This window comes from Mycolicibacterium canariasense (assembly GCF_002101555.1).
Taxonomy (GTDB): Bacteria; Actinomycetota; Actinomycetes; order Mycobacteriales; family Mycobacteriaceae; genus Mycobacterium; species Mycobacterium canariasense.
Genome location: NZ_LQOL01000081.1, coordinates 56,424 through 165,412 on the forward strand (window position 1 = coordinate 56,424; position 108,989 = coordinate 165,412).

The 108,989-nt window shown below is 68.8% G+C and carries 131 protein-coding genes (2 of these 131 cut by a window edge); 48 read left to right on the forward strand and 83 right to left on the reverse strand.

From position 1 onward, the window contains the following. The 6 genes in view from AWB94_RS27930 to AWB94_RS27950 are tightly spaced (at most 35 nt apart) and all read left to right on the forward strand, a layout consistent with a single transcriptional unit that may run on beyond the window. Positions 1 to 344, forward strand: partial view of a PucR family transcriptional regulator gene (locus AWB94_RS27930; protein WP_062658472.1) — the 3' end only. It extends 994 nt beyond the left edge of the window; the window shows 344 of its 1,338 coding nt (coding positions 995-1,338); the start codon falls outside the window, past its left edge; the stop codon is at positions 342 to 344. 35 nt (positions 345 to 379) lie between these two features. Next, positions 380 to 1,327, forward strand: coding sequence for a daunorubicin/doxorubicin resistance ABC transporter ATP-binding protein DrrA (locus AWB94_RS27935; RefSeq protein WP_062658473.1), 948 nt, complete (start codon positions 380 to 382; stop codon positions 1,325 to 1,327). Then, the gene (locus AWB94_RS35285) at positions 1,324 to 2,061 is read left to right on the forward strand and encodes an ABC transporter permease (protein ID WP_062658474.1); all 738 of its coding nucleotides are present in this window, start codon (positions 1,324 to 1,326) and stop codon (positions 2,059 to 2,061) included. Before AWB94_RS27935 ends, AWB94_RS35285 begins: the two co-directional genes overlap by 4 nt. Then, positions 2,058 to 2,816 carry an ABC transporter permease gene (locus AWB94_RS35290; protein ID WP_062658475.1) on the forward strand — a complete coding sequence of 253 codons (759 nt, stop codon included), beginning with the start codon at positions 2,058 to 2,060 and terminating at the stop codon, positions 2,814 to 2,816. Before AWB94_RS35285 ends, AWB94_RS35290 begins: the two co-directional genes overlap by 4 nt. Positions 2,817 to 2,828: 12 nt before the next feature. Next, positions 2,829 to 3,293: a VOC family protein gene (locus tag AWB94_RS27945; RefSeq protein ID WP_062658476.1), complete on the forward strand. Its 465-nt coding sequence runs from the start codon at positions 2,829 to 2,831 to the stop codon at positions 3,291 to 3,293. A gap of 11 nt (positions 3,294 to 3,304) precedes the next feature. Beyond that, positions 3,305 to 3,625 (forward strand): EthD family reductase, encoded by a 321-nt coding sequence (locus AWB94_RS27950; RefSeq protein WP_062658477.1) that lies wholly within the window; start codon positions 3,305 to 3,307, stop codon positions 3,623 to 3,625. A 62-nt stretch (positions 3,626 to 3,687) separates the two neighbouring features. Here the strand turns inward: AWB94_RS27950 and AWB94_RS27955 are convergent, their stop codons facing one another. Genes AWB94_RS27955 through AWB94_RS27965 form a run of 3 tightly spaced genes read right to left on the reverse strand, consistent with a single transcriptional unit; the run spans position 3,688 to position 5,551 of the window. After that, the gene (locus AWB94_RS27955) at positions 3,688 to 3,990 is read right to left on the reverse strand and encodes a DUF3349 domain-containing protein (RefSeq protein ID WP_062658478.1); all 303 of its coding nucleotides are present in this window, start codon (positions 3,988 to 3,990) and stop codon (positions 3,688 to 3,690) included. A 7-nt stretch (positions 3,991 to 3,997) separates the two neighbouring features. Beyond that, positions 3,998 to 4,282: a hypothetical protein gene (locus tag AWB94_RS27960; RefSeq protein WP_062658479.1), complete on the reverse strand. Its 285-nt coding sequence runs from the start codon at positions 4,280 to 4,282 to the stop codon at positions 3,998 to 4,000. A 30-nt stretch (positions 4,283 to 4,312) separates the two neighbouring features. Next, positions 4,313 to 5,551, reverse strand: a complete 1,239-nt coding sequence (locus tag AWB94_RS27965) for an inorganic phosphate transporter (RefSeq protein WP_062658480.1) — start codon at positions 5,549 to 5,551, stop codon at positions 4,313 to 4,315. 233 nt (positions 5,552 to 5,784) lie between these two features. Here AWB94_RS27965 and AWB94_RS27970 point away from each other — a divergent pair, with 233 nt between their 5' ends. The 3 genes from AWB94_RS27970 to AWB94_RS27980 are packed head-to-tail and all read left to right on the forward strand — an operon-like array spanning position 5,785 to position 7,885. Next, entirely contained in the window at positions 5,785 to 6,102 is a 318-nt protein-coding gene (locus AWB94_RS27970; RefSeq protein WP_062658481.1) for a DUF3349 domain-containing protein, read from the forward strand. Beyond that, positions 6,099 to 7,262 carry an o-succinylbenzoate--CoA ligase gene (gene menE / locus AWB94_RS27975; RefSeq protein WP_084395386.1) on the forward strand — a complete coding sequence of 388 codons (1,164 nt, stop codon included), beginning with the start codon at positions 6,099 to 6,101 and terminating at the stop codon, positions 7,260 to 7,262. Before AWB94_RS27970 ends, menE begins: the two co-directional genes overlap by 4 nt. An 8-nt stretch (positions 7,263 to 7,270) precedes the next feature. Then, positions 7,271 to 7,885 carry a pyridoxamine 5'-phosphate oxidase family protein gene (locus AWB94_RS27980; RefSeq protein WP_062658744.1) on the forward strand — a complete coding sequence of 205 codons (615 nt, stop codon included), beginning with the start codon at positions 7,271 to 7,273 and terminating at the stop codon, positions 7,883 to 7,885. Here AWB94_RS27980 and AWB94_RS27985 read toward each other — a convergent pair whose 3' ends face one another. From AWB94_RS27985 to AWB94_RS27995, 3 genes are read right to left on the reverse strand one after another with little or no spacing between them, the layout of a single operon-like run. Further along, positions 7,886 to 8,692 carry a putative GNAT family N-acetyltransferase gene (locus AWB94_RS27985; RefSeq protein ID WP_062658482.1) on the reverse strand — a complete coding sequence of 269 codons (807 nt, stop codon included), beginning with the start codon at positions 8,690 to 8,692 and terminating at the stop codon, positions 7,886 to 7,888. Between the two features lie 4 nt (positions 8,693 to 8,696). After that, positions 8,697 to 9,020, reverse strand: coding sequence for a branched-chain amino acid transport AzlD family protein (locus AWB94_RS27990; protein ID WP_062658483.1), 324 nt, complete (start codon positions 9,018 to 9,020; stop codon positions 8,697 to 8,699). Then, entirely contained in the window at positions 9,013 to 9,699 is a 687-nt protein-coding gene (locus AWB94_RS27995) for an AzlC family ABC transporter permease (RefSeq protein WP_062658484.1), read from the reverse strand. Before AWB94_RS27995 ends, AWB94_RS27990 begins: the two co-directional genes overlap by 8 nt. Before the next feature lie 50 nt (positions 9,700 to 9,749). Here AWB94_RS27995 and AWB94_RS28000 point away from each other — a divergent pair, with 50 nt between their 5' ends. Continuing rightward, positions 9,750 to 10,427: a UdgX family uracil-DNA binding protein gene (locus AWB94_RS28000; RefSeq protein ID WP_062658485.1), complete on the forward strand. Its 678-nt coding sequence runs from the start codon at positions 9,750 to 9,752 to the stop codon at positions 10,425 to 10,427. Here AWB94_RS28000 and AWB94_RS28005 read toward each other — a convergent pair whose 3' ends face one another. Then, entirely contained in the window at positions 10,428 to 10,967 is a 540-nt protein-coding gene (locus AWB94_RS28005) for a Dps family protein (protein ID WP_062658486.1), read from the reverse strand. It abuts the gene before it with no gap. Positions 10,968 to 11,070: 103 nt separating this feature from the next. On the opposite strand from AWB94_RS28005, the gene AWB94_RS28010 reads away from it, so the two are divergent. Genes AWB94_RS28010 through AWB94_RS28025 form a run of 5 tightly spaced genes read left to right on the forward strand, consistent with a single transcriptional unit; the run spans position 11,071 to position 13,115 of the window. Beyond that, a complete protein-coding gene (locus AWB94_RS28010) occupies positions 11,071 to 11,553 on the forward strand; it encodes a DUF4383 domain-containing protein (RefSeq protein WP_062658487.1) in 483 nt (160 codons plus the stop codon). Further along, positions 11,550 to 12,251 (forward strand): phosphate signaling complex protein PhoU, encoded by a 702-nt coding sequence (gene phoU / locus AWB94_RS28015; RefSeq protein WP_234811910.1) that lies wholly within the window; start codon positions 11,550 to 11,552, stop codon positions 12,249 to 12,251. The genes AWB94_RS28010 and phoU overlap by 4 nt, the downstream gene beginning before the upstream one ends. A 29-nt stretch (positions 12,252 to 12,280) precedes the next feature. Further along, positions 12,281 to 12,499 (forward strand): hypothetical protein, encoded by a 219-nt coding sequence (locus AWB94_RS28020; protein WP_062658489.1) that lies wholly within the window; start codon positions 12,281 to 12,283, stop codon positions 12,497 to 12,499. 25 nt (positions 12,500 to 12,524) lie between these two features. Continuing rightward, on the forward strand, positions 12,525 to 12,659 hold the full coding sequence (locus AWB94_RS36155) for a hypothetical protein (protein WP_264021051.1): 135 nt from the start codon (positions 12,525 to 12,527) through the stop codon (positions 12,657 to 12,659). Positions 12,660 to 12,701: 42 nt separating this feature from the next. Further along, a complete protein-coding gene (locus AWB94_RS28025; protein WP_062658490.1) occupies positions 12,702 to 13,115 on the forward strand; it encodes a nitroreductase/quinone reductase family protein in 414 nt (137 codons plus the stop codon). On the opposite strand, the gene AWB94_RS28030 is transcribed toward AWB94_RS28025, so the two are convergent. From AWB94_RS28030 to AWB94_RS28045, 4 genes are all read right to left on the reverse strand, one after another. Next, a complete protein-coding gene (locus AWB94_RS28030) occupies positions 13,102 to 14,568 on the reverse strand; it encodes an alpha/beta hydrolase (protein ID WP_062658491.1) in 1,467 nt (488 codons plus the stop codon). The two genes, AWB94_RS28025 and AWB94_RS28030, sit on opposite strands and share 14 nt — an antisense overlap. A gap of 115 nt (positions 14,569 to 14,683) precedes the next feature. Further along, complete coding sequence (locus AWB94_RS28035; RefSeq protein ID WP_062658492.1) at positions 14,684 to 15,820, reverse strand: NAD(P)H-dependent flavin oxidoreductase; 1,137 nt, start codon at positions 15,818 to 15,820, stop codon at positions 14,684 to 14,686. A 36-nt stretch (positions 15,821 to 15,856) separates the two neighbouring features. After that, the gene (locus AWB94_RS28040; RefSeq protein WP_062658493.1) at positions 15,857 to 16,633 is read right to left on the reverse strand and encodes an S-methyl-5'-thioadenosine phosphorylase; all 777 of its coding nucleotides are present in this window, start codon (positions 16,631 to 16,633) and stop codon (positions 15,857 to 15,859) included. Between the two features lie 17 nt (positions 16,634 to 16,650). Beyond that, the gene (locus AWB94_RS28045; RefSeq protein ID WP_062658494.1) at positions 16,651 to 16,884 is read right to left on the reverse strand and encodes a hypothetical protein; all 234 of its coding nucleotides are present in this window, start codon (positions 16,882 to 16,884) and stop codon (positions 16,651 to 16,653) included. Positions 16,885 to 17,019: 135 nt separating this feature from the next. Between AWB94_RS28045 and AWB94_RS28050 the strand changes: the two genes are divergently transcribed. Then, positions 17,020 to 17,889 (forward strand): 1,4-dihydroxy-2-naphthoate polyprenyltransferase, encoded by an 870-nt coding sequence (locus AWB94_RS28050; RefSeq protein WP_062658746.1) that lies wholly within the window; start codon positions 17,020 to 17,022, stop codon positions 17,887 to 17,889. Here AWB94_RS28050 and AWB94_RS28055 read toward each other — a convergent pair. Next, a complete protein-coding gene (locus AWB94_RS28055) occupies positions 17,886 to 18,650 on the reverse strand; it encodes an SDR family oxidoreductase (RefSeq protein WP_062658747.1) in 765 nt (254 codons plus the stop codon). The genes AWB94_RS28050 and AWB94_RS28055 overlap by 4 nt on opposite strands. A 58-nt stretch (positions 18,651 to 18,708) precedes the next feature. Here AWB94_RS28055 and AWB94_RS28060 point away from each other — a divergent pair, with 58 nt between their 5' ends. After that, on the forward strand, positions 18,709 to 19,614 hold the full coding sequence (locus AWB94_RS28060; protein ID WP_062658495.1) for a LysR family transcriptional regulator: 906 nt from the start codon (positions 18,709 to 18,711) through the stop codon (positions 19,612 to 19,614). On the opposite strand, the gene AWB94_RS28065 is transcribed toward AWB94_RS28060, so the two are convergent. Further along, entirely contained in the window at positions 19,611 to 19,895 is a 285-nt protein-coding gene (locus tag AWB94_RS28065; RefSeq protein WP_201029593.1) for a DUF4229 domain-containing protein, read from the reverse strand. The genes AWB94_RS28060 and AWB94_RS28065 overlap by 4 nt on opposite strands. A gap of 77 nt (positions 19,896 to 19,972) precedes the next feature. On the opposite strand from AWB94_RS28065, the gene AWB94_RS35295 reads away from it, so the two are divergent. Continuing rightward, positions 19,973 to 20,137, forward strand: coding sequence for a hypothetical protein (locus AWB94_RS35295; protein ID WP_165605371.1), 165 nt, complete (start codon positions 19,973 to 19,975; stop codon positions 20,135 to 20,137). Positions 20,138 to 20,150: 13 nt separating this feature from the next. On the opposite strand, the gene AWB94_RS28070 is transcribed toward AWB94_RS35295, so the two are convergent. The 10 genes from AWB94_RS28070 to AWB94_RS28115 form a co-directional block, all read right to left on the reverse strand. After that, positions 20,151 to 21,266 (reverse strand): MinD/ParA family ATP-binding protein, encoded by a 1,116-nt coding sequence (locus AWB94_RS28070; RefSeq protein ID WP_084395361.1) that lies wholly within the window; start codon positions 21,264 to 21,266, stop codon positions 20,151 to 20,153. Positions 21,267 to 21,268: 2 nt separating this feature from the next. After that, positions 21,269 to 22,249, reverse strand: a complete 981-nt coding sequence (gene ccsB, locus AWB94_RS28075; RefSeq protein ID WP_062658497.1) for a c-type cytochrome biogenesis protein CcsB — start codon at positions 22,247 to 22,249, stop codon at positions 21,269 to 21,271. Between the two features lie 7 nt (positions 22,250 to 22,256). Beyond that, complete coding sequence (gene resB, locus AWB94_RS28080) at positions 22,257 to 23,819, reverse strand: cytochrome c biogenesis protein ResB (RefSeq protein WP_062658498.1); 1,563 nt, start codon at positions 23,817 to 23,819, stop codon at positions 22,257 to 22,259. After that, the gene (locus AWB94_RS28085) at positions 23,816 to 24,586 is read right to left on the reverse strand and encodes a cytochrome c biogenesis CcdA family protein (RefSeq protein ID WP_062658499.1); all 771 of its coding nucleotides are present in this window, start codon (positions 24,584 to 24,586) and stop codon (positions 23,816 to 23,818) included. The genes resB and AWB94_RS28085 overlap by 4 nt, the downstream gene beginning before the upstream one ends. Positions 24,587 to 24,604: 18 nt before the next feature. After that, complete coding sequence (locus tag AWB94_RS28090; RefSeq protein WP_084395362.1) at positions 24,605 to 25,186, reverse strand: TlpA disulfide reductase family protein; 582 nt, start codon at positions 25,184 to 25,186, stop codon at positions 24,605 to 24,607. After that, entirely contained in the window at positions 25,186 to 25,773 is a 588-nt protein-coding gene (locus AWB94_RS28095; RefSeq protein WP_062658749.1) for a histidine phosphatase family protein, read from the reverse strand. The genes AWB94_RS28090 and AWB94_RS28095 overlap by 1 nt, the downstream gene beginning before the upstream one ends. A 32-nt stretch (positions 25,774 to 25,805) precedes the next feature. Then, positions 25,806 to 27,104, reverse strand: coding sequence for a glutamate-1-semialdehyde 2,1-aminomutase (hemL, locus tag AWB94_RS28100; RefSeq protein ID WP_062658500.1), 1,299 nt, complete (start codon positions 27,102 to 27,104; stop codon positions 25,806 to 25,808). 78 nt (positions 27,105 to 27,182) lie between these two features. Continuing rightward, positions 27,183 to 28,037, reverse strand: a complete 855-nt coding sequence (locus AWB94_RS28105; RefSeq protein WP_062658501.1) for an NAD(P)-dependent oxidoreductase — start codon at positions 28,035 to 28,037, stop codon at positions 27,183 to 27,185. Between the two features lie 8 nt (positions 28,038 to 28,045). After that, complete coding sequence (locus AWB94_RS28110) at positions 28,046 to 28,912, reverse strand: VOC family protein (RefSeq protein WP_201029584.1); 867 nt, start codon at positions 28,910 to 28,912, stop codon at positions 28,046 to 28,048. 4 nt (positions 28,913 to 28,916) lie between these two features. After that, positions 28,917 to 29,810 (reverse strand): NmrA/HSCARG family protein, encoded by an 894-nt coding sequence (locus AWB94_RS28115; RefSeq protein ID WP_062658502.1) that lies wholly within the window; start codon positions 29,808 to 29,810, stop codon positions 28,917 to 28,919. Between the two features lie 72 nt (positions 29,811 to 29,882). On the opposite strand from AWB94_RS28115, the gene AWB94_RS28120 reads away from it, so the two are divergent. From AWB94_RS28120 to AWB94_RS28130, 3 genes are read left to right on the forward strand one after another with little or no spacing between them, the layout of a single operon-like run. Beyond that, positions 29,883 to 30,776, forward strand: coding sequence for a LysR family transcriptional regulator (locus AWB94_RS28120; protein ID WP_062658503.1), 894 nt, complete (start codon positions 29,883 to 29,885; stop codon positions 30,774 to 30,776). Positions 30,777 to 30,813: 37 nt separating this feature from the next. Next, the gene (locus AWB94_RS28125) at positions 30,814 to 31,398 is read left to right on the forward strand and encodes a TetR/AcrR family transcriptional regulator (protein WP_062658504.1); all 585 of its coding nucleotides are present in this window, start codon (positions 30,814 to 30,816) and stop codon (positions 31,396 to 31,398) included. A gap of 32 nt (positions 31,399 to 31,430) precedes the next feature. Next, positions 31,431 to 31,814 carry a nitroreductase family deazaflavin-dependent oxidoreductase gene (locus tag AWB94_RS28130; protein ID WP_062658505.1) on the forward strand — a complete coding sequence of 128 codons (384 nt, stop codon included), beginning with the start codon at positions 31,431 to 31,433 and terminating at the stop codon, positions 31,812 to 31,814. Here AWB94_RS28130 and AWB94_RS28135 read toward each other — a convergent pair. Genes AWB94_RS28135 through AWB94_RS28165 form a run of 7 tightly spaced genes read right to left on the reverse strand, consistent with a single transcriptional unit; the run spans position 31,811 to position 37,615 of the window. Then, on the reverse strand, positions 31,811 to 32,002 hold the full coding sequence (locus AWB94_RS28135; RefSeq protein WP_024450816.1) for a hypothetical protein: 192 nt from the start codon (positions 32,000 to 32,002) through the stop codon (positions 31,811 to 31,813). The two genes, AWB94_RS28130 and AWB94_RS28135, sit on opposite strands and share 4 nt — an antisense overlap. 18 nt (positions 32,003 to 32,020) lie before the next feature. Further along, positions 32,021 to 33,367, reverse strand: a complete 1,347-nt coding sequence (locus tag AWB94_RS28140; protein WP_062658752.1) for an aldehyde dehydrogenase family protein — start codon at positions 33,365 to 33,367, stop codon at positions 32,021 to 32,023. A 57-nt stretch (positions 33,368 to 33,424) separates the two neighbouring features. Then, the gene (locus AWB94_RS28145; protein ID WP_062658506.1) at positions 33,425 to 33,907 is read right to left on the reverse strand and encodes a pyridoxamine 5'-phosphate oxidase family protein; all 483 of its coding nucleotides are present in this window, start codon (positions 33,905 to 33,907) and stop codon (positions 33,425 to 33,427) included. Positions 33,908 to 33,917: 10 nt separating this feature from the next. Next, entirely contained in the window at positions 33,918 to 34,682 is a 765-nt protein-coding gene (gene eutC / locus AWB94_RS28150; RefSeq protein WP_062658507.1) for an ethanolamine ammonia-lyase subunit EutC, read from the reverse strand. Then, positions 34,679 to 36,103, reverse strand: coding sequence for an ethanolamine ammonia-lyase subunit EutB (locus tag AWB94_RS28155; protein WP_234811912.1), 1,425 nt, complete (start codon positions 36,101 to 36,103; stop codon positions 34,679 to 34,681). The genes eutC and AWB94_RS28155 overlap by 4 nt, the downstream gene beginning before the upstream one ends. Positions 36,104 to 36,159: 56 nt before the next feature. Then, positions 36,160 to 36,774, reverse strand: a complete 615-nt coding sequence (locus AWB94_RS28160) for a TetR/AcrR family transcriptional regulator (RefSeq protein WP_084395364.1) — start codon at positions 36,772 to 36,774, stop codon at positions 36,160 to 36,162. After that, the gene (locus AWB94_RS28165) at positions 36,749 to 37,615 is read right to left on the reverse strand and encodes an oxygenase MpaB family protein (RefSeq protein WP_062658509.1); all 867 of its coding nucleotides are present in this window, start codon (positions 37,613 to 37,615) and stop codon (positions 36,749 to 36,751) included. Before AWB94_RS28165 ends, AWB94_RS28160 begins: the two co-directional genes overlap by 26 nt. Before the next feature lie 41 nt (positions 37,616 to 37,656). Here AWB94_RS28165 and AWB94_RS28170 point away from each other — a divergent pair, with 41 nt between their 5' ends. Then, positions 37,657 to 38,076: a hypothetical protein gene (locus AWB94_RS28170; RefSeq protein WP_062658510.1), complete on the forward strand. Its 420-nt coding sequence runs from the start codon at positions 37,657 to 37,659 to the stop codon at positions 38,074 to 38,076. On the opposite strand, the gene AWB94_RS28175 is transcribed toward AWB94_RS28170, so the two are convergent. From AWB94_RS28175 to AWB94_RS28215, 9 genes are all read right to left on the reverse strand, one after another. Continuing rightward, the gene (locus AWB94_RS28175) at positions 37,983 to 38,300 is read right to left on the reverse strand and encodes a hypothetical protein (RefSeq protein ID WP_064961357.1); all 318 of its coding nucleotides are present in this window, start codon (positions 38,298 to 38,300) and stop codon (positions 37,983 to 37,985) included. The two genes, AWB94_RS28170 and AWB94_RS28175, sit on opposite strands and share 94 nt — an antisense overlap. Then, entirely contained in the window at positions 38,297 to 38,794 is a 498-nt protein-coding gene (locus AWB94_RS28180) for a transport-regulating membrane protein Mce1N (RefSeq protein ID WP_062658511.1), read from the reverse strand. Before AWB94_RS28180 ends, AWB94_RS28175 begins: the two co-directional genes overlap by 4 nt. Further along, the gene (locus tag AWB94_RS28185; RefSeq protein WP_062658512.1) at positions 38,791 to 39,225 is read right to left on the reverse strand and encodes a hypothetical protein; all 435 of its coding nucleotides are present in this window, start codon (positions 39,223 to 39,225) and stop codon (positions 38,791 to 38,793) included. The genes AWB94_RS28180 and AWB94_RS28185 overlap by 4 nt, the downstream gene beginning before the upstream one ends. 12 nt (positions 39,226 to 39,237) lie before the next feature. Then, positions 39,238 to 39,657, reverse strand: coding sequence for a hypothetical protein (locus AWB94_RS28190; protein ID WP_084395365.1), 420 nt, complete (start codon positions 39,655 to 39,657; stop codon positions 39,238 to 39,240). Further along, positions 39,654 to 40,634, reverse strand: coding sequence for a porphobilinogen synthase (gene hemB / locus AWB94_RS28195; RefSeq protein ID WP_062658513.1), 981 nt, complete (start codon positions 40,632 to 40,634; stop codon positions 39,654 to 39,656). The genes AWB94_RS28190 and hemB overlap by 4 nt, the downstream gene beginning before the upstream one ends. Continuing rightward, positions 40,635 to 42,302 carry a bifunctional uroporphyrinogen-III C-methyltransferase/uroporphyrinogen-III synthase gene (locus AWB94_RS28200; RefSeq protein ID WP_062658514.1) on the reverse strand — a complete coding sequence of 556 codons (1,668 nt, stop codon included), beginning with the start codon at positions 42,300 to 42,302 and terminating at the stop codon, positions 40,635 to 40,637. Beyond that, positions 42,299 to 43,234 (reverse strand): hydroxymethylbilane synthase, encoded by a 936-nt coding sequence (gene hemC, locus AWB94_RS28205; RefSeq protein WP_062658515.1) that lies wholly within the window; start codon positions 43,232 to 43,234, stop codon positions 42,299 to 42,301. Before hemC ends, AWB94_RS28200 begins: the two co-directional genes overlap by 4 nt. Continuing rightward, positions 43,231 to 44,574, reverse strand: coding sequence for a glutamyl-tRNA reductase (locus tag AWB94_RS28210; protein ID WP_062658516.1), 1,344 nt, complete (start codon positions 44,572 to 44,574; stop codon positions 43,231 to 43,233). The genes hemC and AWB94_RS28210 overlap by 4 nt, the downstream gene beginning before the upstream one ends. A 155-nt stretch (positions 44,575 to 44,729) precedes the next feature. After that, on the reverse strand, positions 44,730 to 44,987 hold the full coding sequence (locus tag AWB94_RS28215) for a glutaredoxin family protein (protein WP_062658517.1): 258 nt from the start codon (positions 44,985 to 44,987) through the stop codon (positions 44,730 to 44,732). A 39-nt stretch (positions 44,988 to 45,026) separates the two neighbouring features. Here AWB94_RS28215 and AWB94_RS28220 point away from each other — a divergent pair, with 39 nt between their 5' ends. Together AWB94_RS28220 and AWB94_RS28225 are read left to right on the forward strand one after the other, a co-directional pair. Further along, positions 45,027 to 45,893 (forward strand): HAD family hydrolase, encoded by an 867-nt coding sequence (locus tag AWB94_RS28220; protein WP_062658755.1) that lies wholly within the window; start codon positions 45,027 to 45,029, stop codon positions 45,891 to 45,893. Between the two features lie 14 nt (positions 45,894 to 45,907). Beyond that, positions 45,908 to 46,435 carry an FAS1-like dehydratase domain-containing protein gene (locus AWB94_RS28225; RefSeq protein WP_062658518.1) on the forward strand — a complete coding sequence of 176 codons (528 nt, stop codon included), beginning with the start codon at positions 45,908 to 45,910 and terminating at the stop codon, positions 46,433 to 46,435. Here AWB94_RS28225 and AWB94_RS28230 read toward each other — a convergent pair. From AWB94_RS28230 to AWB94_RS28265, 8 genes are all read right to left on the reverse strand, one after another. Continuing rightward, entirely contained in the window at positions 46,432 to 47,496 is a 1,065-nt protein-coding gene (locus AWB94_RS28230) for a lysophospholipid acyltransferase family protein (RefSeq protein ID WP_062658519.1), read from the reverse strand. The genes AWB94_RS28225 and AWB94_RS28230 overlap by 4 nt on opposite strands. A 48-nt stretch (positions 47,497 to 47,544) precedes the next feature. Next, positions 47,545 to 48,642, reverse strand: coding sequence for an NAD-dependent epimerase/dehydratase family protein (locus tag AWB94_RS28235; protein WP_062658520.1), 1,098 nt, complete (start codon positions 48,640 to 48,642; stop codon positions 47,545 to 47,547). 29 nt (positions 48,643 to 48,671) lie between these two features. Further along, positions 48,672 to 48,773, reverse strand: coding sequence for a 30S ribosomal protein bS22 (locus AWB94_RS28240; protein ID WP_003402602.1), 102 nt, complete (start codon positions 48,771 to 48,773; stop codon positions 48,672 to 48,674). Positions 48,774 to 48,859: 86 nt separating this feature from the next. After that, the gene (locus tag AWB94_RS28245) at positions 48,860 to 49,090 is read right to left on the reverse strand and encodes a cell division/environmental response transcriptional regulator (RefSeq protein ID WP_024453219.1); all 231 of its coding nucleotides are present in this window, start codon (positions 49,088 to 49,090) and stop codon (positions 48,860 to 48,862) included. A 139-nt stretch (positions 49,091 to 49,229) separates the two neighbouring features. Continuing rightward, positions 49,230 to 50,081, reverse strand: a complete 852-nt coding sequence (gene proC, locus AWB94_RS28250; protein WP_062658521.1) for a pyrroline-5-carboxylate reductase — start codon at positions 50,079 to 50,081, stop codon at positions 49,230 to 49,232. Between the two features lie 48 nt (positions 50,082 to 50,129). Then, a complete protein-coding gene (locus tag AWB94_RS28255) occupies positions 50,130 to 50,975 on the reverse strand; it encodes a sugar phosphate isomerase/epimerase family protein (protein WP_062658522.1) in 846 nt (281 codons plus the stop codon). A gap of 3 nt (positions 50,976 to 50,978) precedes the next feature. Beyond that, entirely contained in the window at positions 50,979 to 51,953 is a 975-nt protein-coding gene (locus AWB94_RS28260) for an Rv0497 family membrane protein (protein WP_062658523.1), read from the reverse strand. Then, on the reverse strand, positions 51,950 to 52,924 hold the full coding sequence (locus tag AWB94_RS28265; protein ID WP_062658756.1) for a Ppx/GppA family phosphatase: 975 nt from the start codon (positions 52,922 to 52,924) through the stop codon (positions 51,950 to 51,952). Before AWB94_RS28265 ends, AWB94_RS28260 begins: the two co-directional genes overlap by 4 nt. Before the next feature lie 34 nt (positions 52,925 to 52,958). On the opposite strand from AWB94_RS28265, the gene AWB94_RS28270 reads away from it, so the two are divergent. Continuing rightward, on the forward strand, positions 52,959 to 53,747 hold the full coding sequence (locus tag AWB94_RS28270; RefSeq protein WP_234811913.1) for a DUF3109 family protein: 789 nt from the start codon (positions 52,959 to 52,961) through the stop codon (positions 53,745 to 53,747). 5 nt (positions 53,748 to 53,752) lie between these two features. On the opposite strand, the gene regX is transcribed toward AWB94_RS28270, so the two are convergent. The 6 genes from regX to AWB94_RS28300 all read right to left on the reverse strand — a co-directional run bounded on the left by regX (position 53,753) and on the right by AWB94_RS28300 (position 59,724). Next, a complete protein-coding gene (gene regX / locus AWB94_RS28275) occupies positions 53,753 to 54,439 on the reverse strand; it encodes a two-component sensory transduction protein RegX (protein ID WP_062658524.1) in 687 nt (228 codons plus the stop codon). 70 nt (positions 54,440 to 54,509) lie between these two features. Beyond that, the gene (locus AWB94_RS28280) at positions 54,510 to 55,694 is read right to left on the reverse strand and encodes a sensor histidine kinase (protein WP_062658525.1); all 1,185 of its coding nucleotides are present in this window, start codon (positions 55,692 to 55,694) and stop codon (positions 54,510 to 54,512) included. Positions 55,695 to 55,817: 123 nt separating this feature from the next. After that, positions 55,818 to 56,561: a phosphoglyceromutase gene (locus tag AWB94_RS28285; protein WP_036401282.1), complete on the reverse strand. Its 744-nt coding sequence runs from the start codon at positions 56,559 to 56,561 to the stop codon at positions 55,818 to 55,820. Between the two features lie 13 nt (positions 56,562 to 56,574). Next, positions 56,575 to 57,087 (reverse strand): type III secretion system chaperone family protein, encoded by a 513-nt coding sequence (locus AWB94_RS28290; RefSeq protein ID WP_062658526.1) that lies wholly within the window; start codon positions 57,085 to 57,087, stop codon positions 56,575 to 56,577. Continuing rightward, complete coding sequence (gene mshA, locus AWB94_RS28295; protein ID WP_109762487.1) at positions 57,084 to 58,391, reverse strand: D-inositol-3-phosphate glycosyltransferase; 1,308 nt, start codon at positions 58,389 to 58,391, stop codon at positions 57,084 to 57,086. The genes AWB94_RS28290 and mshA overlap by 4 nt, the downstream gene beginning before the upstream one ends. Before the next feature lie 28 nt (positions 58,392 to 58,419). Further along, positions 58,420 to 59,724, reverse strand: a complete 1,305-nt coding sequence (locus AWB94_RS28300; protein WP_109762460.1) for an ROK family protein — start codon at positions 59,722 to 59,724, stop codon at positions 58,420 to 58,422. A gap of 193 nt (positions 59,725 to 59,917) precedes the next feature. Between AWB94_RS28300 and AWB94_RS28305 the strand changes: the two genes are divergently transcribed. Beyond that, positions 59,918 to 60,667 (forward strand): SDR family NAD(P)-dependent oxidoreductase, encoded by a 750-nt coding sequence (locus AWB94_RS28305; protein ID WP_062658528.1) that lies wholly within the window; start codon positions 59,918 to 59,920, stop codon positions 60,665 to 60,667. On the opposite strand, the gene AWB94_RS28310 is transcribed toward AWB94_RS28305, so the two are convergent. Both AWB94_RS28310 and AWB94_RS28315 read right to left on the reverse strand, forming a co-directional pair. Next, entirely contained in the window at positions 60,651 to 61,979 is a 1,329-nt protein-coding gene (locus tag AWB94_RS28310) for a L,D-transpeptidase (protein ID WP_062658759.1), read from the reverse strand. The genes AWB94_RS28305 and AWB94_RS28310 overlap by 17 nt on opposite strands. Positions 61,980 to 61,994: 15 nt before the next feature. Next, positions 61,995 to 63,050: a UDP-N-acetylmuramate dehydrogenase gene (locus AWB94_RS28315; protein ID WP_409365985.1), complete on the reverse strand. Its 1,056-nt coding sequence runs from the start codon at positions 63,048 to 63,050 to the stop codon at positions 61,995 to 61,997. Between the two features lie 25 nt (positions 63,051 to 63,075). Here AWB94_RS28315 and AWB94_RS28320 point away from each other — a divergent pair, with 25 nt between their 5' ends. The 4 genes from AWB94_RS28320 to AWB94_RS28335 are packed head-to-tail and all read left to right on the forward strand — an operon-like array spanning position 63,076 to position 66,119. Continuing rightward, positions 63,076 to 63,606, forward strand: coding sequence for a DUF2505 domain-containing protein (locus AWB94_RS28320; protein WP_062658530.1), 531 nt, complete (start codon positions 63,076 to 63,078; stop codon positions 63,604 to 63,606). Next, the gene (locus AWB94_RS28325; protein WP_234811914.1) at positions 63,585 to 64,406 is read left to right on the forward strand and encodes a class I SAM-dependent methyltransferase; all 822 of its coding nucleotides are present in this window, start codon (positions 63,585 to 63,587) and stop codon (positions 64,404 to 64,406) included. The genes AWB94_RS28320 and AWB94_RS28325 overlap by 22 nt, the downstream gene beginning before the upstream one ends. A 10-nt stretch (positions 64,407 to 64,416) precedes the next feature. Beyond that, the gene (locus AWB94_RS28330) at positions 64,417 to 65,253 is read left to right on the forward strand and encodes a carbon-nitrogen hydrolase family protein (protein ID WP_084395366.1); all 837 of its coding nucleotides are present in this window, start codon (positions 64,417 to 64,419) and stop codon (positions 65,251 to 65,253) included. Beyond that, positions 65,250 to 66,119, forward strand: coding sequence for an LmeA family phospholipid-binding protein (locus AWB94_RS28335; RefSeq protein ID WP_062658532.1), 870 nt, complete (start codon positions 65,250 to 65,252; stop codon positions 66,117 to 66,119). The genes AWB94_RS28330 and AWB94_RS28335 overlap by 4 nt, the downstream gene beginning before the upstream one ends. On the opposite strand, the gene AWB94_RS28340 is transcribed toward AWB94_RS28335, so the two are convergent. From AWB94_RS28340 to AWB94_RS28360, 5 genes are all read right to left on the reverse strand, one after another. Next, positions 66,116 to 66,511 (reverse strand): DUF2599 domain-containing protein, encoded by a 396-nt coding sequence (locus AWB94_RS28340; protein ID WP_062658533.1) that lies wholly within the window; start codon positions 66,509 to 66,511, stop codon positions 66,116 to 66,118. The two genes, AWB94_RS28335 and AWB94_RS28340, sit on opposite strands and share 4 nt — an antisense overlap. Positions 66,512 to 66,524: 13 nt before the next feature. Then, entirely contained in the window at positions 66,525 to 66,809 is a 285-nt protein-coding gene (locus AWB94_RS28345) for a DUF2516 family protein (RefSeq protein WP_024453238.1), read from the reverse strand. 38 nt (positions 66,810 to 66,847) lie between these two features. Then, complete coding sequence (locus AWB94_RS28350; RefSeq protein ID WP_062658534.1) at positions 66,848 to 67,474, reverse strand: heparin-binding hemagglutinin; 627 nt, start codon at positions 67,472 to 67,474, stop codon at positions 66,848 to 66,850. Between the two features lie 18 nt (positions 67,475 to 67,492). Beyond that, complete coding sequence (locus tag AWB94_RS28355; RefSeq protein ID WP_062658535.1) at positions 67,493 to 67,978, reverse strand: helix-turn-helix domain-containing protein; 486 nt, start codon at positions 67,976 to 67,978, stop codon at positions 67,493 to 67,495. An 87-nt stretch (positions 67,979 to 68,065) separates the two neighbouring features. Then, positions 68,066 to 69,397, reverse strand: a complete 1,332-nt coding sequence (locus AWB94_RS28360) for a DUF445 domain-containing protein (RefSeq protein ID WP_409365986.1) — start codon at positions 69,395 to 69,397, stop codon at positions 68,066 to 68,068. Positions 69,398 to 69,501: 104 nt separating this feature from the next. Between AWB94_RS28360 and AWB94_RS28365 the strand changes: the two genes are divergently transcribed. The 3 genes from AWB94_RS28365 to AWB94_RS28375 all read left to right on the forward strand — a co-directional run bounded on the left by AWB94_RS28365 (position 69,502) and on the right by AWB94_RS28375 (position 72,076). Continuing rightward, positions 69,502 to 70,194: a TetR/AcrR family transcriptional regulator gene (locus AWB94_RS28365; RefSeq protein ID WP_062658537.1), complete on the forward strand. Its 693-nt coding sequence runs from the start codon at positions 69,502 to 69,504 to the stop codon at positions 70,192 to 70,194. A gap of 16 nt (positions 70,195 to 70,210) precedes the next feature. Next, complete coding sequence (locus tag AWB94_RS28370; protein WP_062658538.1) at positions 70,211 to 71,080, forward strand: polyphosphate kinase 2 family protein; 870 nt, start codon at positions 70,211 to 70,213, stop codon at positions 71,078 to 71,080. Between the two features lie 111 nt (positions 71,081 to 71,191). Further along, positions 71,192 to 72,076: an endonuclease domain-containing protein gene (locus tag AWB94_RS28375; protein ID WP_062658539.1), complete on the forward strand. Its 885-nt coding sequence runs from the start codon at positions 71,192 to 71,194 to the stop codon at positions 72,074 to 72,076. Positions 72,077 to 72,106: 30 nt separating this feature from the next. Here AWB94_RS28375 and AWB94_RS28380 read toward each other — a convergent pair whose 3' ends face one another. The 4 genes from AWB94_RS28380 to AWB94_RS28395 all read right to left on the reverse strand — a co-directional run bounded on the left by AWB94_RS28380 (position 72,107) and on the right by AWB94_RS28395 (position 76,419). Next, positions 72,107 to 72,979, reverse strand: coding sequence for a cyclopropane mycolic acid synthase family methyltransferase (locus AWB94_RS28380; protein WP_062658540.1), 873 nt, complete (start codon positions 72,977 to 72,979; stop codon positions 72,107 to 72,109). 121 nt (positions 72,980 to 73,100) lie between these two features. Next, on the reverse strand, positions 73,101 to 73,955 hold the full coding sequence (locus AWB94_RS28385; RefSeq protein WP_062658541.1) for a 3-hydroxybutyryl-CoA dehydrogenase: 855 nt from the start codon (positions 73,953 to 73,955) through the stop codon (positions 73,101 to 73,103). A 108-nt stretch (positions 73,956 to 74,063) separates the two neighbouring features. Continuing rightward, the gene (gene aceA / locus AWB94_RS28390; protein ID WP_062658542.1) at positions 74,064 to 75,350 is read right to left on the reverse strand and encodes an isocitrate lyase; all 1,287 of its coding nucleotides are present in this window, start codon (positions 75,348 to 75,350) and stop codon (positions 74,064 to 74,066) included. 271 nt (positions 75,351 to 75,621) lie between these two features. Then, the gene (locus AWB94_RS28395) at positions 75,622 to 76,419 is read right to left on the reverse strand and encodes an acyl-[acyl-carrier-protein] thioesterase (protein ID WP_201029586.1); all 798 of its coding nucleotides are present in this window, start codon (positions 76,417 to 76,419) and stop codon (positions 75,622 to 75,624) included. Between the two features lie 65 nt (positions 76,420 to 76,484). Between AWB94_RS28395 and ramB the strand changes: the two genes are divergently transcribed. Further along, positions 76,485 to 77,927, forward strand: a complete 1,443-nt coding sequence (ramB, locus tag AWB94_RS28400; RefSeq protein ID WP_062658761.1) for an acetate metabolism transcriptional regulator RamB — start codon at positions 76,485 to 76,487, stop codon at positions 77,925 to 77,927. Then, entirely contained in the window at positions 77,924 to 78,466 is a 543-nt protein-coding gene (locus tag AWB94_RS28405) for a carboxymuconolactone decarboxylase family protein (protein WP_062658544.1), read from the forward strand. The genes ramB and AWB94_RS28405 overlap by 4 nt, the downstream gene beginning before the upstream one ends. A gap of 4 nt (positions 78,467 to 78,470) precedes the next feature. On the opposite strand, the gene AWB94_RS28410 is transcribed toward AWB94_RS28405, so the two are convergent. The 5 genes from AWB94_RS28410 to lpdA are packed head-to-tail and all read right to left on the reverse strand — an operon-like array spanning position 78,471 to position 82,360. Continuing rightward, a complete protein-coding gene (locus tag AWB94_RS28410; RefSeq protein WP_085122541.1) occupies positions 78,471 to 79,553 on the reverse strand; it encodes a GGDEF domain-containing protein in 1,083 nt (360 codons plus the stop codon). A gap of 48 nt (positions 79,554 to 79,601) precedes the next feature. Further along, complete coding sequence (locus AWB94_RS28415) at positions 79,602 to 80,267, reverse strand: hypothetical protein (RefSeq protein ID WP_062658546.1); 666 nt, start codon at positions 80,265 to 80,267, stop codon at positions 79,602 to 79,604. Next, complete coding sequence (locus tag AWB94_RS28420) at positions 80,200 to 80,676, reverse strand: TetR/AcrR family transcriptional regulator (RefSeq protein ID WP_084395368.1); 477 nt, start codon at positions 80,674 to 80,676, stop codon at positions 80,200 to 80,202. Before AWB94_RS28420 ends, AWB94_RS28415 begins: the two co-directional genes overlap by 68 nt. Before the next feature lie 4 nt (positions 80,677 to 80,680). Continuing rightward, positions 80,681 to 80,959, reverse strand: a complete 279-nt coding sequence (locus tag AWB94_RS28425; protein ID WP_201029587.1) for a hypothetical protein — start codon at positions 80,957 to 80,959, stop codon at positions 80,681 to 80,683. A gap of 6 nt (positions 80,960 to 80,965) precedes the next feature. Further along, positions 80,966 to 82,360 (reverse strand): dihydrolipoyl dehydrogenase, encoded by a 1,395-nt coding sequence (lpdA, locus tag AWB94_RS28430; RefSeq protein ID WP_062658547.1) that lies wholly within the window; start codon positions 82,358 to 82,360, stop codon positions 80,966 to 80,968. 199 nt (positions 82,361 to 82,559) lie between these two features. On the opposite strand from lpdA, the gene AWB94_RS28435 reads away from it, so the two are divergent. Further along, positions 82,560 to 83,423 (forward strand): cyclopropane mycolic acid synthase family methyltransferase, encoded by an 864-nt coding sequence (locus AWB94_RS28435; RefSeq protein WP_062658548.1) that lies wholly within the window; start codon positions 82,560 to 82,562, stop codon positions 83,421 to 83,423. On the opposite strand, the gene AWB94_RS28440 is transcribed toward AWB94_RS28435, so the two are convergent. Next, on the reverse strand, positions 83,407 to 83,898 hold the full coding sequence (locus AWB94_RS28440; RefSeq protein WP_062658549.1) for a DUF779 domain-containing protein: 492 nt from the start codon (positions 83,896 to 83,898) through the stop codon (positions 83,407 to 83,409). The genes AWB94_RS28435 and AWB94_RS28440 overlap by 17 nt on opposite strands. Positions 83,899 to 83,931: 33 nt before the next feature. Here AWB94_RS28440 and AWB94_RS28445 point away from each other — a divergent pair, with 33 nt between their 5' ends. From AWB94_RS28445 to AWB94_RS28460, 4 genes are all read left to right on the forward strand, one after another. Then, positions 83,932 to 85,917 (forward strand): prolyl oligopeptidase family serine peptidase, encoded by a 1,986-nt coding sequence (locus tag AWB94_RS28445; RefSeq protein ID WP_062658550.1) that lies wholly within the window; start codon positions 83,932 to 83,934, stop codon positions 85,915 to 85,917. Positions 85,918 to 85,922: 5 nt separating this feature from the next. Beyond that, on the forward strand, positions 85,923 to 86,183 hold the full coding sequence (locus tag AWB94_RS28450) for a hypothetical protein (RefSeq protein WP_062658551.1): 261 nt from the start codon (positions 85,923 to 85,925) through the stop codon (positions 86,181 to 86,183). A 57-nt stretch (positions 86,184 to 86,240) separates the two neighbouring features. After that, a complete protein-coding gene (locus AWB94_RS28455) occupies positions 86,241 to 86,909 on the forward strand; it encodes a hypothetical protein (RefSeq protein ID WP_207626224.1) in 669 nt (222 codons plus the stop codon). 327 nt (positions 86,910 to 87,236) lie between these two features. Further along, positions 87,237 to 87,674, forward strand: coding sequence for a hypothetical protein (locus AWB94_RS28460; protein WP_131805370.1), 438 nt, complete (start codon positions 87,237 to 87,239; stop codon positions 87,672 to 87,674). Here AWB94_RS28460 and AWB94_RS28465 read toward each other — a convergent pair. The 7 genes from AWB94_RS28465 to AWB94_RS28495 all read right to left on the reverse strand — a co-directional run bounded on the left by AWB94_RS28465 (position 87,654) and on the right by AWB94_RS28495 (position 94,495). Next, positions 87,654 to 88,505 (reverse strand): hypothetical protein, encoded by an 852-nt coding sequence (locus tag AWB94_RS28465; protein WP_062658554.1) that lies wholly within the window; start codon positions 88,503 to 88,505, stop codon positions 87,654 to 87,656. The two genes, AWB94_RS28460 and AWB94_RS28465, sit on opposite strands and share 21 nt — an antisense overlap. Before the next feature lie 28 nt (positions 88,506 to 88,533). Next, positions 88,534 to 89,394: a polyphosphate kinase 2 gene (gene ppk2 / locus AWB94_RS28470; RefSeq protein WP_062658555.1), complete on the reverse strand. Its 861-nt coding sequence runs from the start codon at positions 89,392 to 89,394 to the stop codon at positions 88,534 to 88,536. Positions 89,395 to 89,454: 60 nt separating this feature from the next. Next, entirely contained in the window at positions 89,455 to 90,966 is a 1,512-nt protein-coding gene (locus AWB94_RS28475) for an aldehyde dehydrogenase family protein (protein WP_062658556.1), read from the reverse strand. Between the two features lie 53 nt (positions 90,967 to 91,019). Next, positions 91,020 to 91,541 carry a mycothiol transferase gene (locus AWB94_RS28480; RefSeq protein WP_062658557.1) on the reverse strand — a complete coding sequence of 174 codons (522 nt, stop codon included), beginning with the start codon at positions 91,539 to 91,541 and terminating at the stop codon, positions 91,020 to 91,022. Between the two features lie 48 nt (positions 91,542 to 91,589). After that, positions 91,590 to 92,978, reverse strand: coding sequence for a hypothetical protein (locus AWB94_RS28485; protein WP_131805371.1), 1,389 nt, complete (start codon positions 92,976 to 92,978; stop codon positions 91,590 to 91,592). Between the two features lie 136 nt (positions 92,979 to 93,114). Beyond that, positions 93,115 to 94,080, reverse strand: coding sequence for an SDR family NAD(P)-dependent oxidoreductase (locus AWB94_RS28490; RefSeq protein ID WP_062658559.1), 966 nt, complete (start codon positions 94,078 to 94,080; stop codon positions 93,115 to 93,117). A gap of 37 nt (positions 94,081 to 94,117) precedes the next feature. Then, positions 94,118 to 94,495 (reverse strand): VOC family protein, encoded by a 378-nt coding sequence (locus tag AWB94_RS28495; protein ID WP_062658560.1) that lies wholly within the window; start codon positions 94,493 to 94,495, stop codon positions 94,118 to 94,120. 22 nt (positions 94,496 to 94,517) lie between these two features. On the opposite strand from AWB94_RS28495, the gene AWB94_RS28500 reads away from it, so the two are divergent. Genes AWB94_RS28500 through AWB94_RS28510 form a run of 3 tightly spaced genes read left to right on the forward strand, consistent with a single transcriptional unit; the run spans position 94,518 to position 97,746 of the window. Then, positions 94,518 to 96,242 carry an N-acyl-D-amino-acid deacylase family protein gene (locus AWB94_RS28500; RefSeq protein ID WP_062658561.1) on the forward strand — a complete coding sequence of 575 codons (1,725 nt, stop codon included), beginning with the start codon at positions 94,518 to 94,520 and terminating at the stop codon, positions 96,240 to 96,242. A gap of 56 nt (positions 96,243 to 96,298) precedes the next feature. Next, a complete protein-coding gene (locus tag AWB94_RS28505) occupies positions 96,299 to 97,150 on the forward strand; it encodes an oxidoreductase (RefSeq protein ID WP_062658562.1) in 852 nt (283 codons plus the stop codon). Beyond that, a complete protein-coding gene (locus AWB94_RS28510) occupies positions 97,147 to 97,746 on the forward strand; it encodes a TetR/AcrR family transcriptional regulator (protein ID WP_062658563.1) in 600 nt (199 codons plus the stop codon). The genes AWB94_RS28505 and AWB94_RS28510 overlap by 4 nt, the downstream gene beginning before the upstream one ends. Before the next feature lie 15 nt (positions 97,747 to 97,761). Here AWB94_RS28510 and AWB94_RS28515 read toward each other — a convergent pair whose 3' ends face one another. Further along, the gene (locus AWB94_RS28515) at positions 97,762 to 98,388 is read right to left on the reverse strand and encodes a TetR/AcrR family transcriptional regulator (RefSeq protein ID WP_165605372.1); all 627 of its coding nucleotides are present in this window, start codon (positions 98,386 to 98,388) and stop codon (positions 97,762 to 97,764) included. Between the two features lie 49 nt (positions 98,389 to 98,437). On the opposite strand from AWB94_RS28515, the gene AWB94_RS28520 reads away from it, so the two are divergent. Both AWB94_RS28520 and AWB94_RS28525 read left to right on the forward strand, forming a co-directional pair. Then, positions 98,438 to 99,511: an oxygenase MpaB family protein gene (locus AWB94_RS28520; protein WP_062658565.1), complete on the forward strand. Its 1,074-nt coding sequence runs from the start codon at positions 98,438 to 98,440 to the stop codon at positions 99,509 to 99,511. A 72-nt stretch (positions 99,512 to 99,583) separates the two neighbouring features. After that, positions 99,584 to 100,903 (forward strand): MFS transporter, encoded by a 1,320-nt coding sequence (locus tag AWB94_RS28525; protein WP_062658566.1) that lies wholly within the window; start codon positions 99,584 to 99,586, stop codon positions 100,901 to 100,903. Between the two features lie 62 nt (positions 100,904 to 100,965). Here the strand turns inward: AWB94_RS28525 and AWB94_RS28530 are convergent, their stop codons facing one another. The 3 genes from AWB94_RS28530 to AWB94_RS28540 form a co-directional block, all read right to left on the reverse strand. Continuing rightward, positions 100,966 to 101,799, reverse strand: coding sequence for an endonuclease domain-containing protein (locus AWB94_RS28530; protein ID WP_062658567.1), 834 nt, complete (start codon positions 101,797 to 101,799; stop codon positions 100,966 to 100,968). Positions 101,800 to 101,942: 143 nt separating this feature from the next. Next, positions 101,943 to 103,568 carry a chaperonin GroEL gene (groL, locus tag AWB94_RS28535; RefSeq protein WP_024451790.1) on the reverse strand — a complete coding sequence of 542 codons (1,626 nt, stop codon included), beginning with the start codon at positions 103,566 to 103,568 and terminating at the stop codon, positions 101,943 to 101,945. 190 nt (positions 103,569 to 103,758) lie between these two features. Further along, positions 103,759 to 104,298 carry a TetR/AcrR family transcriptional regulator gene (locus AWB94_RS28540; RefSeq protein WP_062658568.1) on the reverse strand — a complete coding sequence of 180 codons (540 nt, stop codon included), beginning with the start codon at positions 104,296 to 104,298 and terminating at the stop codon, positions 103,759 to 103,761. A 101-nt stretch (positions 104,299 to 104,399) separates the two neighbouring features. On the opposite strand from AWB94_RS28540, the gene AWB94_RS28545 reads away from it, so the two are divergent. Further along, positions 104,400 to 105,341: an SDR family NAD(P)-dependent oxidoreductase gene (locus AWB94_RS28545; protein ID WP_062658569.1), complete on the forward strand. Its 942-nt coding sequence runs from the start codon at positions 104,400 to 104,402 to the stop codon at positions 105,339 to 105,341. Here the strand turns inward: AWB94_RS28545 and AWB94_RS28550 are convergent. After that, positions 105,288 to 106,028, reverse strand: coding sequence for a polysaccharide deacetylase family protein (locus AWB94_RS28550; RefSeq protein ID WP_234811915.1), 741 nt, complete (start codon positions 106,026 to 106,028; stop codon positions 105,288 to 105,290). The two genes, AWB94_RS28545 and AWB94_RS28550, sit on opposite strands and share 54 nt — an antisense overlap. A 201-nt stretch (positions 106,029 to 106,229) precedes the next feature. Between AWB94_RS28550 and AWB94_RS28555 the strand changes: the two genes are divergently transcribed. Further along, positions 106,230 to 107,936: a DEAD/DEAH box helicase gene (locus tag AWB94_RS28555; RefSeq protein ID WP_062658571.1), complete on the forward strand. Its 1,707-nt coding sequence runs from the start codon at positions 106,230 to 106,232 to the stop codon at positions 107,934 to 107,936. On the opposite strand, the gene AWB94_RS28560 is transcribed toward AWB94_RS28555, so the two are convergent. Continuing rightward, a complete protein-coding gene (locus tag AWB94_RS28560; RefSeq protein ID WP_062658572.1) occupies positions 107,933 to 108,748 on the reverse strand; it encodes an HAD-IIA family hydrolase in 816 nt (271 codons plus the stop codon). The genes AWB94_RS28555 and AWB94_RS28560 overlap by 4 nt on opposite strands. A gap of 62 nt (positions 108,749 to 108,810) precedes the next feature. Between AWB94_RS28560 and AWB94_RS28565 the strand changes: the two genes are divergently transcribed. Further along, on the forward strand, positions 108,811 to 108,989 hold the beginning of the coding sequence (locus AWB94_RS28565) for an SDR family NAD(P)-dependent oxidoreductase (protein WP_062658763.1). It continues 748 nt past the right edge of the window; only the first 179 of its 927 coding nucleotides appear in the window; its start codon is at positions 108,811 to 108,813; its stop codon lies off the right edge, out of view.

A 108,989-nucleotide genomic window follows, 5' to 3' on the forward strand; every position in this document is an offset into this window, starting at 1 on the left:
ACGGCGGCAGCGTCGGGCCCGACCAGCTGAGCACGTTCGGCAGCCTGCTGGAGGGCCTCCCGTCGAATCGGCTGGCCCCGTTCAAGGATCAGCTCATCGATCCGTTGGCCGACATGGACCGCGACCGCGGCACCCAACACGTACGCACCCTGCGAACCTTCTTGGCCACCAACGGGTCCGTCATCGACACCGCACGCCAGTTGTTCCTGCACACCAACACCGTGCGGCACCGGCTGGGACGCATCCAGGAGCTGACCGGGCGCGACCCGATGAACCTGGGCGACCTGGCCGCCTTCGCCATCGGATTACAGGCCAGCGACCGCTCCCGGCGCCGACCGGACTGATCGGGAACTTAGGTTAGCCTGTCATACTCGACCGCGTGTCCGACTACGCGATCCACCTGGAAGACGTCACCAAACGCTTCGGCGACAAGCAGGCACTGCGGGGCGTGACGTTCACCATGCGGGCAGGCACGGTGCTCGGCGTGCTGGGACCCAACGGGGCGGGCAAGACCACGACGATCAATGTGCTCTCCACCCTGATCCGACCCACCTCCGGCCGGGCCACCGTCGCCGGGTTCGACGTGGTGCGCCAGGCCGCCGACGTCCGCAAGCACATCGGGCTGACGGGCCAGTACGCCGCCATCGACGCGATGCTCACCGGCCGGGAGAACCTCATCCTGTTCGCCGAACTCAACGGGCTCAGCCGGGCCAAGGCCCGCGCACGGGCCGATGAGCTGCTGTCCGCATTCAGCCTCACCGATGCCGCCGACCGCCGCGTCGGCACCTATTCCGGCGGCATGCGCCGCCGCGCCGACATCGCCTGTGGACTGGTCGCCGCGCCGGCGGTGGTGTTCCTGGACGAGCCGACCACCGGCCTGGATCCGCGCAGCCGGCGGGAGGTGTGGGATCTGGTCGGTTCGCTGACCGCCGCGGGCACCAGCGTGCTGCTGACCACTCAGTACCTAGAAGAGGCCGACGCCCTTTCGGATTCGATCGTCGTCATCGACCACGGCCGGGTCATCGCCGAGGGCACCGCCGACGAACTCAAGCACCGCGTCGGCGCCACGGTGTGCCAGGTCACCCCGGTCCGGCCGGCCGACGGTCCGCGCATCGCGGCCGCGCTGGCCGGTATCGCCGGCGCTGCCCCCGATATGAAAGCCGACCCGGACACCGGCACCCTGTCGCTGCCCGCACCCGACGGGCTGGCCACGTTGAGCGAGGTGTTCCGCCGCATCGAGACGCTCGACATCGAGGTCGCCGATATCGCGCTGCGCAAGCCGTCCTTGGACGAGGTGTTCTTCGAACTGACCGGGTCACCGGCGTGACGGCCCTGGGCACTTTGACCCGGCGCTCGGTGCTGGGCACCCTGCGCGACGGCGACCTGGTGTTCGCGATCGGCGGACCGGTCGCGTTCTTCGTGTGCTTCGACATCACCCTGCGCAATGTCATCCAGACCGATGCGATGAGCTACCCGCAGTACATCCTGCCCGTCATCGTGGTGCAGGCCATGATCTTCACCGCGATGACCACGGCCGACCGCGCCGCCCGGGATCACCTGAGCGGCATGGGGATCCGGATGCGTTCGCTGCCCATCACGGCGCTGGCACCGGTGACCGCGCGCATGCTGTCATCGCTGCTGCGCGCCGTCGCGGCACTGACCGCGGCGCTGGTGGTTGGGTTCGCGTTCGGGTTCGGGTTCCACGGCGGGATGCTGGACCTGTTGGCCTTCCTCGGCCTGGCCCTGCTGCTGTCGCTGGCGCTGTCCCTGGGTGCCGACGCGATGGGTTCGATCGCCGGCAGCACCGAGGCGGCCGGACAGACCCTGCTGGTCCCCCAGCTGCTGCTGGTGATGCTGTCCACCGGAATCGCACCGGCACAATCGTTTCCGTCCTGGCTCGGACCGTTCGTACGCAATCAGCCGGTATCGGTGATCGCCGACACCCTGCGCGGGCTGGCGTTGGGTGAGCACGTCCGCGTCGGCACCAGCGCCGCCTGGTGCGTGGGCCTGTTGGTGGTGTTCGGCGCGATCGCCGTCCGGGTGCAGAGAAGAGCAACATGATTCGTCAATCCCGCCTGCACGCCCGTCGGCTGCTGCTGGGCTGGCAGCGCGCGCCGGTGGTGCTCATCCAGTCGCTGATCTTCCCGACCTTCCTGCTCATCGTGTACTCGCTGGTGGTCGGCAAATCGGTGCTGCACCTGACCGGATCCAGCAGCCTGTACGGCCTGGTGCCGATGTGCGCGGTGGCCGGCGCGCTGTTCGGCGCGATGGGCACCGGGGCGGCGATACCCGACGAGCGGGAGGCCGGACTGCTGAGCCGGTTGTGGGCGCTGCCCGTGCACCGGGCCAGTGCGCTGGTCGGGCGGCTGCTCGCGGAGAGCGCCCGCGCGCTGGCCGGCGCGGTGGTGCTCACCGCGGTCGGGGTGGCGATGGGGCTGCGATTCACCCAGGGCTGGGCGGGCGCAATGGGATTCGTGCTCGTCCCGGTATTGATGGTGATCGGCTTCTCGACGGTCATCGTGGCGGTGGCGGTGCAATCGGCCGGTAAGAACATCATCACCGGGCTGTCGACGGTGTGTTTCTTGCTGTTGTTCTTCAACTCCGGCATGGTGCCGGTCGACGTGTTCCCCGGCTGGGTACAACCGATCGTGCGGGCCCAACCGATGTCACCGGCCATCGAGGCGATGCGTGGGCTGGCCGGCGGCGGACCGGTGCTGTGGCCGGTGCTGCAATCGGTGGCCTGGGTGGCGGGGCTCATCGCGGTGTTCGGCCCGATCGCCGTGCGCGGGTACCGGCTCGCCGCCGAGAATCCGTGATAGACACGGTGCATGGAAATCCTGGCCAGCCGGATGCTCATCAGGCCGGCGGACTATCCGAAATCCGTGGCGTTCTACCGCGATCAGATCGGGCTGGCCATCGCCCGTGAATACAACGGGGGCACCGTGTTCTACGCCGGCCAGTCGCTGCTGGAGCTGGCCGGCCACGGTGAGCCGTCCGCCGCCGGGATGCCGGTGGGGCGAGCGGAGCGACGGGATGTGGCGGTGGGGCGAGCGGAGCGACGGGATATTGCGGTGGGGCGAGCGGAGCGACGGGATGTGGCACTGTGGCTGCAGGTCCGCGATGTCGGCGCCGCGCAAACGGAGCTGGCGGGCCGCGGGGTGACCATCGCCAGGCCCGCGCGGGAGGAGCCCTGGGGCCTGCACGAAATGCACGTCACCGATCCGGACGGCATACTGCTGATCTTCGTCGAGGTGCCACCCACCCATCCGCTGCGCCGCGACGTCCGTGACTGAGAGGAAAACCCGTGCCCGAGACCAAGATCACCGTCATCTACGACAACCCCACCGATCCCGCCGCGTTCGAGAGCGCTTACCCCGCCGAACAATTGGAGGCCGCCCGGCGCATCCCGGGATATGTGCGGTTCGAGGCGTCCAAGGTGTGGCCGAAGGAGGACGGTAGCCCGACCCCGGCCTACCGGTCGATCGACCTCTACTACCCCGACTACGACGCCGCCAGTGCCGCCGTCACCACGCCCGAGGCCGGCGAGTTCTTCGCCGCGATGGCCCGGCTGTCCACCGGCGGTGTACGGGTGTTGTTCTCCGAGATCGAGATCCCGCAGTTCTGAACGGCTCTGTACGACAACACCCCCGGTCCGATGGGCCGGGGGTGTTGTCCATAGCGAGCCGCCTATCGAGCCGGAGCCGCCAGCGGCCACCCGACCGATGCCAGCCGCGAGGCGACCTGGTGGATCTCCTCCGGGTTGGGTTCCTTCTCGATGATGGCCTCGACGGCGGCGCGGATCTCGGCCTCGGTGACCGTCTCGGCGTCACTGGACCGGAGGATGGACTGCGCGGCCGTGACGACCTCTTCCTCGGTCAGCGATCGCTTGAGCAGGGCCAGCAACGGGAAGTAATCCTTGGGCGGCACGCCCTCCGGGTAGCCCGCGCGCAACCAGTGCAGGACGCTGTCGAACGCGTTGGTATCGGTCATCGTCGGCTCACTTACCCGGGATGAACGGGACGGGGTTGAAACCGAAGTGGTGGATGATGGTGGCCTTGGTGATCCACAGGATGCCGATCAGCACCACCACCCCGACGAGGCCGAACAGCAGCAGGCCGAGCGCCCGCAGCGCCGGGTTGGGAGCCTGCGCGGTGCCGTCGTTGTTGGTGCCACCAGATCCGCCGGAGAAGGCCACCAGCCCGGTGGCGAACAGGGCGGGCAGGCCGGCGCCGAGGATGAGTCCCACCACCAGCACCTTGAGGATTGCCTCTACGTAAGTCATTGCGTCACATTCCTTCTCGTCGCGTCGCGATCAGACGGTGGCCGTGTCGGGGCGGGCCTCGCGCACCTCGGCCGGCACCACGGAGTTGGTCGACTCGTCCCAGTCGGCGTTGACGTTGTTGTGGTCCACCTTCTGCTGCTGGGCGCGCCAGTACATGTAGCCCGACAGCGCCACCAGGATGACGAAGATGACGCCATCGCCGACGAGCTGGGATCCGGTCGCCGACTTGAGCCCGAAGGACAGCCAGTAGGACAGGGCGCCCACCAGCGCGGCGGCGGGCAGGGTGATCAGCCAGGCCATGGCCATCCGGCCCGCGACGGCCCAGCGCACCTCGGCGCCCGGCTTGCCGACACCGCTGCCGAGGATCGAGCCGGTGGCGACATGGGTCGTGGACAGCGCCATCCCGGCGGCCGAGGAGCTCAGGATGATGGCAGCCGACGAGGCCTCGGCGGCCAGGCCCTGCGGCGACTCGATCTCGACCAGGCCCTTACCCAGCGTGCGGATGACGCGCCAGCCCCCGATGTAGGTGCCGAGCCCGATGGCCAGGGCGCAGGACGCGATGATCCAGAACGGCAGGCCGTCCTTCTTCACGTCGCCGGTCAGGTGGCCGGTGGTGATGAGCGCCAGGGCGATGACGCCCATGGTCTTCTGCGCGTCGTTGGTGCCGTGCGACAGCGCAACCAGCGACGCGGTGGCGATCTGGCCCCAGCGGAAGCCGTCTTCGCGGCGCTTCTTCATGACGTTGCGGGTGATTCGGTAGACCAGCCAGGTACCGACGGCGGCGACCAGGCCGGCGATGAACGGGGCGGCCAGCGCGGGGATGATCACCTTCTGGAACACACCGGGCCAGTTGACACCCGCGAGGCCGAGCGCGGCCAGGCCGGCACCGATCAGACCGCCGAAGAGCGCATGCGACGAGCTGGACGGGATGCCGAACAACCAGGTGAGCAGGTTCCACAGGATGCCGCCGATGAGCCCGGCGAAGATGATGGTCAACCCCATCGACGCGTCGATGCCCGACAGCAGATGTCCGGTCTTGCTGTCCTGCACCTTGAGCACCGATGTGGTGACGGTGACGGCCACCTCGACCGAGAGGAAAGCGCCGACCAGGTTGAGGACACCGGCCAGGATCACGGCGGTCTTGGGCTTCAGTGCACCGGTGGCGATCGACGTCGCCATCGCATTTCCGGTGTCGTGAAATCCGTTGGTGAAGTCGAAGGCCAGCGCTGTTCCAATCAACAGCACCAGGATGATCATCTCTGCGCTCATGGCGCTAATTCTGGGGTAACGCCAGCCCGTTTGACCAGCGGGTAGGACGCCTATCAATATGGTCTGACCAGGCGATTTCACACCGCCCTACAGGAGTTCACCGAGTGTTCATCCAGGCGCCCCGGTGCGTTCTCCTGGGAACGGACATGGCTGCTGATTTGTCTCCCGACGACGGAAGCAGCCCGTGATCGCGGGCACTACCATCGATGCGACTCCAGGGAGGAGGACGAGCGGTGAACGCATTTCTCGCAAAGATCGTAGCGTGGCTCAATGCCGGCTATCCCGAAGGTGTTCCGGGTCCGGATCGCGTGCCGTTGATGGCGCTGCTCACCCGCCGCCTCAGCAACGACGAGGTCAAGGCCGTCGCACAGGACCTGATCGACCGCGGCGAATTCGACCACATCGACATCGGCGTGCTGATCACCCAGATCACCGACGAGCTGCCCCGCGAAGAAGACGTGGAGCGGGTGCGCCATCGGCTGGCCGCCAAGGGCTGGCCGCTCGACGACCCACGGGACACCGATCCGGCCGACGACGAGGAGACCCCATAACCGTCCTGCGCCCGCTGCCCGTCGAGCCCGGCGCGGCGGCACTGTCGGCGCTGCCCACGATCGAGGCAGTGCTCGCCGGGCAGCCCGGTGACGGGCGTCCGGCGCTGCTGCCGGTTCCCTCCGACGACCCCCGCCAGGCCGCCCTGCTGACCGCTGCCCTGCGGGCGGGCGAACCCGTCGGTGACGACATCGCGGTGGTGGTGCCGACGTCCGGCACCACCGGAATCCCCAAGGGCGCCATGCTGTCGGCCACCGCGCTGACCGCCAGCGCACACGCCACCCATGACCGCCTCGGCGGCCCCGGCCACTGGCTGCTGGCGCTACCCGCCCATCACATCGCCGGGTTGCAGGTGCTGGTCCGCAGCGTACTGGCCGGCACCACGCCGGTGGCGATCCCGGCGAGCTTCACCGCGACCGAGGTGGTTTCGGCGGTCGCCACGATGGGATCCGGCCGGCGCTACGCCGCACTGGTGGCCGCGCAACTGGTCAAGCTGCTCGTCGAGCCGGCCGCCGTGGCGGCCCTGGCGCACCTGGACGCGGTGCTGATCGGTGGTGGCCCGATGCCGGCGGGGGTCGGCGAACGGGCGGCCGCCGCCGGGATCCGGGTGGTGCGGACCTACGGCATGAGCGAGACCGCCGGCGGATGCGTGTACGACGGACGGGCACTGGACGGTGTGCGGGTGCGCATCGACGACGGCCGGGTGGTGCTGGGCGGGGCCATGGTGGCCGACGGCTACCGCAACCCGGTGACCCCCGACCCCTTCGCCGAACGGGGCTGGTTCCGCACCGACGACCTCGGTGCGCTCGACGGTTCCGGGGCGCTGTCGATCCTCGGCCGGGTCGACGACGCCATCAGCACCGGCGGGCTCACCGTGTTGCCGCAACTGGTGGAAAACGCCCTGGCCGGCCATCCGGCGGTGGCCGAGTGTGCCGTATTCGGGGTTCCCGACGCTCGGCTGGGCCAGCGGGTGGCCGCGGCCATCGTCGCGGTGCCCGGTGCCGCGGTACCGGCCCTGGCCGAGATCCGTGCCCTGGTCGCGCAGACGCTGGAGGTGACCGCCGCACCGCGCGAGATCCATGTCGTCGACGCGCTGCCGCGGCGCGGTATCGGCAAGCTGGACCGAAAAGCGCTTTCCCGGCGGTTCGGTGACACCGCATGATGGACCGTATGCGAACCGAAGTCACGACCGCCGAAGAACTCCGCACCATCGTCGGGGAACCCACCGCCGCCGTCGTCAACAAGGTGAGCGACCGGCTCTCCGACATCCACCGGGACTGGATCGCGCATTCGCCGCTGTGCTTCGTCGCCACCACCGACGCACAGGGCCGGGTCGACGTCTCCCCGAAGGGTGACCCGGCCGGGTTCGTGCAGGTGCTGGACGAGCACACCATCGCCATCCCGGAACGGCCGGGCAACAAACGTGTGGACGGCTATCTCAACGTGCTGCAGAACCCGCGGGTCGGCACGCTGTTCGTCATCCCCGGCCGCGGGGACACCGTTCGCGTCAACGGGCGCGCCGAGATCCTTTCCGAAGCACCGTATTTCGAGTCGATGGCCGTCAAGGGCAAGCGCCCCATCCTGGCGCTCGAGATCACCGTCGAGGAAGTGTTCTTCCACTGCGCCAAGGCGTTTCTGCGCTCGGATGCGTGGAAACCGGAGTCCTGGAACCCCGAGGCGATACCCAGCACGGCGCAACTGGCCCGCTCGTTCAAGCCGGACCAGACCCTGGAGCAGTTGCAGGCGTACTACGCCGAGGACCACCTACGCACGCTGCTGTACTGATCAGCGCACCAAGATCGCCCGGGTGTACAGCAGCTGAAAACCCTTGCGCTGCACGTTCTGCTGCGATCGCGACCCCGGCGAGGTGGTGACCACGGCGATGTCGGCGCCGGCGGCGTGCGCATCGGACAGCCGCGCCGACAGCAACGCGCTCTGCACCCCGCGGCGGCGGAATACCGGCGCGGTGGCCGCCCCGGTCAGCTGCGCGATGCCGTCGGTCAGCCGCATGCTGGCCCCGCCGGCAACGGTGTCACCATCGATCGCCTCACAACGCGCCAGGTAGGTCACCGCGCCGGCGGCGACCATATCCCGCACCGCCGCGGCGACGACATCGCGCGGCAACTCCTCGTGGCTGGGCACACCGTCGGTGTCGGGGTGCGCAAAGCCGTCGACCACCACGTCGATCCAGGTCTGCAGTTCGTCGGCCCCGGCCTTGTCGACCCGCACCCCGGGCACGCCGGGCTCGGTGGCCGGCCGGGTGCCCAGCACATTCTCGAACGAGACCAGCCGGTAGCCGCGACCGGTCAGCATGGCACCGATCCGCGGGTCCGCCAGGTTGGACAGCTCCACCTGAACGGCCGCTCCGCGGTGCGCGTACTCCCGTTCGATCTCGTCGAAGTCGGCGTCGGTGGGCATCCCGCCGAAACCGAGGCCCACCACCTTGGTCAGCGGCGAGTCGGGCCCGGCGAAGCACGCCGCGCCCCCGGCCAGCGGACGCACGTCGGCGGCGCCGGCACTGATCAGCGCCGTCTCGGCGGCCTCGATCCGCGCGGCGAGTTCCGTTCCCGGGAAGAAATTCACGGCGCTCACTGTCTCACCAGGCCGTCATCAAAGTCACGTAAATTACGGTGCCCACCAGAATGGACACCAGCGCATGCCGCCGCCACACCTGTAGCCCGGCGGTCACGGCCACCGCGACCAGCATCCACAGCTGCTGGCGCGCAGCGGCTTCGGGCACGTCTCGCACGGTGTACAGGGCCAGCATCACCATCACGCCGAGCGGCATGTGCACGCTCAGATAGGTGATGACAGCGCTGTGCCGCATGGGCGCCAGTGCGGCGAACGGCAACGCGCGCAGCGCCCAGGTCACCGCGGCGCTCACCGCGACCAGGACGGCGATGTGGCCGGGATCAGCCATCGGCACGCCGTTGGTCGATGGCGAACCGCGCCAACAGCGCCGCGGTGAACGCCGCGAACGCGCACACCAGCAGCTGTCCCGGCGCCACCAGCCAGGCCACCACCGCGCTCACCGCTGCCATCACGGCGGTGAGCCGGTCCGGCCGCTGTCGGTAGGCATCGATGGCCAGCACCACGAACAGGGCGGTCAGCGCGAAGTCGAGCCCCTGCAGCCGCTGCACCGGCAAGGCGGCACCCAGCACTCCACCCAGCCCGGCCGAAGCGGCCCAGGTGAGGTGAAACGCGCACTGCATCAACAGGATCTGTCGGCTGGTCCAGTCAGCGGCCGCGGGGCTGACGCCGACCGCGTAGGCCTCGTCGGAGAGCAGGTACGTGCTGTACAGCTTCGCCGCGGCGCCGCGGACGCGCCGCAGCGGGAACGACAAGGCGTAGAACACGTGTCGGGAGTTCACCACGAAGCTGGTCAACGCCACGGTGGCGACGGGGGCACCGGCGGCGGCCAGGCCGACCATCAGGAACTCCAACGAGCCCGCATAGATCACCCCCGCGAAGACCGGCGCCCACCACCACTCCAGGCCGGCATGCACCACCAGGAATCCCAGCGCCATGCCCAGCGGAACGAACGCCAAACCGATAGGGGCCGAAAGCCGCAGAACCGCGCGGACCGGATGCTCGGGCATCCGATCAGTCTGGCCGATTCCGGTGGGCCCGCCGCGGGTACCCCGCCGGCATGGACCACCCCGGCGCCGCGGACTTCGTTCCGCCCACCCGCAGCCTGACCGCTCTGGCGGACGCGGTCCGCGAGTGCCGCGGCTGCACCCTGTACCACGATGCCGACCAGGCGGTGTTCGGCGCGGGGCCGCGCTCGGCGCACCTGATGCTGGTCGGCGAGCAGCCCGGCGATCGGGAGGACCGGACGGGCCAACCGTTCGTCGGGCCAGCGGGCCGGCTGCTGGACAAGGCGCTGGACGCGGCGTCGGTGGACCGCGCACAGGTGTACGTCACCAACGCGGTCAAGCATTTCAAGTTCACCGAACGCGGCAAGCGCCGCATCCACCAGAAGCCGAGCCGGACCGAGGTGGTGGCGTGCCGACCCTGGCTGCTGGCGGAATTGGCGGCGGTGGCCCCGGACACCCTGGTCCTGATGGGCGCCACCGCCGCGCAATCGTTGCTGGGCAACGACTTCCGGTTGACCGCTCACCGCGGCGAGGTACTCGCCCTGCCGGATGCGGAGGTGCTCGCCCTGCCGGATGCGTCGACACCCGCTCCGGATGTGGTGGTCACCATCCACCCGTCGGCGGTGCTGCGCGGGCCCGACGACGGCCGCGCCGAGGCGTTCGAATCACTGGTGGCGGACCTCCGGTTCGCTGCGGGCCTGCGCACCAAGACCCGATCACCGCGGACCTGATCACCGCGCCGCGGCGGCGGCGCCCTTCTCGGTCTGCTCACCCTCGTTGGCCAGGGTGCCGCCCGCGCTCTCCAGATGCGCCCTGACGAACCACTGGAACTTCTCCAACTGGCCCGCCTGGTCGATCAACAGGTCCTGGGAAACCAGATCCAGGTCATCGAGCCGCTCGATGGCCTTGCGGATGTCGGAGATGACGCCGTTGTACACCAGATCCAGTGCCGCCAGGTGCGCCTGAACCGTGTCGCGGCCCACCGAATAGTCGTCCCACACCCGGTCTTTGAGGATCGCCCCCGGCGTGCCCTGCGGCGAGGCGCCCAGCGCCGCGATGCGCTCGGCGACATCGTCGGCGAAGCCGCGCACCAGCTCCACCTGCGGATCGATCATCTCGTGTACGCCGATGAAGTTGGGCCCCACCACATTCCAATGCACGTGCTTGAGGGTGAGGTGCAGATCGTTGTAGGTGCTCAGCTGGCGCTGAAGCAGATCGGCGATCTCGCGGCTGTCCTTGTCGGAGAGGCCGGGAATGGTGAACTCACTCATCAATTCGCTCCTTTACGCAGATGACTACCGGCTGCGAGTACCCCCGGCCGTGCGCACCCAATCAGACGCGGTTCAACGGCACAGTCCGGGGTAACCCTTGGCCATGACCACTTCCCGTCCCCGAACGCGCAGCCGCACGCCGGGCGTTCGCCTCGCGGCCCTCGCGGTCGGCGCGTTGTTCCTCGTCGTCGGCGTCGCCGGCTTCATTCCCGGACTGACCACCCACACCGACATGTTGACCTGGGCCGGGCATCACTCGGGCAGCATGTTGCTCGGCGTGTTCGCGGTGTCGGTCCTGCACAATGTGGTGCACCTGGCCTTCGGGGTCGCCGGTCTGCTCGCGTCCAGGACCGTCGCCACCGCCCGGCTCTTCCTCATCGTCGGGGGCGTGATCTACCTCGCGCTGACGCTCTACGGCGTGGTGATCGACCATGCCGGCACCGCCAATTTCGTGCCGGTCAACACCGCCGACAACTGGTTGCACCTGGTCCTGGGGGTGACGATGGTGTCCCTGGGCGTGCTGACGGGGCGGCCGGCGGTGCGCACCGCCGACGGCACCGCGCCGCCGACCGACGGTATCGAGTGAGGAGTTTGATCCGGTCACGCCCGTGGGTATCCGGCACCATGCGCACCGAGTTCCACGCCGAGATCGACCACCTGACGGTGGAGCTCGGCCAGATGTGCGAACTCGCGGCCACCGTGATGGCGTGTGCAACCACCACTTTGGTGCACGACGATGACGACGCCGTGCATCGGGTGGGGGTGGAACTGGCCCGGCTGACCCGGCTGCACCACTGCGTGAGCGAGCGGGCCTTTGCGATTCTGGCCCTGCAGGCGCCCGTGGCCCACGATCTGCGGGTGGTGATGTCGGCTTTCCCCATCTCGGCCGACGCCAACCGGATGGGTGGGCTGGCGGCCAACATCACCAAGGTGACCCGCAGGCGGGAATCCACGCCGGTGCCGCGGGTGGCACTGGATGTCTTCGCCGATATGGGTCGACACGCCGTACTGCTGGCCGAACGTGCGCAAGCGGCGGTTCTTGACAATGATGTCGTTGCCGCACAACGCATCACCGAGGGCGACGAGGTGATGAACGAACTGCACCGCAGGCTGTTCACCATGGTGCTCGACGACCGTTGGGAGCATGGGCCGATCGCTGCGGCCAACGTCATGCTGCTCGGCCGGTTCTACGAGCGGTTCGCCGACCATGCCGTCAACATCGCCCGCCGGGTCGTGTTCCAGGCGTCCGGGCGGCTGCCGAACGTCAGCGCCTCGCCGACGTGAGGTCCATTCCCCGACCCGAGGAGAACCGGATGCCCAATTTCCGGAGCATCGCCATCGCCATCGGCACCGCCGCCCTGACCGCCGGTATATCGACCGGTTGCGGCGGCCAGGACAAGCCCACGGTGAGCACCCCGGTCGAGACCAAGCCGTCGAGTTCGGTCATGACCGAAACACCGTCGACCGTGGCCCCCGGCTCGACGTTCACCGAGACCCCGACCGAGCGCACCGACACGGGCGCACCGTCGTGACCTCCCCTGACCAGCAGGAGTAACCATGCCTCGCGGAGACGGAATCTACACCGACGACCCGTCCGACCAGACCCCTCCGAGCACCACCGAAGACGGCGACCTGAGCAAGGACACCCCAGACGTCGACACCGACACCCCACAGGAGGAACCGCCGGACTGACGGCCTTGTTATTGAGAGATTGTTCTATTAACGTCGATAACCATGTCTGACGGATTGCGTAAGTTCAAGTTCGAACGCCAGCTCGGTCGGCTGGTGATGAACCCCGTGGTGGCCACCCTCGACAAGCTCGGGGTGCGCTCACACCTGATCGTCGAACTGGAGACCACGGGTGCCAAGACCGGCCTGCTGCGCCGCGTCCCGCTGGCCGGCCGCGCCGACGAGAACGGCGTCTGGGTCATCTCCCAGCACGGCCGGCGCGCCGGCTGGGCGCACAACATCGCCGCCCACCCGGAGGTACGCGTTCGGGTGAACGATCAATGGCGAACGGGCACGGCCACGTTCGAGCCGGAGGACGATGTGCGCAGCCGGGCCCGCACCTTCGGCGGCACCGCGACGGCGCTGACCATGCGAGCCATGGAAAGCGACCCAATCTCGGTGCGCATCACTTACCGGTAGCCGGCTCCGCCACATTCGTCGGCACGGCGGGCGACCCGGCGGCCGGCCCAGCTGCAGTAGACACCGGAAATCCGATCCGCGGCACTCCCGGGGTGCCCAGCCGGCCCGCCAGCCACGGCAGCGACGCGGTGAACGTCGACTTCGCGAACGGCCAGTCGTGCTTGCCCGGGGCGGCGATCACCGCGCAGTCCATCCCCTTGGCGGCGCCGAGCGCACACAGGGAGTGCGCGGCCGCCGTCTGATCGCCCGGGTTACCGCCGGCATCCCGGCCGCCCAACCCGACCGCGTCGGCGGCAGCGGCAGGGTCCCCCTTGTGCGGCGTCTGCGGGGTGCTGGAAATCTCGAACCACCCGGCCACGCCCCGATAGCTGCCGTGCGCGTTCATCACCGTGGTGGGGTCGAAGTCGGCCCACGCGGTCTCGCTGCCCCCGAACAATCGGCTGACGGTCTGCTCGTGGGTGCCCGCGGTGGGCCCCAGATCACCGGCGATGTCGACGAACGCGCTGAACAGGTCGGGATGCATGACGGTCAGGTCGACCGCGCAAGTACCGCCCATCGACCACCCGACGATGCCCCAGTTGGCGGCCGCGGGACTCACCCCGAATGTCGAATTCACGTACGGCACAACATCTTTGGTGAGGTGGTCGGCGACGTTGCCGCGCGGTCCGTTGACGCACTCGGTGTCGTTGTTGAAAGATCCGCCGCTGTCGACGAAGACGAACACCGGGGCGTTGCCGCCGTGCGCCGCGGCGAATGCGTCCATGGTCGCGGCGGCGTCACCGGTACGCAGCCAGTCCGCCGGTGTGTTGAACTCCCCGCCGATCATCATGACCGCCGGCAGTTGGGTGGCGCCGGCGAACCAGGCCGGCGGCAGGTAGACCAGCTCGGTGCGGTGTTTGAATCCCGAGGCGTCGGCCGGAATGGTCACCGGGACGACGGCGCCGTGGGCGGGCACGGTGTGCGCGGCCTTCTGCGCCTGCACGGTGGCCAGGTCCGTTTCGTCGGGCAGCGGTCCGGCGGTCAGCTGGTTCCACGCGGTCTGCACCGTCGGGAAGTAACCCACCCACAGATTCACCGCCAGCGCCGTACTGAGCAGACACCCGGCCACCGCGAGTGCCGAGACACCGCGACGCCACCAGGGCGCCGACATCCAGCCGAACACCGCGACACCGATCGCCAGCCCGCTCAGGCCGATCCACACCCACAGTTCGTCGGGAGCCGGATCGTCGGCCATGCCCTGGGAATCGATGAACCAGTTCGACCAGGCCGCCGCGGCGACACCGAGGAGCAGCGCCAGCGGCAACCACAGCAGCCGCCAGCGCCGGGTGCGCCAGCCCACCGCAGCGATCAGGATCGCCGCGGCGCCGAGCTGGATCGCGACGGGCAGCCAGCCCCGTAACAACGAAAGGCCGTGGTGGTACGGATCCGCTGCGGCGGCATCGGCGAGCAGCATCGTCACACCGACATCATGCCGATGTAATCTTTATGTGCGCTGTGAGACAAGGGCTTTCGCGCACAGCCGGCACATAGACATGCAGGTTACGGCTCGACGCCGGCGCCGGGGCGCCTCAGTCGGGCAGCGAGCGACTCAGCCGCTCGGTGGCGGCCACGTAATCCTCGATGAACTCCAGCACCACGTCCCGCGCCGGCCGCACCTTGTTCATCAGCCCGACACCCTGACCGACGAAATAGGTGGCCAACGCCTGGGCACCCTCATGTCCCTGGGCGGCGAGCGCGTCGACGCGGCGCAGCACCGGCTCGCTCAGCATGTTCTGCAGCGGCAACGGCAGCGGCTGCTGCCCACTCGTCGGCGCCCAGGCATCGGTCCAGTCCGACACCAGCTGCCGCGACGGTTTGCCGGTGCGGCCCGCCGACCGCACGGTGTCACGCGAACTGGCCGCCAGCATCTTGGCGACGGTGTGCGGCTCGGTCTCGGCTTCCTCGGTCGTCAGCCACACCGAGCCGGTCCATGCGCCGGCCGCGCCGAGCGCCACCGACGCCGCCATCTGCCTGCCGGTGACGATGCCGCCGGCGGCCAGCACCGGGGTCGAGCTGCCGATCGCCGCCAACGCCTCTATCACCTCGGGCACCACCACCAGCGTCGACACCTCACCGCAGTGCCCGCCGGCTTCGGTGCCTTGGGCCACGATCAGATCCACGCCGGCGGCAACCTGCTTGACGGCGTGCTCCTTGGCGCCGACCAACGCGGCCACCGGTATGCCGTGTTCGCGACCGGCCTCGATCATGTAGTCCGGCGGCACCCCGAGCGCATTGGCCATCAGCTTGATGGGATGGCTCAGCGCAACCTGCAGCAGATCGGAGCCGGTGCCGCCGGCCAGCACGGGAGCGCCGGTGCGCGGCGTGGGATCCGGCTCGATGCCGTGCTCACGCAGCAGGTTGTCGATGTAGTCGCGGTAGTCCTGCGGGATCCGGGCGGCCAGATCGGCCTTGCTGAGCCGCTCGCCCTTGCCCTCGAATTTGGCGGGCACGATGATGTCGACACCGTAGGGCTTGCCGTGCACGTGCTGGTCGATCCAGATGAGCTCGCGATCCAGCTGCTCGGGTGTGAAGGCGGCGCCGCCGAGCACCCCGAAGCCGCCGGCGTTGGTCACCGCGGCGACCACATCGCGGCAGTGGCTAAAGGCGAACAGGGGGAAGTCGATGCCGTATTGCGCGCAGAGCGCCGAGGGGGACGTCGGTGTCACCCGCTCATTATCGACACCTGTCAAGTTTGACGGAAGTCAGGGCAGGTCGAACGGCAGCGTCACACCCTCGTGCGCCAGGCAGTGCGTGCAGGTCGATGCGTTCGCCACACCCCCAATGGCCTCCCGCACCAGCTTCTTGAAGCCGACCATGTTGCGCTCGAACTCGGCGAACACGTCCACCGCCCGCACACCGGCCCCCGCTTCCACGCCGGCATCCAGGTCGGTTACCAAAGCGATTGCCGCATAACATATTTCCAATTCACGGGCGAGCACCGCCTCCGGGTAACCGGTCATGTTCACCAGGGTGAAACCCTGGTCGGCGAACCACCGGCTCTCGGCCCGGGTGGAGAACCGCGGCCCCTGGATCACCACCATGGTGCCGCCGTCGACAACACCGGGCAATTCGGCGGCCGCGGCCCGCAAGGACGGGCAGTACGGATCGGCGAACCCCACGTGGATCCCGCCGGCATCGAAATAGGTGTCCACCCGCCCACTGGTGCGGTCCACCAGCTGATCGGGCACCACCATGGCGCCGGGCCCCAGCGCCGGGTGCAGGCTGCCGACCGCGCACGGCGCGAAGATGCGGCGCACACCGAGCGCCCGCATCGCCCACATGTTGGCCCGGTACGGCACCGTGTGCGGCGAGAACTCGTGGCGCACCCCGTGCCTCGGCAGGAAGGCGACCTCGTGCTCGCCGACGGCGCCGACGGTGATCGCCGCGCTGGGTGCGCCGTAAGGCGTGTCCAGGTTGATGCTGCGCGCATCCGGACCGAAGAACGAATAGAACCCGCTACCGCCGATTACTCCGAGCATCCGCCCATTCTGCTGGGTCAGTCGGCGGCGGGCTCCGCCACCTCGGCGTTCAACTCGGCCCTTTCGGCGGCCTGCTTGGCGGCGTCACGGATGGCAAAGGCGTCGGTGGCCAGCCCACCGATCGCGTTGGCCACGTCCTTGACCGCGGTGGTGATGATACTGGCCACTTCCCCCACGGTCGACGCCACCGACTCGACGCCCTCTTGCAAGGCGTCTTTGGCGATTTCGGTCTTGCTCAGGCGGTCGGTCATGAGACAAGTGTCACGTGGCGTACGCCACGTGACAAGGTGCCGCTTATCACGCCAGTTCACAGCACCATGCGACTTCGCCCTCACGTCGCACCATGCGACTTCGCCCTCACGTCGCACCATGCGACCATGGCCCGCATGGCTACCTTTGCGCAGTGGGTGGAAGGCGCGCGTCCTCGCACCCTGCCCAATGCCGTCGCACCCGTCCTGGCCGGGACCGGGGCAGCCGCCGCGCTCGGCGACGCGGTGTGGTGGAAGGCGCTGTTGGCGCTGCTGGTCTCACTGGCCCTGATCGTCGGGGTGAACTACGCCAACGACTACTCCGACGGCATCCGCGGCACCGACGACGTGCGCTCCGGCCCGCTGCGGCTGGTCGGTTCCCGGGTCGCCTCTCCGCGGGCGGTGCTCACCGCGGCGCTGGTCAGCCTGTCCATCGGCGCGGCGGCGGGCCTGGCGCTGGCGATCGTGAGCGAGCCGTGGCTGATCGCCGTCGGCGCCGCCTGCATCGCCGGCGCCTGGCTGTACACCGGCGGGTCGACGCCCTACGGCTATCGCGGTCTGGGCGAGGTGGCCGTCTTCGTCTTCTTCGGGCTGGTCGCGGTACTGGGTACGCAGTACACCCAGGCGCTGCGGGTGGACTGGGTCGGGCTGGCCGCCGCGGTGGCCGTCGGCTGCCTGTCCTCGGCGGTGCTGGTGGCCAACAACTTGCGCGATATCCCGACCGACAGCGAAACCGGCAAGATCACCCTGGCCGTGCGGCTCGGCGACGCCCGCACCCGGCTGCTGTACCAGGTACTGGTCGCGGTCGCGTTCGCCATGACGTTCGTGCTCATGGCGGCCACCCCGTGGTGCGCCGCCGGACTGGTGGCCGCACCGCTGGCGGTGCGGGCCACCGCACCGGTGCGGCGCGGCCTCGGCGGGCGGGAGCTGATCCCGGTGCTGCGCGACACCGGACTGACCATGCTGGTGTGGTCGGTCGCGGTGGCGGCGGCACTGACCTTCGGCTAACTCGCGTGCGGGTCGGCCGAGTTGAGCACCGCGACGGCATGGTCGTAGTCCCCGCGCACCTCGGCGTAGCGCAGGAACTTGACGTTCTCGACCTGAATCTCCCTGGCGTCGGGCCGGCTTTCCAGGATGCCGACCACCTCGTCGACGAAATCCTGGAGCGGCATGGCCCACTCGCTGTCGCGCTGCCCGGGCACCAGGTCGGTCCGCACCGCGGGCGGCTCGAGCTCCTTGAACTCGACCGACGACCCGGCGAACTGCAGGCGCAACGTCTCGGTCAGCAGGTGGATGGCCGCCTTGGAGGCGTTGTAGCTGGGGGTGACCCGCAACGGAGTGAAGCCCAGCCCCGAGGAGACGGTCATCACGGTAGCCGCCGGCTGCTTCTGTAGATGCTCGATGAACGCGGCGATCAGCCGGATCGGGCCGAGCACGTTGGTGGTGATGGTCGACTCGGCCGACGCCAGGAACGACTCGGGGTGGCGCCAGTCCTCGATGCTCATCACCCCGGCCATGGTGATCAACACGTTCAGGCCGGGATGGGCGGCCAGCACCTGCGCGGCGACGGCGGTGATGCTGTCCGGGTCGGCGGTGTCGATCCGGACAGCGTCCACATCGGGGTGCTCGGCCACGATCCGGTCCAGCAGTTCCTGCCGACGTCCCCCGACGATGACCTTGTTCCCCTTGTCCCGCAACGCGAGTGCGAGCGCCAAGCCGATACCACTGGTGGCGCCGGGGATGAAAACGGTGTTGCCGGAGATCTTCATGGAATTCAGGGTGCCGGACCAGCAACCATCTGTCACATGCATATCTATGATGGCTAGCATGCTCACCACGCATATCGATCGGGTGGACCTGAACCTGTTGACGCCGCTGGTCGCCCTGCTCGAGGAGCGTCAGGTTTCCCGTGCCGCCGCGCGGGTGGGCTTGAGCCAGCCGGCGATGAGCCGGGCGCTGCAACGGCTGCGCCGGGTGCTCGACGACCCGCTGCTGGTGCGCGACCCGGACGGCTTCCGGCTCACCGCCCGGGCACAGGACATCTACGACCAGCTCACCACCGTGGTGCCACTGCTCCAACATCTGTTGTCCCCCAACGAGTTCGACCCGAGTCAGTCCAGCGCGCCGGTCAACCTGGCCGGCAGCGACTACGCCGTGCAGACCTTCGGCCCCGCGATCTGCCGGCAGGTGCGCACCCAGTCCCCCGCCACCACGGTCCGCTTCCACAACCTGGGCCTGGACGGGATCATCGACCAGATCCGCAGTGGCGCAGTCGATATCGGGCTGTACGGCGGTCACCTGCCACCGGATCTACAGGCCGAAACGCTCTTCGTCGAGGACTTCGTCTGCGTGCTGGCCCATGATCACCCGCTGGCCGGCGCGGCCGGCATCACGCTGGACGACTACCTGCGCCATCCGCATATCGTCATCGACACCGCCGACGGCCGCCAGACCGCAGTGGACCGTCCCCTGGCGTTGCTGGGCCGCCCACGCGATGCCGCCGTCGCCGTGCCGTACCACTCGTCGGCACTGGCTCTACTGCCCGGAACCGATTTGATCGCAACGCTTCCCGCTCGCTTACGCGCGGGCTGGGACGGCGCGCAGGCGCTGTGCGCGGTACCGGCGCCCACCGAGGTCGCGACCCTGCCGTACCAGATGATCTGGAACCGCGTCTTCGACACCGATCACCGGCACGCCTGGCTGCGCGGCGTCGTGCGGGCCGCCGCCGGTTAGGTCGCCTTCGGCCCGTCCTCACCACGGAGCCGGGCCTGCAACGACTCCCGATCCTTGCGGCGGCGTTCGTCGAATGCCGCGATGCTTGCGGTGGCCCGTCGACGCAACGGCGCGAACAGCCAGATGCCCAGCGGGAGCGCCAACACGATGGCGAACAACACCGCCACGATCAACGGGAACTCGCGGATCCCGAGCAGGTGACCGGCTCCGACGATCACCACGGTGAGCACCGCGGCAAGCGCCAGCCGGGCCAGCAGATAGGCTCCGACGTCACGCAACATCCGGGTTCCCGGCCGACCATCAGACACGAGCCCGAGCCTACCCACGGCGCGTATATTCGGATCAAGGAGGTTTTCCGTTGCAGTACTTGCTCCTGGTCCTGATCGTGGCCGGGCTTTCCTACGCGGTGTGGCGGGTGGTCCGAGCAGCCGCCGCACGCCCACGCACCCGGGTGATCGGTCCCGACGACGACCCCGATTTCCTGCGCCGCCTCGGCCACGGGGACAACAACCCCCGCGGTTAGCCGGCGCGACCGCTCAGGTCGTGCTCGGGAACCCCGCCGCGACCACCGCGGCCAGTTTGATCAACGCCTCACGGGTCTGCGGCTTGAGCCGCTCGAGGCTGATCTCGGCACCCTCCTCCAGATGTGGGTCGAACGGCACCTGCAACACCGCCCGGCAGCGCCGCGCGAAGTGGTCGGTCACCTTCTGCAGGTCGACCTTGCCCGAGCGCGGACGCACCGCGTTCACCACCGCAATCGCGTTGCGCACCATGTCCTGATGCCCATGCGCGTCGAGCCAGTCCAGGGTGGCCGACGCCGAACGGGCACCGTCCACCGAACCCGAGCTGACCACGATCAGCACATCGGCATGGGACAGCACGGCCGCCATCGCCGAATGCAGCATCCCGGTGCCGCAGTCGGTCAGCACCAGGCTGTAATAGCGCTCCAGCACCTCCAGGGTCCTGGCGTAGTCCTCGGAACTGAACGCCTCCGACACCGCCGGGTCGCTCTCCGAGGCCAGCACCTCCAGCCGGCTCGGCCCCTGATTGGTGTACCGGCGGACGTCGCTGTAGCTGTTGATGCCCTCCGCGTCGCGCAGCAGATGCCGCACCGTGGCCGGGGTCTCCAGCGGCACCTTCTGGCTCAGGGTCCCGCGGTCGGGGTTGGCGTCCACCGCGATGACGCGGTCACCGCGGGTGGAGGCGAACGTGGCACCCAGGGTCGCGGTGATGGTGGTCTTGCCAACCCCGCCCTTCAGTGACAGCAACGCGATCCGGTAGCAGCCCCGCAGCGGCCGGCCCACCTCGCCGAGCAACTTGTTGTAGTCGGTGACCTTCGGGCTCTCGCCCAGATTCAGCGTCTTGAACGTGGCCAGGTACACCCAGCGCCGCCAACCGCGCGACGGTGCCCGCTTGGGCTGGCCGAGCAGCGCCACCGTGGACAGGTCCAGGTACGGCGCGGGCAGCGGGAAGGGACTGGTCTGGTCGGCCGGTGCGGGGGCGGCCGCCGGTGGCACGACCACGGCGGGGATGCCGTGCGGCGGGGTCGGCGCGGTCCACTCCGGCGGCACCTCCTGCGCCGGGTCTTGGCCAGGAACACTGAACCGCTGTTGTCCACGGAAATTGATGGGCTGATCCGGTCCGAGCGGCACTGTCAGCCCACCCCCGCGTACGAGTGCAGACCCACGGTGACCAGGTTGATGAAGAACAGGTTGAACACCATCGCCACGAAGCCCACGACGTTGATCCACGCCGCCTTGCGGTCCCGCCAGCCGGCCGTGGACCGCGCATGCAGATACGCCGCGTACACCACCCAGGCGATGAACGACACCGTCTCCTTGGGATCCCAGCCCCAGTAGCGGCCCCACGCCTCCTCGGCCCAGATGGCTCCGAAGATGACGCCGAACCCGAAGATCGGGAACGCGAAGATGGTGGTGCGGTAGGCGATCCGGTCCAGCGTCTGGCCGTCGGGCAGCCGGCGGATCATCCGGCCGAAGCCGTTGTCGCGATCGGCCAGCGGGGACATCTTGAGCAGGAACAGGATGCTGGCCACGCCGGCGACCAGGAACACCCCGGAACCGAGGCTCACCACCGAGACGTGGATGGGCAGCCAGTAGGACTGCAGCGCCGGCATCACCGGGGCGGCGTTGGTGTACAGCCAGCGCCCGGACACCGTCAGCAGGATCAGCACCGGTACCAGGACGAACACCCACAGCGCGCGGAACTGCGGTTTGCGCAGCACGATCACGCCGGCGATCAGACCGCAGAAGCAGGTCAGGTTGATGAACTCGTACATGTTGCCCCACGGCACCCTGGCCGTGGCCAGGCCGCGCAGCACGATGCAGGCGGCCAGCAGGGCGATGCCGACGTACACCAGCGCCAGCCCGGCCCGGCCGATGCGCTCGTCGGCGGGACGCGACGGGGTGTCGGCGACAACGCCGGGGGTGGCGCTGTCGGCGCCCACTGCGGCAGGCCCACCGGCACCCACCAGCTCGCGCGCCTCGACCTTGCGGCCCCGCGCGTACGCCAACTCGATGGCCAGCAGGATCAACGCGACGACGAGCACCACCACCGAGGACGTATAGGCCCAGTCCGAGTAGCGGGACAGCCCGATATCGATGTGCGTTGTATTCATGCGCGCGTCACTCTTCTCCCAGCAGCTTCACGGTGAGCCGCTCGAACTCGTCACCCCACCCGGAATTGTCGGTTCGGGCCAGACCCCCCAGCTCGACGCTTACCGTACCCGCCGGGCCCGAGGTAAGCCGAACCCAGACACGGCGCCGCCGGACCACCAGCGACACCAGCAGCCCCGCCATCATCGACATGGCGAACACCAGTACCCACACCTGCGCCGGGTCGTGCGAGACCTGAAGGTTGATGAACGGCACCGCGCCGTCGAACCGGACGGTGGTGCCGTCGTTCAGGCGGGTCTGCTCGCCGGCCTTGAGGTTGACCCGGGCCTGCTTGGTCAGCCGGCCCTGCCCGATCAGCCGCGGGTCGAGGGTGAACAGCGACTGCGGGCGGCCGGTGTCCAGACCGGCGTCACCGCGGTAGATGTCGATGGCCACCGCCGGGTCGTTCAGCGCCGGAAAGCTCGACGACAGCAGGGTGCCGTCCAGCTGCTCGGTCGGCGCGAGCAGGCCCTGCACCGCGATCTGGTGCTTGCGCCGCTCGTCGGGGTCGGGATAGGTGCCTCCGGGCGGGTCCACCCGGATCACGCCGGAGGACAGCAGGGTCAGCGGGTCGTCGGGGCGCCATTGCACCGTGGTGGTGCGCTGCTGCCCGTCCGGGAAGGTCACCGTGAACGTGGGCGCGTAGCCGTGGCCCTGCAGGTACACCCGGTCCCCGCCGATGCGCAGCGGGTGGTTGACCTCGAGACGGTACGGCCGCCAGGTGTCGGTGGACAGGTCGGCGCCGTCCTGATACTCGATGTTGGCGGCGAAGCTGACGGCCTGTCCGCTGGGCAGGTACTGGGCGTCGAAGTCGTTGACCTTCAAGCAGATCGGATACAGCGACGTGCCGTCGACGGTGTTGCCCGCGCGGAACGAGTCGAACGCGGCCGGTGAGGCCGAACAGAATCCGGGACCGCCGTCGGCGATGACGATGACATTGCCCTCGTAGCCGAACAGCTTGCCCGCGGCGACGGCCACCAACAGGCCCAGCAGGGAGAAGTGGAAGACGATGTTGCCGAACTCGCGCAGATAACCCTTCTCCGCCGAGATCTCGACGACCTCGGTGTCCCCGTCGCTCTCGGTGCGGGTGGTGCGCCGCCAGCCCTTCAGCCGCTCGCTCATGCCGGCGGCCAGCTGCGCGACGTCGCCGGAAATCTCGGCTTCGTGATGCTTGGGCAGCCGCGCCAGGTTGCGCGGGGCGGCCACCGGAACCGCGCGCAGGCTGCGCACGTGCTCGGCCAGCCGCGGGGTCAGGCAGCCGACCAGCGAGACGAACAGCAACACGTAGATGGAGGTGAACCAGAAGCTGGAGAACACGTCGAAGGCCTGGACCTTGTCCAGCCACGGCCCGATGGTGGGGTGCTGGGCCAGGTACTCGTCGACCTTGCCGGCGTTGAGGCTGCGTTGCGGCAGCAGCGCGCCGGGGATGGCGCCCAGCGCCAGCAGGAACAGCAGCACCAGCGCGGTGCCCATCGAGGTCAGCGTGCGCCAGGTGTTGCGGATCAGCGCCCAGGTTTTCTGCACAACGCTCATATCGGCAGCCTCACGTCGCTGATGAACGCGTCGCGCACCCACCCCACGAAATCCCCCCACAGCCCGGTCACCAGTGCGATACCCACCGCGATCATCAGCACCCCACCGAAGACCTGGATGCCCCTGGTGTGCGCGCGCAGCCAGCCCAGCCCGCGCACCGCGCGCGACGAGCCGAACGCCAGCAGCAGGAACGGCACACCCAGGCCCAGGCAGTACGCGATGACCAATGCGATGCCGCGGGCGACTGCCGAGCCTTCGGTGGCCGAGGCCACCGCGATCACCGCCGTCAGCGTCGGCCCCAGGCACGGTGTCCAGCCCAACGCGAACACCGCGCCGAGCAACGGTGCCCCGCCGAGAGTCGAGAGCCGCCGCGGCGCGAACCGGGCCTCGCGCTGCAGCAGTGGGATGAAACCGATGAACACCAGGCCCATCAGGATGGTGACCACGCCGCCGATCCGTTGCAGCACAAGCTCATTGGTAATGACGGCGGTGGTCATGCCGAGCACCGCGACGCTGCCGAGCACGAACACGACGGTGAATCCGGCGACGAACAACCCGGCCGCGCCGACCACCCGCCACCGGCCGGCCCGCGAGCCGCCGGCGTCCGGGGCCTCGGTCACGCCGACCACGCCGGCCAGATACGACAGGTAGCCGGGCACCAGGGGCACCACGCACGGCGATGCGAAGGACACCAGCCCGGCCAGCATGCTGATCCCCAGCGCCAGCAGCACCGGTCCGGTGGCGACGAGTTGGTCGATATCGGTCACTGCGTGGTCACTTCGCTATCACTTCTCGGCAGCCAGCCGCTGCACGACCGGCAGCAGGTCGGCGGCCAGCAGTTCACGCAGGAACACGGCGGCCACCCGGTGCTGCCGGTCCAGCACCACGGTGGACGGGATGACGGTGGTCGGGTATTTGCCGCCGAAGGCGATCATGGTGCGCATCGCGGGGTCGTAGATCGACGGGTAGCTGACCTTGCGGTCGACCACGAAATCCTTTGCCGCGTCCCGGTTGTAGTCGCGCACGTCGATGCCGAGGAACTGCACGCCGTCGGCCCGGGTCTGCTCGAACACCTGCTCCAGCTGCGGGATCTCCGAACGGCAGGGCCCGCACCACTGTCCCCACACGTTGATGACGACGACCTTGCCCGCGTAATCGTCCAGGGACAGCGTGCGGTTGGGGTCCATCAGATCGGGCCCGCTGATCTTGCCTGGGGTGCCCCGCTTTTCGGATGGGTCGTAGAGGATGTCGGTCTTGCCGCCGGGGGCGACGAATTCGAAGGTGCCGCCCTGCGCGACGGCGTCGTCACCGGTCGAACAACCGGTGAGGACAGCCAGCAGCAACGCCAGCGCGGCAACGATGCGCACTACAGACCCCAGGGCTCCGTGTACGCCCACCGGATGAGGCGGTCGTCGTCGAAGACGAACGAGGTGATCGAGGACAGGTTGCACAGCCGGCTGTGCGGTAACGGCAGGTGCGCCAGCCGGCGCCCGGTCATGGCGCGGCGCAGGGTTTCCACCGGCAGCTGGTGGCTGACGCACACCGCCTCGTGCCCTTCGCTTTTGAGCCGGGCGCGATGCAGCGCGGCCGTCATGCGGGTCGCGACCTCGTCGTACGGCTCGCCCCAGGACGGTGTCATCGGGTTGCGCAGCCGCGGCCAGTTGCGCGGGTCGCGCAGCGCACCGTCGCCGGGGGCCACCCGTTTTCCCTCGAACTGGTTCCAGGATTCGATCAGGTCGTCGTCGGTGTCGATGACGAGCCCGTGCCGGTCCGCGATCGGGGCGGCGGTCTCCTGGGCGCGCTCCAGCGGGGAGGCGACGATGTGGGTGACGTCGTGCGTGGCCAGCCAGTCGGCCGCGGCCTGCGCCTGGGCCCGCCCGCGGTCGGACAGGTGATAGCCGGGCAGCCGGCCGTAGAGCACCTTCTCCGGGTTGAACACCTCGCCGTGGCGCATGACGTGCACCGTCGTCCGGACCGGCACGGTTGTCACCGGGTGGCCTCGGCGGCGGCGCGGGCGGCGTGCGGCAGCGCCTCGGCGATCTTGTCGAACGCCGCGTCGTCGAGCGCCGTCGAGACGAACCAGGTCTCGAACGCGCTGCACGGCGGGTAGATCCCGGCGTCCAGCAGGGCGTGGAAGAACGCCGGGTACCGCCACGTCTCGGTGGCCTTGGCGGTGGCGAAGTTCGTCGGCTGGACATCGCCGAAGAACACCGTCAGGAAGTTGCCGGCCCGCGAGACATGATGGGGCACCGAGGCTTCGGTGAGCGCCTCGGTGAGCAGCCCGGCCAGCCGGTCGGCGTTGGCGTCCAGGGCGGCGTACACGGCGTCGTCAGCGGCGTGCAGGGTGGCCAGGCCGGCGGCCATCGCCACCGGGTTCCCGGACAGGGTGCCGGCCTGGTACACCGGCCCCAGCGGGGCCAGGCGTTCCATCACCTCGGCGCGGCCGCCGAACGCCGCGGCGGGCAGGCCACCGCTCATCACCTTGCCGAAGGTGAACAGGTCCGCCTCCACCGGGTCCAGGCCGTACCAGCCGGAGCGGCTGACCCGGAATCCGGTCATCACCTCGTCGAGGATCAGCAGGGCGCCGTGCTCGGCGGTGATGCGGCGCAGCGCGGCGTTGTAGCCGGGCTGCGGCGCGACCGTGCCCATGTTGCCCGGGCTGGCCTCGCTGATGACGCAGGCGATGTGCTCGCCGTGCGCGGCGAACACCTCCTCGACGGCGGCGACGTCGTTGTACGGCAGCACGATGGTGTCCGCGGCGGCCGCACCGGTGACGCCGGGCGAGGACGGCAGCCCCAGCGTCGCGACACCGGAACCGGCGTCGGCCAGCAGGGCGTCGCTGTGGCCGTGATAGCAGCCGGAGAACTTGATGATCTTGGGCCGGCCGGTGTAGCCGCGGGCCAGCCGGATGGCGCTCATGGTGGCCTCGGTGCCGGAGTTGACGAACCGGATGCGCTGCACCGGGGCGACCCGGTCGATGATGGCGCGGGCCAGCTCGGTCTCGGCCGGGGTCGGCGCGCCGAAGGACAATCCGTCGGCCGCCACCCGCTGCACGGCCGCCACCACGGCCGGATGTGCGTGGCCGAGGATCATCGGGCCCCAGGAGCAGACCAGGTCGACGTAGCGATTGCCGTCCGCGTCGGTCAGCCAGTAGCCGTCGGCTTTGGTGATGAACCGCGGGGTACCGCCGACCGCGCTGAACGCCCGGACCGGCGAGTTCACCCCACCGGGGATGACGGAGCAGGCGTCGGCGAACAATGCAGCGGAGGCGGCCGTGCTTGTCATGGTGTCCAGTGTCCCAGTTCCGCCCGGCACCCCAACTACAGGGTGTAGTGGAAGCGCTCGGACGGTGCGTGCCGCTGGTCAGTCCGCCCGGTACGGGCCGCGGGCGGTGGTGCGCCGGGTCAGATCGACGAACTCGGGCTCGAACCCGGGTGCAGCGTCCACCGCGGCCCACAGCCGGTCCCGGCCGGCGGCCGATATGGGCAACAACGCGGGGTCACCCACGACGGACAACAAGGTGTCGAAATCCTGCGCGGAGGCGCGCAACGGGCGAGGGTTCGACGTGTCCAGCGCCCGGGCCGTCACGGCGGCCATCGGGCCCAGGCCGAACAGCCGCAGTGCCGTGGCGTAGTCGCCACCGAGGATGTCGGTGAGGTCGAGAGCCTCCCGCAATCCCACTTCGGCGGCCATCACGAAGGCGTTGGTGATCAGTTTGTAGGCCACCCCGGATCCGAACGGCCCGACGCGTTCGACCGTGCCGAGCGTCGACAGCACGGGTTCGGCCCGGTCGACGGCATCGGCGCTGCCCCCGGCGAGGAAGGTCACCGTGCCGTCCCGGGCATATCGGACACCCCCGACGATGGGGGCGTCGACCAGCAGCGCCTGCTCGCCCGCCCGCTCGCGGATCTGCCGGGCCATCTCCGGTGTGGTGGTGGATCCGATGACCAGCACGGTGTCCGGGCCCAGTCCGGCCAGCACACCGCGTTCCCCGAAATGGGCGGCGGGGATGTCCTGCGACATCACCAGGCTGATGACGATGTCGGAGCCGGCCGCCACGTCGGCGGCCGAGTCGACCGGACGCGCTCCGGCTTCGGCGGCAGAACCCAACCGCACCGGATCGTTGTCGTGGGCGGTCACCGGGAATCCGGCGGTCAGCAGACGCGCCAACATCTGGGCGCCCATGTCCCCGACTCCGACCATTCCGACGGCGATCATGGCACTCCTCATGTCCGGTGGATCTCGGCGATGTACCCGCCGGGGAATTGCAGGACCGCGCTCTTTTCATCCCCGATCGGCGGCGAAAGGACGTGCGCGCCAGCGGATTGCGCCTTGGCGAGCGTGGCCTCGACATCGGCCACCGCGTAGCCGGCGAGTTCGCGACCGAAGGGGTACGGCAGGTGCCCGTCGGTGACCGACACCAGGGTGTTGCCGAACGGGCCGGACAGGTGGATCTGGCGGAACGCCGTTCCCGGTTTGCCCAGCAGCGCACCGTCTGCGGCCGGTTGATCGGAATCGACTGTCGCGGCGGTGAATTCGCGGTAGGACCGCAGGAATGCGTCGGCCGCGTCCGCCGACACGTAGACCCGGTTGTCGGGGACGGTCTGCAGGGGCGGATAGGCGGGCGCGGTGGTGTGCCAGTAGAGCTGGGTGTTCACGCCACCGGGGAACTGGATGACGGCGTCGCGGCCGATGGGGTCGTCGAACGGCTGCACCAGCGTGGTGGCACCCGCAGCCTGCGCGTGGGCCAGTGCGGCGTCCACGTCGGTGGTCAGCCAGCCACCGCGTTCGGTACCGAACGGATACGGGATCGGTGTCAGGAATCCGAACACCGACAGGGTGCCCACCGGCGACAGGATGAGCTGGGACCGGGTGGTACCGGGCGTCGGGGTGACGTGCGTGGTGACCGCGGTGCTCGTCGTTCCGCCGAACGTGGCGACCCAGCTGTGCACGAACGCGTCGAATTGCCCGGGGTCGACGTACACGTGCACGGAATCATATTGCGGGCCAACGGCATCGGTGGCATCTGCCGCTGCGGGCGGGGCACCGCACACCATCACGAGAGCGGCAACCAGCACGGCGAGCGCGCGCACGGTGTCAGCCCTCGCGATTCGCGGACAGGGTGTCGTCCAGCCAATCGTCGAAGCGATGCCAGCCGATGCTCGGGAAGGTGCGGTGCAGCCACCCGGTGTCGGCGGCATAGCCGCGCTCGGTGAGGAAGGTGTACATGGCCCGCATATCCGCCGATCCGATATCGGCCGGGTCGGGGCTGACCACGCGGATGGGCCTGCCGAGCGCACGTTGCAGGGACCGCGCCATCTGGCGCGGTGTGATGGTGTCGGAGGCCAGGTCGATACGACGCCCGGTGAACCGCTCGGGTTGGGTGCAGACGTGTGCGACGAACGCGCCCAGATCGCGGCGATCCAGCTGCTGCAGCGGCAGGTCGGCGGGCAACGCCAGCTCCAGCACGCCGGCGTTGAGCTGTTCGCCACCGCCGAGCAGATTGTCGAAGAAGTAGGTGGGGCCCACGATGGTGTGCGGCACGGCGGAGCGGACGAGCGCGGCCTCGATGGCGGCCTTGCTGTCGAAATGGGGGACGCCGGAATGCTGGTCGGCGCTGCCCACCGAGGAGAACACCAGGTGCGGCACGGCGGCCCGCTCGGCGGCGGCCAGGATGTGCAGCCCCTGCTCGATCTCGGCCTCGGGCCCCTGCTCGAACGGTGTCGTCACCGCGAAGACGCCGGCCGCACCGGTGAAGGCGGTCGCGAGCGCCTGCTCGTCGGCGAGGTCGGCGACCACCACCTCGGCGCCGGCGTCGGCCAGTGCCCTGGCCCGCTGCGCGGCCGGGTTGCGCACCACCGCACGCACCGGCACGCCGTGTTGGCGCAGGGCGGCGGCCACGGCGCCGCCCTGGGCACCGGTGGCGCCGAGTACCGCGATCGGCCCGGTGTGACGGTTCACGTCGATCACTCCCCTGGTTTGTCCGGACATGGCCGCCCGAGTCTGGCACAGATTACACATCTGATTGATGGATAGATCGGTAGGTATTAATCTGCAAAACAAATGGAACTGCGTCAGCTCACCTATGCGATGGCGGTGGCCGACGCCGGCTCCTTCACCGCGGCGGCGCGGCGCTGCCACCTGTCGCAGTCGGCGCTGAGCACGCAGATCGCGCAGTTGGAGGGGGAACTCGGTGTCCGCCTGTTCGAGCGGACCACCCGCCGAGTGGTGCTGACCGAGGCCGGCCAACTGTTCTTGCCCACCGCGTGCCGCATCGTGGAGCTGGCCGACGAGCTGCGCGCCCAGATGAGCGCGCATGCCGCCGGCGCACTACGCACGCTGCGCGTCGGCAGCACCCAGACGGCAACGCGTGTGCTGGACCTGCCGGCCCTGCTGGGAGATATGCGTCGCAGGCACGCGGGCGTCCGCATCACCATGACGGCGGGTCCGAGCAGCGAACTGATCGCCGCCGTCGCGGACGGCTCCCTCGACATTGCCCTGACCGGCGCCGTCCCACCACCACCGGACCCGCGGCTGGTCTTTCACCCGCTGTCGCCGCCCGAACCACTGGTGGCCATCGCGCCGCCCGCCACGTCCACCACGGTGGCCGGTTCGGCGACCCTGGCCGAGCTGGCGGGATCGGGGCCGTTCATCGAGTTCCACACCGGGTCGCAACTGCGCACCATGGTGGACGCCCTGTTCCGCGACGCCGGGTTACACCGGGAGATCATCTTCGAGCTCGGCCAGATCACCGACGTGGCCCGGTGCGCCGCACAGGGTTTGGGCACGGCCGTCGTTCCGCGCGCCTTCACCGCCGGTCTCGACCTCGTCGATGCGGTCGTCCTGGAGATCGAGGATCGTCCCGCGCTGACGGTGGGCGCCTACACCCGGCGCGCCGATCGCGCCCCGATGATCGGCGCGGTGCTGGGCTTGTTCGGAAACCGCGACCTACAATAGCGCCGCTATTTATTCTAGCCATGATAATGTCGCCGGCATGGCGATCGAGGACCGCCGCGAGCGGGAGCGGCAGGCGCGCCGACGACTGATCGTCGCCACCGCGCGCACGTTGGCCGAGGCCGAAGGGTGGGATGCCGTCACCACCCGGCGGCTGTCCACCGAGATCGAATACAGCCAGCCGGTCCTCTACAAACACTTCGCCGGCATGGAGCAGATCGCCGAGGCGGTCGCGCTCGACGGGTTCGACGAACTCGCCCAGGCGCTTCGGGCCACCCGCGCCGACGCGGGCACCGCCGACGCCGCCCTGACCCGAATAGCGCAGGCCTACCTCGGTTTCGCGCACGAACACCCCGCCGTCTACGACGCGATGTTCACCCGGGCCACCACGTTGCGCTTCGCCGCCGAGGACACCCCGCCCCCACTTGCGGCGGCCTTCGCCGAACTGCGCCGGGCCGTGGCCGGGGTGGTCGGCGAGCCCGACGCGGACACCCTCACCGAAGTGTTCTGGGCCGCCCTGCACGGATTGCTCACCCTCACCCGCACCGGCCGGCTGCGCCCCGGGCACGACGACGAGCGACTGCGGCTGCTCATCGAGCAGTTCGGCGCCAGAGTAGGTTCTTGAGATCGGGCCGGAACCGGAGTTGGATCGAAGGCATGCAGCTCCCACACTGGCTGGCGCGGTTCAACCGGCACGTCACCAATCCCATCCAGCGGCTGTGGGCGGGCTGGCTACCCACCATGGGCATCCTGCACCACGTCGGCCGCAAGTCCGGAAAGCCTTATCGCACACCGCTATCGGTGTTCGGGACGGATGACGGGGTGGCGATCATGCTGACCTACGGCCCGGACCGCGACTGGCTCAAGAACATCACCGCCAGCGGCGGCGGCCAGATCAAACGCGGCGGCCGCACCGCCCACTACACCGATCCACGGGTGATCTCCAAGGCCGAAGCGGCACAAGCGATCACCGGCCCGCTACGTTTCCTGTTCGCCCGGCTGCCGTTCGAACAGGCCGTGCTGTTGCGCCGCGCCGGCTAGTACTTCCGGTCACCCTCACTGCTGTCGAAGAACGCCCAATCACCATCCACGGACAGCACTTCCATCCGCCACCCCAGCTCGGGTTCGGCCTTCTGGTCGACGAACCAGGCGTGCGCGTCGTCGGCGCTTTCGATGTCCTTGGTGTCGACGACCTCACCCTTCGGATTGAGCACACGATACGTAGCCATGCGGTGGGGGTTCCCCGTTCAGCGCGGTTGAATCGCCGACCAGTGCACCACCTTGGTCGCGGTCATCTCGTCGAGCAGTTCCGGGCCGAAACCGAATCCGGACCCGCTGGCCCGCCGCGGCTGCGCCGCGCCGCCGGGCGCGCCCCCGAACACGTCGTTGATCTTCACCGTGCCGACCGGCAGGCGCCGCCAGCCCTGCTGCGCGTGTGCCATGTCCGCGGTGAGGATGGTGGCGGCCAGGCCGTACCGGTCGTCGGCGGCCTGCGCCAGCGCCGTGTCGAAATCCGGGACGACTCGCACCGGCGCGATCGGGCCGAAGGTTTCCTCGCACATCACCAGCATGGGTGGTGCGCAGTCGGTCAGCACCGTGGGTGGGTAGAAAGCGCCTGGGCCGCTTGGCTTTTCGCCACCGGTGAGGACATGGGCCCCACGGCGGACGGCATCGGTGACGTGCGCATGCACCAGGTCGCGATGCCGTTCGTCGACCAGCGGACCGATCTTCTCGGCCCAGCGCCGCGCCTGTTCGACCAGGGCGGCGACGAACTCGTCGGCGATAGATTCCACGACGTACACACGCTCCACCGAGACGCAGATCTGCCCGGCGTTGGCGAAGGCCCCGAGCGCCGCCTGCTCGGCTGCCCACGCCGGATCGACGCCGGCGTCCACGATGAGCGCGTCGTTGCCGCCGTTCTCCAGCAGCGCCTTCGCACCGCGCTCGGCGCAGGCGCGCGCGATGGCCCGGCCGGTCTGGCTGCTCCCGACGTGGGCGACGACCTCGACCGCCGGGGCCGTGGCCAGCCGCGCTCCGACGGTGCCGTCTCCGTCGATGATCTGCAGCACCCCGTCGGGCAGGTGTGCCGCCAGCAGCTCGGCGAACCGCCGGCCCGCGGTCGGGCAGCGCTCGCTGGGTTTGTGCACCACGGTGTTCCCGGTGACCAGCGCCGCACCGAGCAGCCCGGCGGCCACCGCGACGGGATCGTTCCACGGGGTGAGTACGGCCACCACACCGCGCGGCTGCGGAATCATCAGATCGGTGGCCGACCAGTTGCCCTGCAGCGCGGCGCCGCGGTGCAGCGGACCCAGTTCGGCGTACTGGCGCAACGTCCCGATACCCGCGCGCACCCCACCGAGCGCGTCGTCCCCCGGTTTCCCGGTCTCACGCTCGACGAGGTCGGCAAGCTCGCTGGCCGCCGCCTCGACGTCGTCGGCCGCGGCACTCAGCGCGGCGGCCCGCTCGGCCGCAGCGGTGGCGGCCCACCCCGGGAAGGCCAGCGCGGCGGCGCGCACCGCACCGTCGCAGGACGAGGGCTCGGCAACCGGAACCCGGCTCACCACGTCACCCGTGCGGGGATCGAGGACGGTCAGAACATCGCCGATGATCGAAGTCACGGCGGGTGGCGTACCCCGTCACCGTGAAACTAATCAGCGCCGCCAGGTGAGCACGCCCCCGGTGCCGGTCAGCATCGCCGAACCGGGCATCACCCGCAGCCGGTACGGCGTCAGGCGCAGTGCCGCGAACGACGGCGACGTGGGCCCGTCCCACCCCGGGATGATGCTCGGGTCGTAACCGACGGGAGCCGGGCCGTTGGCGAACTTCTCCCACACCTGGGTGCGGGTCTCGTCGTCGGTGTACCACTCGACCAGGGCTTCGGCGCTGCAGGTGTCCTGTTTCGGTGACCAGTAGTTCACCGATACATAGGGATGCGCCGCCAAATGCGCCTTCTTGATCGGGGTGGGTGCGGTGGCGATCCAGCCGAACAGGTCGGTGCCGTCCCATTCCCAGATCGGGTGCAGGATCCGGCTGCGGGGCCGGCCGTCGGCATCGACGGTGGCCACCGAGGCCCACACGATCGAATGAGCCAACTCGATGAACGGGGGTGCGATCCGGTCCAGTGTTGTCGTCACACCCTCCAGGCTACGAAATCGCCTGCGCCGCCGTTCCGAGTTCGTCGGCGCGGGAGGTGTCCTTCAGGTCGACGCCGGAACGGCCCAGCCTGCGCGCCCCGTCGACCAGGCCGGCCACCACCCGAGCGGCGGCCGCGTAGCCGAGCCCTTCCGGCGGGTGCACGTTGGAAATGCAGTTGCGGTCGGCATCGGTGCGCCCGGGTTCCGGCCGGTGGGTGAGGTAGATGCCCAGGCTGCTGGCCACCGACAGGCCGGGCCGCTCGCCGATGAGCACGAGCAGGGTGCGCACCCCCATCCGCGCCCCGATATGGTCCCCGAGCGCCACCCGCGCCTGGGTGGCAATCACCGGTGGCGCAAGGGAATACCGCTCACCCAGCACCTCGACCAACGCGGTGAGCAAGCCCGGGCCGTGTTCGGTCAGCGCCCGCGGGGACAGCCCGTCGGCGAGCACCACCCCGATATCGGCGTCGCCGCGCGGCACCGCGTCCAGATCGGCCGGCAGCCGGCCCTTGTCCGGCCGGCGCAGGTACTCGCTGCGCCCGTCGGCCTGGCTGGCGACGACGGCCGGCGTGCCGATGCCCACCGCGGTGACGGCGGCCACGGTGGCCTCGACATCCAGCGGGATGTGCACCGCATCGCGAGCGGCCGCGTGCGCCGCGGCGAATTCCAGCACCCGGGTGGTCGGCAGCGCGTTGCCGGCCCGGCCCAGCCCGATGCGGGACTGGGTGGTCAGCCGCAACTCGTTCCAGAACTGTTGCGCGGCAGGGCTTGTCATGCGCCCGCCAACGCCCGCAGCGGGGACTGGTCGACGTCCACGGGCAGCACCCGGCCGTGCGCATCGCTCATGCCCAGACCGCGCAGCCAGGCCTCGAACTCCGGAGCCGGGCGCAGGCCGAGCACCTGCCGGGCGTACAGCGCATCGTGGAAGGACAGACTCTGGTAGCCCAGCATCACGTCGTCGGCACCCGGCACGGCGATCACGAACGCGACACCGGCCGCGCCCAGCAGCGTCACCAGTGTGTCCATATCATCTTGGTCGGCTTCGGCGTGGTTGGTGTAGCAGACATCCACCCCCATCGGCAGGCCGAGCAGCTTGCCGCAGAAGTGATCCTCCAGACCGGCCCGGATGATCTGCTTCCCGTCGTACAGGTACTCCGGACCGATGAAACCGACCACGGTGTTGACCAGCAGCGGCTCCAAGTCGCGGGCCACCGCGTAGGCCCGGGCCTCCAGCGTCTGCTGATCGACCGGCAGCCCGCCCATCCCCAGGTGCGCACCGGAACTCAGTGCCGAGCCCTGACCGGTCTCCAGATACATCACGTTGTCCCCGACCGTGCCGCGGTGCAGCGACCGGCCGGCCGCCAAACCCTCACGCAGCAAAGCAATGTCGACGCCGAAGGCGCTGTTGGCTCCTTCGGTGCCGGCCACCGACTGGAACACCAGATCCACCGGCACCCCTCGCCCGATCAGGTCGATGGTGGTGGTCACATGGGACAGCACGCAGGACTGCACCGGGATTCCGTAGCGCATCCGGATCTCGTCGAGGAGCAGCAGCAGGTCGGCCGTCGCCTCCGGCGAGTCGGTGGCCGGATTGATCCCGATGACCGCATCGCCGCAGCCCATCAGCAGGCCGTCCAGCACGGCCGCGGCGATTCCGCGTGGATCGTCGGTGGGATGGTTGGGTTGCAACCGGGTGGCCAACGTGCCGGGCAGCCCGACGGTGGTGCGGAACGCCGCGCTCACCGGCATGGCCCTGGCGGCGGCGATGAGATCCTGGTTGCGCATGATCTTGCTGACGGCCGCGGCCATCTCCGGCGTGATGGCCGCCGCGACCGAAGCCAGGGTGGCCGCCGCGTCGGGCCCGGCCGCGACGTCGAGGATCCAGTCCCGCAGGCCGCCGACGGTCAGATGGGAGATCTTCTGGAACGCCGTCCGGTCGTGGTTGTCGATGATCAGGCGGGTCACCTCGTCGTCCTCATAGGGCACGACGAGCTCGTCGAGGAACACGTCCAGGCCGATATCGGCCAGCGTCCACTGGGCGGCGGCGCGTTCGGCGTCCGAGGAGGCCGCGCAGCCCGCGAGCTGGTCACCCGAGCGCAGCGGGGTCGCCTTGGCCAGCACGTCGACCAGGCCGTTGAAGGTGTAGCTGACGCCGGCCAGGGTGGCGGTGCGCTGTTTGAGTCGGGGTCCGGGCACCTACCGAAGCTAGACATCGCGTGTAACGCGCCCGGGTGGGCACGATGACGCCCGTGTTACGTGCTGACGGTGCGGACCGCCGCGGGCAGGCTGGGCAGGAAATGCTTGGCGGCGAACGCCCGGATCTCGTCGGCCGTCTGCACCGGCTGCACGCTGGGCAACAGCAGAACCATTGCCGCGTAACGCAGGATGGTGTCGGCGAACTCGTTGACGGCCGGCGCGCCGATACGTTCGGCGAAGCCGGGCGGGAAGATGATCCGCAGCGCGTCGGCCATCCGCTCGACCGCGGCGCCGTAATGCCGGTGCATCAGCTCCAGCACCAGCGCCGGTTCGTCGACCATCATCCGGTTGAGCACCCGGTGCCTGCGGAACCGCAGGATCGACAGGGTGAACGCCTCGACGTAGTAGTTGGCTTGTGGCCCGGCGCTTTTCAGTTCCTGCGCGATATCGGCGAACAGCGCCACATTCTCCCGCTCGATGACCGCGCCGACCAGTTCGTCGCGGTTGGCGAACCGCCGGTAGATGGTGGTGCGGCTGACCCCGGCCCGCTTGGCGACGTCGTCGAGGGCAACACGGCGGAAACCGTGCCGCTCGAACTCGACGAGCGCGGCGTCGAGGATCGCTTGGGTGGCATCGGGCGTCATATCAGGCTTGGGCGTCGGCTCGGGCATAGCCGCGCTGCGCGAACTTGTTGTAGCGCACCGACATCGGCAGCCGGTCCCATACCCAGTTCACCGGCTTGGACCGCCAGAACGCCGCGAAGCGCTGGTAGTTGCGCTCCTGACGCTCGGTCCACGGCAGGTCGAGCAGGTCACGTGCGCGTGGCGGCAGACCGCCGGTGGTGAGGAACGCGGCGAGCGGATCGAATACGGTGGCCACCACTTTCCAGACGGCCGGGTGCACTGCCTTGGGGCAGGGAAAGCCCTTGGTCACATAGCCGACACCGTATTTCGCGCTCTTGTGCGGGACGGCCACCTCGTTCATCATCCGGTCCCAGTAGCGTTCGAACTCGGCGTAGGTGGCCGGCATCGGCCGGTCGCTGACACCGTAGCGGCGGTACCAGGTCTTGGATTCCAGCCAGATCTGCTCCTTCTCCTGCGGGCTGAGCCGTTTGACGAAGGTGTCGGCGAAGTAATAGATCTGCTCGACGAAGGTGGCGTGCGCCCAGAAGTAGGTGTCCGGATCCAGCGCGTGATAGCGACCCCCGTCAGGCATGTCACCCTTGACGTGGTGGTGAAAGTCGCGCACCTGGGTGCCCGCGTTGTCCTGCTCGGTGCCGTACACCGTGCGGAAGATCGGCGGGATGGTGCGCTTGAGCCGTTCGGCGGTGTCGGAGAAGAAGGTCGAGTGGTCCAGCACACCCTGGCCGAGTTCGGCCAGCATGTTCTGCAGCACGGCGGGCCGCGGGCCGATCAGGTACATCCGGTTGTCACCGAAGTACTTCCACACCAGCGAGTCGGGGCCCAGCGGGAGGGCGTCGGTCTGCTGCGGCTGCTCGGCCAGTTCGGTCACGGGTACAGTGTTACAGATATTGAACTTTGTTCCAACCGGGTGTGGTTCAGGTCACCGACGGCACCGTCATCTGGACCGCGCCCGGCGGTCGCACGTACCGCACCACACCGGGCGGGGCGGACCTGTTCGGGGTGTTCGGGCGGGCCGACTGCCGAGAACCGACGCCGCCGCGCCGGGTGCCGTCCCGGGCGGAGCACCGACAACGGGCCCGTGCCCGCAACCGCCGGCTGCGGCCCGTCAACGAGGCCGGGCGGCGTTACGACTTCGCGCGTCGCCGCGAGCTCCGGCGCATCGGCGACCGCAATCACATGCGGCGGTTGAAGCGGGTGTTCAAAGGCGACGCCCCGAGCATCAGCCCGTGGTGCACCTACGTCAACGAGCCGATGGAACCCGAAGAGCTGCCCGATGATTGGTCGCCGCCGCCACCGCGGATGTGCGATCCCGACGAGCCGCCGTTCTGACGGCGCAGGCGGGCGATGCCCAGCACCACCAGCACGCCCGCGGTGGTGGCGAGGATGAGCGCCAGCACGATCAGCGGCGGGTAATAGACCACCGACGTGGTCGCCGGCTCGCCCTCCAGGATGGGCGCCACCTGGGCGGTCTCGCTCGCGGCCTGCCAGCTCAGGACGCAGCCCAGCAGCGCGACGGCGGCCAACACGAGTTCGATCACGGCGCGACGGTTCACGGTAAGGCCTCCCCGACCAAGCCCTCCAGCGCAGCGCGCAGCGTGCGGTGCCGCCGCGCCCAGGCCTGACCCGAACGGTCATCGGTCAGCTTCAGGCCGATCCCGGTGCGCCCCCTGGGCACCCCGGTGAGTTCACCGAGCGCGCGATAGGACTGCCATTTCTCGGCCTCGGCGCCCTTGGCCTCGGGGAAGATCCGCACGATATCGGCGATATTGATGGTCTCGGTGCCTTGCCGCAGCGTGCGCGGGGTCAGCTCGACGGAGGTGTGGATGCGGGCGGCCTTGATCTGAATCGCCAGAAACCCGGTCACCAGCACCAGGAACACCGCGGGCACGGCCAGCTGCACGCCGGCGCCACCGGTCAGCTGGATGAGCGCCATCGCCACCGCCGCGACCGGCCCGACCAGCAGCCACCACCAGCTGGCGCCGGGCTCACGGAACAGCACGTCATCGGGTACGGGCAGGTCGGATGCGGGACGGTCGGGTGCGGTCACATCGCGTCCTCGAACCACGCCGCGGCCGCCGGCCGGGTGAACAGCGTCGCGCCGACCGCAACGGGTACCACCCCGATCAGCGCGAGCAGTTCGAGGTTGTAGGGCGCGAACAGCGCCAGCAGGAACACGACGAAAACCACACCGCCGGCCAGGGCGGCCAGGGCACGGCGGAACCGCTTGTCGCCGTTACGGGTGCGCCCGGCCAGGAAACTGAGGCCGAGGCCCGCGACGGCCAGCACGGCGCCGACGCCGCCGTGCATCAGCAGGATGCGGTGCGCCTGTCCCTCCCCCAGCGAATCCGGGAACGCGCTCGCCGGGGTGGTCAGGGCGGTGCTCACACCGAGCAGGCCACCGGCGAGCAGCAGCACGGCACCCACCATCGTCAGCCAGAACGCAACAGTGATGATCCGAGGACGCGGCGCTGTGGACATGGTCGAGCCAGCCTAGCGGGTGAGGTACTCGTGGCTGTCCCGGCGGTGCAGCAAGTACACCCCGGCCACGATCAGCACGGATCCGACGATCGAACACGCCGCGTAGCCCAGGGCGGCCACCGGCCCGCGCTCCATGGTGAACAGGCTGGTCAGCGAATACACCACCGCCGTCAGGCCGCCCGCGGTGAGCAGGGTGCGCGCCCACCGGTAACCGGCCCGCATCAGCACCGCGAAGGTGACCACCAACGCGGCGGCGATCACCAGGAACAGTCCCGTGAACGCGTAGGCGACCGCCGGCATCGTCTTCGGCGTCGGCGCCGTCACGGCATCGATGACATGGCCGATCACCATCAGCGGCAGCGCCGTCATCCAGAGCCAGAATCCGGTGTCGACATCCACCGGGCGGCCGGCGGGCTCGTCGGGTTCGGTCACGCCAGCCAGCCGGCGACGTCGGCCGCCCAGTAGGTGAGCACGATGTCCGCGCCGGCCCGCCGGATCCCGGTCAGCGATTCCAGGGCGGAGGCCTGCAGATCGATCCAGCCGTTGGCCGCGGCCGCGCAGATCATCGCGTACTCCCCGGAGATCTGATACGCCGCCACCGGCACCGGTGAGATGTCCGCGGCGGCCCGCACCACGTCCAGATAGCTCATCGCCGGCTTGACCATGATCATGTCCGCGCCCTCGTCGATATCGAGCTCGATCTCGTGCACGGCCTCGCGGGCGTTTCCGGGGTCCTGCTGATAGGTGCGGCGGTCACCGACCAGGCTGGAGGACACCGCCTCGCGGAACGGTCCGTAGAACGCGGAGGCGAACTTCGCCGCGTAGGCCAGGATGGCGACGTCGGTGTGCCCGGCCGCGTCCAGCCCGTCGCGGATCGCCGCGACCTGGCCGTCCATCATGCCGCTCGGTCCCACCACCTGGGCACCCGAATGCGCTTGGGCGACAGCGAGTTCCACGTAGCGATCATTGGTGGCGTCATTGTCCACCCGGCCGCGGGCGTCGACGATGCCGCAGTGCCCGTGCGCGGTGAACTCGTCCAGGCAGGTATCGGCCATCAGGACGGTGGCATCGCCGAGATCGGCGGCCAGGTCCCGCAACGCGACGTTCAGGACGCCGTCGGGGTCGACGCCGGCCGAGCCGGTCGCATCCTTGTCCTCGTCGCGAGGCACGCCGAACAGCATCAACCCACCCACCCCGGCGGCCACCGCATCGGCGGCGGCGCGGCGCAGCGAATCACGGGTGTGCTGGTACACCCCGGGCATCGACGAGATCTCGCGCGGCTCCGATATCCCGTCGGCGACGAACATCGGCAACACCAGATGCCTTGGCTCCAAGGACGTCTGGGCCACCAGCCGGCGCATGGCCGGGGTGGAGCGCAGGCGGCGGGGACGGTGGCGCGGGAAAGCCATCTAGCGCCGGCGGCTCTTCTTGCGCGGCGGCGGCAGCGCACCCTCGGCGCGCAACCGGGCCGCGTGCTCGGCCAGCGCCTCCACCAACGGGCCGACGGCCGCGGTCTCGGGCTGCACGTCCACCCGCAGGCCGAATTCCGCCGCGGTCTCGGCGGTCTTGGGTCCGATGCAGGCGACAATGGTCCGGGCGTGCGGCTTACCGGCGATACCCACCAGGTTGCGCACCGTGGAGCTGGAGGTGAAGCAGACCGCGTCGAACCCGCCGGTCTTGATCATCTCGCGGGTGTGCGCCGGCGGCGGAGCGGCACGCACCGTCCGGTAGGCGGTCACGTCCTCGATCTCCCAGCCCCGCTCGCGCAGGCCCTCGGCCAGCGTCTCGGTGGCGATGTCGGCGCGCGGCAGCAGCACCCGGTTCACCGGGTCGAAGATGTCGTCGTACTCCGGGAATTCGTCGAGCAGGCCCAGCGAGGACTGCTCACCGGCGGGCACCAGTTCGGGGTTGATGCCGAACGCCCGCACCCGGTCCGCGGTGGCCTGGCCGACGCAGGCGATCTTGACACCCGAGAAGGCCCGCGCGTCCAGACCGAACTCGTTGAACTTGTCCCACACCGCACGCACGGCGTTGGTGGAGGTGAAGACCACCCACTGGAACCGGCCGTCCACCAAACCCTTGACGGCCCTTTCCATCTGGGCCGGGCTGCGGGGTGGTTCGACGGCGATGGTGGGCACCTCGACCGGCAACGCACCGTGGCCGACCAGCTTCTCGCTCATCTCGCCGGCCTGGTCCTTGGTGCGCGGCACCAGCACGGTCCAGCCGTACAGCGCCCGGCTCTCCCACCAGTTCAGCTTGGCGCGGTTGGCGACGGTCTTGCCGATGGTGACCACCAGCGGGCCCGCCAGCGAGCCCGGAGTCCCGACGGTGATCTCGGCGGCCTGCTGAATTGCCTTGTCCCCCAAGCCCGCAAGCGTGGTCTCGACCGAATGCTGCTGGCAGGTGGTGCCGTGCGCGGTGACCACCGCGGGCGTGCTGTCGGCCAGGCCGTACTCGATGAGCGTGCGCGCGGCGTCGGGCAGATGCGAGGCCGTGGCGTGCAGGATCAGCGGACCCGGCGCGGCGGCCAGCGCCGCCCAGTCCACGTCACCACGCACGTCGGCGACGGTGTGCGACGACCCCAGCGGCAGCCCCGCGTAGGTCGGCACCGCGGTGGTGTCCGGCAGTCCGGGCACGATCTCGAAATTCAGGTGGGTGCGGGCCAGCGTGTTCACCTCGGTGATCACCGAGTCGACCGACAGCGGGTCGCCGGCCACCAGCCGGACCACGTCGACACCGTGCCGGGCCTCGTTGGCCAGGGTCTTGGCGACCTCGGCGGCGTCGCCCAGCGCCGGCCGCACATCGGGGCCACCCGGGATGACCGGGGCCGCCGCGTCGGCGGCACCGTCGGCCGGGGTAGCCTCCTCGGGCTGCGGTCCGGACGGCGGCGGCAGCTCGGAGCCGACCAGCGCCAGCACCGCGTCGGGTACGTCCGGATCGGTGAACACCAGGGCGGCGTTGGCCAGCACCGCGCGCGCCCGGCTGGTCAGCAGCCCGGGGTCACCTGGGCCGGACCCCACAAACGTGATGCGGCCCGGCTTGGTCTTGCGGCCTCGGGTCCCTGCGTGCCCAGTCATCTGTCACTCCGCTCCATTGCCAACACGTCTCGTGCACCCAGCTCGAACAGCTCCGCGGCCACCGAGAGACCCAGCTCCCGGGCCCGCTCGGGCGAACCGACACCGGACGCACGGATCACGTCGGATCCGTCCAGCGCCGCCACGCAACCGCGCAGCGACAGCTCCTCGAAGACCCGGCCCTCCTCGTCGATGGATTCGACCACTTCCGCGATCGCACCCACCGGCGCGGAACACCCCGCCTCCAGTTCGGCGAGCAGGGCTCGTTCGGCGGTGACCGCTGCGCGGGTGTCGGGGTCGTCCAACTCCGCCAGCACCGCGGCAAGGTCTGTGTCGCGTGCGCGGCACTCCACCGCGAGCGCGCCCTGAGCCGGTGCCGGCAACATCTGCACCGGTTCCAGGGACTCGGAGACATCACCGAGCCGTCCGATGCGGGCAAGACCCGCCCGGGCGACGACGATGCCGTCGAGATCACCGCTACTTACCCTGTTCAACCTGGTGTCTAGGTTGCCTCGTAGGGGGCGGATTTCCAAACCGAGACCCAGTGCTCTAAGCTGTGCGGCCCGCCGCGGGCTGGACGTGCCGATCACCGAGCCCGGCGGCAACTCCCCCAGCACCATTCCGTCGCGCGCCACCAGGGCGTCGCGCGGATCCTCGCGCGGTGGGATCGCGGCGATCACGAAGCGCTCGTCCGGAGCCGTCGGCAAATCCTTGTACGAGTGCACCGCCATGTCCACCCGCCCGTCGTCGACGGCTTCGCGCAGCGCGGCGGTGAACACGCCCACCCCGATCTCGGCGATGGGTCCCTGATTGCGGTCACCTTCGGTGCTGATGATGACCAGTTCTGCGGGGTGCCCCGACGCGATCAGGGCGTCGCGGACACCGCCCGCCTGAGTGGTCGCCAACAGGCTGCCACGGGTGCCGATACGGATCACTCGGGCGTGTCGTTTTCGGTTGCGATCAGCGGCAATTCGCCACCCGACACCGCGTCGACGGCCTGCGGGTCGAGCTCGAACAGTTCGCGCAGGGCTTCGGCATAGCTGTCGCCGCCGGGTGCGCCGGCCAGTTGTTTGACCCGCACCGTCGGGGCGTGCAGCAGCTTGTCGACGACGCGGCGGACGGTGCGCGCGACCTCGTCGCGGTGCGCCGCGTCCAGCCCGGGCAGCCGATTGTCCAGTCGCAGCAATTCGGCCTCGACGACGTCGGCGGCGCGCTGCCGCAGGGCCGTCACGGTCGGGGTGACCTCGGCCACCCGCTGGCTGGCCAGGTACTGGGCAACCTCGTGGGCGACGATCGCGCGGGCCGCCTCGGCGTCGGAGGCGGCGCCCTTGGCGGCCGGCTCCCGCTGGATGCGATCCATGTCGATGACGTACACGCCGGGCAGGCCGGCGACCGCCAGGTCGACATCGCGGGGCATCCCCAGGTCACAGATCGCCAGCGGCCGCGCCCCGGAGCGGGCGGCCAGCGCGTGGTGCACGTCGGCCAGCGAGACCACCGGGCGCACCGCGCCCGTGCTGCTCATCACGATGTCGGCGTCGACCAACACCGAGGAGATGTCGTCGAGCACATGGGCGTGCGCCGAAACCCCGAGTTCGGCGATGTTGGCGGCCAGCCGTCGGGCCCTGGGCAGCGACCGGTTGACCACCTCCACGCGCTGCACCCCGGCGCGCACCAGATGTTTGGCGGCCAGGGCGCCCATCGAGCCGGCACCGATCACGACGGCCGTGCGACCGGCCAGCGAGCCCAGCCGCTTCTCGGCCATCTCCAGCGACACCGAGACCACCGACGCGCCCGCGCTGTCGATGCCGGTTTCGGAGTGCACCCGCTTACCGACCGACAGGGCGCGCTGGGACAGTTCGTGCAGGGTGCGGCCGACGGTGTGGTTGGCCTCGGCGGCGGCGTAGGCCCGGCGCACCTGGCCCAGCACCTGCTGTTCTCCGAGCACCAGCGAGTCCAGGCCGCTGGTCACGGCGAACAGGTGCTCGACGGCCGCCTCGGCGTAGCGCACGTAGGCGTACTTGGTGAGGTCCTGCAGGCCCATCCCGGAATGCTCGGAGAGCACCTGGCCGATCACCGACAGGCCGCCGTGGAACGCCTCGACCACCGCGTAGACCTCGACCCGGTTACACGTCGACAGCACCATGGCCTCGGTGACCAGCGAGGACTGCAGCACCTGGTCGATGATCTTGGCCTGGTCGGACTCGTCGGTGCTCAGCTGTTCGAGCACGGAGACCGGCGCACTGCGGTGCGATACCCCGAATAGCAGGACGCTCACGGCATCATCACCTGGTCTTCTTCTCCCCGTCGCTTCGCTCGCCCAGGACGGTTTTCATGCCGTCGCCTCGCTCGCCCGGTCGGGCTCCAAAGTAGCCGTTTACCAGCCGTGCTACCAAATTTGCTGTACCGGTTCAGCGTGGCTTCGGGGCCGGTTCACGGCCCCGCGATATCGGCGCGCAGGCGCTGTTCGTCGACCTCCCAGTAGCTGTGCTCGGCGCCGTCGAGCAGCACCACCGGCACCCGGTCGCCGAACTCGGCCCGCAGCTGAGGGTCCCCGGCCGCGGCCGCCTCGTCCACGTCGGTGCTACGCAGGGCGAAGCCGAGTTCGTCGGCCAGCGCCGCGAGCGTCCGCGCCGCGCGTTCGCAGATACTGCACCCCGCGCGGGTCAGCAACACCACCTCATGGTCCACACCACCAGTATCGGGGGTGCCGTGACTTAGGGTTGTGTGGTGTCCGAGTCCGGTACCGCCGATATCGACGGGGTCGAAAGCGATCTGATCGCTGGCGAGGCCAGCGCGGAAGCGGCCACCACGCCGCCCCCACCGCCGCCGCCGGATTTGACCGCGGCCGCGTTCTTCGACGTCGACAACACCCTGGTGCACGGTTCGTCGCTGGTGCACTTCGCGCGCGGGCTGGCCGCCCGCAAGTACTTCACCTACCGGGACATCCTCGGAATCGTCTACGCGCAGGCCAAGTTTCAGTTCACCGGCAAGGAGAACAGCGACGACGTCGCGGCCGGGCGGCGCAAGGCACTGGCCTTCATCGAGGGCCGCTCCACCGCCGAGCTGGCGGAGCTGGGCGAACAGATCTACGACGAGATCATCGCCGACAAGATCTGGCCGGGCACCCGGGCGCTGGCCCAGATGCACCTGGACGCCGGCCAGCAGGTGTGGCTGGTCACCGCCACCCCGTACGAGCTGGCGGCGACCATCGCCGACCGGCTGGGCCTGACCGGTGCGCTGGGCACCGTCGCCGAATCGGTCGACGGGGTGTTCACCGGCCGGCTGGTGGGTGACATCCTGCACGGCAGCGGTAAGGCGCATGCGGTCCGCGCGCTGGCCATCCGGGAGGGTCTCAACCTGCGCCGCTGCACGGCGTACTCGGACAGTTTCAACGACGTGCCGATGCTGTCGCTGGTGGGCACCGCGGTGGCGATCAACCCCGATGCCGCGCTGCGCGACGTTGCCCGGGAGCGCGGCTGGGAGATCCGTGACTTCCGCACCGCGCGCAAGGCGGCCCGCATCGGGGTGCCATCCGCGCTGGCCCTGGGTGCGGTCGGCGGGGCGCTGGCAGCGGTTGCGTCCCGTCGCCGCTGATAGGCTCTCCCGCCATGGGCCTTGCGGACGACATCATCGGAACCCACTACCGCTACCCCGACTATTTCGAGGTGGGCCGGGAGAAGGTCCGCGAGTTCGCCACCGCCGTCAAGGACTTCCACCCCGCGCATCACTCCGAAGCGGGCGCCGCCGAGACCGGCCATGACACCGTCGTCGCGTCGCTGACCTTCCTGGCGGTGGCCGGGCGGCGCGTGCAGCTCGACCTGTTCGAGAACTTCGACGTGCCGATCAACCTGGAGCGGGTGTTGCACCGCGACCAGAAGCTGATCTTCCACCGGCCGATCAAGGTCGGCGACAAGCTGTGGTTCGACTCCTACCTGGATTCGGTGATCGAATCCCACGGCACGGTGATCTGCGAGGTCCGGGCCGAGGTGACCGACGATGCCGGCGCTCCGGTGGCCACCAGCATCGTGACCATGCTGGGCGAGGCCCAGATCGACGAGGCCAACGAGGTCAGCGCCCAGATCGCCGCCGCCCGCGACGCCGCGATCGCGAAGATGGTCGCAAGCCAGAAGTCCTAGCCCAGGAAGGTGTTCCGCCTGGCCGCCAGCAGCTGATACAGGGTGTGCTGGATGGTCTCGCGGACGTGGTCGGTCAGTTCGAAGGTCACCATCGGATCCTCGGCCGCCGACTCGTCGTAGTCCGCGGTGGGGATGGGCTCACCGAACTGGATGTGCCACTTCGACGGCAGCGGCACCACGCCGAGCGGGCCGGCCAGCGGGAACAGTGGCGTGACGGGGAAGTACGGCAGCCCGAACAGCCGGGCGAGCAACTTGATATCGCCGATCTTGGGGTAGATCTCCTCGGAGCCGACGATGGAGCACGGCACGATGGGCACCTGGGCCCGCAGCGCCGCCGAGACGAACCCGCCGCGACCGAAGCGCTGCAGTTTGTAGCGGTCCTTGAACGGCTTGCCCAGGCCCTTGAAACCCTCGGGGAACACCGCCGTCAGCTCACCGGCGGCCAGCAGCCGGTGCGCGTCGGAGGTGCACGCGACGGTGTGGCCGGCCTTGCGCGCGGCCTGACCCACCACCGGCAGGTCGAACACCAGGTCGGCCGCGAGCAGTCGCAGATCCCGGTGCAGCGGATGGTGATCGTGCACGGCGACCGAGGCCATCAGCCCGTCGAAGGGCAGCACGCCGGCGTGGTTGGCCACGATCAGGGCGGCGCCGTCGCGCGGAAGGTTTTCGATCCCGCTGACTTCAACCCGGAACCATGACGTGAAAAGCACTCGCAGCATTGGCATTACGACCGCGTTGGTCAGGTGCGGGTCGAAGCCGAACTCGTCGACGGTGTAGTCACCGGTCATCCGCTTGACGGCGAAATCGGCGATCGCGGTGATGACCCTGGACAGTTCGTTGGGAGTGTCCTGTTCGTCTGCCGTGCCGGCGCCGCGGTGCTGGTCGATCTCGCGCACCACCGCGGCGATCTGCTCGGCGGAGGCACGGGTCCCCGGATCGGTCAGCAGTGAGGGATGCCGGCGCACGCTGTCCGCACGCTGCGCGGCGCGGCGCTGCGCGGCCGCCGACCGACCCGAATTCGAGTGCAGCGGAATCACTTTGGCCTTTGATTCACCCGCCACGTAGCCACCTTCTCCCCGCCCCGTTGGAGTGTCCGACCCGACTTGTCGCTACCGTCCCCATCGCTGCGCCGCAGATACGGCGCGACTCTCCATTGAGCGTACCCATTTCGGGTCGATGATCGGCGTCAAACTACGACCACGCACGTAGTCGTCGAATGCCTCCACAGTGGTCCACTTGGGCAGGTAGCCTAGGTCGTTTCGCATCCGCGCGGTGTCCATCACCCGGCCATAGCTCAAGTAGTTCAACTGCTCGCGATCGAGTTCAGTGTAACTTGTTGCGCGCCTCAGTGAGTCGACGAGTTGTAGCGCCTGCCGCGGCATCGGCAGCGCGACCCGGCCCGAGCGCCGGATCGCCTGACTCATCATGATGATGCCCGAGGCGCCGATGTTGAAGGTGCCGGCGCGGCCGGCGATGGTGGCGCGTTCCAGCGCGCCGAGCGCGTCCTGCTCGTGCAGCAGTTGCAGCCGGGCGTCGTGTCCGAGCACCGAGGGCACCACCGGACCCGCGAGATACCGCGACAGCGCGGTGTCCATGGCCGGTCCGATCATGTTGGCCAGCCGCAGGATCGTCAGGGCGATATCGGGCCTGCGCCTGGCCAGGCCACGCGCATACCCCTCGATGTCGATGCTGTCCCTGGCGAAGCCCTCACCCAGCGGCCGGCGCGCACTCTCGTCCTCGGTGAACAACACCGGATCTCGGGCGCTGGATCCGTAGACCTCAGAGGTCGACTTGAGCACCACCCGTTGCACGGTCGGAGCCTTCTGGCATGCCGCGAACAGCTGGATCGCGCCCATGACGTTCAGCTCTTTGAGCGTGGCCCGACCGCCGGCCCGCGGCGCGTAGGACGCCGCCGCGGCGTGCACGACGGTGTCGACGTTGCCGTTGCGGATGACCTTCGCGATGAACGGGTTGCGGATATCGGCGCGGACGAACTCCGCGCGACCCATCCGGCGCAGCAGGTCTTTACTCGGTGCGATGGCGTCGACCGCGATGACGTGATCGATCGCCGGGTTCTGGGCGAGGCGCGCCGTCAGGTAGCCGCCGAGAAACCGGCACGCACCGGTGACCAGTACGACCTTGGGGCCCGTCGCCGAGCCTCCAGTGCCCCTGGTGTCACCGCTGTCGCCGGATCCCTGCGCATCCATCGGGCGAGCCTACCGAGAAGCGCGAAAGACTACTTACCGAGTTTTCTGCGCTGAACCCGTGTACGGCGAAGCAGCTTGCGGTGCTTCTTCTTCGACATGCGCTTACGCCGCTTCTTGATGACTGAACCCATGAACTCCGCTACCTACCAATGAAGGAACTGACCGGGTCACCTTACCCGCCAGGCCTGCCAGAGCGGAAAACGCGCCCAGCCGACCGTCAGCCGGCGCTGAAGTACGACGTCTCCAGCAGGTCGTGGACAGCCTTCGCGTGCACGCGGAACGACCGGCCCACCCGCACGGCCGGCAGCTCACCGTTGTGCACCAGCCGGTAGACGGTCATCTTGCTGACCCGCATCAGACTGGCCACTTCGGCAACGGTCAGAAATTGAGCTTTGGGCTGGCCTTCGCCAGCCGAATCCCGCGCCGATGGCCCGTTCATTGACGTCATCGCAACCCAATCCTTAAGGCACGGCCAGTTCCAGCGGCTTCCCCACCGCTGGCACGAACGCGTGCATACAACGAGGAGAATAGCGTGGCCATTGGGGTTATTGCGACGGGTGTGGGGTAATCCGTCCGAAATTCTTGAATTACTCTGATGTAATTCCGAGCTGCTCAGAGCGTGTTTTCGCAGCTGCCACCGCGTTGGCGACCGCGGCCCGCAGGCCCCCGCGTTCCAGTTCACGCAGCCCAGCGGCGGTGGTACCACCCGGTGAGGTCACGATAGCCCGCAACTGTGCCGCTGTGGTGTCCAATGCGGCATCTGGTGCACTGTCGAGGCGGTCCAGCAGCATCGCGGCCGACCCCGCCATGGTCTGCGCCACCAGATCGGTGGCCACCGCACGTGGCAAACCCGCATCGACCCCGGCGTCGACCATGGCCTCGACCATCAGGAAGAAGTACGCCGGGCCGGATCCCGACAGCGCCGTCACGGCATCGAGCTGCGCCTCCGGCACGGTGAGCACCCCGCCGACGGTGTCGAAGATCGCCGACACCTCCTTGAGTTGCTCCTCGGTGGCGAAGCGGCCCCTGGACAGCGCGCTGACGCCCCCGCCGACCACCATCGGCGCATTGGGCATCACCCGGATCACCGGGGCGCCAGCGGGCAGCTTGGACTCGTAGAACGACGTGCTGACGCCGGCGGCCACGCTGACGACCACCTGCTCGGCGCTGTCGTCGTCGGCCTTGCCGACGGCCTCGGCGATCTCGGCCAGCGCCGAGTCCACGTCGCCGGGTTTCACCGCGACGATCACGTAGGTGGCGTTCTCGGCCGCATCGGCGACCGAGGTGACCAGCACCGAGTAGGTGTCGGACAGGTATTGGGCGCGCTCGGCGAACTTCTCCGCGACGACCAGGTCCTTGACGTGGCGGCCGGCTCGTAACAGTCCCGAGAGCAGCGCTTCACCGATGCTGCCCCCGCCGATGATTGCAATCCTTGACACGGGCAAAGCATTGCACGCGCGGCGCCGCCGGGGCACCGTGGGCGGCCGTCAGCGCAGCAGATGTTGCCTGGCGAAGCTCAGCGATTCGACGAGCAGCGCCTCCCGCTCGGCGGCGGTGCGGGCCTGTGAGGTGGTGACCTCCAGAATGACGTGCCCGGTGAAGTCGGAGGCGGCCAACATCCGGCAGATCTCCGCGGCGGGCTGGGTGCCGCGGCCGGGCACCAGGTGCTCGTCGGTGGACGCGCCGCTGCCGTCGCACAGGTGCAGATGCGCCAGCCCCGCACCCATCCGTTGCGCCATGTCGATGGCATCGGTGCCCGCGGTGGCGCTGTGCGACAGGTCGAGCGTGTAGTGCGCATGGCCGCCGTCGAGCGGGTCGTAGGACGGTGCGAAGGCCGAGATCGCCGGGCCGGGCCGGCCACCGCGCTTGCGCATCCGCTCGATCGACGGCGCCCCGGGGCCCCAGAACCGGTCGGCGCGGAACGGGAACATGTTCTCCACCGCCACCAGCACGTCGCTACCGCGCTCCAACTCGGCGACCTGCTCGGCGAAGCCCTCGGCGTACCGCCGTTGCCAGCGGAACGGCGGGTGCACCACCACCGTCTGGGCACCCAGCTGCTCGGCGGCGCGCACGCTGCGCTCCAGTTTGGGGATCGGATTGGCGCCCCACACCCGCTGCGAGATCAACAGGCACGGCGCGTGCACGGACAGCACCGGGATGCCGTAGCGCTGTGAGAGGGCGTCGATGGCATCGATGTCCTGGCTGACCGGTTCGGCCCACACCATCAGCTCGACCCCGTCGTAACCCAGGCGGGCGGCGTAGTCGAAGGCGGCTTCGGTCCGCAGCGGGTACACCGAGGCGGTGGACAGGCCGACCTTGATGGCAGGGCGCACCGGTCAGGTGGACTGCAGCAGGGCCAGGGGGCCGAGCGTCACCAGTGCCCCGACGGCCACCGCGATCAGGGTGCTGGCGATGTCCTCGGTTCTGCGCACCACGCGCACCCCGACCACCAGGCCCAGGATGACCAATACCGACAGCACCAGGGCGACGATGTTGTTCCATTTCCACAGCTGGTCGAAGGCCACGAACAGGCCGGCACCGAACAGCACCGCGAAGATGCTCTGCGCGACGATCCACACCCCGTGCAGGAACGGCGACCGGCTGGTGGCCGGCTGCGCATCGGCTTCCTCGGTGCCCTCCTGACCGGGCTCGTCGGTCACCACCGCGGTGTCGGTCAGCGTGGCCGCGGTGTCCGGGCCGCCCAGATCGACGTCCTCCGAGCGGGGCACCCGGGACAGGTACGACGGGAACGCCGACGGCAGGGCGCCCGTGCCGTCGGTGGCAGCGCCCGCCTCCGGGTCGACGTCCGTGAGATCGACGGCGGCGAGCTCGTCGTCGTCCAGCGGGTCCGGGCTCATCTCCTCGGCACCGCCCGCGGGCAGGGCGGCCGAGCGGCGCAGGCCGTGGTGCGTGTGGTGCGGTTCGGGCTCCGGCTCGGGTTCAGCCTCAGGTTCGGGTTCGGCCTGGGCGGTGTCCGGACCGTCCTCGGCGACCTGGGGCTGTTCCAGTACCGATTGGGCTTCGACGGCGACCTCGGCTTCGGCCGGCACCGCGGGCTGCTCACCGGGCGCCTCGACGTGGCCGTTATCGGTAGCGGTGTCGGTGGCGGTGTCGATCGCCTCGTGCTCGTCGGTGTGATAGTTGACGATCGGGATCTCGCCGGTGAGCTCGGCCACGGTGACGGCATCGGCGTTACCGCGCCGGCGGCGTCGCCGGCCGCCCGGCGACGGGGCGCCGATGCTGCCGTTCTTCGCCAGCAGCTCCGCCACCGAGATGGGGCGGGTGCTGGTGGTGTCGTTCGGTTCTGTCATCGTCTGTTGCCTTTGGGCAATGGTGTCTCCACCAAGGCTGTGCCGTCGGCCTCACTGTCGAGTTTCCGCAGGATGAGGCCTTCCCGCAACGCCCAGGGGCAGATCTCCACCTGCTCGATACCCAGCGCGCGCATGCTGGCTTCAGCTACCAGGGCTCCGGCCACGATCTGTGGCGCCCGTTCGGCACTCACCCCCTCCAACTCGGCTCGGTCGGCCGTAGTCATCCTAGAGATGAACGCTATGAGCTGCCGCAATCCCGCGGCGGTCAGGGTGCGTTTGACCCGCGGCCCGGCCGCCGAGGGGGCCGCGCCGGTGAGCCGGGCCAGCGAACGGAACGTCTTGGACGTGGCGACCGCCAGATCGGGGCTGCCCGCCGTCTGGATCGTCGACCCGGCCTCCGACATCTCGGTGGCCAGCCAGTCCCGCAGCGCGGCCACCTTGCGCCGCCCCGGCGGATCGTCGGCCAGCCACTCCCTGGTCAGCCGGCCGGCCCCCAACGGCAGCGACAACGCCACCTCCGGCTCCTCGTCCACCCCGCTGGACAACTCCAGTGAGCCGCCGCCGATATCGATGTTGATGATCCGGCCTGCGCTCCAGCCGTACCAGCGGCGCACCGCGAGGAACGTCAGCCGGGACTCGTCCACCCCACTGAGCACCCGCAGCGACACCCCGGCCTCGGTCTGCACCCGGGCCAGCACGTCCTCGGAGTTGGTGGCGTCGCGCACCGCGGAGGTGGCGAAGGCCATCAGTTCGGCGCAACCCGAGCTGGTGGCGATGCTGGCGAACTCGGTGACCGTGTCCACCAGCTTGTCCGCCCCCTTGCGGGTGAGCTTGCCCGAGGAGTCGATCGACTCGGCCAGCCGCAGCGCGGCCTTGGTGGAGCTCATCGGTGTCGGATGGCCGCCGCGGCGCGCGTCGACCACCAACAGATGAACCGTATTGCTGCCTACGTCGAGCACGCCCAATCGCACGCGGACCACGTTAGTGGGTTTACCGTTTACTCCCGTGAGCACATCGCACGTCGGCGGTTTGGGTAACGAGGTCGAACTGGACTTCGCCCGGGAATGGGTGGAGTTCTTCGACCCCGACAATCCCCAGCACGTCATCGCCGCGGATATGACCTGGCTGTTGTCCCGGTGGACGTGTGTGTTCGGCACACCGGCCTGTCAGGGCACGGTGGCCGGCCGCCCGGACGACGGTTGCTGCTCGCACGGCGCGTTCCTGTCCGATGACGACGACCGCGCCTCGCTCGACGACGCGGTGCAGCAGCTGAGCGCCGACGACTGGCAGTTCCGCGACAAGGGGCTGGGCCGCAAGGGCTACCTGGAGATGGACGAGTACGACGGCAAGCCCAACCTGCGCACCCGAAAGTACAAGGGCGCCTGCATCTTCCTGAACCGGCCGGGTTTCGCCGGCGGTATCGGCTGTGCGCTGCACAGCAAAGCGCTCAAGCTGGGTGTGGAACCGCTGACCATGAAGCCGGAGGTGTGCTGGCAGCTACCGATCCGGCGCACGCAGGAGTGGGTGACCCGCCCGGACGGCACCGACATCCTCAAGACCACGATCACCGAGTACGACCGGCGCGGTTGGGGCGAGGGCGGTGCCGACCTGCACTGGTACTGCACCGGCGACCCGGCCGCCCATGTCGGCGCCCGGCCGGTGTGGGAGTCCTACGCGCCCGAGCTGACCGAGCTGCTCGGCGAGAAGGCCTACGCCGAACTGGCCGCCATGTGCCGGCGCCGGGGCATGCTGGGGTTGATCGCCGTGCACCCGGCCACCCGGGCCGCGGAGTAACCCGCCTAGCCCTCCAGCTTGTAACCCAGGCCGCGCACGGTGACCAGGTGCACCGGGTTGGCCGGGTCGGCCTCGATCTTGCTGCGCAGCCGCTTGACATGCACGTCCAGGGTCTTGGTGTCGCCGACGTAATCGGCACCCCACACCCGGTCGATGAGCTGACCGCGGGCGAGCACCCGGCCGCTGTTGCGCATCAGGTACTCCAGCAGGTCGAACTCCTTGAGCGGCAACGTGATCGGTTCGCCGTTCACGCTGACGACGTGCCGCTCCACATCCATGCGCACCGGGCCGGCCTCCAAAATCCCGTCGCCGGAACCGGTTTCGTCGGTGTCGGCACCGCGACGCAGCACCGCGCGGATGCGGGCGATGAGCTCACGCGCCGAGTACGGCTTGGTGACGTAGTCGTCGGCGCCCAACTCCAGGCCGACCACCTTGTCGATCTCGCTGTCCCGCGCGGTCACCATGATGACCGGCACGCTGGACCGCGACCGCAGCTGCTTGCAGACGTCGGTGCCGCTCATGCCCGGGAGCATCAGGTCCAGCAGCACGATGTCCGCACCCGCCCGCTCGAATTCCGCCAGCGCGGACGGGCCGTCGCCCACCACGGTGGCCTCGAACCCCTCCTTGCGCAGCAGGAAGGCCAGCGGATCAGCCAGGGACTCTTCATCTTCCACGATCAGGACACTGGTCATCGGTTCGTCGTGCCTTCCGTCGCGTCGTGGCTGAAGTCTTCCACGATCAAAACACTGGTCATCGGTTTCGTCAGTCCTCTCGGTCGTCTCGCTCGTACGAGTCGTCGGTGTCGGGGTAGGCCGGAATCGACAGGGTGAACGTCGAGCCGGTGCCGGGCTGGCTCCACAGCCGGATGGTGCCGTTGTGGTTGGCCGCGACATGTTTGACGATCGCCAGGCCGAGCCCGGTGCCGCCGGTGGCGCGGGACCGGGCCTTGTCCACCCGGAAGAACCGCTCGAAGACCCGCTCCTGATCGGCCCTGGCGATACCGATACCGCGGTCGGTCACCGCGATCTCGATATCGTTGCCGCGCCTGCGCCGGCTGATCGACACACTCGACCCGTTCGGGGAGTACGCGATGGCATTGGACACCAGATTGGCGATGGCCGTCACCAACAGACCCTGGTCGCCGAGGACCCGGTAGCCGGTCGGGGCGTCGGTGGTGATCGAGATGTCGGCGTTGTCGGCCGAGACCTTGTGCCGCGACAGCGCCTCGGAGACGACGGTGTCCACGTCGACGACCTCGAGATCGGGTAGCGGCTCGGCACCCTGCAGCCGGGACAACTCGATGAGCTCGCCCACCATGCTGGCCAGCCGGTGCGATTCCACCAGCATCTTGTCGGCGAACCGGCGCACCGTCTCGGGATCGTCGGCCGAGGCCAGCAGCGCCTCGGCCAGCACCCCCATCGCTCCGACAGGGGTTTTCAGCTCGTGGCTGACGTTGGCCACGAAGTCCCGGCGGGTGGCTTCCATCCGCGCCTGCTCGGACTGGTCCCCCACGAACACCACCGCGAACCGGCGGTCCTCCTCGGTGAGCAGCCGCACGTGCCCGCGCACGGACAACCCGGACCGGCCGGTGACCGCGCGCTTGCGCGGCGACAGGTCGATATCGACGTCCTCGCCGCTGGACAAGCAGCGCTGCACGGCCTGCCAGGCGCGTTCGTCGAGCAGGCGGTCGCGCACCAGCCCGAGTTCGGCGGCCTGGTCGTTCATGTAGACCACATCGCGGAAGGCGTCGACCACGACGATGCCCATCGGTGAGAGGCCCACCACGTGGCTGAGCATCTGGGAGACGGTGATCCCGCCCTCTTCGGCATCACGGCGCGCTCGGCGCTGCTGGCGGACCCGGGAGATGACGGTTCCCGCCGCCACGCCGATCCCGAGCGCGAGCAGCGTCACGGCTGCCGTCAGCAGCAGCACGGATGCCACACTCACGCGAAAATCGTACGCATCCGGTGAACGTCATCCCAGCAGCGTGCGGCCAAACCGGGACATGTCACACAAGCAAACACAGGAGTTCGGCCCGCGTTCACCTGAGTTAACCCGCTATTTGCCGGGCTATTTCTTGGCACCCTGCGCGGCCACCGCCGCCGCGCCCGCCGCGGCGGCCTCCGGATCCAGGTACTGACCGCCCGGCACCGTGGGCTTGAGATCTGCGTCCAGGTCGTAGCGCAGCGGTATGCCGGTGGGGATGTTCAGGCCGACGACCTCGTCGTCGGACATCCCGTCCAGGTACTTGACCAGCGCGCGCAGCGAGTTGCCGTGCGCGGCGATCAGCACGGTCTTGCCCGCCTTGAGGTCGGGCACGATGGCCTGCTCGAAGTACGGCACGAACCGGGCCACCACGTCGGCCAGGCATTCGGTCAGCGGTCCGCCGCCGATGTCGGCGTACCGCGGGTCGGCGTCCTGGCTGAACTCGCTGCCCTTCTCGATGGGCGGCGGCGGGGTGTCATAGCTGCGGCGCCAGGCCATGAACTGTTCCTCGCCGTACTTGGCCAGCGTCTCGGCCTTGTCCAGGCCCTGCAGTGCGCCGTAGTGCCGCTCGTTGAGCCGCCAGTCCCGGTGCACCGGGATCCACAGCCGGTCGGCGGCGTCCAGCGCCAGATGCGCGGTGGTGATGGCGCGGCGCAGCAGTGACGTGTACAGCACGTCGGGCAGCACACCCTGTTCGCGCAGCAGCGTGCCGCCGCGCACCGCCTCGGCCCGGCCCTTGTCGGTCAGGTCGACATCGACCCATCCGGTGAACAGGTTCTTCTCGTTCCACTGGCTCTCGCCGTGGCGCAGCAGGATCAGGGTCGCCATGACGGGCATTCTGTCACGAGTCGTCGTGGTCGATCAGATGCGCGAAGGCCTGCAGGTTCTTCAGGGACTCCCCGCGGGCCACCCGCCATTGGTACTCCTTCTCGATGGACGAGCGGAAACCCAACTCCAGCAACGTGTTGAAGTCCGAGTCGACCGCCTCCAGCACCTGGCCGAGCACCCGGTCGATCTCGTCGGCGGTGACGGTCTCCAGGGCCATCCGGCCCACCAGGTAGATGTCGCCGAGGTTGTCCAGGGTGTAGGCGACGCCGTAGAGCCTGCGGTTGCGCTTGAGCAGGAACCGGTACACCCCCTCGAAGTTCTCGTCCGGTTTGCGGCATACGAACGCCTCGACCCGCACCGAGTGCTCACCGATGCTCAGGATGGTGTTGGTCTTGAGCCGCCGTTCCCCCGGCAGCGCCACCACCAGCCCGGGCAGCCCACCGTGCGCACCCTGGTGGTGGGCGTACTCCAGCTCGTGCTCCTGCAGCGTCGCCTCGATGAGGTCTTGCACAGGCGTCGCGGTCACAACCGCACCCCCCGGCGCATGCTGAACCGCCGCCCGCTGCGCCGCGCCGTCGCATCCCGGCGCGGGTGCCGCGCCCGGTAGTCGGCGATGGCCCGGCCGTAGCTGCCCAGCAGGGCGTCCACGGTGTGCGCCCAGGAGAAGCTGGCGGCATGCGCGACGGCCGCGGCGCCGAGGCGTTCCGGCCCGCTGGCCAGCAGCGCGCCGATGGCCGCGGCCCAGTGCTCGGGGTCGTGGCCGTCGACCAGGGCACCGGTCACGCCGTCGCGCACGGCGACCGGCAGGCCGCCCACCGCGGCGGCCACCACCGGGGTGCCACAGGCCTGCGCCTCGACCGCAACCAGCCCGAAGGACTCCGAGTAGCTCGGCACCGCGACCAGGTCGGCGGCGCGGTAGACGTCGACCAGTTGGGTGCGCGACTGCGGCGGCAGGAAGGTGACCCGGTCGGCGATGCCGAGCCGGTCGGCCAGTTGCATCAACCCGTCGGGGGCGGCCAGCCCCGACCCGGACGGTCCACCGGCCACCACGACCCGCACGCCCGGCAATTCGGCCACCGCGCGCAGCAGCACGTCGGGTGCCTTCAGCGGCTGGATACGGCCCACGAAGGCCACGATCGGTTCGGCGGGATCCAGCCCGAGCGCGGCCCGCGCGGCGCGCTTGTCGCCGGGTGTGAAGACCTCCAGGTCCACCCCGGGGTGCACCACGTCGATCTGGGCGCGGGTGGCGTGGTGCAGCGAAACCAGTTGTTGCGCTTCGAGTTCGGTGTTGACGATGAGGCGGTCCGCCTCGTCGACCACCTGCTGTTCACCGATCGCGCGCAGCGCGGGCTCCGGGGTGTCGCCGGCCGCCAGCGACGCATTCTTCACCGCCGCGAGCGTGTGCGCGGTGTGCACCAACGGCACCGCCCATCGGTCCCGGGCCAGCCAGCCGACCTGACCGGACAGCCAGTAGTGCGAATGCACGATGTCGTAGTACCCGGGTTCGTGGTTGGCCTCGGCGCGTAGTACCCCTGCGGTGAACGCGCACAATTGCGTCGGCAGGTCGTTCTTGTCCAGCCCCTCGAACGGACCGGCCACCACGTTGCGCACCAGCACACCGGGCGCGACCCGCACCACGGGCTCGTCCGCCGAGGACGTCGCCCTGGTGAAGATCTCCACGTCGACGCCGCGCCGAGCCATTTCCAGTGCGGTCTGCAGCACGTAGACGTTCATCCCACCGGCATCGCCGGTGCCGGGTTGGGCCAGCGGCGACGTGTGCACCGACAGCACCGCCACCCGCTTGGCCACCGGAGCGGCCACGGCGCTCAGTTCGGTTGGAAGACGCACATCGACATGTCTACACCCCGGGCGTCACGAGCTCGCCACGACGCAGCGCAGCGCGGCGCATGGCGGCGATCGGGTCGGCGTAGAGCCCGCCCAGGGACACCACACCGGCGCCGGCCTCCTGGACACGGTTGCCGAACGCGGTGACCCGGATATCCCGGGCCGGCAGCACCGACCGCGCGACGAACGCCCGCTCCAGCACCTCCATGCCCTCCGGGTACTCGGTGAAGGCCTGCCCGCCGACCACCAGGTCGTCGGGGTTGAGCATGTCGCGCAGCAGGGCCACCGCCTCGCCGAGCACCCGGGCACGCTCGTTGAGCAGGGTGCGGGCGCCGTCGTGTCCGGCCCGGGCGGCGCGCAGCACCGCGGTCAGTGTCGACGCCGGCCCCTCGGCCGGGATGATGCGCTGGGCCCGGGCCGCCGTGAGAACCGCCTCGTCACTGACCGTGGACTCCAATTGCCCACTGCCGCCCAGCAATTCGGATTTCACCGGGAGCGCGGCGATGGTGCCGGGGCCGCTGGCCGGCGAGTGCACCCGGCCGCCGATGGACAGCGCGTAACCGACCGTTTCGCGGGCGTAGACGTACAGGCTGGTGCCGGTCTGGGTACCCGGCCGACGCACCCCGAGCAGCAACTCGGCGCCGGCCATCGCGTCGACGTGCGAGGCCACCGACACCGGTAGACCCAGCGTCTCGGCCAGCACCGGGCCGACCGGCGCCCCCGACCAGCCCAGCCGCGGGTGGTCGAGGTAACCGGACACGCTGTCGACCACCCCGCCGGCGGCCACCCCGACCCACAGCGGGCGCCTGCGGTGCCAGCGGCTCAGGTAGCGCCGGGCGCTGCCGGCCAGCGAGGCCAGCGCGGCATTCTGCGCGCCGCGCGGGGTGGGCGTCTCGACGACGTCGAGGGTGCGGCCGAACAGATCGGTCGCCACGATGCTGGTGGTGCGGGCGCCGATGTGCAGGCCGAGGGTGAGGAACGGCTCGTGGTTGACCTCGACCGGGACGCGGGGCCGGCCGATGGCGCCCGAGACCGCCAGATCGGCGCGCTCGCGCAGCACACCGGCATCCAGCAGGGCGGTGACCTGCCGGTTCACCGTGGCGATGCTCAGTCCGGTGGTTCGGGCGATGACGTCGCGGGCGATCGGTCCGCGCTGGCGGGCGGCGCCGAACACGGCGGCGGCGGCCACGTCGGCGACCTTCAACGACGGGGCGACGATGTGGTGCCGGGCCAACAGGGCGCGTTTGGCGTGGGCCTTGGCGTTGACCACGGACGGGGCGGCGGTGGCGGAGGAAGCGGTGATGGTGGCGGTGCGCATAGCGGGGGTCCTTGGCCGAAGTCGGGTGGAGGTGGGGGCTTCTGCCACACCGTCGACGTCAGCGAGGACGAAAGGGTCCGCTAGAACAGTCGGGCGCGGCGGGATGCGCAACAACAACACGCACGCCGCACGAACATCACCGGACTGGTCTGCAACACACGGTGAACGTAGCACGGCAACTAAAGTTCGGGACATGACTTCCTCTCCAGCCACCCCTCGCGTCGCCGTGGTCACCGGCGCCAGTTCCGGCATCGGGGCCGCGACCGCGAAAACCCTTGCCGGACTTGGCTTTCATGTGGTTTGCGTGGCCCGCAGGGCCGACCGCATCGAGGCGCTCGCACGGGAGATCGGCGGGTCGGCGATTGTGGCGGACGTCACTTCCGAGGCGGACGTCAACCGGCTCGCCGAGACCCTGGACGGGGTTGCGGTGCTGGTGAACAACGCCGGCGGGGCCAAGGGCCTGGCGCCGGTCGCCGATGCCGACCTGGACGATTGGCGGTGGATGTGGGAGACCAACGTGCTGGGCACGCTGCGGGTGACCCGGGCGCTGCTGCCCAAACTCGTCGACTCCGGCGACGGGCTGGTCGTCACCGTCACCTCGATCGCGGCGTTCGAAACCTATGACGGCGGCGCGGGCTACACCTCGGCCAAACACGCCCAGGGCGCGCTGCACCGCACGCTGCGCGGTGAACTACTCGGAAAACCGGTGCGGCTCACCGAGATTGCGCCCGGCGCGGTCGAGACCGAGTTCTCCCTGGTGCGGTTCAAGGGCGACCAGGGCCGCGCCGACGCGGTGTACCAGGGCATCACCCCGCTGGTGGCCGAGGATGTCGCCGAGGTGATCGGCTTCGTCGCGTCCCGCCCCGCGCACGTCAACCTGGACCAGATCGTGATCCGGCCGCGTGATCAGGCTCCGCACGGGCGGTTCAACCGCCGGGTGTAGCGGCCGGACTGGTCGACGGGGGCGTCGTGGTCGTCGGCGTGCCCGACAGGGTGGGGGCGTCGGTCGGCGTGGCCGGCGCCGAGGCCGGGATGTCCTTGGGCGGCTTCTGCGAGCTCAGCGCCGACATGGCCTTCCACTCGTCCCAGGACACCGCCCAGTCCCAGATGTCGCCGTCGGCGTAGGACAGGTCGATGCGGGTGCCGGTGACCTCGACCGGATCGCCGTACACCGCGCTGTTGAAGTACTGCTGCGAGTTCTCCAGGTTCAAGTTGATGCAGCCGTTGGTGACGTTGGTGTTGCCCTGCGCGCCGACGCTGTTCGGATTGCAGTGGATGAACTCGCCGTTGTTGGAGATCCGGACGGCGAACCGCTCGTGCACGTTGGCGTACCCGGCGGCCGGGTTGGTCATGTAGAAGTCCTCGTACTTCTCGGTGACCACGTGGATGCCGCTGCGGGTGACGTTGCGGTCCAGGTCGCCCTCGCCGTAGCTGCACGGGAAATCCATGATGACGCCCTCGTCGGTGATCACCTGTATCCGGTGACTGGACGCCTCGGCCTTGACCACCTGGCGCCGGCCGATGCTGATGTCGAGCGTGGAATCCGTTGCACCGTAAGCATCTTCACCGAACGGCACGCCGTAGAGGGCGGCCCGCACGTTCACCTTGGTGCCGGCCGGGTAGTACTCCCTGGTCCGGTAGTGCACCCGGGAGCCGCCCACCTCGTCGGGCAACCAGGCCCAGCTGCCCTCCACGGCCGGGGTCGTGGTGACCTTCAGCGCCTTCTCGATACCGGCCCGGTACTTGTCGTCGATGGCCGCGTCGAACTGCAGGATGATCGGCGCCGCGACACCCACCACCTGGCCGTCGGCCAACTGGAACTGGCCGTTCACGGTGGTGGTCGGGTTGACCGTGGTGAAGCTGCCCTCGACCGGCACGGCCTTGCCGTCGCGCCCGACCACCGACCCGGCCCAGGTGTACTGCACGCCGTACCCGAGCGGCTCGGTCACCGTGAATCCGGTGCGGTCCTGGTTGAGCGCCCCGGCCACGGCCTTGCCCGCGGCGTTGGTGAGGCTGATGTGCTGGAACCACCCGTCGCTGACCGAGACGCCGATCGGCGAGGTCGGCACCACGTCGTCGGCCTTGTCGACCGGGGTGTAGGTGATCACCGGGGTCGGCGGCGGGGCCGCGGACTCGGCGTGGGGGCTGATCGATTTGCCCGCACATGCGGCCAGCAGACCGGCACTGCCGGCGGCGAGCACGGTGAGGGCACGCCGCCGATTCACTAGCGGGGACGTCTCACCTGCAGGGCTCACGTGGATCAAGGGTACCTAGAGCCGGCACCCAAGCAGAATCGGCTCGGGTGTGAGCTCGATCCCGAAATGGTTGCGCACCCCGTCGCGCACCGTCCTGGCCAGCTCGACCAGATCGGCGGAGGTGGCACGGCCCCGGTTGGTGAGGGCCAGCGCGTGCTTGGTGGACAACGCCGCTGCCGCGTCCGGACCGGGGAATCCCTTGCCGAATCCGGCCTGTTCGACCAGCCAGCCCGCGGCCAGTTTGACCCCGTCGGGCGCGGGGTAGTTGGGCACCCGGCCCGGGTGAGCGGCCCGGATGCGCTCGAAGACCGCCGGCTCGACGACCGGATTGGTGAAGAACGACCCGGCGCTCCAGGTGTCGTGGTCGCTCGCGTCGAGCACCATGCCCTTGGCGGCCCGCAGCTCCAGCACGGCGTCGCGGACCCGGACCGGGTCGGTTCGATCCCCCGCCGTCACGCCCAGCGCGGTGGCCAGCTCGCCGTAGCGCAGCGGCGCGCTGCGGCCGTCGGGATCGAGCGCGAACTCGACCTCCAGCACCACCGCCCGCGACGAGTTCTTCAGGACGCTGTGCCGGTAGCCGAAGCCCAGTTCGGCCGGCGCCACCCAGCGGTCGTCCCCGGTACGACGGTCCAGCAGCCGTATCCGGGAGATGGTGTCGGCCACCTCGGCGCCGTAGGCGCCCACGTTCTGCACCGGCGTCGCGCCTGCCGAGCCGGGGATGCCGGACAGGCATTCCAAGCCGCCCAGCCCGTGCGCCAGGGCCGTGACCACCACGTCGTCCCAGCGCGCCCCGGCCTGCGCGCGCACGGTGGCGCCGGTGACGGTGATCTCGGTGTTGGCCACCGCCACCACGGTCAACCCGGTCAGATCGTCGGCCAGCAGCACGTTCGAGCCGCCGGCCAGCACCAGTACGTCGTCGGCGATGGGCAGCGCACGCAGCACGCCGACGAGTTTCTCGGTGGTGTCGCAGGTGATCAGGCGGTCGGCCACCGGACCGACCCGCAGGGTGGTCAGCGGTGCCAGCGGGACGTCGTGGGCAACCGCCGCGCCCACGAAAGACTCACCGATCACGGGGGGTAACGGTAGCGTGGACGGCATGCCACGTTCATTCGACCTGGCAGCCACCTACGAATACCCCGCCGCCGACGTGCACGCGGCGTTCTCCGAGAAGCAGTACTGGCTGACTCGGTTGGAGAAGTCCGGCTGCGACGAGATCTCACTGGACGTGCTGGAGACGGCCGCCGACGGCGGTATCGAGGTGGTGACCACCCAGACCGTCCGGCCCACCAAGTTGCCCGCGCTGGTCACCCAGTTCCACCGCGGCGACCTCACCCTGATCCGCGAGGAGCGCTGGACCCCGCTGCTCGGCGCGGAGTCCGGGGCCGGCCGCGCCACCGCGACCATCAAGGGTGACCTGCCCGGCACCCCGGCCAGGGTCGAGGCCACCGCGACGCTCTATGACACCACTGACGGAACCTGCGGCGCGCGCGGCGATGTGCACGTCACCATCGAGGTGAAGATCCCGCTGGTGGGCGGGAAGCTGGAGAATTTCATCGGTGGTCACCTGATGGAGATGCTGCGGTTGGAGCAGGTCTTCACCAGCGAGTGGATCAGGGATCACGGCTGAGCAGGCCGGTCGGCTCGCCGCAGGGTAGACCGGTCGGCTCGCCGACGCGTGGCACCACGGGCTACAACCGGCTGCGCCGCAGCGACCGCTGGCTGGTGCACTCGCCCGCCGTCCGCGCGGCGCTGCTGGCCGCCGCGCAGCCGCTCGTCGTCGACCTCGGCTACGGCGCGCTGCCGGTCACCACCGTCGAGCTGGCCGCCCGGCTGCGCGCGGTCCGGCCCGATGTCCGGGTGGTCGGCCTGGAGATCGACCCGCAGCGGGTGGCCACCGCGCGCGCGGCGGACACCGGCGTCGAATTCGAGCTGGGCGGATTCGAATTGGCCGGCCTGCGGCCGGTGCTGGTACGTGCCTTCAACGTGTTGCGCCAGTATCCGGTGACCGAGGTGGACAGCGCCTGGGAGCAGCTGCGCACCCGACTGGCCCCCGGCGGGCTGATCGTCGACGGCACCTGCGACGAGCTGGGCCGGCGCTGCTGCTGGGTGCTGCTCGACGCGTCGGGCCCGGTCAGCCTGACCCTGGCGTGTGATCCGTTCGCCATCGACCGCCCGTCCGATCTGGCCGAGCGACTGCCGAAGGTGCTCATCCACCACAACGTTGCGGGCCAGCCGATCCACGACCTGCTGACCGCGGCGGACCGCGCCTGGGCGGCGGCCGCCGGGCAGGGCGTGTTCGGCCCGCGGGTGCGCTGGCGGGCGATGCTCGACGCGCTGCGCGGCCAGGGACTGCCGGTGCAGCCGTCGCGCCGGCGGCTGCGCGACGGAGTGCTCACGGTGCCCTGGCAGGCCGTCGCGCCGCACTAGGCTGGATGGCATGCGGATTGCCCTGGCACAGATCCGGTCCGGCATCGATCCGGCCGCGAACCTGGAGGCCGTCACGCGGTACACCCGCGAGGCCGCCGCGGACGGGGCCGCCCTGGTGTTGTTCCCCGAGGCCACCATGTGCCGGTTCGGCGTGCCGCTGGCGCCGGTGGCCGAGCCGCTGGACGGCCGCTGGGCCGACGGGGTGCGCGCCGTCGCGCAGGAAACCGGGATCACCGTCGTCGCCGGGATGTTCTGCCCGTCGGGTGACGGGCGGGTCACCAACACACTGGTCGCCTCCGGCCCGGGCGTTGAGGCGCACTACGACAAGATCCACCTCTACGACGCGTTCGGGTTCGCCGAGTCCAAGACCGTGGCGCCGGGCACCGAACCGGTGGTCATCGACATCCGGGGCGAGCGCAGCGACGGGGGAAAATCCGACGGCGTCAAGGTCGGCCTGACGCTCTGCTACGACGTCCGGTTCCCCGAGCTCTACCTCGAGTTGGCCGACCGCGGCGCCCAGCTGATCACCGTGCACGCGTCCTGGGGCACCGGCCCCGGCAAGCTGGACCAGTGGACCCTGCTGGCCCGGGCCCGCGCCATCGACACCACCGCGGTGGTGGCCGCGGTCGACCAGGCCTACCCCGGGGACGCGATCGCCGCGCTGGGCCCGACCGGGGTCGGCGGCAGCCTGGTGGCGTCGGCCCTGGGCGAGATCGTGCAGGCCGCGGGGGCCGAACCGCAGCTGGTGGTGACCGATATCGACCTCGACGCCGCCGCCCGCGCCAGGGAGACGATCGCGGTGCTGCGTAATCGCACGCCGTTCGCTAAGGCACAATCGACAGCGTGACCGATCCCTGGGCTCAACCCACCGAAGCAGCGCCCGCCGGGCCTCCTGCCGGCGCGGGAGCTCCGCTGCCGCCACCGCCGCCCGGCGCCGAGCCACCGAAATCCTTCGGCGCCAAGGTCGCGGGCCTGTTCCGCGATCCGCTGTCGATCGTGCTGGTGGTGGTCATCGTGCTGGCCCTGGTGGTGGCCGGTGCCGTGGGTTCGGAGCTGGTGGCCCGGCACATCGCCGACAAGACCGTCACCCAGATCACCTCCTGCGTGGTGCAGGACAACGTCGACGTGTCGTTCGGCAAGACCCCGTTCTTGCTGCAGCATCTGGCCAAGCACTACAACAACATCACGGTGACCACCGCGGGCAACAGGATCCGCGAAGCCGACGGGATGAAGGCCCAGATCATCATCAACGACGTCCGGCTGACCGGAAACCAGAACGCGCCCGGCACCATCGGCGCGCTGGACGCGAACATCACCTGGACCGCCAACGGCATCAAGAACACCATCCAGAACCAGATTCCCCTGGTCGGCAGCTTCGTCAGCAGCGTGAGTACCCATCCCAGTGACGGCACCATCGAACTGCAGGCCGCACTCGGCAGCATCGTCGTCAAGCCGGAGGTGCAGAACGACAACCTGACCCTGGCGGTGCAGAGCCTGTCCGGTCTGGGCTTCATGCTGCCCCGCGAGACGGTGCAGCCGGCGCTCGACGCGTTCCTCGATCAGATCACCAAGGACATTCCGCTGGGTATCCACGCCGAGAGTGTGCAGGTCACCGACTCCGGGGTGACCGCGAAGTTCGTGACGCGCAACGCGACGATGCCCCCGGGCCGCAGCGGTCAGGGCGGCGATCCCTGCTTCGCCGGGCTGGACTAGAACGGTTCCTCGGTGCCGCCGGGGTTGCACCCGGCGGCGAACATGGCGGTGTCGCTGACCTCCGGCCGCCACGGCTCCAGATTCCAGCTGGTCTTGCCCGGCTCGGCGATCTCGGCGTACTGCCAGTGGCACAGGAACTGGGCGTACATTCCCGGCAGATCCGCGTCGGGCGCGTCGGCCAGTACCTCGGCCCAGGCCGCGGCGGCCTCGGCGAGCGTGCCGGGGCGGGCGGACTCGGCCCGGGCGGCCGGGGTGGGATAGACCCGCAGGCTGGACAGGTCGCCCCATTTCACCCATCGGGTGTGGTCGACGTAATGGCCGTCGGCGTGGGCGACCGGTGCCGCGCACAGCGTCGCGGCCGCCACCGCGAACGCCGCGATCAGCGGGCGCATCGCGGGTCGGCCGTCAGCGCGACTTGCCTTGGATCTCAAGGATCTTCGGCCGGACGTCGACGAGATAGACGCCCGCCGCGCAGGCGCAGATGGCCGCGCCGAACGCGTCGCGCATCAGCAGGGCCAGCAGCACGCCGACCCCGAGGATCAGCAGCCACACCGGCTTGGTGAGCTTGCCGGTGGCGGTGTAGGCGTCGGGCCGTTGCATCGCCGCATGGACGAACGAGTACACGCCGACCAGGACGACGATCCCGACCAGCACAAATAGGATGGCACCCGCCAGGTCTGCAAGCATCACACCTGCAGCCTAGGCGGGTGCCGTCCTCGGCGTCGAACTTACTTCTGGGTGACCTTCTTGGCCGGGGCCTTCTTGGCCGCGGTCGTGGTGGTGGCGGCCGGGGCGGCCTTCTTGGCCGGCGCCTTCTTGGCCGGCGCCTTCTTGGCGGGAGCGGCCTTCTCCGGGACAGCCTTCTTCGGCAGTTCGACGCCGACCAGCTTGGCGGCACGCTCACCGACGGCGCGGGTCTGCGACGCCACGGTGCCCAGCGCATCCTGGGTCAGCTCGACGGCCTGATCGGTGACGCCCTCGACGCGGGCCGCGGCACCTTCCAGCGCGGGCTGGTTACGCAGCCGCTCCAGGGCGGCCTCGCCGCGCTCGACGAGCTTGTTGTAGGTGGCCTGCGCCTCTTCGGTGTACTTCTCGGCGGCCTTGCGCAGCTCGTCGGAGGTCAGCTTGTCGCGCAGTTCCTCGAACTGGGTGGGCAGCTCTTCCTGCAGCTTGGTCAGCCGGGCGCGGCCCTCTTCGACGCGGCCCTGGGCGTCGGTGCGGGCATCCTCGGCGCGCTCGCGCAGGCTGGCGACGATCTCGTTGACAGTGGCCAGGGCCAGGTCGGCGGCGCCGACGGCGGCCAGCAGCGGGGCCTTGAGGTCTTCGATGGACGGCTGGGTGGTCTTCTCGGGCATGGCTGTTCCTTCCAAAGGTCAGTGTTCGTTGAACGGTTGTGTTGTGGTGGCTTGAGATTCAGACGTGGGCGGCACCCCTTCCGCTTCCTCCTCAGCGCCGGACCCGGCTGCTGCTTCGGCTTCGTTCTGCTGACAGAACGATGTGTAGATGTCGAGCAGCACCTGCTTCTGCCGCTCGGTGATCGCGTTATCACCGATGATCGCGTCACGGACCTGACTACCCTCGGACGGCTCGAGAATCCCGGCCTGCACGTAGAGAACCTCGGCCGAGACCCGTAGCGCCTTGGCAATCTGGTTGAGCACATCGGCCGACGGTTTACGCAGTCCCCGCTCGATCTGACTGAGGTAGGGATTGCTGACGCCGGCCTTCTCCGCGAGTTGGCGCACCGAAACCTGCGCCGCCTCGCGCTGGGCACGGATGAAGCTGCCGATATCGGAGGCGGCATTGCCCACCACGGCAACGATCTTGTCGTTGGCCGAAGCGGTGTCTTCGTCCTGCGACATCTCAAGCCTCGATCCGTCGGGTTGTTACGGGCTACAACTCACGGTACGACCGAGTGCTAACAATTGCAAGCACTAGCTAGCAGAGGCTCAGAACAGCAGCTGCGCCACCGAATAGATCACCAGCCCCGCCAGCGCCCCGACCACCGTGCCGTTGATCCGAATGAACTGCAGATCACGGCCCACGTGCAGCTCGATCCGGCGGCTGGCCTCGTCGGCGTCCCAGCGTTCGATCGTCTCGGTGATGATCGCCGTGATCTCCGTCCCGTACTGGGCGACCAGGTGCTGCGCCGCACGCACGATCCAGTTGTCCACCTTGTCGCGCAGGCCGGCGTCGTCACGCAGCGACTCCCCGATCCGGACCACCGAGTCGGCGATCCGGGTCCGCAGCGCCGAGGACGGGTCGTCGACCGACTCCAGCACGATGCGCTTGGCCGCGGTCCAGGCCGTCTCGGCGGCCTTGGTGACCTCGTCGCGGGCCATGATCTGCTCCTTGACCCGCTCGGCACGCGCGATGGTGGCCTCGTCGTGCTGGAGATCGTCGGCGAACTCGAACAGGAATTTGGTTGCCGACCGGCGCAGCTCGTGGTTGGGATCGCGGCGCACCTTGTCGGTGAAGTCCATCAGCTCGCGATGGATGCGGTCGCCCACCAGGTGGTCCACCCAGCGCGGCGACCAGGACGGCGAATCGCGTTCGATGACCCGCTCGATCACCTCGCCGGCGTTCAGCGACCACTGGAAGGCCCGGTCGGCCAGCAACTGCAGCAGCGCCTCCTGGCGCTGCTCGGCAAGCAGGCCGGACAGCACCCGACCCACCGGCGGTCCCCACTGCGGTTCGGCGATGCGCTTGACGATCATCCGGTCCAGCACGTGCTGGACGTCCTCGTCGCGCAGCATCTCGACGAGCACCCGCAGCACCGTCGACACCTCGGCGGCCACCCGCTCGGCGTGGCTGCGCTCGCACAACCACTTGCCCAGCCGGCCGGCCACCTCGGCGTCGCGCAGCTTGGTCGCGACCACCTCGGGTGACATGAAGTTCTCCCGGACGAAGGTGCCCAGCCCCTCGCCCAGCTGGTCCTTCTTCCGTTTGATGATCGCGGTGTGCGGGATCGGGATGCCCAGCGGGTGTTTGAACAGCGCCGTCACCGCGAACCAGTCGGCCAGGGCGCCGACCATGCCGGCCTCGGCGGCGGCCCGCACATAGCCCACCCAGCCGGCGGCACCGCGGGACTGAAGCCACGTGCAGACCAGGAACAGCACCGTCGCGCCGATCAGGAAACCGAGCGCGACGGCCTTCATCCGCCGCAGTGCGCGGCGGCGTTCCCGGTCGGCCTGCGCATCCGGCCCGGCGTCCGCCGCTGTCATCGCCGCAGCGAAACCGGCGGTCAGCGACGGCGGTCCGGGAGCTGGTCTGTGCGCCACAGCTCCATCATCCGCTACCGGCCGACGGCGCGGCGCAGTCGATCGACCGGCGGCCCCTCACCACCGTATTATCGAGACGACCTAGTGAACGGATTTTCACGACAGTGGCACAGCAGAGCGCAGCGGCGGTGGCAAAGACCGACGGCCGCAAACGACGCTGGCATCAGCACAAGGTGGATCGTCGAAACGAACTCGTGGACGGCACTTTGGAGGCGATTCGCCAGCGCGGCAGCAATGTCAGCATGGACGAGATCGCTGCCGAGATCGGCGTGTCCAAGACCGTGCTGTACCGCTACTTCGTCGACAAGAACGACCTCACCACCGCGGTGATGATGCGGTTCGCCCAGACCACGCTGATCCCGAACATGGCCGCGGCACTGTCCTCGAACCTGGACGGCTACGCCCTGGTGCGCGAGATCATCCGGGTCTACGTCGACACCGTGGCCGCCGAGCCGGAGCCGTACCGATTCGTGATGTCCAACAGTTCGGCCAGCCGAACCAAGGCCATCAACGACTCCGAGCAGATCATCGCCCGCATGCTCGCCGTCATGCTGCGGCGCCGGATGGGCAACGCGGGCATGGACACCAAAGGCGTGGAGCCGTGGGCATTCCACATCGTCGGCGGCGTGCAGCTGGCGACCCACTCCTGGATGTCCAATCCCCGGATGAGCACCGACGAACTGATCGACTACCTGACGATGCTGTCCTGGAGCGCGCTGTGCGGCATCGTCGAGGTGGGCGGGTCGCTGGAAAAGTTCAACTCGCAGCCCCATCCGTCGCCGTCATTGCCGCGGTAGCTGCTTGACTGGCGGCGTGACCTCACCCGACTCCGATCTGCCGGCCCTGTGGACCCACGAGCCGCACACCCATCTGGAATTCAAGCCCGGCGCCTTGGTCGCGGCGATCGACCCGGACGCCACCCCGGGGTTCGTCGGCTCCAAGCGTGACGCCCCGGTGCTGCAGGCCGAGCGCAATATCCGGTTCGCCGAGCTGCAGGAGATGCTGTACGCCAACAGCCGGGCCGGCGACACCCGCTCGCTGCTGCTGGTGTTGCAGGGTATGGATACCGCGGGCAAGGGTGGCATCGTCAAACACGTTGTGGGAGCGGGCAATCCGCAGGGCATCGACTATGCCAGCTTCGGCAAGCCGACCGAGGAGGAGCTGGCGCACCACTACCTGTGGCGGATCCGCAATGCACTGCCCGCGGCCGGGCACATCGGGGTGTTCGACCGTTCGCACTACGAGGACGTGCTGATCGTGCGGGTGCACGATCTGGTGCCGCCGGAAGTCTGGGGCGCGCGCTACGACGAGATCAACGCGTTCGAGAAGGAGCTGGTCGAGGGCGGCACCAAGATCGTCAAGGTGGCCATGTTCGTCTCACTCGACGAGCAGAAGAAACGGCTGGCCGAGCGCCTGGACCGGCCGGACAAGTACTGGAAGTACAACCCCGCCGATATCGACGAGCGGCTGCTGTGGCCCAAGTACCAGGAGGCTTACCAGGTGATGCTGGACCGCACGTCGACCGACTATGCGCCCTGGCATGTCATCCCGTGCAACCGCAAGTGGTACAGCCGGCTGGCCATCCTGGAGCTGCTGATCGAGGCGCTCAAGGAGTTCAACCTGGCCTGGCCGCCGGCCGATTTCGACGTCAAGGCCGAGAAGAAGCGGCTGGCGAAGGCATGACCGGGCGCGCCGAGACTACGGTTTCTGGCGTGTTTGGGGCGTTTTCGCCGCAACAACCGTAGTCCCGGCGCGGGTGGAACCGCGGGTGCCCGTCCTGCGTCGAAAACCGGTGTGGCCGAAATCTTCCTGGGCACGGAGGCAATGGAATCCGGTGCGATCTCCCGGCACGGTTTGCAGACGAAGTACCGCAAGCTGCACCGCAATGTCTACGCTCCGGCGGATATCGAGATGGACGCCCGGTCACGGGCCATCGCCGCCTGGATGTGGTCGGGTCGGCGCGCGACGTTGGTGGGTTATTCGGCCGCGGCGATGCTGGGCAGCAGATGGCTACCGCCCGACGCCCCCGCCGAACTGGCTCGAGTGCGCAAACCCAGTCCGCCGGGCATCGTGGTGCATTCCGGCGCGATCGCCGAGGACGAAATCACCACCATCGGCGCCATCCGGTGCACGACGACCGCACGCACCTGTTACGACCTGGGGCGACGCCTGCCCGAGGACACCGGTGTCATCCGCATCGATGCGTTGCTGAACCACACGGGCGTCGGCGTGGCAGCCGTGGCCGCCATCGCCGACCGCTACCCAGGAGCCCGGCGGATCCGCCGCCTGCGCAAGGTCCTCGACCTCGTCGACCCAGGAGCGGAGTCGCCGCAGGAGACGCGCGTCCGCTTGCTGCTGGTGCGCGCGGGGCTCCCGCGGCCGGCCACCCAGATACCGGTACGCGACGAGTGGGGCCGGGTGGTGCGTCGGATCGACCTGGGCTGGCCGCAGCGGTTGGTGGGCGTCGAATACGACGGGGAGCAACACTGGACAGATCCGGTCAACCACAGCGCGGACATCGACCGGTTGGAGTTCCTGGCAGCCAGGGGCTGGACCATCGTGCGGGTCAGCGCGCGGCACCTCCGCCAAGAGCCGGCGGCCGTGATCGCGCGCGTCCGGCACGCACTGAAAAGCGCCGAGACTACGGAAAATAGCGAGAATCGAGGCGAATCTCGCTAGAAACCGTAGTCTCGGCGCTTCTCGGGAGACCTACTTGGCCAGGGTGAACTGGCCGATGTTGGTGATGCCGCGGCGGAAGAAGTCGGCGCAGCCGGTGAGGTACTTCATGAACCGGTCGTAGACCTCCTGCCCCTGCAGGGCAATGGCCTCGTCCTTCTTGGCTTCCAGATTGGCGGCCCACATGTCCAGCGTGCGCGCGTAGTGCGGCTGCAGCAGGTGGGTGCGCTTGAGCTCGAAGCCGGTGTCGGCGGCCAGCTTCTCAATGTCCTCGACCGCCGGCAGCTGCCCACCGGGGAAGATCTCCTCGCCGATGAACTTCATGAACTTCAGGTCGCTGAGCGTGATCTTGATGTTGTTCTCGCGGAAGAACTGCTGCGTGTGCGCCAGGATGGTGTGCAGCAGCATGACGCCGTCGTCGGGCAGGATGCTGTAGGCCCGCTCGAAGAACACCGGGTAGCGTTCCTGCTTGAAGGCCTCGAACGCGCCGATCGACACGATGCGGTCGACGGGCTCGTTGAACTCTTCCCAGCCCTGCAGCCGGATCTCGACGTTGCGCTTGGTGTCGATCTTGGCCAGCCGCTCACGGGCGTAGTCGGACTGCGCCTTGCTCAGCGTGATGCCGATGACGTTGACGTCGTACTTGATCAGCGCTCGTTCCAGCGCGCCGCCCCAACCGCAGCCGATGTCCAGCAACGTCATCCCGGGCTCCAGGCCGAGCTTGCCCAGCGCCAGGTCGAACTTCGCGTTCTGCGACTCGTCGAGGGTCATGTCCTCGCGCTCGTAGTAACCACAGGTGTAGCCCATGGTCGGGCCCAGGAACAGGGCATAGAACTCGTTCGAGATGTCGTAGATCGACTGCGACTCCTCGTAGTACGGCGCAAGATCGGACTCGACGTTTGACATGCGAAAAATAACCTCGTCTGTTGATTTGGCGACCGCAGCCCGGAGAGACCCCCGGGAGGCCTACTCGAGCCGCATTCGAAGATGGTACCCCATATTAGCTAGGCTAAACATTAAGGACCGGTCAGTAATCGTAGAAGCCCTTACCCGACTTCTTGCCCAGTTGCCCTGCCTCCACCATGCGCAAAAGCAGCGGCGGCGGACCGTAGAGCGGTTCCTTGAACTCTTCGTACATCTTGTCGGCAATCAGCTTGAGGGTGTCCAACCCGACCAGGTCCGACAGCCGCAACGGGCCCATGGGGTGCGACAACCCGGCGACGACGGCGGTGTCGACATCCTCGATGGTGGCGAATCCGGACTCCACCATCCGGATGGCAGCCAGCAGGTAGGGCACCAGCAGCGCGTTCACCACGAAGCCGGACCGGTCGCCGCACCGCACGACCTGCTTTCCCAGGATCTTGCCAGCGAATTCTTCGACACGCTCCAGCGCGTCGCCGGAGGTGACCAGCGTCGAGATGAGCTCGACCAGCGGCAGCACCGGCACCGGATTGAAGAAGTGCAGCCCGAGCACCCGCTGCGGGTTCTTCGTCGCCGCTGCGATCTTCATGATCGGAATGCTCGAGGTGTTCGACGCCAGCACGGCGTCGGGGTCGGTGACGATCGCGTCGAGTTCGGCGAACACCTTCGTCTTGACCGCTTCGTCCTCGACGATGGCCTCGATCACCAGCTGCCGGTCGGCGAAATCGGCCAGGTTCGTCGTGAAGGTCAGCCGGCCCAGCGCGGCGTCGCGGTCACCCTCGCTGAGCTTGCCCTTGGCCGCCGCCCGGTCCAGCGACGCGGTGATACGCGCCTTGCCGGCGTCCAGCAGTGCGGCGGCGGGTTCGTACACGACGACCTGCGCACCGGCCTTGGCGCACACCTCGGCGATGCCGCCGCCCATCTGCCCGGCGCCGATCACGCCGACTCGTTCGATGCTCAACTGTTTCTTCCTCACTGTCTGCAGCGATGAGCCCCGCCCAGAACTCCGGGCGGGGCTCATGCTGTCATGCGTTCGGTTCGCAGGTGGAATCGACCTGCTGGAACTGACCTAGTGGAACTGACCCTCTTCGGTGGAACCGGCCAGCGCGGTGGTCGAGCTGTTCGGGTCCACGGTGGTGGCGATCCGGTCGAAGTAGCCGGCGCCGACCTCACGCTGGTGCTTGGTGGCGGTGTAACCGCGCTCCTCGGCGGCGAACTCGCGCTCCTGCAGCTCGACGTAGGCCTTCATCTGCTCGCGGGCGTAGCCGTGGGCCAGGTCGAACATCGAGTAGTTCAGGGCGTGGAAGCCGGCCAGCGTGATGAACTGGAACTTGAAGCCCATCGCGCCCAGCTCGCGCTGGAACTTGGCGATGGTGTCGTCGTCCAGGTGCTGCTTCCAGTTGAACGACGGCGAGCAGTTGTAGGACAGCATCTGGTCCGGGAACTCGGACTTGACGCCCTCGGCGAACTTCTTGGCCAGCTCCAGGTCCGGGGTGCCGGTCTCCATCCAGATCAGGTCGGCGTACGGCGCGTAGGCCTTGGCGCGGGCGATGCACGGCTCCAGGCCGTTCTGCACCCGGTAGAAGCCCTCGGAGGTGCGCTCACCGGTGATGAACGGGCGGTCGCGCTCGTCCACGTCGGAGGTGATCAGGGTGGCGGCCTCGGCGTCGGTGCGGGCGATCACCAGGGTCGGCACGTCAGCCACGTCAGCCGCGAGCCGGGCAGACGTCAACGTGCGGATGTGCTGCTGGGTCGGGATCAGCACCTTGCCACCGAGGTGGCCGCACTTCTTCTCCGAGGCCAGCTGGTCCTCCCAGTGCGATCCGGCGACACCGGCGGCGATCATGGCCTTCTGCAGTTCGTAGACGTTGAGCGCGCCACCGAAGCCCGCCTCACCGTCGGCGACGATCGGGGCCAGCCAGTTCTCCACCGAGGTGTCGCCCTCGACCTTGGCGATCTGGTCGGCGCGCAGCAGCGCGTTGTTGATGCGGCGGACCACCTGCGGCACCGAGTTGGCCGGGTAGAGGCTCTGGTCGGGGTAGGTGTGGCCGGAGAGGTTGGCGTCACCGGCGACCTGCCAGCCGGACAGGTAGATGGCCTTGAGGCCGGCGCGCACCTGCTGCACGGCCTGGTTGCCGGTCAGCGCGCCGAGCGCGTTGACGTAGTCCATGTTGTGCAGCTGGTCCCACAGCACCTCGGCGCCGCGGCGGGCCAGGGTGTTCTCCTCGACGACGTGGCCCTGCAGCGCGACGACGTCCTCGGGGGTGTAGGTGCGGGTGACGCCCTTCCAGCGGGGGTTGTGGTCCCAGTCGTGCTGGATCTGCTCCGGGCTCTTCGGCGTGCCAACGGTGGACATGGCTCTCCTAACGGGTTAACAGGTGCGAGGGTCGCCGCGGCCTTTCAACACTGCCGGTTGTTAATGCCACCGCCACCTCGCGGGTGTGCTAATCCGAGGATGCCCTACGACATATGCGCAGGTCCACCCGTTTCAGTTGCCAATTTCGGCTAACGCAGCGCGTTAACTTGCTAACTTTGCGAAGCACGCAATCTGCTGTACCGGTTCAGAATCTACTTGCCGGTAGCCAATTGTCGCTGGTCAGTACGCCCGTACTGTTAAACCGCCAGGGTCAGCGAGCGAACAGGCTGGCGACCGCTTTGGTCTCGTCGCCGACGACGTATGTGAGCGTTGTAACACTGCGGTCGGCGAGCTCCGGACCGAATTTGTCCGTCGATCCGGGCGGATACACGTGCACCAGGATCTCCAGATCGTCCCCGAGCGCGACCGCGGAGTCGTGCTCGATGGTCACCCGCAGCGGCGCCGCGAGAAGCTGCGGGACGGTGTCGAGATAGTCCTCGACGACGCTCCAGTAGACCGAGTTGTTCATGTGGTCGAACAGGTCGATATCGGTGACGCGCACCGGGTACGTGCGGACGGCGACCGCGTCTTCGCGGGCGCCGGCCTTGAGATATCCCTTCCAGCGCAGCCGGTCCACATCTGTCGTGCGGCGCAGCCCGGCGAGGAAGTCGTCGGCGATGCGGCCCGGGCTCTGCGTCTCCCGGCTGAAGCAGATCCAGAACGCTTCGGATTCGATGAGGCCTGACCGCCTGCCTTCTATGCGCACCCGCATCTCGCACCACCGCGTCGAGGTGCCCGAACACCACCGCCGCAGCCGCAGGATGTCGGGGAACTGGATCGGTTCGACGAGGTCGATCATCGTCCGGCGGACGATCCAGGCCGGGTGGACATCCTCGTAACCCATCTGCCGCAGCTGATCCTGGCCCACGTCCTGGATGTGCCGCGTCGCACCGTCGAACCGCAGTCGGCCGTCCCGGTCCACATCGGCCATCCGCAACGACCATGAGGTGTCGAACACGTCGGGGTGGCCGTCGGGCACGGGCATCATCGTCTTGGCCAAACCACTCATGTCTTCCATATTGGTCTGCCAACAATGCAAAGCCAATCTTTGCAATGGTCATTACCCTGGACCGAATGGCCAAGACGTTCGTCGGATCGCGGGTCCGCCAACTGCGCAGCGAACGCGGATTCAGCCAGGCATCGCTGGCTCAGATGCTGGAGATCTCCCCCAGCTACCTCAATCAGATCGAACACGACGTGCGGCCGCTGACCGTTGCCGTGCTGCTGCGCATCACCGAGGTGTTCGGGGTCGACGCCACCTTCTTCGCCTCCCAGGACGACACCCGGCTGGTCGCCGAGCTGCGTGAGATCACCATGGACCGCGATCTCGACCTCGATATCGACGCAGCCGAGCTCGCCGACCTGGTGGCCGCGCATCCGTCGGTCGCCCGCGCCATGGTGAACCTGCACCAGCGCTACCGGCTCACCACCACGCAACTGGCCGCCGCCACCGAGGACCGGTTCAGCACGGGCAGCCCCGCCGCCGGCGGCAGCGGCTCGGGCACCATCACGATGCCGCACGAAGAGGTGCGCGACTACTTCTATCAGCGGCAGAACTACCTGCACGAACTCGACACCGCCGCCGAGGACCTGACCATCCGGATGCGCATGCACCGGGCCGACCTGGCCGGCGAACTCTCGGCCCGGCTGACCGCGGTGCACGGCGTGCACATCGTCAAACGCGAGACCCTGGGCGAGGGTGTGCTGCACCGCTTCGATCCCGCGACCCGGACCCTGGAGATCGGCAGCCATCTCGCCAGCGGCCAGTACGTCTTCAAACTCGCCGCCGAGCTGGCCTACCTGGAGTTCGGCGACCTCATCGACAAGCTGACCGACGAGGGCAAGTTCACCAGCGACGAATCCCGCACACTGGCCCGACTCGGGCTGGCCAACTACTTCGCCGCGGCCACCGTGCTGCCCTACACCCAGTTCCATACCGTCGCCGAAGAGTTCCGCTACGACGTCGAGCGGCTGTCGGCGTATTACTCGGTCTCCTACGAGACCATCGCGCACCGGCTGTCCACCCTGCAGCGGCCGTCCATGCGCGGGGTGCCACTGTCCTTCGTGCGCGTCGACCGGGCGGGCAACATGTCGAAACGCCAGTCCGCCACCGGTTTTCACTTCTCGTCAGCGGGCGGCACCTGTCCGCTGTGGAATGTCTACGAGACGTTCGCCAATCCGGGCAAGATCCTGGTGCAGATCGCCCAGATGCCCGACGGCCGGCAGTACATGTGGGTGGCACGCACCGTCGAACGCCGCGCCGCGCGCTATGGTCAGCCTGGAAAGACGTTCGCGATCGGCCTGGGCTGTGAACTCCGTCATGCGCACCGGCTGGTCTACTCCGAAGGGTTGGCCCTGACCGGTGATTCCAAGATCGCAGCGATCCCGATCGGCGCCGGCTGCCGCGTCTGCGAACGCGACAACTGCCCGCAGCGCGCGTTCCCCGCACTCGGCCGCGCCCTCGACCTCGACGAACACCGCAGCACGGTGTCTCCTTATCTGGTGAAGCAGACATGACGACACCTGCCCGCATACCGCCCGGCGGCTTCCGCGAACTGGGCCCGGTCAACTGGGCGATCGCCAAGGCGGGCGCCCGCGGCATCCGGGCACCGAAGTTCCATCTGTTCAACGTGCTCGGCCAACATCGGCTGCTGTTCCTGGCCTGGTTGCCGTTCTCGGGGTATCTGCTCTACGCCGGCAAGCTGTCCCGCCAGGACGCCGAGACGGTGATCCTGCGGGTGGGGCATCTGCGTGACTGCGAGTACGAGTTGCAGCAACATCGCCGGCTGGCCCGCAGCCGGGGCCTGGACGCCGCCACCCAGGCCGCCATCTTCGAGGGGCCCGACGCCGAGGGTCTCACCCCGCGGCAGCGGGTACTGATCACCGCGACCGACGAGTTCGTCATCACCCGGTCCATGTCCCCGGAGACCTGGACCGCGCTGGCCAAGCTCTACAACCGCGCCCAGCTCATCGAATTCTGCACGCTCGCAGGGCAATACGATGCGCTGGCGGCCACCATGGCGACACTGCGGATACCGCTGGACTTCCCGGACTAGCGGCTCAGACTGTGGCCGCGATCGCGATCCGGTCGCCGCCACAGGCTTTGGCTTCGTACATCGCGGCGTCCGCGGCGCAGATCACGTCGACCAGATCGGTGCCCGAAGAGGTGGTGGCCGCAACCCCGATGCTCGCCGTCACGGCCGGTTGTGCGGGCGCGGCCACCGCCGCGCGAACCCGCTCGGCCACTGCGCCGGCCTGAGTCGCCGGTATCCGGTCCACCACCAGGAACTCCTCCCCGCCCCACCGGACGACCACCGCGTCGCTCCGCACGCTCTGGCGGATCCTGCGGGCGGTGCGAATCAGCACCTCGTCCCCCACGCCGTGACCGAGGGTGTCGTTGACCGCCTTGAACCCGTCGACGTCGATCAGCAAGGCACACAGGTCTGCGGTGGCAGGCGCCCGCTCGTTGAGTCGCTTCACCGACATGGACAGTCCGCGCCGGTTCGTCAGCTCTGTCAGCGGATCGGTCAGCGACTGCTTCGAGCTGCCCTGCAGCAACCAGAAGCCGAACTGCAGCGCCGGCAGGATGCACGCTGTCACGACCAGACCGATGACCGCCCGCGATACCGCCACCTGCAGACCGCCGATCGGAGTGTCGGCGCCCAGCCACACCGCGACTCCACCGACGGAGAGCACACACCAGCCGATGTGCACGAGGTGTAGTCGCGGGCCGTGGAAGAACACCACGTACGCACCGGCGCACAGCAGCAGCGGCATGCCCGACATCGCCAGGTTCGGATCGCCGAACAGCAGCGTCGACAGGGTGATGAGCACGTCGACGTAGATCAGCAGGGCAGTCGATTCGCGTAGGGTCGGCCAGGGCCGCCGCGCCCAGCGCACCGCCCACACCAGCGATCCGAGCGAGACGGCTGCCCAACCCAGCCGCACGAGCGCGCCGTCGGCCACCGGCGGCGCGACCGCATTGATCGCGCCCAGCAGACCGAGCACCGCGCCGATGCCGGCGATCAGGTAGCGCAGGATCGGCAGCAGGCCTCGGCCACGCAGGAAGTCGATGCGCCAGTCGTAGTCATCACGCTGATGCCACCATTGGCGCAGCAGGGCCCTGATGCTGCCATCCGCCACCGGCTCATCATGGCACCGCGCTGGTGGCGCCCGCGGGCGAAAGGCCGACTACGCCGGGACGCGAGGATCCCGGCGCACACGAGGCATCGCGTCGTCGATCACGATCCCCGGCTCGGCGTCGCATACCGGGCCGATGGCGTCGATCACGGCACGTACCGACATGTGAGTGACCGGATTGCGCGGTGCCAGGATCTCGTATTCGAGCTGAGTCCGCAATTTCGTCGCGGGCCCGGTGACTTCTATCGTGTAGGTGATCAAGCCCTGATTCCAGTTCTCGAAAGGCAGATCGTCGCCGCGAAAGGCGTTGGCGGCGCCCAGAAACCACACCTCTTCGTTGGTCGCAACGCAGCTGGCTCCGACGAAGGCGTTCGTCACCAGGTGCAGGGCAGCCACCCTTCCTTCCTCGATGGTGATCGTCGGCAGCTCCAGCCGCGACGTGGCCGGGCGGCCGCGCAGGGTGTTCTGGATCCGCACGTCGTCGCTGCCGGTCAACGAATGCGCAAGGTTGGCCACGGTGTCGGCGTAGTACATCTCGCCATACCGCGCCAACATGTTGTCCGACGAGAGGGAACTCGGATCCGCCCCGAAGCCGATCGCGGCCAATCCTCCCCACATGTCGGCAGGGGCTAGCGAAAAGTCCAGCGCCTCAATGGTTCTGATGTGATCGACATCGCCGAGACCTGCGGCGAGGGTCATCGCGACCCGCTCGGTCATGTACGACGGGTGCACGCCCGCCCCGTACAGGGAGGACTGTCCGCGTAGCGCCGCCTGCTGTAACCGCTGAGCGGGCTGCGAGCATGGCGCGGAGAAGCACCGGATCACTGACAGCGAACTGATGGAGCAGCCGGGGCACCGCCAGTACGCGGTCCAGACCCACCATCTCTGGCTCGTCGGGGTCTCTCAGCCTGCTCTCGTACAGGCTGGTCAAAACGGAATCAACCAGAGCCTCCTTGGTGCCGTAGCGCACCCTGACCATGTCGCGGCTGTAGCCGGCTCGGAGACCGATTTCTTGGGCCGTGGTTGCCGCATAGCCCTTCTCCGCGATGAGCGCGACAGCCGCATCCGCCAGCCGCCGCGCGGACTCTTCGACCCGCTGCTTCTGCGTTCTCCGCGGCGTCTCCATACCGTCAGACGTACGTCACACCCACGACTGCCACCGAGAACAGCACCGGCGACACCGGCAGCGCCCAGCAGAACAGTGCCCGCGCCTCGGCTTCGGGCGACTTCTTCTGCCAGTTGCGCCAGCCCAGGTATCCGGCCGCCACGGCGACGAGGAATGACACCGCCGCGACGACCAGCACCCAGGTCGACACATCAGACGAGGCGATGGCCGCGGAGATCCCGGCCAGCCACAGCATGTGGCCGATCACCAGCCCGCCGATGGCGGCGACAACCCTCGAGCGCACCGGCGATCAGAAGTTGATCATGTGGCCGACCAGGCCGTGGAAGCATTCCTGCATCGCCTCCGACAGGGTCGGATGGGTGTGCACGTTGCGGGCCAGCTCATTGGCGGTCAGGTCCCACTTCTGCGCCAGCGTCAGCTCGGGCAGCAGCTCGGAGACGTCGGGCCCGATCAGGTGACCACCGAGCAGCTCGAGGTGCTTGCGGTCGGCGACCAGCTTGACGAAACCGGTGGGGTCGGCCAGCCCGTGCGCCTTGCCGTTGGCGGTGAACGGGAACTTGGCGACGACGACGTCGTAACCCTCGGCGCGGGCCTGCTCCTCGGTCAACCCGAAGCTGGCCACCTGCGGCTGGCAGAACGTGGCCCGCGGCATCATCCGGTAATCCCCGAAGGCCATGGTCTCGGCCCCGGCGATGGTCTCGGCGGCCACCACACCCATGGCCTCGGCGACGTGTGCCAGCTGCAGCTTGGCGGTCACGTCCCCGATGGCGTAGATGTGCGGCACGTTGGTGCGCATGTAGTCGTCGATGGCGATGGCCTTGCGCTCGGTCAGCGCGACCCCGGTGTTCTCCAGCCCGAAGCCCTCGACGTTCGGCCCGAAACCGATGGCCTGCAACACCTTGTCGGCCTTGAGGTCCTCGGTCTTGCCGTCCTTGCTGACCTTGACGGTGACCTCGCTACCGGAATCGGTGATCGACTCGACCTTGGTACCGGTGAGGATCTTGACGCCGAGCTTCTTGTACTGCTTCTCGATCTCCTTGGACACCTCGGCGTCCTCGTTGGGCAGTGCCCGCGGCAGGAACTCGACGATGGTGACATCCACCCCGTAGTTCTTCAGCACGTAGGCGAACTCCATGCCGATGGCACCGGCGCCGGCGATGATGATCGAGCCGGGCAGCTCCCGGGACAGGATCTGGCTCTCGTAGGTGACGACGTTCTCGCTCAGCGAGGTGCCCGGGACCAGACGCGTGGACGACCCGGTGGCGATGATCGCGTTGTCGAAGGTGACCTCTTCGGTTCCGCCCTCGTTGAGGTTCACGGTCAGCCCGTTGGGACCGGTGAACTTCCCGTAGCCGTGGATCTCGGTGATCTTGTTCTTCTTCATCAGGAAGTGCACACCGGCGACCCGGCCGTCGGCCACCTTGCGGCTGCGATCGAAGGCGGCGCCGTAGTCGAAGGTCGCTTCACCACTGATGCCGAAGGTCTTGGCCTCTTTGGTGAAGATATGGGCCAGCTCGGCGTTGCGCAGCAGTGCCTTGGACGGGATACACCCGACGTTGAGGCACACCCCACCCCAGTACTTCGGTTCGACGATGGCGGTGTTCAGGCCGAGTTGGGCAGCGCGGATGGCCGCGACGTATCCGCCGGGGCCAGCTCCGATAACGACGACGTCATAGTGGGTCACGCTCTTACCCTATCGGGGCGGATCCGCCGGCGTTTTTCGACGCACCTCTCTGTCCAAAGTCAAGCCATCCCCTCCCCTGTCAGCTACGAATACAGGAGAACGGGGGGCGTCTGAACGATTCAGGCTCCAGTTTCGTGGTTTCAAAGGTGAGAACCGCGAGGTAAACCTCGCCGTCAGGTCAATCGAGAGGCCATGATCGATGCCCAAACAATTAAAACCGCACTTCGCGGACGTCCAGGCCCACTACGACCTGTCCGATGACTTCTTCCGGCTTTTCCAGGACCCCACCCAGACCTACAGCTGCGCGTACTTCGAGCGCGACGGTATGACGCTCGAAGAGGCCCAGATAGCGAAGATCGACCTGTCGCTCGGCAAGCTGGGGCTCCAGCCGGGCATGACCCTGCTCGACGTCGGATGCGGCTGGGGCGCCACCATGCGGCGCGCGATCGAGAAGTACGACGTCAACGTGGTGGGCCTGACACTGTCGAAGAACCAGGCCGCCCATGTGCAGGAAACCTTCGACCAGCTGGACACGCCGCGCACCAGGCGGGTGCTCCTGCAAGGCTGGGAGCAGTTCGACGAACCGGTGGATCGCATCGTGTCGATCGGCGCGTTCGAGCATTTCGGTCATGACCGATACACCGACTTCTTCGCGAAGGCCTACCGGGTGCTGCCGCGGGACGGGGTGATGCTGCTGCACACCATCACCGCGCCGCACCCCGCAATGGCCAAGGAACAGGGCATTCCGCTGACCTTCGAGCTGGCCCGGTTCATCAAGTTCATCCTCACCGAGATCTTCCCGGGCGGCCGGCTGCCGTCGGTCCCGATGGTCGAGGAGCACGCCGCGGCCGCCGGTTTCACGGTGACCCGCAAGCAGTCGCTGCAGCCGCACTACGCAAAGACGCTGGACATCTGGGCGGCCAATCTGGAGGCCCACCGGGACGAGGCGATCGCCATCCAGTCCCAGGAGGTCTACGACCGCTACATGAAGTATCTGACCGGCTGCGCCCAGCTGTTCCGCAACCGGCAGACCGACGTCGTGCAGTTCACCTGCGAGAAGTAGGCAGCGGGCAGGACTGCGCCGCTTCGGCGACGATCCGGGTCTGATCGTCGGCGGGGCGGGCGCCGGCGGCGTACTGGGCGCCCGTGATCGGCGGCCGCCCGGCCAATTCGGCGGTCTCTTCGGCGGTGAACACCCGGCCGCGGGACAGGAAGCGCATGCCCTCCGGGGCTTCCAGACTGAATCCGCTGCCCCGGCCGGGCACCACGTCGATGATCAGCTGGGTGTGCTGCCACACGTCGAATTGCGGACCCGAGATCCACACCGGGACGCCGCTGTCATCCCCGCCATCCCCGACGTCGAGCACCCCCAGCAGGATGTCCCGATCCCCCACGATGAAGTCGCCGTGGGGGTAGCACATCGGTGAGGAGCCGTCGCAGCAGCCGCCGGACTGGTGAAACATCAACGCGCCGTGGCGCTTCTGCAGCGTGGCGAGCAGGTCGGCGGCCGGCTGGGTGATCAAGGCTCGGCTGGTCATGGGTTCACGGTACGCCCACGGTAGAAAGGTCACATGAGTTCTGGAACAGACCCCTACCTTTGGCTAGAGGATGTCACCGGCGACGACGCGCTGGCGTGGGTGCGCAGCCACAACGAGCCGACGCTGACCGAACTCGGTGGGGCGGAGTTCGACCAGATGCGGACACAGGCGCTGGAGGTGCTCGACACCGACGCGCGGATCCCGTACGTGCGCCGCCGCGGCGAACACCTCTACAACTTCTGGCGGGACGAGGCCAACCCGCGCGGATTGTGGCGCCGCACGACGCTGGAGTCCTACCGGACCGAGTCCCCGGTGTGGGACGTCGTCATCGACGTCGACGATCTTGCGCGCGCCGACGGCGAGAACTGGGTCTGGGCCGGTGCCGACGTGCTCGAGCCCGATCATTCCCGGGCGCTGATCAGCCTGTCGCGGGGCGGTGCCGACGCCGTGGTGTTGCGTGAGTTCGACATGGCCACAAGAGAATTCGTGGCCGGCGGATTCGAGCTGCCCGAGGCCAAGACGCAGATCGCCTGGGCCGGACCGGACACCGTGCTGGTGGGCACCGACTTCGGCGAGGGATCGCTGACCGATTCCGGTTACGCACGGCTGGTCAAGCGCTGGCAGCGTGGCCAGGACCTCGCCGATGCGCCGACGGTGTACGCCGGCGAACGCAGCGACGTCATCGTCGCGGCCTCGGTGGACCGCACACCCGGATTCGAGCGGACGCTGATCAGCCGGGCGGTGGATTTCTTCAACGACGAGATCTACGAGCTGCGCGACGACGAGTTGATCCGGATCGACGCGCCGACCGATGCGACGGTGTCGGTGCACCGCGACTGGCTGCTGATCGAGTTGCGCACCGACTGGAAGGGTTATCCGGCGGGTTCGCTGCTGGCCGCCGATTACCACGAATTCGTCGGCGGCTCAGCCGATGTGACGGTGGTGTTCGAACCGGACGAACACACCTGCCTGCACCAGTACTCGTGGACGCGGGACAAATTGGTGGTGGTCACGCTGGCCGATGTCGCCAGCCGGGTGCAGATCCTGACCCCGGGTGAGTGGACGGCGGCCGACGTTGCGGGGTTGCCCGCCAACACCAACACGGTGATCGCCGGCGCCGACCCGCACGGTGACGAGATATTCCTGGACTCAAGCGGATTCGTCACCCCGTCGCGGTTACTGCTGGGGACCGATGCCGGCGAGTTCGTGGAGATCAAACGGGCGCCGGCGTTCTTCGACGCCGACGGGCTGGAGGTGAACCAGCATTTCGCGGTGTCCGCCGACGGCACCCGGGTCCCCTATTTCGTGGTCGGGCGGCCCGGCGCGAGCGGACCCACCTTGCTCGGTGGTTACGGCGGATTCGAGGTGTCGCGTACCCCCGCCTACGACGGTGTGTTGGGCCGGTTGTGGCTGGCCCGGGGCGGGACGTACGTGCTGGCCAACATCCGCGGCGGCGGTGAGTACGGACCGGGCTGGCACACCCAGGCGATGCGTGCCGGACGGCACCTGGTGGACGAGGATTTCGCCGCGGTGGCCCGCGACCTGGTCGCCCGGGGGGTGACGACGGTGCCGCAGTTGGGTGCCCAAGGCGGCAGCAACGGTGGGCTGTTGATGGGCATCATGCTGACCCGCTACCCGGAGTTGTTCGGCGCGCTGGTGTGCAGCGTGCCGTTGCTGGACATGAAGCGCTTTCACTTGCTGTTGGCCGGCGCGTCGTGGGTGGCCGAGTACGGCAACCCCGATGATCCCGAGGACTGGGAGTTCATCTCGAAATATTCGCCGTACCAGAATATTTCGACTGATCGACAGTACCCGCCGATCCTGATCACCACCTCGACCCGCGATGACCGGGTGCACCCGGGACATGCCCGCAAGATGACCGCCGCCCTGGAGGCGGCCGGCCACCGGGTGGACTACTACGAGAACATCGAGGGCGGGCACGGCGGAGCGGCCGACAATGCACAGGCCGCGTTCCGCGCGGCTTTGATCTACACGTATCTGTGGCGGACATTAGGCTGACGCCAATGACGCCCTGGACCGTTTTCACCCGCTATCTGGTGTTCCAGGGCATGACGTTCGTGTTCGGCATCGTCGGGCCGATCTTCCTGGCCACCTTCTTCACCGTGGCGCGCGATCCCAGCATGAAGTGGATGTACTACATCGGGCTGCTCATCACCGCGGCCGACATCCTCGTCGCGCTGGGGCTCACCCAGAACTGGGTCCGGGCCGAGCGCGCCCTGCTGGAGACATCCGAGAAGCAACGCAGGCAACGCCAGGTCAGCTAGTCTGGACAGCGTCGTACGCGGTAACAGGAAGCACAATTGGCCTTGATCGGTGACACGGTGGCCACCGCCCATGTTGGCATTCTCGCCTCGACACCGCCCCACGTTTGGATTGTTGTCGGGGCACTCGTTGTCGTTACAGGCAGCGCCGCGAGCGCGTATACCGACAACCTTCGCGTTGAGCGCCGAATCTATTGGCTAAGTTGGCTATTCGGCGCCATTCTGATGTCAGTAGCGGTGGCAAACCGCGGGTGGAAATTGTCCGCCATAACTCTCACGGCGATCGCCGTGGTCGCGGTAATCGTGGCGTATTTCCGGACCTCCTACGTCAAGATCGGCGGACGCGTGTTCGCGTACACGATCACTCGCAGCCAACCGGACCCGGCGCCGGACGGAAGTCCGCATTCGCCCGCGGACCCACCTCCGGACTCCTACGGCGGTCTTGTCACCGCCGCGACGCACTGGTGGACACTGTCCGTCTTGAGTGTCGGGGCGGGAGGCGTTGGGCTTTCGGAGGGAATGACCCCGGTGACAATCGCGGCGATCGCTTTAGCTGCAACGGCGCTTGCGCTGACTGGCTACCTCGACGCCCGGGACGGATTCGACATCGGGCGCAAGCAACGTGGCCAACTGCTGATCATCGTCATCGCGTCGATCCCGGTGTTCCTCGTTCCCGCGCTTGCCTACGCCATCGGTTACTACATCGACCGCCCCGCCCGCGGGTCTTGACTTCTCCGCCCGCACTCACTCGACTCGGTTCGTGTCCGATGACTTCATTAGCGCGCTGATCGGGAGGGGCGTACCTGGGCGAGTGGGGCGGCGAGCAGGGCTATCAGGCAGCAACACGATAATCAGATGATCAATCCCCTATTCGCCGTAATGGCAGTCCTGGCCATCGCACTCCCACCGCTCTTGCCGTCCAAAGAGGCTCGGATAGAAAGGCGTTTGTACTGGGCCGGCGCTTTCGTTGCCACGATAGCTACCTTCTTCGCCCTTTATCCGCCGGATTGGCGCGGAGGTTTGGTCCTTGCTTGCGTGGTCGCTGCGATACTCATCGTGCGGGCCTATCTGAATACGCCATATCTCGTCATCCGAGGGCGGACCTTGACGTTCAGCACGCGAAGTTCGGACGCAAAGCGATCTCCCAGTGAGCCCGGGCTCAGTTCGTACGGCGAGATCACCACGGCCCCGAAAACCTGGTGGCTACTGCTCGCCATCGTGATCGCCTGCGTTGCAGCGGTAGCGGTCTGCCTGACGAACAGAGAGGGCAGCGCGTATGCGGTCGGGGGAACGCTGGCTGTCGGATTGGTGTTAGTTGCGCTCGGCTATCAAGACGGGACGGGGCGCTGTCCCGTCGCCCGCCGGCAGATGGTGCAGTTCATGCTGATCGGATTCGCATCGGTTGGGCTGTTCGTCGCCCTTTACTACCTTGCCTACCGGCTTGGAGGTCTTCGCAAGCGCCGCGCCGACCCGTCACGCAACGTCACGCCGTGAGCCCAACCCGCTCAGCAGCGCCACGATCACCCCGATGATCACCAGGCCACCGCCGACCGTCAGGGTGAGGTTGAGCCACACGTGCATGCTGCCCACCGCGTGATCGACCATCACGTCGGCGATCGCGTGCACGTCGCCGGTCGTGTGATTCAATGCGTCGTCGACGAAACGGCGTCCGATCTCGATACCGGCCCATCCGGCCGCCCCCACCAGTAGGGCCGAAACCCCGAGTGCGGCAAGGGCTTTGCCACGTGCTCGGGCGGCGGCCAAGGTCAGCAGCGCAAACACTGCGGTCAGCACCGCCGCCCCGACACTGGCCCACGGCCCCCAGACCCCGACCAATCTCAGCTGCCCGGGCCGCAGATGCGCGGACACCTTCTCGGTGAGCGGCACCTCCAGCGTGGCCGGCGGCTGTACACCGAAACCGACCAGCGTCTGCTTGATCGAGGTATCGGCCAGCATCGGGGCCAGGTCGACAACCCAGCGGCCCGAGTCATCCGAGCGGGCCGCCGTGTCGGTGAACAACCACCGGTGTGCCAGGCGGTTCACGGTCGCGAACTGGCCGGGGAACACGTCGCTGGCGGTGTACGCACTCACGGCCGCGTCGAGCACCGTGCCCTGCACACCGGAGGCGCCGGTGGCCGTCATCAGCTGCGCACCCAGTTCGGATGCCATCGCCTGCTGCAGCGCCGGGTCCTTGGCGGCCGAGGCGGCCAGGGCGGCATATCCGTCCTCGGAAACGACGGTGTGCTGCGCCCACAGCGCCGGAACAGTGACGGCCAGTAGCGCGGTGGTGATCAGCCAGAGCAGGGCCGCCAGCAGAAACCGCACGGCGCCCTCCTCGGCTAAGGGGGCCGCGTCAGTCGGACAGTGCGCGCCCCACGATCAGCGGGTCGGCCTGGCCGACGACCCCATGGTCCTTGTTGTCGTAGTCGAACTTACCCAGGACATAGCGCATCGCGTTGATCCTGGCGCGTTTCTTGTCGTTGCTTTTCACCACGGTCCACGGCGCGATCTCGGTGTCGGTCCAGGCGAACATGTCTTCCTTGGCCACGGTGTAGTCCTCCCACTTGTCCAGCGAGGCCAGATCCGTCGGCGAGAGCTTCCACTGCCGGACCGGGTCGACCTGGCGGATGGTGAACCGGGTGCGCTGTTCGGACTGGGTCACCGAAAACCACAGCTTGGTCAGGCTGATGCCGTCGTTGACCAGCATCTGCTCGAAAAGCGGTGTTTGGCGGATGAATTCGGCGTGCTGCTTGGGGGTGCAATAACCCATCACCCGCTCGACACCGGCCCGGTTGTACCAGGACCGGTCGAACAGCACGATCTCGCCCGCGCCGGGCAGGTGCGTCACGTACCGCTGGAAGTACCACTGGGTGCGTTCCTTCTCGGTCGGCTTCTCCAGTGCCACCACCCGGGCGCCGCGCGGGTTGAGGTGTTCCATGAACCGCTTGATGGTGCCGCCCTTGCCCGCGGCGTCGCGGCCCTCGAACACGATGACATGCCGGTGACCGTTGGCCTGGCTCCACTTCTGCAGCTTCAGCAACTCGATCTGCAGCAGCCGCTTCTGCTCCTCGTACTCGCTGCGCTGCATCCGCTCGTCGTACGGATAGCCCTCACGCCAGGTGTCGACAACCTCACCGCTGGGCTGCAACAGCAACTCGGGGTCGTCATCGTCGTCGTCGCGGACGGAGTAGCCGGTGGTGTCCAGAGTCGTCACGCGACGACGCTATCCACCTGGGCGTACCAGCCGGTGACGTGCAGGTGAACAGCCGGTGAGTTACTTGGCCTCGCGTCGGGGGCGGGCCTGGGCCAGCTTGGTCATCAGCTTGTTGGCCCGGGCCAGCGCCTTCTGCGAGTGGTTGTAGTAGTTGCCACCGGCTCCGACGTTGGTCCGGGGCAACACCACCGTCTCCTGCCGGCAGAACTTGCGCACGCCGTCGACGCCACCGAACCGCGCGCCGATACCGGAGGTCTTCCAGCCACCCATCGGGGCCGTCGTGCACATCAGGTTGGAGATCACGTCGTTGACATTGACGGCACCACACTCCAGTTGCAGCGCAACATCTTTGGCCCGTTCGACGTCCTTGGAGAACACCGCCGCACTCAACCCGTAGGGGCTGTCGTTGGCCAGCCGGACCGCCTCGCCCACCGACGACACCTTCATGATCGGCAGCGTCGGGCCGAAGGTCTCCTCGGTCATGCACGCCATCGAGTGGTCGACGTCGACCAGCACCGTCGGCGGGTAGAAGCTGCCGGGTCCCTCGGGGCGCTTGCCACCGGTCAGCGCCCTGGCGCCCTTGGCCAGCGCGTCGTCGACGTGCCGTGCCGTCACCGCGACCTGGGACTCGTCGATCAGCGCACCGAAGTCGTATCCCTCGCCCGCGCCCACCTTGAGGTTCTCGACGGCTTTGACCACGGCGGCGACGAACTGGTCGTAGACCGGTTCCAGCACGTACACGCGCTCCACCGACACGCAGGTTTGGCCGGCGTTGAACATCGCACCCCACACCGCGGCGTTGGCGGCCAGGTCGATATCGGCGTCCTCCAGCACGATCATCGGGTCCTTGCCCCCGAGTTCCAGGCTCACCGGGGTGAGCCGGCGCGCGGCCCGTTCCATGACCTTGGTGCCGGTGGCGCAGGAACCGGTGAACTGGATGTAGTCGGACACGTCGATCACAGCCTCGGACACCTCGCGGGCACCCTGGGCCAGCGCCAACACCTCGGGGGCGCCGGAGTCGATCCAGCCGCGCAACAGCACCTCGGCAGTGAGCGGCGTGCGCTCAGACGGCTTGAGCAGCACCGCGCAGCCGGCCGCCAGCGCACCGATGGCGTCCATCAGCGCGTTGGCCACCGGATAGTTCCAGGGTGCGATGACGCCGACCACCGGGCGCGGGCGGTAGTGCACCGTGATCTTCTTGACAGACAGGAACGGCAACGGGGCCGGCCTGGCCTCCGGCGCCATGGCCTTCTCCGCCACCTTGATGTAGTAGGACAGGATGATGCTGACCAGCAGCACTTCCTGGGCGGCGTCGGTGGCTGATTTGCCGGTCTCGGCGATCAGCAGCTTTTCCAGTTCGCCACGATGTTCGTCGAGCCAGACGGCGTAACGGGCCAGCACCTTGGCGCGGCCCTTGGCGCCGCGGGCTTCCCACTCGCGCTGAGCTTCGCGCAGACCGGCGGCGATCCGCGGCACATCGGCCGGGGCGGTCCAGCGCACCTCGCCGGCCACGGCGCCGGTGGCGGGGTTGTGGATGGTGGCAACGTCAGAGCGGTCTGCGGTAGCAGTCATAGGGCCATGCTAAACCGCATGTGTGACGCAGCTCGCATCGGGGTTGACACCTGTCAACTCCGGGGCGCGATCCCCCGCACGTAAGCGGCCTGCCCGAGGTGCTGAGCAGCGTCGTCGACGATGCTCACCAGCCGCACACTCGCGGTCACCGGCGGGTCCCAGCGCTCGTCCACGATGCGCGCCAATTCGTCGGCGCCGACCGAGGCGATGTACTCCAGGCTGGACTTGTGCACCGCGCGGTAATAGCCCGCCAGCAGCTCGGCAGGGGCGCGCACCTTGCCCACCTCCGCGGGGGTGTGGCCGTAGCCCATGTCGTTACCGGGCAGGTCCAACGCGAAGCGGTCCCGCCAGCCGTCGCGGATCCACACCTGTTCGGCCCCGGCGATATCGGCGAGCTGCATGTCCTGTTGCCGGGCGCTGTGCCAGATCAGCCAGGCGATGCTGTTGGCCTGCGGGGTGGGCCGCCACGACGACAGCTGCTCGGTGAGACCTTCGGTCAGTTCCTCGACATGCTCGATGAGCCGGGTGAACGAATCGCGGAGCAGTTCGCGGGCGGCCTCGATGTCCCCTGTCATGGTCGCCAACGTACTCGCGGGCACCGACACCCCGATCGCACTCTGCGGTCAGGCGGCCGCCTTCGGTTCTGAGTCCTTCTGTTCGGAGGCCTTCTGTTCGGAGGCCTTCTGCTCGGACTCCTTCTGCTCAGAGTCTTTCTGTTCGGAGGCCTTCTGCTCGGAGCCGGTCTCGTCCTTCTTCGTATCGGCCCGGTGCCGTCCGGCGCCGACGGGCTTGGTCTCCTCGGCCGCCTTGGCGCCTGCGTCGTCCGAGTCCTGAGCGTCCTCGGCGGCTTCCGTGCCCGACCCGGGCGCGCCATCGGTGACGTCACCGGCGGGTGCCTGCGGCTGGGTGTCGACGAGGGGCCCGGTTACCGAATCCGGCTCCACGCCGGGATCGGCGACCGGCGTGGAGGTCACCGCTTCCGCAGCACCGGGCGGAACATCCACCGCGGCAATCTGTTTGCGTTCGGTATCGGATGTCGTGGTCAGCTGGTCCGCGGTCTTGGGCACATCGAGCGTCACCACATCGGCGCTCGACGGCAGAGCGGCCACCAGGGCTGTCGCGGTCGACGTCGAGGCCGCCGTCGAGGGGAACGGCGTGGGCGTCACCGGCGCGGGCAACAGGTCCAGGAGATTTTGGACGCCGTCGGCGATTGCCGTGTACACGTTCGAGATCAGGTCTCCGATCCCCGGCAGATAGGTCAGCGGGGCGACGAAGTTGTCCACGATCCGGCCCAGCAGCCCGTTGTACGGTTCGATCAGCCCCCACACCAGATTGCTGATCAAGCCGGGGATCTCGGAAGGATTACGCAGCGCGGATTCGAGGGAGGCTTCCAATTCGTACGGCAGATACCCCAGATAGCTCACCGTCTCGGCGATCGAGTAGACCGGAGCCAGTGCCAGCCAGTTGATGTCGTCGACGATGTTGCCCACGAAGTCGAGGTTCACGAAGTCGTAGAACGCGGACTCCCCGGCGCTCGGGTCGGGTAATCCGTCGAACAGCGAGCCGATGCGGGCGACCGTTCCGGCAACCGCCCCGGTCAGCCACGCTCCGACCGGGGGCGGCAGGACCGAGGTGATATCGGTGAGGCCGCTGACGCCGTAATCGGCGAACCCGCCATATGTCGGATTCAGGTACTGCTGGGCGACGAAGCTGAGCAGGCTGCCGATGAGGGCCGGATCCCGCAGGCCGATCAGCACCGTGCCGATCGCATAGTCCGGAGTCCACAGCGCCGCTTCGATGGGCGCCTCAACAATCTTGGTGACCCCGTTCACGACGGTGCCGACGTTGTAGAGCAGATCCGTGACCACCGAGGCGGGTTGCACCGCCGCGACGCTCACGGCGGGCGCGGCGTGCTGCGCCAGCTGTACCCACGCCGGGGTGGCGGCGGCCACCACACCGGCCGCCAGCAGGGCCGACATCATCTTGGTATGCGGACGAACGTTGACCGACATGGTGAGCCCCCGGATTTATTGACAGCCACGTAAACAGGACGTTCTCAGAATCCGTTGACACGCCGCCTCCGGTCAATGCCTTCGAGCCGCCGATATCCCTTTCACCAGCTGTTTCACCCGTTCGGACGACACGCCCTCACAACATGGCCAGCGACACGTCCCACAGCCGTTCGGCGTTCTCCAGGTCCAGGGCGTACGGCGCGACACCGCCGATTCCGGCATCGCGGCGGCCGACGACGGCCGCCTCGTTGCAATCCTCGAAGTAGCGGCCGGCCACGCCCTCCACCAACGGCGAGGCGGCCAGCAGAACAGAGGTGGCCGCGCCCTGCTCGACGCTCTTGAATCGGCTGCCCGCCCGGCGGAACCGCTCACGCGCTTCCGCGTTGTAGCCGAACGGCAGGTGCCGCTGCAGCGCGGTGGCGATGCCGCCGGGCATCAGCGCGTTGGCGGTGATGCCGTCGCCGACCCAGCGCCGGCTGGCCTCGACGGCGAACAGCACGTTGGCGGTCTTGCTCTGCCCGTACGCACCGAACGGGTCGTACTCGCGAAACGCATAGTCGATGTCGTCGAACACCACCGGTGAGCGCAGATGACCGGACGAGCTCACCGACACGATCCGGGCCCCGCCGGCTTGGCGCAGCGCGTCGTACAGGCCGATGGCGAGCCCGAAGTGGCCCAGGTGGTTGGTCGCGAACTGCAGTTCGTGGCCCGCCTCGGTGAGCGTCAGCCGCTGCACGGCCATGACTCCGGCATTGTTCACCAGGATGTGTAGCGGACCGGTCCACGCACTGGCGAAGGCGACCACACTGTCCGGGCTGCTGAGATCCAGCGCCGCGACCGTCACCGCGTCGTTACCGGTATCGCGGCGGATGCCCTCGGCGATCGGCCGGGTGGCGTCCACGTCACGCACCGCGAGGGTGACGGCGGCGCCCGCGGCGGCCAGCGCGCGAGCCGTCTCCACGCCGATGCCCGACGATGCGCCGGTCACGATCGCGGTCTTGCCGGACAGCTCGACGCCGGCGCTGACCTCGGCCGCGGTGGACTCGAAACCGAATGGCGTCCTGACGGGGGCAGCATGGGACGGAAGAGTCGAAAGGCTCATAACGTTTTCCAACCGCTGCCCGGCGCGATGATTCCCGTCACGCCCCGTGGAAGACCGCTTCCACGTTGTTGCCGTCCGGATCGCGCACGAAGGCGCCGAAGTAGCCGGGATGGTATTCCGGCCACAACCTGGGCGCGTGCAGCGCTTCCGCACCCAGGCCGACGGCCGCGTCGTAGAACTTGCGCACCGCATCGGTGTCGGCGGCCTGGAAGGCGAGATGCACTTCCCGGTTGGGGCCGGTCGCATCGCCGGCATGGACATCGGCGATCCAGAAGTCGGGCTTGCCGTCGCGGCCGTAACCGACGGCCACGCCGACATCCATCTGCCGGGTGAATCCGAGGACGCCCAGCACGGTGTCGTAGAACTCCTGCGCCTTGGCGAAGTCTGCACAGTTGATTCCCAGGTGATCGATCATCGCGCCATCGTAGGTTCGAGGTATGACACACCACGACCTCGTGATCCGGAACGGAACCATCGTCGACGGCTCGGGCGGGGCACCGTATGTCGGCGATGTGGCGGTCACCGACGGGATGATCACCGCGGTCGGCGCCGTGCCAGGAACCGGCAGCCGCGAGATCGAGGCCACCGGACTGCTCGTCACGCCCGGGTTCGTGGACCTGCACACCCACTACGACGGGCAGGCGATCTGGAGCGATCGGATGACCCCGTCCTCGGCGCACGGGGTCACCACCGCCGTGATGGGCAACTGCGGAGTCGGTTTCGCTCCCTGCCGGGCGGGCGACCACGAAACGCTGGTGGACGTGATGGCTGGGGTGGAGGACATCCCCGGGGTGGTGATGGTCGACGGACTGCCCTGGACCTGGGAAACCTTCCCGGAATTCCTCGATGCCCTGGACTCACGCCGCCGCGATATCGACGTGGCGGCCTTCCTGCCGCATTCGCCGCTGCGGGTGTACGTGATGGGCCGCCGCGGCGTGGATCGCGAGCCCGCCACCCCGGAGGACCTGTCGCAGATGCGCAAGCTCGCCGCCGAAGCCGTCCAGGTCGGCGCCCTCGGCTTCGCGTCGTCCCGGTTGACCATCCACAAGACCGAGAGCGGCCGGCCGATTCCGAGTTACGACGCGGGCCACGACGAGATCGAGGCGATCGCGCTCGGGGTCAAGGACGCCGGCGGCGGGCTGATCCAGTTCGTACCCGACCTGCTGGCCGCGGACTATGAAGGGGCGCTGCAGGCGGTGTTCGACGTCGCGGCCGACGTGGGCCTGCCGGTGACGTTCACCCTGGCGATCGGAAACGCCGGTCCCGCTTTGCATCTGGACGCGCTGCGAATGGTGGAGAAGGCGAACGCCGGCGGTGGTGAGATCACCGCGCAGATCTTCCCGCGCCCGATCGGCCTGGTGATCGGCCTGGAGTTGTCCGGCAACCCGTTCATCACCTACCCCAGCTACCGGGCGATCGAGGGTTTGCCGTTGGCCGAGCGCGTCGCGCAGATGCGTAAACCCGAAGTGCGCGAACGGATTCTGAATGACACGCCGGCCGGCGACGGACATCCGCTGATGTTCGCCGTGCAGGCCTGGGATTACATCTTCCCCCTCGGCGACCCGCCGAACTACGAGCCGGATCCGTCGGACAGCATCGCCGCGCGCGCCGCGGCCCGCGGGGTGTCGCCCCTGGAGGAGGCCTACGATCGGCTACTCGACGACGACGGGCGCGCCATGCTGCTGGTCACGCTGGCCAACTTCCGCGACGGGTCGCTGGACACCGTCGCCGATCTGATCCGCCGCGATGACGTGGTGCTCGGCCTCGGCGATGGTGGGGCGCATTACGGAATGATCTGCGATGCAAGCTTTCCCACCTACATGCTGACGCACTGGGTGCGGGATCGCGCCACCGGCCGGCTCGGCATCGCCGAGGTGGTGCGGGAGTTGACCACGGTGCCCGCACGGGTGGCGGGCCTGGCCGATCGTGGCCGCATCGCCGTCGGGTACAAGGCCGACCTGAACGTCATCGATCACGACGCGCTGGCACTGCACAAGCCGACGGTGGCCCATGACCTGCCCGCCGGTGGGCGCCGGCTCGACCAGACCGCCGACGGTTACGTCGCCACCATCGTGTCGGGCGAGATCATCGCCGAGCGCGGGCAGCCGACCGCGGCCCGGCCGGGCAAGCTGATTCGCGGGCGGCAACCGGCGCCCGCCTAATCAACGTCAAGACTATAAAAATCGACATGATGTCGATTAGTGGGTATCCTCGTGTCATGCCCAAGACGTTCTTCATCACCGGGGTCAGCACCGGACTCGGCCGCGCCTTCGCGCACGGCGCATTGGAAGCCGGCCACACCGTCATCGGAACGGTACGCAGGACCGCCGATCTCGCCCCGTTCGAGGCATTGGGCGCGAACGCGCACGGCCGGATCCTCGACGTCACCGACCACGGGGCGGTCGTCGACACCGTCGCCGAGACCGAGGCGTCGATCGGCCCCATCGACGTCGTGATCGCCAACGCCGGTTACGGATTGGAGGGCGTCTTCGAGGAGACGCCGCTGGCGCAGCTGCGCGCGCAATTCGAGACCAATGTGTTCGGCGCTGCGGCCACGGTGCAGGCGGTGCTGCCCTACATGCGCAAGCGGCGGGCCGGGCACATCATGGCCGTCACCTCGATGGGCGGCTTGATGACGGTACCGGGGCTCTCGGCGTACTGCGCCAGCAAGTACGCCCTGGAAGGTCTGCTGGAGAGCATCGGCAAGGAGGTCGCAGGGTTCGGGATCCACGTCACCGCAATCGAACCCGGGTCGTTCCGGACGGATTGGGCGGGCCGGTCGATGGTCCGCGCCGAACGCGCCATCGACGACTACGACGTGGTGTTCGAGCCGATCCGCCAGGCACGGCTACAGGCCGACGGCAATCAGCTCGGCGATCCGGCGAAGGCCGCGGCGGCGGTGTTGACCGTCGTCGACGCCGCCGAACCGCCCCGCCACCTCCTGCTGGGATCCGATGCACTGCGGCTGGTGCGGGCCGGACGCGACGCCGTCGACGCCGATATCGCGGCCTGGGAAACACTTTCGCGCAGTACCGATTTCCCCGATGGCCATCAGATTGCGGCCAGTTGACCAGGCGACGATCCGGCGAACCCCGCAAGGGTGATCTGCGCGAGGCCGCGATACTGGACGCGGCCGAGCGGTTACTGAGCACCATCGGTTACGACGCGATGACGATCGCCGACGTCGCCGAAGGCGCCGGCATCACCCGCGGGGCGCTCTACTTCTACTTCGGCTCCAAGCAGGAGATCATCACGGCGCTGTTCGCCCGCACCGTCGCGGTGCTGCACGAGAAGTCGCGCGCCGCAACCGAGGACGCCGCCAGCGGGGCGAAGGCGATCGACACCGCGATGAGACGGACCGAGGATCTGTGGCGCGAGCACGGTGTCGTCATGCGCACGGCGATCGACCTGGCGGCCACCGTCCCGCAGCTCGACGCGCTGTGGAAAGAGACGGCCGACATCTTCATCGCCGCCATCAAGGCGATCCTCGAGCAGATGGGTGTGCCGGCCGGCAAGCGCCCCGACCAATCGTCGGCCCTCGCCGAAGCCCTGTGCTGGATGATCGAACGCAACTTCTATCAGGCCTCTCGGGTGTCGCCGGCCCGGCTGGCTCAGGCGCGGCAGGCCTGCACCGAGATCTGGTTGCGGGTCCAAGCCGCGCAGTGACCGGCGCGGCCGGGCCTACGCACCGCGGATCGCCCGAAAAGCCGCCCGGCCGACCAGTTCTCCCAGTTCCTCGGCGGTATGGGCGTTGTCCGCGTCGAGCAGGCTGCGCACCGCACTTTCGGCCATGGACACGAACAGTTCGACCAGCACGGGAGCCTTGCGCTCGGCGTCCACGGTGCCCCAGCGCACCAAGTCGGGGCGCACCAGTCGCTCGAACTGCTCGGCGATGCGGCGCCGGCCCCGCGAGAACGTTTCCGCCACATCACGGCCCGGGTTGGCGCAGAACAACATTCGCCACGTATCGGGATGTGCGGCAACCGTGCCCAGCAGCGCCTGCATGCCGGCAACATAGGCGGCTTCGGTCTTCGGAAAGCTCCCCGGCGCCGGGTATGCGCTCAGCACCCCCTCAAGCAGGGTGCGCTCCTCCCGTTCCAACAGTGCCGTCAACAGGTCGATCCGGTTGGCGTAGCACGCGTAGACCACCGGACGGGTGACACCGAGCCGGGCGGCGATGGCCTCGATGGTGACGGCGGGAATGCCGTCGGCCAGGGCGATCTCCATCGCGGCGTCGAGCACCAAGGGGCGCCTGCGTTCGGGTCCGAGGTGCGACGCCCGCCTCTTGACGGCAGTTCCTACAGTCATGTAGGAAAATGCTACACCTATGTAGGAAATGTCAGGGGGAGGATCGCTCATGGTGCTGCAACAACTTCGAGCCCCGGTGCCCACCGAACCGGCCGAGGACTACGGCTTCTTCGGGCCCGGTTCGGTGACGTGGAAGGTGTGGAGCTATCCCACGTCGTTGACCGTGGGTTTCATCCGGGCGGTGGTGGTCGAGGAGCTCGACCCCGCGCTCGTCGCCGCGGTCGACAAGACCCATGACATCTACCGGCGTCCCCGGACCCGCTACGACCGCACACTGCACTACTTCGCGTTGGTGGCCTTCGGCGACTCACGGACCACGTCGAAGGCCGCCGACGTGCTGGTCAAGGTGCACTCCAAGGCGATCGGCAACGACCCGTACAGCGGAAAGCGCTACGACGCCAACGATCCCGAATCCCAACTGTGGATCCACCTGACGGCCTGGCACTCCATCCTGTACGCCTACGAGACCTACGGGCCCGGCAAGCTGTCCGACGACGAAGAGCGCCAGTACTGGGCCGAGTGCGCCGTCGCGGCCGAGCTGCAGACCTGCGACCCCGCCGACGTCCCCCGCGACCGGGAGGGCGTGCGCGCCTATTTCGAAAAGATGCGTCCACGGCTGGTCGGCTCACCGATCGCCCGGCAGGCCATGGACCACCTGGTCAACGGGGCCGCTCTGGTGTCACCGATGCGCGGTGTGTTCACCCCGGCCACCTGGGTGATCAACCGTTTTCTGCGCGCCGGCGTCATCGCGACCCTGCCGCAGTGGATGCGCGAGATGGGTGGGCTGCCGCAGTCGCGCCTGACCGATGCCTTGGTCCGGCCCATCCTGCGGGCGTCGTTCGCGGCGCTGCAGATCAGCCCGCCCGCGGTCCGGCTGCGGGTGATCCGGATGATCTCGCCGGCCACTGTTGCGGTCGTCGCACCCGTGCTGCGCGGTGTGCCCGCCCGGCGCCGCGAGGTTCTCGCCCCGGCGCAGGCGCGCGCCCGGTACGGCTACGACAAGCCCGCCGAGGCGCACCTGGAGTGGCGGGCCCGGCAACACCGGCGGGTGTTCACCGACGGTGCCGCGCCCAGTGACGACGGTCTGCTGGAATCCCAGCCCATCCTGGGATCGATCACCTGACCCCGGGCGCCTTTCGATCACCGCGCGCCTAACGCTGGTCTGGCGGTCCGCGCCGTGCGGTGATTGATCCTCGTGACTGTCACCGACGCGCCGGCCCCCGGTGACCAGGACCGGGCCATCTCGCCGCAGGCGCGCACCGCGCTGTGGGCCAGCCTGGTCGGCACCACCATCGAGTGGTACGACTTCTTCCTCTACGCCACCGCGGCCGGCCTGGTGTTCAACCACGCCTTCTTCCCAGACCAGACCACCTTCGTCGGCACCCTGTTGTCGTTCGCGACCTTCGCGGTCGGCTTCGTGGTCCGTCCCATCGGCGGTTTCGTGTTCGGCCACGTCGGGGATCGCATCGGCCGCAAGAAGACCCTCGCGCTGACGATGTTCCTGATGGGTGGGGCCACCGCGCTGATGGGCCTGCTGCCCACGGCCGCACAGATCGGTGTGGTGGCACCGATCCTGCTGCTGCTGTTGCGCGTCGTGCAGGGCTTCGCGCTCGGCGGTGAATGGGCCGGTGCGGTGCTGCTGGCCGTCGAACACAGCCCACGGCGACGGCGCGGCCTGTTCGGCAGCATCCCGCAGATCGGGTTGGCGCTCGGCCTGGCCCTGGGCACCGGGGTGTTCGCGGTGTTGCAGGCCACCCTGTCGGACGCCGCGTTCCTGGCCTACGGCTGGCGCGTCGCCTTCCTGCTGAGCATCGTGCTGGTGGTATTCGGCGTGGTGGTGCGGCTGAAGGCAAGCGAGACACCGGCATTCGAGAAGGTGCGCGACAGCGACGACCGTGCCGCGGTGCCGCTGCGCGAGGTGTTCAAGCCACCGGTGCTGCGCTCCACCGTGCTGGGCATGTTGTCCCGCTGGGGTGAGGGTGCGGCGTTCAACACCTGGGGCGTCTTCGCGATCTCGTATGCCACCGGGACACTCAAGCTGGACAAGGTGCCGGTACTGGTGTCGGTCACGGTGGCCGCGCTGCTGATGGCCGCCCTACTGCCGGTCTCCGGCATACTGACCGACCGGTTCGGCGCCAAGCGGATATACGCGACCGGCATCGCGGCCTACGGGCTGGCGGTGTTCCCGGTGTTCGCGCTGTTCGGTACCAAGAACATCGCGTTGTACGCGGTGGCGATGCTGGTGGTGTTCGGTGTCATCCATGCGCTGTTCTACGGGGCGCAGGGCACGTTGTATGCGTCGCTGTTCCCGGCACGGATCCGCTACACCGGGCTGTCCACGGTCTATCAGCTCTCCGGTGTGTACGCCTCGGGCCTGACCCCGCTGATCCTCACCGCGCTGATCGGTGCCGCCGGCGGCTCACCGTGGATCGCGTGCGCGTACCTGGCCGGGACGTCGGTGATCAGCGTCGCCGCGACGCTCGCGCTGAAACCCACTCCCCTGCCCGAGCTTTAGTTGTCGAGTGTGGGTCCTGTGCACGCGTATGCCCGAATTGGCGTGCACAGGGCCCACACTCGTCAGACAGGACAGCCCGCCGCCCGCAACTTCGCGTGCACCCGCTGCACAATGACGTCCGGGCGCCTCAGCATTTCGGCGCTGACCCGCACAACCGCCCAACCGGCCTCTTCGAGTAGCGCGATGCGGTCGATATCCCACGATCGCTGGCGCCCGTCGGCCCAGTGCTGGACGCCGTCGTACTCGACCGCGACCCTCCACTGCCGCCACCCCATGTCGACGCGGATGCGTAACCGGGGGAAGGCAATCTGAGTCTCCGGGCGCGGCAGACCGGCCCGCACGAGCAGCAGACGCAGCCTGCTCTCCTGGGGAGATTCGGCACCACCGTCGACCATGGGCAGCAGCGCCCGCAGCCGCGCGACGCCTCGGGCGCCTGGATGCACCTCGGCCACGGCGAGAACATCGGCGGGTTCGATGCGGGTCGCGTTCAGCACGGCGTCCACCGCGACGACGGCCACGTCGTCGCGGTAACGCCGCCCCAGGTCGAAGGCGGTACGGGCCGGCGTCGTGCATTCGACGCCGCCCACCCGGCACGTCTGGCCGTCCGCGAGTTTCCATGAGCGCACGACCATTCCGGCCTGCGCGTGCCGGTCCGCGCGGATGATCTCGGCAGGGGCTTTCGGGTCCAACCACTTCGTGCCCAGGATCGCGGCGGCCGACGCCCCCGCGAGCATCGCGCCGGAGGACAACCACGCCGCCTGGGCTCTGATCCGAGCCGTCAGTTCGACGTCGCCCCGGACGTACACGTCGCGGTAGAGGGCGACATGGTCGCGGGCCAACCCCCGCCGGGTGAATTCACCACGACCGACGGCCATACTGCCGATGAAGGGCTCCATGCCTGCAAACTCACGGCAGCCACCGACGAGTGTGGGCCCTGTGCACGACGATTGGCCCGTTCGTGTTCACAGAACCCACATTGGGGATAACGCGAAAAAGGCCCTGATGCGCGGAACGCATCAGGGCCTTTTCGTAACAGGACTTAGAAGTCCATACCGCCCATGCCACCGGTCGGGTCGCCCGCAGGTGCGGCGGCCTTCTCCGGCTTGTCGGCGACGACGGCCTCGGTGGTGAGGAACAGCGCCGCGATGGACGCCGCGTTCTGCAGCGCCGAGCGGGTGACCTTGACCGGGTCGGCAACGCCGGCGGCCAGCAGGTCCTCGTACACGTTGGTCGCGGCGTTCAGGCCGTGACCGGCGGGCAGGTTCGACACCTTCTCGGCGACGACACCGGGCTCCAGACCACCGTTGAAGGCGATCTGCTTGAGCGGTGCCGACAGCGCGACGCGCACGATGTTGGCACCGGTCGCCTCGTCACCCTCGAGCTTCAGCTCGTCCAGGGCCGGGGCCGACTGCAGCAGGGCCACGCCACCACCGGCGACGATGCCCTCTTCGACGGCGGCCTTCGCGTTGCGAACGGCATCCTCGATGCGGTGCTTGCGCTCCTTGAGCTCCACCTCGGTGGCGGCACCGGCCTTGATCACCGCAACACCGCCGGCCAGCTTGGCCAGGCGCTCCTGCAGCTTCTCGCGGTCGTAGTCGGAGTCGCTGTTCTCGATCTCGGCACGGATCTGGGCCACCCGACCGGCGATGGCGTCGGAATCACCGGCACCCTCGACGATGGTGGTCTCGTCCTTGGTGACGACGACCTTGCGGGCCTGGCCCAGCAGGGCGAGATCAGCGGTCTCCAGCGAGAGGCCGACCTCTTCGCTGATGACCTGGCCACCGGTCAGGATGGCGATGTCCTGCAGCATGGCCTTGCGGCGGTCACCGAAGCCGGGGGCCTTGACGGCGACCGACTTGAAGGTGCCGCGGATCTTGTTGACCACCAGGGTCGACAGGGCCTCGCCCTCGACGTCCTCGGCGATGATCAGCAGCGGCTTGCCGGACTGGATGACCTTCTCCAGCAGCGGCAGCAGATCCTTGACGGTCGAGACCTTGGAGCTGACCAGCAGGATGTAGGGATCCTCCAGGACGGCTTCCTGACGCTCGGCGTCGGTCACGAAGTAACCCGAGATGTAGCCCTTGTCGAAGCGCATACCCTCGGTGAGCTCCAGCTGCAGGCCGAAGGTGTTGGACTCCTCGACGGTGATGACACCCTCGTTGCCGACCTTGTCGAGTGCCTCGGCGATCAGGTCGCCGATCGACTGGTCACCGGCCGAGATACCGGCGGTGGCAGCGATCTGCTCCTTGGTCTCGACCTCCTTGGCGGTCGACAGCAGGCGAGCGGTGACGGCCTCGACAGCCTTCTCGATGCCGCGCTTCAGGCCGAGCGGGTTGGCGCCGGCAGCGACGTTACGCAGGCCTTCGCGAACCAGGGCCTGGGCCAGGACGGTGGCGGTGGTGGTGCCGTCGCCCGCGACGTCGTCGGTCTTCTTGGCGACCTCTTTGACCAGCTCAGCGCCGATCTTCTCGTACGGGTCCTCGAGCTCGATCTCCTTGGCGATGGACACACCGTCGTTGGTGATCGTGGGGGCGCCCCACTTCTTCTCCAGGACGACGTTGCGGCCCTTGGGGCCCAGCGTCACCTTGACCGCGTCGGCGAGGCTGTTCAGGCCCCGCTCGAGGCCGCGACGGGCCTCTTCGTCATACGCAATTGTCTTAGCCATTGCGAAGTGATTCCTCCGGTTGGGAATTGCACGTCTGTGGCCGGGCGCAGTGCCCGCGACGGACGGCTGGAGTGTGCTCCCGCAGGTGCGGCCCCGGCCTCACCGTCCCGACCTAGCACTCATCAGTTGAGAGTGCCAAGTACGTTCTTAGCACTCGACCAGGGCGAGTGCAAGGTCGGCGACGGCCGGTTCACCGCGGGCGCAAACCGTCGATCACCACTTCGGTGCCGCGTTCGGCAACCCCGGCGTTGTAGGCCTGCATCGCCTGCAGGCCGACGACGAGCGCCTTCACTTCGGGCACGGTGACATCGGGGCGGACCGCGCCGGCCCGTTGCGCCGCCAGCAGCAGATCCCCCACCATGCCCAGGAACTCCGCCTCGGCCGCGGGCAGGGCACTGTTGACGTCCACCCCGGCGCCGGCCAACGCGTCGACCAGGCCGCGATCGGTGGCGCCCCACTGCAGCACCATCGCGCGGATCAGCTCGAACAGGCCACCGGCCGGATCGGCCGCCACCAGGGCCCGGCCCTCGTCGATGATCTGCCGCATCCGGTCTTCCACGACCGCCCGGAACAGGTCTTCCTTGGTCGGGAAATGCCGGTAGACGGTGCCCGCCCCCACCCCGGCGCGGCGGGCGATCTCGTCGATGGGGACGCCGAGTCCGTCGGCGGCAAAAGTTTGGTAAGCGACGTCGAGCACCTTGGCTCGATTGCGGGCCGCATCCGCGCGCACGACTCATCACCTCACGGGAATCAACAAAGCGGGGCGTGCGTTCCGTATAGTCGCAACTAACCGGAGAACCTACTCCGCTTAACCCGCACAAGGAGTTTCTCATGTCCCATTGGAGTACTGCCAACATTCCGCCTCAGACGGGCCGCACCGCCATCGTCACCGGGGCCAACACCGGCCTCGGCTTCGAGACCGCCAAGGCACTCGCGGACAAGGGTGCCCACGTCGTGCTGGCCGTCCGCGATCTCGACAAGGGCCGCGCGGCCGCCGAGCGGATCGGCGGCGACGTCGCCCTGCAGCGGCTCGACCTCGGCTCGCTGGCCTCGGTGCGCGAGGCCGCCGAGGAGCTCAAGGGCGCCTACCGCACCATCGACCTGCTGATCAACAACGCCGGGGTGATGACCCCACCCAAGCAGACCACCGCCGACGGTTTCGAGCTGCAGTTCGGCACCAACCACCTCGGCCACTTCGCCCTCACCGGCCTGTTGCTCGACCGGCTGCTGCCGGTGCCCGGCTCCCGAGTGGTGACGGTCAGCAGCATCGGGCACCGCTTCGCCCGCGCCATCCGGTTCGAGGATCTGCAGTGGGAGCGCGACTACAACCGGCTCATCGCGTACGGCCAGTCCAAGCTGGCCAACCTGATGTTCACCTATGAGCTGCAACGCCGACTGACCGGGCAGCGTACGACGGCGCTGGCGGCACACCCGGGCGGCTCGGACACCGAACTGGCGCGCCACCTGCCGCGCGCCTTCCAGCTGGCCCTTCCCGTCGCACGCGCGCTGTTCCAGGAGGCCGCGATGGGGGCACTGCCGACACTGCGGGCCGCCACCGATCCGGGCGCGCTGGGCGGTCAGTACTACGGACCCGACGGGTTCGCCGAACAGAAGGGCCGTCCCAAGCTGGTGACCTCCAGCGAATACTCCTACGACGTCGAGGCACAGCGCCGGCTGTGGGCGGTGTCCGAGGAGCTCACCGGCGTGACCTTCCCGGAGTCACTGGACGACCCGGTCACGCAATGGGACGAACTCCCATCCGGCCGCGCGTAACTGCGGGATCGCCGCGGCGTACCCCGCGGCGGTCCCGGCCTCCGGGTGGTTCATGTGCGAGATGAGGATCGACCCCGGGGCGGCGCCCAGCACGTTGGCACACACCTTCGCCGCGGGCAGCGTCGCCCCGGCGTCAGCGTTGACCGTGAAGCCCAGTGGCCGCTCACCGAGGTCGTGCACGATCGACACCGCGACATCGTCATAGTGCGCGGTGCCGGGCCGGAACCAGGTGGGCGGCCGGCCGGTCAGCTCGGTGATCTTCTGCTTGTCGCCCGAGACCTCGTCGACCACCTCGGCGGGCGAGCGCGTTCCGGGGATGCCGTACGCCGAGCGACCGCTCACCGACAGCGGCACATGCCGGGTGCCGTGGTTGCCGATCTCGAACAACGGATCGGCGGCCAGTTCCGCGGCCCGGTCGGGGTGCTGGTCGATCCACCTGGCGTTCAGGAACAGCACCGCCGGCACCTGGTTGTGTCGCAAGGTGTCCAGCAGCGCGTCGTCGCAGCCGCGGCCCGGGCAGGCGTCGAACGTCAGCGCCAGCTGGCGTCCGGCGGGCACGAACGAGGTGGCGATCCCGGGCAGCGCCATTCCCCACTGACTGGGCGCGCGGGCGGCCGCCGCCCGCGGTGCGCACACGCCCGCCGCGACCGCGGCGGACCCGGCCGCCAGGAACATCCGCCTGGTCATCACCTGTCCGAAGGCTAGGCACCGACTCTGGACGCACTGTGTCCCGCGACTGTGGGTTTGCTGGGGCGGTGCGGGTGCTGCGCGACGAGCGGACACCGGAAACCGGGCGATCCCCGGCGCGCCCCGTGCGACACGTCCTGCGGGTATGCGAACCCGGAACCCCTTGCCCTAGACTGCCCTTCGACCAGATAGGAGTCTCGGGTGCGGCCTAACGATGCGCCCAGCACCCAGGCTTTGCGGGGCTGGCAACGTCGGGCGTTGGTGAAGTATCTGTCCGCCAAGCCCAAGGATTTCCTGGCTGTCGCGACCCCGGGTGCCGGCAAGACCACCTTCGCTCTGCGCATCGCCGGGGAGTTGCTGAGCGACCGTACCGTCGATCAGGTCGTGGTGGTGGTCCCCACCGAACACCTCAAGACACAGTGGTCGCAGGCCGCGGGCCGGGTCGGCATCGCGATCGACCCGAAGTTCAGCAACTCGGCCGGCCACACCTCCAGCGACTACCACGGCATCGCCGTCACCTACGCCCAGGTGGCCAGCCACCCGACCCGGCACCGGGTGCGCACCGAGAATCACCGGACGCTGGTGATCTTCGACGAGATCCACCACGGCGGTGACGCCAAGAGCTGGGGTGACGGCATCCGGGAGGCCTACGGCGACGCCACCCACCGGCTGGCCCTGACCGGTACCCCGTTCCGCAGCGACGACAGCCCCATCCCGTTCGTCACCTACGAGACCGACGGCGCGGGTTTCCAGCGCTCACGGGCCGACCACGTCTACGGCTACGCCGACGCGCTCGCCGACGGCGTGGTGCGCCCCGTCGTGTTCATGGCCTACTCGGGTGAAGCCCGCTGGCGCGACAGCGCCGGCGAGGAACACGCGGCCCGGCTCGGGGAACCGCTGACCGCCGAACAGACCGCGCGGGCCTGGCGCACCGCGCTGAACCCCGCCGGCGAATGGATGCCCGCGGTGATCGCGGCGGCCGACACCCGGCTGCAGCAGAAGCGTCAGCACGTGCCCGACGCCGGCGGCATGATCATCGCCACCGACCAGACCGCGGCCCGCGCCTACGCCAAGCTGCTCACCACCATCACCGGCGAAGCGCCCACCGTCGTGTTGTCCGACGATCCGACGGCCTCGAACAAGATCTCGCAGTTCTCCGAATCCACCAGCCGGTGGATGGTGGCGGTGCGCATGGTGTCCGAGGGTGTCGACGTGCCGCGGCTGGCGGTCGGGGTGTACGCCACCAGCGCGTCCACCCCGCTGTTCTTCGCGCAGGCCATCGGCCGATTCGTCCGCAGCCGCCGCCCCGGTGAGACGGCGAGCATCTTCCTGCCCTCGGTGCCCAACCTGCTGCAGTTGGCCTCCGAGATGGAGGAGCAGCGCAACCACGTGCTCGGCAAGCCGCACCGCGAGAAGGACGGCCTGGACGACGAACTGCTCGAGGACGCCGAGAAGCGCAAGGACGAGAAGTCGGACCTGGACCGGGGTTTCGAGTACCTCGGGGCCGAGGCCGAACTCGACCAGGTGATCTTCGAGGGCTCATCGTTCGGCACCTCCACCCCGGCCGGCAGCGCGGAGGAGGCCGACTACCTCGGCATTCCCGGGCTGCTGGACACCGACCAGATGCGCGACCTGCTGCGCCGCCGCCAGGACGAGCAACTGCAGAAGCGCACCGCCTCGGGCGAGCCGCCGCCGAAGACCACCCACGGCCAGTTGCGGGACCTGCGCCGCGAGCTCAACGTGCTGGTGTCGGCGTTGCACCACCGCACCGGCCGGCCGCACGGGTGGATCCACAACGAGTTGCGCCGCCGCCGCGGCGGTCCGCCGGTCGCGGCGGCCACCCGCGAACAGCTGCAGGAACGCATCGACGCGGTGCGCGAGATGCAGCGCGAACTGTCGGGCGGTTAGAGCCCCAGCAGCTCCGGCAGGTCCGCCACCGAATCGATGACACGGTTCGGCTGCATGGCGAAATCGTCTGCGGCCCAACGATCCAAGGTGGACTGCCGGAACTTGCCGGTGCGCACCAGCACACCGGTCATCCCGACCACCTGGGCCGCCAGCACGTCGTTGTTGAGGTCGTCGCCGACCATGTACATCTCCTCGGGATCCACGCCGAGCCGGCTCGCGGCGGCCAGGAAACCCTGCGGTGCGGGCTTACCCACGGCGGTGGCCTTGCGCCCGGATGTCTCCTCCATCCCGATCAGGTACATCCCGGTGTCCACCCGCAGTCCGTCGGTGGTGGTCCACGCGGTGCTGCGGTGCATCGCCACCACCGGCACGCCCTGAGCCATCCAGTCGTACACCCAGCTCAGGGTCAGGTGGCTGTATTCCGGGCCCGCGCCGCCGAGCAGCACCACATCCGGGGTTTCCGGCGCGGCCGGCCCGGTGAACTGATGGGAGTAGACGATGTCCACGCCGGCCATGTCCTCGGCGATGTCCCCGCTGTTCACCAGGAAACATCGGGCGCCCGGATAGCGGTCACGCACGTACTCGGCGGTGAGCAGCGCCGAGGTCACCACCTCGTCGGGCGCGACGGCCATACCGGCCGCGGTGAGCAGGTCCGCGATCTGCCTGCGGGTGCGGGTGGTGGTGTTGGTCAGGTAACTACGGGCAACCTGGTTCGCCGAAAGCGCCTGCAGCGCCGCGGCAGCTCCGGGAATCGGTTGCCACGATGTCACCAGGACACCGTCGATATCGAACAGCACGCCACCGATCGCCATGTGCCGACAGTAAACGGCCGGTCCTCTGGCGCAACTCGGGCCGCCCAGTAGTGTTGCCGAACATGGGGAGCCTGTTCTTCGGACGCCGCTGGACCGAGGCCGACGTGCCCGACCAGACCGGCAAGATCGCGATCGTCACCGGCGCCAACACCGGGCTGGGTTTCGAGACCGCGCGGGTGCTGGCCGCCCGCGGTGCCCGCGTCGTCATCGCGGTGCGCGACACCGCCAAGGGGGCCGCCGC

What these genes read in the sequence shown, in the direction of transcription:
- AWB94_RS35290 (WP_062658475.1), top strand. Translation starts at nt 2,058, where the DNA reads ATGATTCGTCAATCCCGCCTGCACGCCCGTCGGCTGCTGCTGGGCTGG.
- AWB94_RS27945 (WP_062658476.1), top strand. Translation starts at nt 2,829, where the DNA reads ATGGAAATCCTGGCCAGCCGGATGCTCATCAGGCCGGCGGACTATCCG.
- AWB94_RS27955 (WP_062658478.1), bottom strand. Translation starts at nt 3,990, where the DNA reads ATGACCGATACCAACGCGTTCGACAGCGTCCTGCACTGGTTGCGCGCG.
- AWB94_RS27960 (WP_062658479.1), bottom strand. Translation starts at nt 4,282, where the DNA reads ATGACTTACGTAGAGGCAATCCTCAAGGTGCTGGTGGTGGGACTCATC.
- AWB94_RS27965 (WP_062658480.1), bottom strand. Translation starts at nt 5,551, where the DNA reads ATGAGCGCAGAGATGATCATCCTGGTGCTGTTGATTGGAACAGCGCTG.
- AWB94_RS27980 (WP_062658744.1), top strand. Translation starts at nt 7,271, where the DNA reads ATGCGAACCGAAGTCACGACCGCCGAAGAACTCCGCACCATCGTCGGG.
- AWB94_RS27990 (WP_062658483.1), bottom strand. Translation starts at nt 9,020, where the DNA reads ATGGCTGATCCCGGCCACATCGCCGTCCTGGTCGCGGTGAGCGCCGCG.
- AWB94_RS27995 (WP_062658484.1), bottom strand. Translation starts at nt 9,699, where the DNA reads ATGCCCGAGCATCCGGTCCGCGCGGTTCTGCGGCTTTCGGCCCCTATC.
- AWB94_RS28000 (WP_062658485.1), top strand. Translation starts at nt 9,750, where the DNA reads ATGGACCACCCCGGCGCCGCGGACTTCGTTCCGCCCACCCGCAGCCTG.
- AWB94_RS28005 (WP_062658486.1), bottom strand. Translation starts at nt 10,967, where the DNA reads ATGAGTGAGTTCACCATTCCCGGCCTCTCCGACAAGGACAGCCGCGAG.
- AWB94_RS28010 (WP_062658487.1), top strand. Translation starts at nt 11,071, where the DNA reads ATGACCACTTCCCGTCCCCGAACGCGCAGCCGCACGCCGGGCGTTCGC.
- AWB94_RS28020 (WP_062658489.1), top strand. Translation starts at nt 12,281, where the DNA reads ATGCCCAATTTCCGGAGCATCGCCATCGCCATCGGCACCGCCGCCCTG.
- AWB94_RS36155 (WP_264021051.1), top strand. Translation starts at nt 12,525, where the DNA reads ATGCCTCGCGGAGACGGAATCTACACCGACGACCCGTCCGACCAGACC.
- AWB94_RS28025 (WP_062658490.1), top strand. Translation starts at nt 12,702, where the DNA reads ATGTCTGACGGATTGCGTAAGTTCAAGTTCGAACGCCAGCTCGGTCGG.
- AWB94_RS28030 (WP_062658491.1), bottom strand. Translation starts at nt 14,568, where the DNA reads ATGCTGCTCGCCGATGCCGCCGCAGCGGATCCGTACCACCACGGCCTT.
- AWB94_RS28040 (WP_062658493.1), bottom strand. Translation starts at nt 16,633, where the DNA reads ATGCTCGGAGTAATCGGCGGTAGCGGGTTCTATTCGTTCTTCGGTCCG.
- AWB94_RS28045 (WP_062658494.1), bottom strand. Translation starts at nt 16,884, where the DNA reads ATGACCGACCGCCTGAGCAAGACCGAAATCGCCAAAGACGCCTTGCAA.
- AWB94_RS28050 (WP_062658746.1), top strand. Translation starts at nt 17,020, where the DNA reads ATGGCTACCTTTGCGCAGTGGGTGGAAGGCGCGCGTCCTCGCACCCTG.
- AWB94_RS28055 (WP_062658747.1), bottom strand. Translation starts at nt 18,650, where the DNA reads ATGAAGATCTCCGGCAACACCGTTTTCATCCCCGGCGCCACCAGTGGT.
- AWB94_RS28060 (WP_062658495.1), top strand. Translation starts at nt 18,709, where the DNA reads ATGCTCACCACGCATATCGATCGGGTGGACCTGAACCTGTTGACGCCG.
- AWB94_RS28065 (WP_201029593.1), bottom strand. Translation starts at nt 19,895, where the DNA reads ATGTTGCGTGACGTCGGAGCCTATCTGCTGGCCCGGCTGGCGCTTGCC.
- ccsB (WP_062658497.1), bottom strand. Translation starts at nt 22,249, where the DNA reads ATGAATACAACGCACATCGATATCGGGCTGTCCCGCTACTCGGACTGG.
- resB (WP_062658498.1), bottom strand. Translation starts at nt 23,819, where the DNA reads ATGAGCGTTGTGCAGAAAACCTGGGCGCTGATCCGCAACACCTGGCGC.
- AWB94_RS28095 (WP_062658749.1), bottom strand. Translation starts at nt 25,773, where the DNA reads ATGCGCCACGGCGAGGTGTTCAACCCGGAGAAGGTGCTCTACGGCCGG.
- hemL (WP_062658500.1), bottom strand. Translation starts at nt 27,104, where the DNA reads ATGACAAGCACGGCCGCCTCCGCTGCATTGTTCGCCGACGCCTGCTCC.
- AWB94_RS28105 (WP_062658501.1), bottom strand. Translation starts at nt 28,037, where the DNA reads ATGATCGCCGTCGGAATGGTCGGAGTCGGGGACATGGGCGCCCAGATG.
- AWB94_RS28115 (WP_062658502.1), bottom strand. Translation starts at nt 29,810, where the DNA reads ATGTCCGGACAAACCAGGGGAGTGATCGACGTGAACCGTCACACCGGG.
- AWB94_RS28120 (WP_062658503.1), top strand. Translation starts at nt 29,883, where the DNA reads ATGGAACTGCGTCAGCTCACCTATGCGATGGCGGTGGCCGACGCCGGC.
- AWB94_RS28125 (WP_062658504.1), top strand. Translation starts at nt 30,814, where the DNA reads ATGGCGATCGAGGACCGCCGCGAGCGGGAGCGGCAGGCGCGCCGACGA.
- AWB94_RS28130 (WP_062658505.1), top strand. Translation starts at nt 31,431, where the DNA reads ATGCAGCTCCCACACTGGCTGGCGCGGTTCAACCGGCACGTCACCAAT.
- AWB94_RS28135 (WP_024450816.1), bottom strand. Translation starts at nt 32,002, where the DNA reads ATGGCTACGTATCGTGTGCTCAATCCGAAGGGTGAGGTCGTCGACACC.
- eutC (WP_062658507.1), bottom strand. Translation starts at nt 34,682, where the DNA reads ATGACAAGCCCTGCCGCGCAACAGTTCTGGAACGAGTTGCGGCTGACC.
- AWB94_RS28160 (WP_084395364.1), bottom strand. Translation starts at nt 36,774, where the DNA reads ATGCCCGAGCCGACGCCCAAGCCTGATATGACGCCCGATGCCACCCAA.
- AWB94_RS28185 (WP_062658512.1), bottom strand. Translation starts at nt 39,225, where the DNA reads ATGTCCACAGCGCCGCGTCCTCGGATCATCACTGTTGCGTTCTGGCTG.
- hemB (WP_062658513.1), bottom strand. Translation starts at nt 40,634, where the DNA reads ATGGCTTTCCCGCGCCACCGTCCCCGCCGCCTGCGCTCCACCCCGGCC.
- AWB94_RS28200 (WP_062658514.1), bottom strand. Translation starts at nt 42,302, where the DNA reads ATGACTGGGCACGCAGGGACCCGAGGCCGCAAGACCAAGCCGGGCCGC.
- AWB94_RS28225 (WP_062658518.1), top strand. Translation starts at nt 45,908, where the DNA reads ATGGGCCTTGCGGACGACATCATCGGAACCCACTACCGCTACCCCGAC.
- AWB94_RS28235 (WP_062658520.1), bottom strand. Translation starts at nt 48,642, where the DNA reads ATGGATGCGCAGGGATCCGGCGACAGCGGTGACACCAGGGGCACTGGA.
- AWB94_RS28240 (WP_003402602.1), bottom strand. Translation starts at nt 48,773, where the DNA reads ATGGGTTCAGTCATCAAGAAGCGGCGTAAGCGCATGTCGAAGAAGAAG.
- AWB94_RS28245 (WP_024453219.1), bottom strand. Translation starts at nt 49,090, where the DNA reads ATGACGTCAATGAACGGGCCATCGGCGCGGGATTCGGCTGGCGAAGGC.
- AWB94_RS28260 (WP_062658523.1), bottom strand. Translation starts at nt 51,953, where the DNA reads ATGACAGAACCGAACGACACCACCAGCACCCGCCCCATCTCGGTGGCG.
- regX (WP_062658524.1), bottom strand. Translation starts at nt 54,439, where the DNA reads ATGACCAGTGTCCTGATCGTGGAAGATGAAGAGTCCCTGGCTGATCCG.
- AWB94_RS28285 (WP_036401282.1), bottom strand. Translation starts at nt 56,561, where the DNA reads ATGGCGACCCTGATCCTGCTGCGCCACGGCGAGAGCCAGTGGAACGAG.
- AWB94_RS28300 (WP_109762460.1), bottom strand. Translation starts at nt 59,724, where the DNA reads ATGCGCACCGCCACCATCACCGCTTCCTCCGCCACCGCCGCCCCGTCC.
- AWB94_RS28305 (WP_062658528.1), top strand. Translation starts at nt 59,918, where the DNA reads ATGACTTCCTCTCCAGCCACCCCTCGCGTCGCCGTGGTCACCGGCGCC.
- AWB94_RS28320 (WP_062658530.1), top strand. Translation starts at nt 63,076, where the DNA reads ATGCCACGTTCATTCGACCTGGCAGCCACCTACGAATACCCCGCCGCC.
- AWB94_RS28330 (WP_084395366.1), top strand. Translation starts at nt 64,417, where the DNA reads ATGCGGATTGCCCTGGCACAGATCCGGTCCGGCATCGATCCGGCCGCG.
- AWB94_RS28340 (WP_062658533.1), bottom strand. Translation starts at nt 66,511, where the DNA reads ATGCGCCCGCTGATCGCGGCGTTCGCGGTGGCGGCCGCGACGCTGTGC.
- AWB94_RS28350 (WP_062658534.1), bottom strand. Translation starts at nt 67,474, where the DNA reads ATGCCCGAGAAGACCACCCAGCCGTCCATCGAAGACCTCAAGGCCCCG.
- AWB94_RS28355 (WP_062658535.1), bottom strand. Translation starts at nt 67,978, where the DNA reads ATGTCGCAGGACGAAGACACCGCTTCGGCCAACGACAAGATCGTTGCC.
- AWB94_RS28380 (WP_062658540.1), bottom strand. Translation starts at nt 72,979, where the DNA reads ATGTCAAACGTCGAGTCCGATCTTGCGCCGTACTACGAGGAGTCGCAG.
- aceA (WP_062658542.1), bottom strand. Translation starts at nt 75,350, where the DNA reads ATGTCCACCGTTGGCACGCCGAAGAGCCCGGAGCAGATCCAGCACGAC.
- AWB94_RS28395 (WP_201029586.1), bottom strand. Translation starts at nt 76,419, where the DNA reads ATGAGTGGTTTGGCCAAGACGATGATGCCCGTGCCCGACGGCCACCCC.
- ramB (WP_062658761.1), top strand. Translation starts at nt 76,485, where the DNA reads ATGGCCAAGACGTTCGTCGGATCGCGGGTCCGCCAACTGCGCAGCGAA.
- AWB94_RS28405 (WP_062658544.1), top strand. Translation starts at nt 77,924, where the DNA reads ATGACGACACCTGCCCGCATACCGCCCGGCGGCTTCCGCGAACTGGGC.
- AWB94_RS28415 (WP_062658546.1), bottom strand. Translation starts at nt 80,267, where the DNA reads ATGACCGAGCGGGTCGCGATGACCCTCGCCGCAGGTCTCGGCGATGTC.
- AWB94_RS28420 (WP_084395368.1), bottom strand. Translation starts at nt 80,676, where the DNA reads ATGGAGACGCCGCGGAGAACGCAGAAGCAGCGGGTCGAAGAGTCCGCG.
- AWB94_RS28435 (WP_062658548.1), top strand. Translation starts at nt 82,560, where the DNA reads ATGCCCAAACAATTAAAACCGCACTTCGCGGACGTCCAGGCCCACTAC.
- AWB94_RS28440 (WP_062658549.1), bottom strand. Translation starts at nt 83,898, where the DNA reads ATGACCAGCCGAGCCTTGATCACCCAGCCGGCCGCCGACCTGCTCGCC.
- AWB94_RS28445 (WP_062658550.1), top strand. Translation starts at nt 83,932, where the DNA reads ATGAGTTCTGGAACAGACCCCTACCTTTGGCTAGAGGATGTCACCGGC.
- AWB94_RS28450 (WP_062658551.1), top strand. Translation starts at nt 85,923, where the DNA reads ATGACGCCCTGGACCGTTTTCACCCGCTATCTGGTGTTCCAGGGCATG.
- AWB94_RS28475 (WP_062658556.1), bottom strand. Translation starts at nt 90,966, where the DNA reads ATGACTGCTACCGCAGACCGCTCTGACGTTGCCACCATCCACAACCCC.
- AWB94_RS28480 (WP_062658557.1), bottom strand. Translation starts at nt 91,541, where the DNA reads ATGACAGGGGACATCGAGGCCGCCCGCGAACTGCTCCGCGATTCGTTC.
- AWB94_RS28485 (WP_131805371.1), bottom strand. Translation starts at nt 92,978, where the DNA reads ATGTCGGTCAACGTTCGTCCGCATACCAAGATGATGTCGGCCCTGCTG.
- AWB94_RS28490 (WP_062658559.1), bottom strand. Translation starts at nt 94,080, where the DNA reads ATGAGCCTTTCGACTCTTCCGTCCCATGCTGCCCCCGTCAGGACGCCA.
- AWB94_RS28495 (WP_062658560.1), bottom strand. Translation starts at nt 94,495, where the DNA reads ATGATCGATCACCTGGGAATCAACTGTGCAGACTTCGCCAAGGCGCAG.
- AWB94_RS28500 (WP_062658561.1), top strand. Translation starts at nt 94,518, where the DNA reads ATGACACACCACGACCTCGTGATCCGGAACGGAACCATCGTCGACGGC.
- AWB94_RS28505 (WP_062658562.1), top strand. Translation starts at nt 96,299, where the DNA reads ATGCCCAAGACGTTCTTCATCACCGGGGTCAGCACCGGACTCGGCCGC.
- AWB94_RS28515 (WP_165605372.1), bottom strand. Translation starts at nt 98,388, where the DNA reads ATGACTGTAGGAACTGCCGTCAAGAGGCGGGCGTCGCACCTCGGACCC.
- AWB94_RS28520 (WP_062658565.1), top strand. Translation starts at nt 98,438, where the DNA reads ATGGTGCTGCAACAACTTCGAGCCCCGGTGCCCACCGAACCGGCCGAG.
- AWB94_RS28530 (WP_062658567.1), bottom strand. Translation starts at nt 101,799, where the DNA reads ATGGAGCCCTTCATCGGCAGTATGGCCGTCGGTCGTGGTGAATTCACC.
- groL (WP_024451790.1), bottom strand. Translation starts at nt 103,568, where the DNA reads ATGGCTAAGACAATTGCGTATGACGAAGAGGCCCGTCGCGGCCTCGAG.
- AWB94_RS28545 (WP_062658569.1), top strand. Translation starts at nt 104,400, where the DNA reads ATGTCCCATTGGAGTACTGCCAACATTCCGCCTCAGACGGGCCGCACC.
- AWB94_RS28550 (WP_234811915.1), bottom strand. Translation starts at nt 106,028, where the DNA reads ATGACCAGGCGGATGTTCCTGGCGGCCGGGTCCGCCGCGGTCGCGGCG.
- AWB94_RS28560 (WP_062658572.1), bottom strand. Translation starts at nt 108,748, where the DNA reads ATGGCGATCGGTGGCGTGCTGTTCGATATCGACGGTGTCCTGGTGACA.